Genomic DNA, 115,343 nt, shown 5'->3' on the forward strand with positions numbered 1-115,343 from the left:
CGATTGTCTCGGCGCTCATACCCCTGGGGTTTGCCCTGCTGACGGACACCCTTGCCCTGGCCGGCAGCGTGAGCATGGTTTTTGCCTTCACTGCCTCCACGATCTGCCCGCTGCTGGTGCTCGGCATCTGGTGGCGGGGGCTCACGGACGCGGGAGCCATCGCGGGCATGGTTTCCGGGGCGGTTCTGTGCGGCGGATCGATCCTCATAGCTGCGGGACTGGGCATGGATCAGGCCCCGCAGTGGCTCCAGCTGCCCGCGCTCTGGACGGTCCCTGCCGCGTTTGCGGTCACCATCACGGTGTCGCGGCTGACCGCGAACCGCCGACCGATGAACACATCACGGGTGCTTGCGCGGCTGCATACGCCTGACGCTGTGTGACGGTACTGGTACGTGCCCGGAGCTAGTCGATGGCCGCCATGAGTTCAACCACGCGGTCTAGGAAAGCATCCACCTGGGTCTCCTCGTACCCGTCCTGGCCGATAGCTTCACGGAAAACTGCCCGGCGGACTACGTCGACGCTGAGCGGCATGTCCCTCTCGAAGTACCCGAGCAGCTCGTTGCAGAGGGCATCTACGTCCTCGATGTCATAGCTGGTCGTGTTCTTCCGGGAGGGACGCCGGAACCGCTCCCCCGGCGGCCTGTGCAGCCTGTTCCTCAGGACGGCGGACGTGCGCCCGATCTGCATCAGCCACGCCTGTTCGCCGCTCGCCGCGATCAGGGTGTCCCGCTCCCGCTGGGCAAAGACGTCTTCCAGCCGGTCCAGTGCGGCATCGACCGCGCGTGGTTCATATCCGCCCCGGGCAGGATCAAAGGCGGTGGTGCGGACTTCGGCACTGGTCACAGGCTCACCGTCGGTGCCGTCCGAGTTGTAGAAGGTGCGTGCACGGGTCAGGAACCTGTCGACCTGCTTTGCCTTATAGCCGTATTCACGGCGGCCGACACGGGCGAACGGCGAACTGCCGTTGCGTGCTCCATCCATAGTTGTGCGTTTCACTTTCTTTGCAACGGCTTCGGTGCAACGGCGCAGTCACGACGCGCCGTCGTCAAGTTCTATAGGGTCCCGGGTACCAATGTAACGGACAGCAGGAACGCAACCGGCGAAGCAAAAACAATCGAGTCAAGCCGGTCCATCACGCCGCCGTGTCCAGGCAGGATGCTGCTCATGTCCTTGACTCCGAGTTCCCGCTTGATCATGGACTCGGCGAGGTCTCCGGCGGTAGCCGCGGCGACTACGGCGACCGCCAGGCAGATACCGACCCACCAGGGCCTGTCCAACAGGAAAACCACTGCAAGTACGCCGACAACCATTGCTCCGCCGATCGACCCGCCAAAGCCTTCCCAGGACTTCTTCGGGCTGATCCGGGGTGCCATGGCGTGCTTGCCGAAGAATGCCCCCACCAGGTAGCCGAAGGTGTCATTGGCAACCACGAGCAGCAGCAGGGTTGCCACCTTGATCGGTCCCGAAGGCTCCTGCAGCAGCAGCATTGCGAAACTCAGGAGGAACGGTACCCAGAGGAGGACGAAGGTTCCCGCCATGATGCTCCGCGCGGCGTCGGGCGCAGGGTCGAGGCTGCGCCACAGCGCGATCGCGGTCACGGACACCACTGTGGCGAATGCCAACGCCTCAGGGCCGCCAAGGTAGGCGGCGAAAGGCAGCGCCACGCCGGCAGCCAGCGCCGGAACGGTGGGAACCTTGATTTGGCGCACCTCAAGCGCCCTGCCGACTTCCCAGACGCCGACGACGCCGATCATCGTGGTCAGCGCCACGAACGCAAGGGGAAGGAACAGCATGCCGACCAGCAGCGAGACCAGCAGCGCAAGCCCGACCCCGATGGCCGCGGGAAGGTTCCGCCCTGCCCGTGAGGGCTCGCCGGACTTGGCACGCGGCGGACGGCGCTTGAACATGCTTTTGCTCTGGGGTGCCCCTTCGCGCAGTGCCCGCCTGCCGGACAGCGCACCGGAAGCCGGCGGACCGGCCGGCGCCTGGTGCGCGGCATCAGCGTTTGCAGCATCAGCGGCAGGCGTGCGGCCAGCCTCTGGAGAAGGCTGGGAGTCGCTCATCAGACTTCGAGCAGCTCGGTTTCCTTGCGCTTGAGCATGTCGTCGATGGTGTCAGTGTGGGACTTCGTCCGTGCGTCGAGATCTTTCTCGGCGCGGGCGCCGTCGTCCTCGCCGGCGTCACCGTCCTTGACCGCCTTGTCAATGCCGTCCTTGGCCTTGCGGCGGATGTTCCGGATCTGGATCTTGGCGTCTTCAGCCTTGCCGCGCACTACCTTGACGTATTCCTTGCGCCGCTCCTCGGTCAGTTCGGGAAGAACCACACGAATGACGTTGCCGTCGTTGGACGGGTTAGCGCCAAGATCTGAGTCACGGAGGGCCTTCTCGATCTCAGAGAGTGCGGAGCGGTCGAACGGCGTGATGAGCAGCGTGCGTGCTTCCGGGTTCTGGAAGGATGCCAGCTGCTGCAGCGGCGTCGGCGAGCCGTAGTAGTTCACGACGACCTTCGAAAACAGGGACGGGTTGGCACGGCCAGTGCGTATGGTCGCGAAATCTTCCTTCGCCGCCTCGACTGCCTTGTCCATGCGCGCGGTTGCCTCTGACATGGTCTCTTCGATCACGATTGCTCCTTTGGTTCGAAATCCGCTGCTTCTGAGCGTCCGATTCAGTTGATAATCCTAGTTCACAGCCGGGCTCCTGCCGGGACTTCACCGACCGCTGCGCGGCGCTCAGGCCGTGACGACCGTGCCTATCCGTTCACCCATGATCGCGCTGGTGACGTTGCCCTCGCCCTCCATGCCGAAGACCACCATGGAAAGATTGTTGTCCTTGCACATGGTCATGGCCGTCTGGTCCATGACCCGGATGTCCTGGCGCAGCGCGTCGTCATAGGACAGCGAATCGAGTTTCTGCGCGCTCGGGTCCTTGCGGGGGTCCGCGGTGTAGACGCCGTCCACACCGCTCTTGGCCATCAGAACGACGTCGGCACGGACTTCCAGCGCCCGCTGGGCCGCGACTGTGTCGGTGGAGAAGTAGGGCAGGCCTGCACCTGCACCGAAGATGACGACCCTGCTCTTTTCCAGGTGGCGGATTGCCCGGCGGGGGATGTAAGCCTCAGCGACCTGACCCATGGTGATTGCGCTCTGCACACGGGTTTCAACGCCGGCCTGCTCCAGAAAATCCTGCAGCGCCAGGCAGTTCATGACCGTGCCGAGCATGCCCATGTAATCCGCACGCGAGCGGTCCATCCCGCTCTGTGAGAGCTCGGCACCGCGGAAGAAGTTGCCTCCGCCCACCACGATGGCAACCTCCACTTCGCCGATCGTCGCGGCAATCTGCTTGGCTATGCCGCGCACCATGTCAGGATCGACACCGAGCTTGCCGCCGCCGAAGACCTCTCCCGAGAGCTTCAACAGCACGCGCCGCCTCGGGGATTCGCTGTGGCCGGCCTTTTCGTATGTGTCCATGATGCCTCCCGGGCAGTCGTACGTGCGTGTCAGGATCTGAGTTCCGTGTGGGTGTCAGCGCGTCAGCAGTGGAACTGATGTCCGGCTTGGTTAGTCTTACAGGTTTCCGGCAGGTCCACTCGCCGGACATGACGGAGGGGCGGCCACCGTGGCGACCGCCCCTCCATCATCTCAAACAAAAACCGGCCCGGAAGGGTCAGTACCTGATCAGGCACCCACCCGGAAGCGAGCAAATTCCTTGGGCTCGACCGAAGCTTCCTTCAGTACCTGGGCAACCGACTTTTTGGCGTCCTTGGCGAACGCCTGGTCAACCAGCACGCCCTCCTTGAAGAACCCGGTCAGGCGGCCTTCGACGATCTTGGTGAGGGCGGCCTCGGGCTTGCCTTCGGCGCGTGCGGTCTCATCCGCAATACGGCGCTCGGTCTCGACCAGCTCTGCCGGTACGTCCTCACGGGTGAGGTACGTGGGCGAGTAGGCGGCAATGTGAACTGCCACATCATGGGCAGCCTCAGCCGCGGCTTCTCCGCTGCCCTCAACGGCGAACAGCACGCCCACCTGTGCGGGGAGGTCCTTTGACGTCTTGTGCAGGTAGGCATCGACAATGGCGCCCTCGACGCGTGCCACGCGACGGATGTCGACCTTCTCGCCGAGCAGCGCACCGGCCTCGATGACATGTTCGGAAACCGGCTTGCCGTCAAGGGTGTAAGCGAGCAGCGACTCAACGTCAGAGGCGCCGGACTCGATGGTCGCAGCGAGCACCTTGTTGGCGAACTCGATGAACGGCCCGGCCTTGGCCACGAAGTCGGTTTCGCAGTTGACCTCGACCATGACACCGACGTTACCGTCAACCTTGGCGGCCACGAGACCTTCAGCGGTTGAGCGGCCTTCGCGCTTGGTGGCGCCCTTCAGGCCCTTGATGCGGATGAGCTCCATGGCCTTCTCGGCATCGCCGTTGGCCTCGTCGAGCGCCTTCTTCACGTCCATCATTCCGGCGCCGGTCCGCTCGCGGAGAGCCTTGATGTCAGCGGCAGTGTAGTTTGCCATTTGAACTCCTCAGATGTGGGTTTCTCGTCAAGTATTGAGTAAAAGTTCTCCGGATCTTTCTCCGGCACAAGCGAAAGGGTGCGGGCTTTGACGTCCCGCACCCTTTCGATGAAACTACTTGCTCTCGCTGTTTGCAGCTTCCTCAGCAGGAGCGTCAGTTGCGGGGGCTTCTTCAGCAGCGGCAGCCGGTGCTTCTTCAGCGGCGGGAGCTTCTTCAGCGGCGGGAGCATCAGTTGCCGGAGCTTCCTCAGCAGGCGCGTCCGCAGCGGGAGCATCAGCAGCGGGTGCACTCTCGGCAGGTGCGGCGCTACCCTCGAGCAGCTCACGCTCCCACTCGGCGAGCGGCTCTTCTGCTGCGGCAGCGTCATTGCCTGAGGACCGGTTATTGCGGGCGATGAGACCCTCAGCAACGGCGTCAGCGACAACGCGGGTCAACAGGTTGACTGCGCGGATGGCGTCATCATTACCCGGAATCGGGAAATCAACTTCGTCAGGATCACAGTTGGTGTCGAGGATGGCGACAACCGGGATATTGAGTTTCTTCGCCTCGTCGATTGCGAGGTGTTCCTTCTTCGTGTCGACAACCCAGACGATGGACGGAGCCTTCGTGAGGTTGCGGATGCCACCCAGGTTGGTCTCGAGCTTGGTCAGCTCGCGCTGCAGCAGCAGCAGTTCCTTCTTGGTATGCCCGGAACCGGCGACATCCTCGAAGTTGATCTCCTCAAGTTCCTTCATGCGCTGGATGCGCTTGGAAACCGTCTGGAAGTTGGTGAGCATGCCTCCCAGCCAACGCTGGTTGACGTACGGCTGGCCAACACGGGTTGCCTGCTCGGCAATTGCTTCCTGTGCCTGCTTCTTGGTGCCGACGAACAGAACGGTGCCGCCGTGCGCAACAGTGGCCTTGATGAACTCGTAGGCGCGGTCGATGTAGGACAGCGACTGCTGGAGGTCAATGATGTAGATTCCGTTGCGCTCCGTGAAAATGAAGCGCTTCATCTTCGGGTTCCAGCGACGGGTCTGGTGGCCGAAGTGGACGCCGCTGTCAAGCAGCTGGCGCATGGTAACGACTGGCATGCCGTTCCTTTCGTTGGGCAGCACAGGCACCGCTGTGTTCTGCCGGTTGACGGTTGATGTCCCGCGGGTGAACGCGGGGGTCCTGGTGCCCGTCAGCTGTGCGCTCACTCCTCCAACCGGATTTCTCCGGACCGCTGGAGCAGTGTTCCCAGGCGTAATCTCACACATGAAAATCGATGGCGAGATGCCTGCGAATCGGGGACACGCGTAGTCAGTTCCCGACACCCAACGGACCGAAAGAGCCCTTTATGGCACGACAGGATACGGAGAACTGCTTCGTCAAGTGTACTACAGCCGCCACGTCCCCCGGACTGGCAAAGGCAGGCGTCACTCCACCTCCACAACACTCGACCTGCACAGCGCGCCGCTTCCGCTGAAGCTGTCCACATAGAGCGCACGACGCCGATCCCGCGCAGCCAGGCTCGTTCACAGTGGGTGGGTGGCTACTTTCGCGAATATATTCCGCTTCCTGGCGGGCGCCGCCGTCTGCATCGGACTGCTGCTCTCCCCCGGGCCGTCGCCTGCTTCCTCGAACCCGGAAGCTCCCTGGAGTTGGCCGCTCGACGGAACCCCGCCCGTACTGCGGCACTTTGACCGGCCGCCGGAACCCTGGATGGCTGGGCACCGCGGTGTTGACCTCGGCGCGTCGGACGGCGCAGTCCTCAGCCCGGCTGACGGCGTGGTGGTGTTCGTCGGCACGGTGGTGGACCGGCCGGTGCTGACTCTCGACCATGGCGGCGGACTGTTATCCAGCTTCGAACCTGTGACAGCCTCGGTAGCGGAAGGAGATACGGTCGCCGCAGGGCAGGAGGTGGGGCGTATCAGCACGGAACCCCACTGCCCATCCCTGTGCGTGCACTGGGGCGTGCGGGAACACGGGGAATACGTCAACCCACTTCCCTTCGTCTCGGACCGGCGGCCGTCAGTCCTGCTGCCGCTGGCCGATCCCTGAGCCGGTGCAGCGGCTTAGACGAAGGCAGCAATTCCCGTGATGGCCCGACCTGTCACAAGCGAGTTGATTTCGTAGGTTCCTTCGTAGGAATAGACGGCTTCGGCATCGGCGAAGATCTTGGCCATCTCGTAATCGGTGACTATGCCGTTGCCGCCGAGGATGCTGCGGCCCAGGGCAACTGTTTCCCGCATCCGGGCAGTGGTGAACGCCTTGGCGAGGGCGGACTGCTCATCCCGCGCGCCGCCGTCGTCGGCCAACTGCGCCAGGCGCACCATCATGCCCAGGGAGCTGACCGTGTTTCCGAGCATCTCGACCAGCTGCTGCTGGATGAGCTGGAAGGACGCGAGCGGGCGGCCAAACTGCTGGCGCTCCACGGCATACCGCCGGGCAACATCGAAGGCTGCCAATTGTTGCCCTACAGCCTGCCACGCCACCGAAAGCCGCGTGATGCGCAGGACCTTGTTGGTGTCCTTGAAGCTGTTGGCGCCGGTGAGCCGGTAGTCGTCGCTGATCTGGAGGCCGTCGAGCACAATGTCGGCATTTTCAACGGTGCGCAGAGCGGTTTTGTTCTCGATCTTGGTGGCCTTGTAGCCAGGTAGCGAGGTGTCAACCATGAACCCCTTGACCTGGTTGTCCGCAACATCACGGGCGAAGATGACAACCCAGTCGGAGAAGGTCGCGTTCCCGATCCAGCGCTTTGCACCGTTGAGGACCCACCCGTCTCCGCTGCGCTCCGCGGTTGTCCGCGTACCGCCCGCGACGTCGGAACCGCCGAGCGGTTCCGTCAGGCCGAAAGCGCCGATCTTTTTCATGGCGTAGATGTCCGGAAGCCATTCGGCCTGCTGCTCCGGGGAGGCGAGCGTCTCGATGGAGCCGGTGAACAGGCCGTCGTGAACACCCATGAACGTTGCAATAGAGGTGTCGGCACGGGTGAATTCGGCGTGCAGCAGGCCCGCGAACAGGTTTGAATAGCCCAGCCGCTTGACTGGAGACACAATGTCCAGCTCGGCGATCCGCGGGATCAGCTCAGTGGGAAAAGCGCCAACGTTCCACCAGGACGCTGCGTGCGGGCGGACTTCCTGGGCCAGCCATTCCCTCACCTCAAGGAGCCGGATACGCTCCTTCGGGTCGAGCATCTGCTCGAAGAAGTAGAAGTCGCCGTCCGCGTACGGCAGGTTGTCAGCGTCGATTGCGGGTGCACCCATGAAACGTTCCTCACCATCAGTCGCACCGGCGCTCAACTCTGCACCGGCGCTGTCCGTACCCTCGCGGTGCGGATCACCTCGGCCTATGTTACCCGCGGGTAACTTCTGGTGCCACCCGTGCGCACGATGCAAAAAACCCCGGCCCATCCGGACCGGGGTTTCCTGCACGAGTAGGGCTGCTGGGGCTTGAACCCAGGACAAACGGATTATGAGTCCGCTGCTCTAACCAGCTGAGCTACAGCCCCGCAACGCCGACGACGCGCCGGCGCAGTCCATTGTAGCCACGATGGTGGCCGTGAATCAGACGGCTAGACCGTTTCGGTGTCGTGGAACCTGCCGAAGTAGAGGTCCTCGAACGTGGACAGTGTGGCATCGATGCTGTGCTTTTCAACCATGGAACGGCTCATCTTCCCCATCCGCTCGCGTTCAGCCTCCGGCATGGAGATGATTTCGGTAAGGCGGCGGCCCAGCTCAGCACTGTCATGGGGAGTGAACAAATAGCCGTTTGCCCCGTCTTCGACCAGGTGCGGCAATGCCATGGCGTTTGCCAGCAGAACCGGGGTGGAAGCGGACATCGCCTCGAGTGTGACCAGGGACTGCAGTTCCGCTGTCCCCGGTTGGCAGAACACGGTGGCACGCAGGTACGCCTGACGGAGTTCCTCATCAGAGATGAGGCCGTGAAATGTGACTCGGTCTTCAAGCCCCAACCGCTTGACCTGCGCCTGCAGAGCCGGTTTCACCTCTCCCCCGCCGACAATCTCCAGGTGCAGGTTCAGCTCGCTGGGAGTCTTCGCGACCGCGTCGATGAGCACGTCGACGTGCTTTTCCTCAGCGAGGCGCCCCACGAACAGGACGGTCGGGTGACCGGGATGCTCGAGGTGCTCGCCGGGCCTGGCCTCGTACGCTGCCGCGTCGATGCCGTTCGACAGCGGCAGCACTTTGCGCAGAAACGCGTGTTCGTGCATGGCCTTTGCGGCAAGAGGCGTAGGCGTGGTCACAACATCTGCTTTCCCCATGACCTTGCCCATGTCCCGCCAGGAATTCTTCGCGACAATGTTCTTGAACCACTGTGGGAAGGGCAGGAAGGGGTTCAGGTTCTCCGGCATGAAGTGATTGGTGGCGACCACACGGATCCCGCGCTTCACGGCTTCATACAACGCGTACTCCCCCACCATGTAGTGGCACTGGATGTGCACCACATCGGGCTGAACCCTGTCGAAGAGCAAGCTGATCTCGCGCTTGATTTCCCAGGGTAGGCAGATCCGCCAGTATTCGTGGGTGGGGACAGAGTGCGAACGGAGTCGGTGCACCGTCCAGTCTCCGCCCGGCTCGGTGAAGCTCCGGCCGTTGATCGTGTTCGGGGCAAGAACGTGAACGTCATGGCCGCGGGCCGTCATCCCCTTGGCCAGGCGGTAGCCGAACATGGAGGCGCCGTTGACATGCGGCGGGTAGGTGTCTGCAGCGATCAGGATGGTCAGCGGCGCATCTGCTGCCGTATCGGTCACGAAGTCGTCCTCGGGTTGGCAACGGTGGGAGAAGTCACGGGCGTTACCGCCGTCGTGCTTCTTTCTGGCGCTTGACCACATCCGGATGGTGGCGCGACAGTGCTATCACTCCAACAATAGCAACGATGGCGGCCGCTCCCATGGCAATTGCGATCACCGATTCAACGTTTGGCTGGAGTTCACCCAGCACCACTATGCCGACGGCAATTCCCACGATGGGATCAATGACCGTGAGGCCGGCAATCACCAGATCCGGCGGGCCGGTGGCATAGGCGCTCTGGACGAACCATGACCCGAGGCCGGCCGCTGCGATGATCGCAATGATGCTGTAGATGGGGACGTTGAAGAAGACCCGACCGTTCGGATCCAGCAGGTGCGTAGCAATGATCTTGGTCAGCACGGCAACGAACCCGAAGAGGACGCCGGCGCCGAGAATGTAGGCGAAAGCGCTGAGCTTTCGCTTGAAGACGACGGCAAGCGTGCCGAACAGCGCGACGGCGATGCACAGCAGCAACACGGCGGTCAGTTCCTGGTCCGGCAGGACAACATGGTCTTTGCGCGTCACATTGAGTGCCAGCAGCACGAACAGCGCACTGCCTGCGACGCACGCGGAGATTGCGACGACGGTGGGCCGGTTGATGCGCACGCCCTGGTCCCTGGAGTTCACGACGGTGGTGATGACCAGCGCGATGGCGCCGATCGGCTGCACAACGGTGAGGCTGGCCAGGCTGAGGGCGATGACGTTGCACACCATCCCGGCACCGAGCAGGATCAGGCCGAGAATCCAGCGCGGATTGCGCAGCAACCGGACGAACCCCGTGGAGTTGAGGGACAGCCCGCCGGTATTGGAGCGCACCGCACTGCCCTGACGCTGGGCACCGACAGCAAGGAAGCAGGCGCCGAGGAGCGCAAGGAGTACCGCTACCCAGGCCATGCGCCCGCTTTCGTCATGCGGTGCGCTCCAGCCGGTACACCCGGTGCGACGCCGTGAAATAACCGTAGAACGCAATGACGTGACCGATGCACCCGAGGATCAGCAGCACGTTGGCGGTGATCTCGAGCCACAGCTGGTCGAACCCTTCCACACGCTGCAGGAGCAGGAGGGGGGATCCCACCAGCAGCAGTGCGGTCCGGATCTTGCCGATGTTGGACACGGGCAGACGCAGCCGTCCGCCGAAGAGGATCAGGACGTTGATGATGAGGATTGCATCAGGGATCACGATGGCCCACACGAGCCAGGCGGGCGCAACGCCGTCCACCACGAAGGTCACGGCAACCACAATCAGCGCCGTCCGGTCTGCCACGGGATCAAGCCACTTGCCCACCGAGGACACCTGGCTGAACCTGCGGGCGATACAGCCGTCGATCCAGTCGGTTGATCCGAGCAGCACCAGGGTGATGACGGCCGCGGCATATTCGCGCTGGACAATGAACATCACAAACAGCGGGACCCCAAGGAACCGGACAACGGTGATGATGTTCGGTACGGTCCAGAACGTGTCCAGTTCGGCCGTCTCCTGACCAGGCTTTCCCCCGGCGCCAATAAGTCTGATCACAGTCCCTCCGCTCCCATTATGCAGGCAGGGCCCTGGATGCACCGAAGCGGCTGACGCAGCGTCCGCGCGATGTGCAGTGCCTACTTGGCGACGAGCCGTCTTACCATGACAGCGATTGCAGCGGCAGAAGCGGCGACAACGCTTAGCGGCTTCCAGCGGTCAGCGAGCGTCTGGTTGTGACGTGCGGGCGCAGATGACCCAGGAGTGTGGGTCACGCGGGTCGAGCCGCTACGGGTCCGCTGCGCTTCCCGGGCATGAACTGCCGAGGACTTGGCCTGGGCGGCGGCGGTGCGCGCGCGTGATTTCGTGTGGTCCACCTGGGACTTGAAGTCCAGTCCGCGCCCGAGATCATCCCTGGTTTCTGCAATGTGATCGCGGCGGCGGCCGGAGCGGCTGCGGAGCTCAGCGTACGACGGCGCAGGCGGCTTGGGCTCCCCTGTTTCCTTGTGCTTGGGCTTCTTTTCTTCCTTGGGCTTCTTGACGTCAAGCGTGGCCGGGTTGAACTTGCGCCCTTCCTTGAGCACACCGATGTCATACTTGATGCCGCGAATGGCGTCTTCCGGCAGGAGCGGCAGCGCCTTCTTGAAGCGGGACAGGCCCATCAGTGCTGCAATGGCGGCAATGATGAGGAACAGGGCAGCGAAGCACAGAGCAGCCAGCCAGGGGGGCATGACCGTAGCCAGGCCCATGATCGCCGCGACAATGAGGGCTACGGCAAGGAATGCCACAAACACCAGCGCCACGACGAAGAACGCCGCAGCAATGCCGGCCGTGATGCCCTTCTGTTTGAGCTGTTCGCGGGCAAGCGAGACTTCGTCGCCCAACTGGCGCGGGGTCAGCCGCAGCAGCAATCTGATCAAGCCGATCACCGACGGCTTGCCGCCGGCCCGGTTCACCCGCGTGCTGGTCGAGCTGTCCATATGCCCTGCTCCCATCCGTTCATCCTGCATCTGTTCCCAAAATTACCACTGACGCATACTTCCCGCCCGTGCCCGGGCCGATCACCGGCTTAGCGGGCCGGCAATTCGTCCCGGTCCTCGAGTTCCCGGCCGGCATACTCCTGAAGCTGGGTCTTCACGAACCAGAAGGAAACAACGGCAAAGCCGGTGAACACCGCGTACATGATCCAGACGCCAAGGTTCTCACTGACCCAGGGAAATGCGAGCGTGACAATGAAGTTGAAAATCCAGTTCACCATCGTGGCTACGCCCAGTGCGATGGAGCGCACCTTGTTCGGGAACATTTCTCCGAGTGTCACCCACATGACCGGCCCCCACGTCGCCGCGAAGAAGATGACGAACAGGTTTGCGCCGACCAGTGCCACCGGTCCCCACACACCGGGGAGCGAAACATCCGCTCCGCTCCCCGTTGCCTGCGCGAAAGACACGGTTGCGGCGAGAAGGCCGACAAACATTCCTGCGGAACCTACCAGCAGCAGCTTGCGGCGACCGATCCTGTCGACGAAGAAGATGGCCACGAAGGTCATCGCGACGTTGATGATCGACGTGATCACCGACGTCGTAAATGACTCGCTCTCACTGAACCCGACTGACTGCCACAGGGTGGTGGAGTAATAGAAGATGGCGTTGATGCCGACAAGCTGCTGCAGGGCAGCAACGGTCATGCCCACCCAGAGGATGGGCTGCAGGCCGAGCATCGATCCGCGCAGATCCCGCAGCGTCGTCTTGTCCTCCATCCGGAGGGTGGAACGGATCTCGGTCAGTTTGGCGGTGGTGTCCCGAATACCGGTCACGCGGGACAGCACATGTGCGGCTTCTGCGTCGCGGCCACCGCGAATCAGATAATGAGGCGATTCCGGAATGGTCAGCGCCAGCACCCCGTAGATGATTGCCGGTACGACGCCGACAAGCAGCATCCAGCGCCAGGCCGGCAGCCCCCACCACAGTTCTCCGGTGGCTCCGCCTGCCAGGTCGGCAAGCCAGGCGTCGGACAGCAGTGCAGCGAAGATGCCGACGGTGATTGCCAGCTGCTGGATGGACGCGAGTCCACCACGCCACTTGGCCGGAGCGATTTCGGCGATGTAGCCGGGCGCGATGACTGATGCCACTCCAATGGCGACGCCACCGATGAGGCGCCAGAGCATCAGGTCCCACTCGCTGAACGCGAAACCGGATCCGACCGAGTTGATCAGGAAAAGGATAGCTGCGCCCAACATGACGCGTTTGCGGCCGAGCCGGTCCGCGAGTTCACCGGCAAACCACGCGCCCGCGGCACAGCCCAGGAGCGTGATCGCGACAGTGAACCCCAGGACGGCTTCCCCCAGGCTGAAGTCTTCCTGGATAGCCTCAACCGCACCATTGATGACGGCGGTGTCGAAGCCGAACAGAAGTCCGCCGACAGCGGCCGCGACACTGACTCCGATGACTTTTCCCATGTGCGGCTGCAGTGCACCTGAGGGCGCACTTGTATCCCGATCTCCGGCGTTCACGTCGTTTCTCCTGTCTCTGCGCTACCCTGTGGACCTCTGAGCTGCATTTCACCCTACGACAATCCAAAGCCTGCTGAGCACATGAGTGTCAGCATTCATAGCGGCAGGTCTTCCGCGAGGTTGGCTGAGGGCCCTAAGATGGATGTTGATTCGTTCCGGCAACCACCTCGATGCCTCGACCGGCTCTCCACCACCTTTCGTCTGCAGCGCCGCAGTGCGACTCCCGCATCCGCCACGCCAGATAGGTATCTTTTGAGCACCACCACGCACCCCGGCGACGCGCTCACCAGGCGCCAGAAGCTGATCTACGTTGTCATTCTCGGCACGCTCACCGCGCTCGGTCCGTTCACCATCGACCTGTACCTGCCCGCATTCCCGGCACTGCAGGATGATCTCGGCGTCACCGAGGCTGCTGTGCAGCTCACCCTGACAGGAACGATTGTGGGCTTTGCTGCAGGCCAGCTGATTGTGGGTCCGCTGAGTGACAAGGTGGGCCGGCGCCTGCCGCTGATCATGGCCACCAGCCTGCACGTCACCGCCTCGCTCGGGGCCGCGCTGTCCACGGAAATCGGCATGCTCATGGTCTTCCGTGTGCTGCAGGGAATGGGCGCAGCCGGAGGCGGCGTGGTGGCCATGGCGATGATCCGCGACCTCTTCAGCGGCTACCCACTGGTTCGCATGCTTTCCTACATGGCGCTGGTGAACGGGATGGCCCCCATCTTCGCGCCCGTCATCGGGTCCCAGTTACTCGTGATCATGCCGTGGCCCGGAATCTTCTGGTTCCTCGCCGCGTACGGGTTCCTGGTGATCCTCGCCGTCTCGTTGTTCATCATTGAAACCCTGCCTGCGGACCGGCGGAAAGCGTCGTCGTCCACGGCTCTTCAGCGGTACCGCGCGGTACTGACCGACCGTGTCTTCATCGGCATCCTGCTGGTGGGCGGCATGAACTTTTCGGGCCTGTTTTCCTATCTGTCGGCGTCGCCGTTCCTGTTCCAGGACGTGTACGGGCTTGATCCCCAGCAGTACGGGCTGCTCTTCGCAGTGAACTCGCTCGGCATTGTGGCTGCTGTCCAGATCAGCGCCCGGGTGGTCCGGAGGGTGGGTCCGCAGTGGATCATCGCCTGCTCGACCGCGGCAATGCTCGCGATGGCGCTCCTGATGATCCTCTTCGACTACCTGGGCTTCGGATTCTGGGGTACGGCAGTTCCGCTCTGGTTCTACATTTCGGCTGCGGGCTTCACATTCCCCTGCGTCCAGGTGCTTGCGCTGGCCAACCATGGCGCGCAGGCCGGAACCGCCGCGTCCCTTCTCGGCGCGACCACCTTCGGGCTGGCGGGGATCATCTCACCGATTGTGGGAGTCCTCGGAATAGCTTCAGCCACACCCATGGCAGCGGTCATGGCCTGCTGTATTGCCCTCGGGATTGTGTTCCTCTGGACGATTGTGCGGCCGAGGACCGTACCCGCGATCAGCTAGCCAGCTCCTCTCAAGCGACGGCCCGGGACAGCAGGCCCTACGCCTGGTGCCCTGCGCGCTCGGCTGTACGAGTGATGTTGCGCGCCATGGAGGCGAACACCACGCCGTGGAACGGCAGCACGCCGAGCCAGTAGAGCCGGCCGGCCAGGCCGCGGGGGAAGAAGATGGCGCGCTGGCGATATTCGCTCGCTCCGCCGTCGGGCACTACCGAGAGTTCGAGCCAGGCTCGTCCAGGAAGTTTCATTTCCGCCCGCAGACGGAGCTTCTCGCCGCGCACCAGCTCTTCGACGCGCCAGAAGTCCAGCGCCTCTCCTGCCATCAGCTCCGACGAGTGCCGGCGTCCGCGGCGCAGGCCGACGCCGCCGGCGAGCTTGTCCAGCCAGCCGCGGGCAGCCCACGCGACCGGCCAGGAGTACCAGCCGTTTTCCCCGCCGATGCCTTCGATCACTTTCCAGACCGCGGGAGCGGGTGCGCTGGAGCGAAAGCTGCGCTCGTCCTTGTAGACCGTGTGGCCGGCCCACTGGGGGTCGGAGGGAAGCGGATCCGCGACAGCGTCGCGCTGCGAAGCTCCCGCCCAACTCGTTTCCACCTCACCGGCGCTCATTTTGTTCAGGGCGAGGTCGACGGCGGCGCGATAGTCGGTGAGCCCGCCCTCCGGCAGCGGCACATACTCATGGATGTCTGCTTCGGCGGTGACCGCGTTGTGCTGGAGGGATTCAATCAGCGGCATTGCCATAGCCCGCGGGATGGGGGTGACGAGGTTCACCCAGTGGCCGGCCAGTCGCGGGGTGAGCACCGGCAGCGCCAGGACCGTTCGCCCGGGCAGACCGGCGGCTTCCGCGTAGCGCTTCATCATGTCCGCGTAGGTCAGGACGTCACCGGAACCGATGTCGAAGGTCCGGTTGAGCCCCTCCGGCAGGTCCAGTGCGCCGAGGAGGTAGTGGATGACGTCACGCACGGAGATCGGTTCGATGCGGTTCAGTACCCACTTCGGCGCGGGCATGACCGGCAGCACATCGGCCAGGTGCCTGATCATCTCAAAGGACGCGGAGCCGGAACCGATGACGACGCCGGCCTGGAAAGCGATGGTGGGAACGCCCGATGCCAGCAGCACTTCGCCCACGGCCACGCGGGAGCGCATGTGCGTTGAGAGCTTTACGCCCTGCGGGTGGAGGCCGCCGAGGTAAACGATGCGCTTCACGGAAGCCTGCGAGGCAGCCTTGGCGACGGTCGATGCGATCTGCGCTTCCCGCTCCTCGAACCCCCGTCCGGAGCCCATGGAGTGCACGAGGTAATAGAGCGTGGAGACGCCCTCGCTTGCACGGTTCATAGTTTCGGCGTCCTGCAGATCGCCTTCGACCACCTCGACCTGCGCTGCCCACGGTACGTCCAGCAGCTTCTGGGGCGACCGCACAACTACGCGGACCCGCCGGCCGTCTTCGACCAGCCGGGAGACGAGCCGACCTCCGATATATCCAGTGGCGCCCGTTACCAGAACAAGATCATCATTGCGCATAGGAGTCAGAATACGCGCCCAGCCTGAGTGGCACCCCGGCGGCTAACGAGAAAGGCTCCTGACCGGCGAAAACGCAGGTCAGGAGCCTATTTGCTCCCCCGACTGGACTTGAACCAGTAACCCTTCGATTAACAGTCGAATGCTCTGCCAATTGAGCTACGGGGGAAAGCAGCAGAAACAACTTTACATAGGAAGACCGGGTAAGTGAAATTGGCCGGCTGCTAGTCCGAGCGCAGGGCGCGGCGTTCCATTTCGAGCTCCATCAGCTCACGGTTCAACTGCTGGAAGAGGGATGGATCAGCCGCCGGATCGAGCCTCTGCAGTGAGCTCAGCTTCTCTGCCTTCAGCCGGGTGATGCGCAGCTCCGAGAGCCTGCTGAGGATGTCCCGGCAGTACGCGGCCACCCCATCTCCATCCGTCGCGGGCAGCGGCGTCACGGCGAGTTCGCTCACATAACCACGCAGCATGTCGGGAACCTCCTGGCGCACCCGTTCCACCCAGTTCGATGCGGAGTCCGCTCTATCCCTCCCTGCAGTTCCGGCAGCACGCACCGCATCATGCAGCGCGGCGTAGGCGGGCACGGAGAAGCGGGAATCAGAAAAACGGTCCCACTGGTCCTGATCAAGCAATTGCGGATACTGGAGGACCACCTCGAGCGCTTCGCGCTCCATCCGTGCAACAGGATCACGCGGATCTGGACGCCGGAACTGCGGCACTTCTTCCACCAATGCAGGGCCGCTGCCCGGTGCCTGGGCGGGCTGGCGGCTCTGCGGGCTCTGTGCACCCTGTCGACTCTGCGGGTTCTGTGCATCCTGCTGGCCATCCTGTGCCGGTTGGGTTGCCCGCTTTGCGGCGGCCGTGACCGCGCGCGCCACCTGGTCCTCGCCGACGAATTGCATGCCGAGCCACCGGGACAGTTCCCGGGTGTAGACGGACCTCAGGGACACATCGCGGATGTTGGCCACGATGGGAGCCGCGTGCCGGAGCGCTTTTGTCTGGCCCTCGCCGGTGGAGAGATCGAACTGGTCAAACGATGCTTTTATGGCGAACTCAAACAGCGGGCGCCGGGTGCTGATGAGGTTTTGAACCGCCTGGTCCCCCGCGGTCTGTCGCAGCTCGCAGGGGTCAGCGCCGTCAGCGCCGACCGCCACATAAGTCTGCGCGTTGAACCGCTGATCCTCCTCGAAGGCGCGCAGCGCCGCTTTCTGCCCGGCGGCGTCGCCATCGAAGGTGAAGATGACCTCTCCGCCGGTGCCGTCGTCGGACAGGAGCCGGCGCGCGATCTTGATGTGCTCGGCACCGAAGGCCGTGCCGCAGGTGGCTACGGCGGTGCCTACTCCGGCGAGGTGGCACGCCATGACGTCCGTGTAGCCTTCCACCACGACGAGCTGGCGGGACTTTGCGATCTCCCGTTTGGCGAGATCGATTCCGTACAGGACCTGCGACTTCTTGTAGAGGGAGGTCTCAGGGGTATTCAAATACTTGGGCCCCGGGTCATCCTCATACAGCTTGCGTGCGCCGAATCCCACGGTGTCTCCGGTGATGTCCCGAATGGGCCACATCAGCCTGCCCCGGAAGCGGTCGTAGAGCCGGCCCGAGTTGTTCGACGAAACACTGAACATGCCGGTCAGCTTCAATTCGTCGAGGAGAAACCCGCGGCCCGTCAGGTGGCTGAGCAGCCCGTCCCACCCCTGGGGCGCGTAGCCGACGCCGAAGTGTTCAGCGGCGGCCCGGTCGAAGCCGCGCTCCTGCAGGAAAGCGCGGCCGGTCGCCGCCTCTGGTGTCAGCAGTTGGTCCCGGTAGAACTCCGCAGCAATCTTGTGGGCATCGAGGAGGCGCTGCCGCTTACCGGAATCCTCGCGCCGGGGGCCGGTTCCGCCATCCTCATAGCGCAGTTCGAAAGAGATGCGTGCGGCCAGCTTTTCAACCGTCTCCGCGAAGGACGTGTGATCCATCTTCTGCACGAAGGAAATGACATCACCACCTTCACCGCATCCGAAGCAGTGATAGGAGCCCATGTGCGGACGGACATGGAACGACGGCGAGCGCTCATCGTGGAAGGGGCAGAGACCTTTCCAGGACCCGACGCCGGCGGACTTCAGGGTGACGTAACCGTCCACCACTTCCTTGATGTCGGTGCGCTGGCGAACCTCATCGATGTCTTCACGCTTGATGAGTCCGGCCATATTATCCAGTCTAGTGTTCGGTCTCCGGTTCCGCCGTCCGGTAGCCCGGCCCTGTGAATACCGCTATCCGGGCGTGTGCATAACCCTCACCAGAGCGCCGGAACCGGTCCGACAACCCTTTCATGCAGGGCGAGGGCGGAGGCATCCGTCAGGGATGCCACCTGGTCGATCACCACGCGGAGGCGGGCGTCGTCGTCGTCCGCCTGGCGCCAATCGGAGGCGAACATCGGCTCGAGGTAGCCATCCCCTGCGGCGGCCATCTGTTGCACCAGCGAGGACAGCACCTCACGCTGCCGCTCATAGATGGGCTGGCGGTGGACGCTGGTCATGACGTAGGTGGTTGCAAGGCCCTTCATCACCGCGATCTCGGTGACCGTGTCCTCGGGAACCACCATCTCGGCGGCGTACCGGGTGAGCGGGTCGGTGCCGTAAATGCCCCGTGTGGTCTGCAGTGCACTCAGGCAGAAACGACCGATCAGCTGGCTGGTCATGTTCTTCAGCGCCGCCATGGCCTTGCGGCTGCCGTCCGCCTCGCGAACCCAGACATCCGTTGCTTCCAGCCGTGCGAGCGCAGCGTCGACGGCGGCCGGATCGGAGTGCGGCAGGTACCACTGCTGGGTGTACCCGACAACGCGGGCGCGGTGGTCGGGGTTGTCCATCCACTTGAGCTGGAAGTGACCGGCCACGATGGCGTCTTCGACGTCATGGACCGAGTAGGAGATGTCATCGGCCAGGTCCATGACCTGCGCCTCAAGGCAGGACCGGCCGGCCGGTGCCCCCTGCCGCAGCCAGGTGAAGACGGGCAGATCGTCCTCATAGGCGCCGAACTTCGAGGTGCGGTGTCCGTGGATCACCGGCGCGTCCACAGCAGTCCACGGGTACTTGCATGCGGCATCGAGGCTGGCCCGGGTGAGGTTGAGCCCCGCCGGTTCACCGTCGGCACGGATGACTTTCGGCTCAAGCCGGGTCAGGAGCCGAAGTGTCTGTGCGTTGCCCTCGAACCCGCCGATGGAGTGCGCCAGGTCATTCAACGTGGCCTCGCCGTTGTGCCCGAACGGAGGATGTCCAAGATCGTGGGAAAGGCAGGCGGCGTCGACGATGTCCGGGTCGCAGCCAAGGGATCGTCCCAGCTCCCGCCCGACCTGCGCCACCTCGAGGCTGTGCGTCAACCGGGTCCGCACGAAGTCGTCAGTGTCGGGGGCGACCACCTGCGTCTTTGCGCCGAGCCGCCTCAGCGCCGAGGAGTGCAGTACGCGTGCGCGGTCACGCTCAAAGTGCGTACGATGCAGGCTCTTGGGCGCTTCATCGACCCAGCGCTGCATGTCCGCATCCGTGTAGCCCGGAGTAATCGGCGCTGCATTGCCGACGGGGGAATTCTGCATGTGCTCAGCCGCCCTATCCACCCGATATGTCGACTTCCGCCGCGGCGATGTCCGCCTGCTGTTCAGGATTGAGCCGGCGGGCCTCGAGCCACTTGTCCGGCAGCGACGTGCGCTTGGGTGATCCCGCACGCCCGCGCGGTCCTTCGGCGTCAGTGCGGGGATACGGAGACGTGCGGTCCAGTTGATCGAGCAGACCGCGCAGAACCTCGAGCGTGGGTACGGCGGCGAGCGCTGCACGCAACTCTCCGCCCACCACGTAGCCCTTGAAGTACCAGGCCATGTGCTTGCGGATGTCGCGCAGCGCCATCATCTCGTTGCCGAAGGTGTCCACCAGCAGCTCCGCGTGCCGGTACACCGTGTCCGCCACCTGCCCGAGCCCGGGCTGGTGCCGCTCATCCCTGCCCTCGAAGGCGTTCATGAGGTCACCGAACAGCCACGGCCTACCCTGGCAGCCGCGGCCTACCACGACGCCGTCAACACCGGTCTGCTGAACCATGCGGATTGCGTCTTCCGCACTCCAGATATCACCGTTTCCCAGTACCGGAACATCCGGCAGGGCCTCACGCAGCTCGGCGATGGCGTTCCAGTCGGCTTTGCCGGAGTAGAACTGGGAGGCAGTGCGGCCATGCAGCGCAACGGCGGCCACGCCGGCATCGCGCGCGATCTTGCCTGCCTCACGGAAAGTCAGGTGATCCTCGTCGATGCCTTTGCGCATCTTGATGGTCAACGGGATGTTCCCCCGCGAAGCTTCCCGGACGGCAGTCTGCACGATGCCGGTGAAGAGGTCGAGCTTCCACGGAAGCGCCGCTCCGCCGCCCTTCCGGGTGACCTTCGGGACCGGGCAGCCGAAGTTCAGGTCAATGTGGTCCGCGCGGTCTTCCTCCACGAGGATGCGGACGGCGGCTCCGACGGTCTTGGGATCCACGCCGTACAGCTGGACGGAGCGCACCAATTCATCCTCGTCATGGGAGATGATGCGCAGGGACTCCGGATTGCGTTCGACGAGGGCGCGGGACGTCACCATTTCGGAGACGTACAGGCCGCCGCCGTACTCGCGGCACAGCCGGCGGAACGCTGTATTGGTGATGCCGGCCATCGGAGCGAGAACCACGGGGGTATCGACGGTTATCCCGCCCAGGCGCAGCGGCGGCAGGTCGAGCCGCGTGGAGGTAGTAATCGGTGCAATGCTCACCCAACCATTGTCGCAAGACAGGGCAAATCGAGGGGCGTCAGCCCTGCCTCTGCTCGCGCAGCGCCCTGCGGCTCGGCAGCGCGCCCGCCGCCACCTGCCCGCTGTGTGCGCCCTCAGCCGGCTGCCCAGGCGCCTCCTCGGCGGCGAGTGCTGCAGGAGTGGGTGCGCCGTCGTGCTGGTTCCCGGAGCCGACCGGACCGGATCCACGGCCGACCGCCTTGACCACCAGGACGGCAACCAGCGTGGTAACCGGGATGGCAAGAACCAGGCCTATTGATCCGACCAGGGTACGAACCACCTCCTCAACGAGTTCACCGCTGGTCAGGGCCGTCATTAGGGAACTGTCCTGTAGCGACACGAGGATCAGCAGTGGAAGGGCCGCGCCCGCGTAGGCAAAGGCAATCGTGTAGACCGTCGAGGCGATGTGGTCGCGCCCGATTCGCATGGCCCCTGCAAACAGCCGCCGTGTGGACGTTCCTGGTGCCAGTTCGTAAAGCTCCCAGACCGCCGAGGACTGCGTAATGGTCACATCGTTGAGCACACCGAGCCCGGAAATGATCAGTCCGCAGAGGATGATTCCCGAGAGCGAGACCTCCGGCGCTGCATTGATCAGTGCACTTGCGCTGTCATTGCCCACGCCGGTGAGGTTCGCGGTGTCTGTCGCCCAGGCTGCCAGCAGCGCGGTGATGGCGAGTCCGAAGATCGTGCCGAGCAGTGCCGTCGAGGTTCGCGCCGAGAAGCCGTGCGCAAAGTAGAGGACCCCGAACATAATGACAACCGAACCCACCAGCCCCAGCAGCAAGGGAGGTTTGCCCTCGATCAGCCCGGGCAGCATGAACTGTGCCAGGACGAAGAGCGCGCCCACCAGTCCGATGATCGCCCGCAGTCCGCGCCACCGGGCAACAGAAACAACGACGACGGCGTACAGCACCGCGAGCGCTGCCACAGGGAGCGTGCGCACGAAGTCCACAAAAATGTAGGGCGTGCCTGCGCCGCTGATGACACCGTCGAGATTGAGGTAGCGGATTGAATCGCCCGGTTCCACCTGACCGGAACGTGCGATTTCCGGGTTGAGTTCCACCGGAACGGCTGAGCCGCCGGAGTCGGGCTCTGTGTACGCGACCAGGCACTGCTGCGCCTCGCCGCCGGCGTCGACGGTTGGTTGGGAGGAGGGGCAGTCCTCCGAAACCACGCGCTGCACCGTACCCACATCCATTGAGGTGCCGGGCGCGGTGGCGAGCGGATCGGCAACGGTGATGCCGGACCGGTCGGCGCCCGGCCACAGCATCATCATTGCGACGAGTGTGATGACGCCGAGCGGAACGAGGATCGCCGCGAGGAGAAAATTCGCCCGCCGGCGCGTTATTGACAGGGCAGCGATCTGCTCCGGGTTGGGTGGAGGAGCGGCCCCGTCCGAAGGATGGATATGGCTGTGGCCCACTCATCGTTCCTTGCTGTCGGTGTACTACTGGCAGGATGGAAACCGGTCTGCCTGATGCGGAGTCCCCCGAGGATTCTACGCAGGATGGCGGTCGGGATCAGGGATGCAGCGAACGGCTCGTGTGGATCCGGATTGGAAGTGGGTTGAGGTGCATGGCGAAGGAACGGTTCAGCGAAGCCGAAGAGCATGCGGCCGGTTCGATGGCGCATGCGCCGGAAGTGACGATCCGCCCGGCGGAGGGCGCCGTCCGCGGCGTTGTGCTGGTACTGCACGGTGGACGCTCGAACAGCTTCGAGCCGGTGCGGTCCCGGCATCTGAGCCCGGCGCGGATGATTCCGTTTGCCCGCCTGCTTTCTTCCTGGGGATCCCCGGCCGGCCTTGAGACCTGGAGCTTGCGGAACAGCGTGCGCGGCTGGAACGGCGAGCACATGTCTGCGCTGCACGACGCGCGCTGGGCGCTGCAGCGGATCCGTGAGCGCCACCCAGGCAAACCCGTTTACCTCCTGGGCCACTCGATGGGCGGCCTGACGGCCCTGTGCGCGGCGGATGATCCGCAGGTCCGCGCCGTCGTAGCGCTGGCACCATGGCTTGACAGCACAACGCCGCTGCAGCAGGTATCCGGACGGAGAGTGCTCATCGTCCATGGGGACGCGGACCGCTGGACCTCGCCGCGGCAGTCGCTGAGATACGCGCAGAGAATTCAGCACATTGCCGACGACGTCCGGTACGTCACGCTGACCGGTGCCGGACATTTCATGTTCACGAAACTTCCCGTATGGCACGAGCTCAGTGTCTCTTACCTGCTGAAAAGTTTCTCCGACGACACCGGCGCACCTGTGGACGCGAAGTACCTCCGACGTGCTGCCGGAGTGCTTGCAACACCCTCACCGCTGGGCATAATGCAGTGAACCCGTCGTCCCTTTCACTTCGTTCGAGGCAGGGTGCCTGAGCGATGGCCTGGGTTCCGAGGCAGAGCGTCCGGTTCTACCGCGTGCTGGTGCACATCGGCCTGCTGCTGCGGTGGATCTTTCGGATGCGCGTTCTGGTCAGCGGCGAATCACATCTGCCTTCCGCGCACGCAGGCACGGGGGTGTCACGAACGCCTGTGCCCGGAGAGGGAGCGGTGTTCGCTATCACCCACTTCGGTTACCTCGACTTTGCGTTTGCCGAGCTTGTGCTGTGGAAGCACACCCGCGCGCAGTTGAAGTTCCTGATTACCAAGGCTGCGGCGTCGCACTGGTTCGCAGGGCCGGCCATCTCCGCCTGCGGGCATGTAATCGTCGACCGCAGCGCAGGCGCGTCGGCATACGAGGGTGCGCTCGAAAAACTTCGTGCCGGCGAGTACATCGCCATCCTTCCCGAAGCCGGTGTGAGCCGTAGCTTCACGGTGCGCGAGCTCAAGACGGGCGCGGTACGCCTTGCCGCCGAAGCCGATGTGCCGCTCATTCCCGTGTCGGTCTGGGGAGCTCACCGGCTGATGACCCGGGGCCACGGATTCTCACTCCGCCGCGCCTGGCGTGCACCGATCCGCGTTCACATCAGCGAACCGATCAGGCATACCCGGGACGCAAACATAGCCCTCGAAACGCAGCAGTTGCGGGCGGCGCTGCAGGACGGCATTGACCGCGGGATCGCCGACTTTCCGCTCGTGCCGCCGCCGGGCGCTTGGTGGCAGCCCGCCCATCTCGGTGGAGGTGCACTGACCGAGGCCGAGCGCGCTGCAGCGGATGCGCGGGACGCCGCGGCCGGTCGCTACCGCCGCGGGTGACCCTGGCGAGCGTGACCCGGCCGCGCTCGGCCTGAGCCGGATGGCCTGCGATTTGGTCAGTCGCTGACAACCCGCGTTTCCGACACGACCCGGGCGGCACCGGTAGCAAGCAGCGGATCCAGCACGTCAACCAGCGCCGTCATGGAGTCATCAACCTCCACCTGGACCGGGTACTGGTACACCAGCATCGCCAGCAGCGACGCGACGGCAGCGCTCTGCTCGCTGGGCCGCAGCCCGGTGTCGCAGCCGATGAGCACGTCAGCCGGCGCGTCCGTTCGGCTCTGTGTGTAGCTCAGCGCGAATGCCGCAATTGCACCACCGGCGCTCTTGGGCTTGTCCCGCAGGACCACAGCACCACCGGCTCCTGCCGTATCAGCGAGCAGGAACTGCTGCGCCTGGCCCAGCGTCATATCAGCCGGGTCCCACGCGTGCACCGCGTTGTACCAGTCGGTCACTGCCCTGGTGAGTTCAACTGAACCGGTGGCAGCCTCCTCAAGCTGGGGGCCGTCGTCGTCGTCGAAGTTCGGTACCGCGAGCGCTCCGGGTGCTACCTCGATGATCCGCGAGCGCTGGATCTCCCGGAAGCCTGCCGCCGCTGCGAAGGCAGCGCCGTCAGATCCGGGGACCACCTTTGCCCGCAGCGTGGAAACGCCCGACGGCGACGAGCCTGCTTCGTGGCGGAGCATTCCCAGGAGCGTGGCGGCAATCCCTGTTCCCCGATGAGCCTGGCTGACCTCAACGTAGGCCCAGAGCCGCTGATCATGAAGCTTCGGCTCGAAGACGTAAGCGGCAGCGACCGGCACGGCCACACCGTCCATTGCATCTTCTGCCACAATGCAGCGCAGCCACGGGGAATCCGACGACCGCCGGAACAGTGCCCGGGACTGCTCCGCCTGCGGATTCGGCGGGCCTCCCCACACCTGCAGCAGTTCGAGGTCGTCGCCGTCACGCCAGGGGCGGTACTGGATTGCCACTTAGGCGCCTACCAACCGCTGCGCCAGGTAGCCCTCGACCTTGTCGAGGGAAACGCGTTCCTGGGCCATGGTGTCGCGTTCACGGATAGTGACGGCCTGGTCTTCGAGCGTGTCGAAGTCCACGGTGATGCAGAACGGGGTACCGATTTCATCCTGGCGGCGGTAACGACGGCCGATGGCACCGGCGTCGTCGAAGTCGATGTTCCAGCTCTTCCGCAGCTGGGCTCCCAGATCCTTGGCCTTGGGCGAGAGGTCCTCGTTGCGGCTGAGCGGGAGAACGGCGGCCTTCACCGGAGCAAGACGCGGATCGAGCTTGAGGACGGTGCGCTTGTCCACGCCGCCCTTCGCGTTGGGCGCCTCATCTTCTGCGTAGGAGTCCACGAGGAACGCCATGAAGGAGCGGGTCAGCCCGGCGGCAGGCTCGATGACGTAGGGGGTGTACCGCTCGTTGGTGGCCTGGTTGAAGTAGCTCAGCTCTGTGCCGGAGTGCTTCGAGTGCGTGGAGAGATCGAAGTCGGTGCGGTTGGCGACGCCCTCAAGCTCACCCCACTCGGAGCCCGAGAATCCGAAGCGGTACTCGATGTCCGTGGTGCCCTTGGAGTAGTGGCTCAGCTTTTCCTGCGGGTGAACGAAGAGGCGCAGGTTGTCCGGGTTGATGCCGAGACCGGTATACCAGTCGAACCGTTCCTTGATCCAGTACTCGTGCCACTCATCATCGGTGCCGGGCTCGACGAAGAACTCCATCTCCATCTGCTCGAACTCACGGGTGCGGAAGATGAAGTTTCCGGGCGTGATCTCATTGCGGAAGCTCTTGCCGATCTGGCCGATGCCGAACGGTGGCTTCTTGCGGGACGTAGTGAGCACGTTGTTGAAGTTCACGAAGATGCCCTGCGCGGTTTCGGGCCGTAGATAGTGCATGCCCTCTTCACTGGCAACAGGGCCGAGGAAGGTTTTCAGCAGACCGGAGAACTCCTGGGGTTCCGTCCACTGGCCGCGGGTGCCGCAGTTGGCGCAGGCGATGTCCGCCAGGCCGTTCTCCGCGGGCCTGCCCTTCTTCTCCTCATACTCTTCCTCGAGGTGGTCAGCCCGGTAGCGCTTGTGGCAGGAGAGGCACTCCACCAGGGGGTCGGAGAACACTTCGACATGGCCGGATGCTTCCCATACCTGGCGGGGAAGGATAACCGAGGAGTCCAGACCGACGACGTCCTCGCGCCCACGGACCATTGACTGCCACCACTGGCGCTTGATGTTTTCCTTCAGCTCGGCGCCAAGGGGTCCGTAGTCCCAGGCGGAGCGGGAACCGCCGTAGATTTCACCGGCCTGGAAGACGAAGCCGCGCCGCTTGGCGAGGGAAATGATTGGGTCCAGGGCTGAAACCTGCTTGGCCACGATGAATGCCATCCTCTACATGTTTGGACAGGCCGCTGGGTGCGGTCGTCGTTGTGCCGTGCGGAACGGCCCAGCAGCCGGAATTCAACGCGAACTGCCGTGCCGGACCGGGCGGGCGAAGCTACTACCTTAGCCTACCGAAACACGCCTGCCTGCTCGCTGGCGCTAAGGTCGTTCCTGTTGGTCCGGCGCGGGAACCGCCCGGGATTCACCGTTCAAGGAGGAACAGCATGGCAGGGAATGTGGTTGTGGGAGTCGATGGCAGCGAAACCGCTTATAAGGCGGCATCACGGGCAGCGACGCTCGCGCAGGGACTGGGAACCGAACTGGTCGTTATGAGCGCGCACATCACCGGCAACACGGAGATCGTCAAGATCGGCAGCGAAACCTGGGTGCTGGATGATGCCGAGCGTGCGCTGGAGATGGCAGAGCAAGTGGCAACCAAACTGCGAGGTGAGCACCCGGGGGTGGAAATTCGCCCTGCTGCCGGCCGCGGGAAGCCCCAGGACGTCCTGATGGAAGAGGCCGAGCGCTCGGGCGCCCAATTGCTCGTGGTAGGCAATGTGGGCATCAAGGGTCTAGGGCGAGTGCTGGGGAGCGTCGCCTGGAGCGTTGTTCACAACGCTCCGTGCGACGTCCTCGTAGTGAAAACCGCTTCCTGACTACCGTCGGTTCAGGATGCTGCGGATCATTCCGCCGACTCCACCGGAACCGGGGCGGTTGGCGCCGCTACGTCCCGTCCGCATCCCGCCGGTCCGCGGTGTGCCTCGGGTTGTTCCGGCGCTGCCTCCGCCTGCGAATCGGCCGGCGGCGCTCCTGATGATGTTGCTTAGGCCCATGGAAATCTCCTTTGCCTCACATAGTTCCCCGCTTCGGGAGTTCCGACCCTACGCGCCTTGGGTGCGGTTTTCTACCGGTGATGAGGGCGGCTTCCCACCGGTGATCTACCGGCGGGTAGGGAGCCCTTGACGCGGCGGGACAACTGTCCATAGATTGAGCGCACCCCTGTGCCGTGATCAGCGTCACAGGGGTTCGAGTGTCTGCAACCGTAGACACGCCTTTGCGACAGAAGGAACAACGGTGATCCCAAACGCTCTACCTAAGCGCGCCCATTTTGGGCGAGCATCGCTTGCATTTGCCGGTGGACTCGCGCTCGTTGCCTCGGGAGGGCTCGCGGCAACTGCCGGGCCAACCCACGAGAACAGCAACAACAACACCTCTGAAAAGCTCCGCGCCGCCGTCTCGGTTGACCGGGTGGTCGGTCATCTTGATGCGCTGGACGCGATCGCCGATGCAAACGACGGCACCCGGGCATCCGGAACCCCGGGATATGACGGCTCCGTGGCCTATGTGGTCGGGAAGCTCCAGGCTGCTGGGTACTCCCCCGTTGTGCAGGAATTCATGTTCCCGTACTTCCAGCAGCTGAGCCCTTCGGTCCTCACCCAGACCAGCCCGGAGTCACAGGTTTACGCAGCGGAATCCTTCGCGACCATGACTTATTCCGGGGCAGGAGAAGCGGTGGGCGCTATCACCCCCGTCGACACCACCGGTACCGCCGGCGCCAACACCAGCGGGTGTGAAGCCACCGACTTCGATGGATTCGCAGCCGGATCAATTGCGCTGATACAGCGTGGCAGTTGTTCGTTCGCGCAGAAGGCCAGCAACGCAGAAGCAGCCGGGGCCACCGCCGTCGTCATTTTCAATACCGGATCAGAAGGCAGCACCGGCCCGATCAACGGCACCCTCGGGGCGCCGGGAATCGAAATTCCGGTCCTGGGAGCAAGCTTCGACGTGGGCGTCAGCCTGATCGGCGAGAACGTCACGGGCACAGTGACGGTGGACACCGTCTCCGAGAACCGCGCGACTTACAACGTGCTTGCGGAAACCGCAACCGGCGACGCCGACAATGTGGTGATGGTCGGCGCTCACCTCGACAGCGTGGTGGCCGGTGCCGGCATCAATGACAACGGCACGGGTAGCGCCGCAATCCTTGCGGTCGCGGAATCGATGCAGAAGGTCAAGACTGCAAACAAGGTCCGCTTTGCCTGGTGGGGTGCAGAGGAACAGGGACTCCTCGGCGCGGAGCACTATGTCGCAGACCTCGCGGAAACGGGAGAGCTGGACAGGGTTGGGCTGTACCTGAACTTCGACATGATCGGCTCCGCCAACTTTGGCCGCTTCGTGTACGACGGTGACAACTCGGCCTTCCCTGTCGGTCCCGGCGCTGCTGAGGGTCCTGCGGGATCCGGTCAGATCGAGCAGGATTTCCACGACTACTTCGCAGCTGAGGGACTGGCCTCAGGTGAAACAGCGTTCAGCGGCCGTAGCGATTACGGACCATTCATTGCAGAGGGCATTCCCGCAGGCGGACTGTTCACCGGCGCCGAGGGAATCAAGACCGAAGAGCAGGCAGTGCTCTTCGGTGGCGTTGCGGGCGCACCCTACGATGCCTGCTACCACGCAGAATGTGATGACCTGAGCAACGTCAGCGTTGAGTCACTCGACCAGATGAGCGACGCGATTGCTCATCTGACCCTCACCTACGCCATGAACACGACCGCGGTGAACGGCGTTGGAGACAACGTGAAGGGTAACTTCAAGCAAAAAGGCGGCTTCGAAGGTAACCCGCTGGGCGGCGGCACCGAAAGCGGCGGCGGGCTCCACCCGGAGCATGACCACGATTCCGAACTGGCCGACCGGTAGTATCCCGGGCTAGCCAAAGGCGGGTCGGGACCACTTCTTTCAGGTGGTACCGACCCGCCTTTTCGTTGCCTGCGATCTTTTCCTGGATTCAGCGTCGCAGCAGGCGCCGGTTCCAGGGCAGCGTGGTCAGGATGATGGCCCCCAGTGCGAGGATCGGCCCCGCCACGGTGGCGAAAACGACGACGGTCCCCGGCGTTGGAAGCACAAGGTCCAGTGCCAGCGAACCCAGCAGCTGGCCCGCGATCATTCCGAGGCCGGTGAGCAGCACACCCAGGGATCGCACCAGGAGTGCGCCGATACCGATGAAGATGCATCCCATCGGCCCGCCCAGGTAATACCACCACTCTGCCGGCAGCGGTTCAGGAGGGCCGGTGAGCACCAGTTTCACTAGCCAGGCGGCGAGGAGCACGACCGATCCGGCAATGAAGTTCATCAGGGTGGCGGTAATGGGTGTGCCGTACTGCACGGCGGCGGTTCCGTTCATGGCTTGTTGGAAGCTCACCAGGATGCCTGCTGCGATGGGAAGCAGGAGCGGGAGGATGAGTGCCGCCGTCGTACCTGTGCCGCCGAGGCGGGGTGAGACGGCCCAGATAACTGCCGCGACCGTCAGCGTCACGCCGATTACCCGTATGATGGTGATTGTGCGCCGCCCGCCGGGTCCGATCCCGAGCCTGTCCACGGCGAGTCCGCTCAGCGTCTGGCCCATGACGGCGGCGACCGTGAAGAGCGCGACTCCAAGGACCGAGATGGTGAGCGCCTGCGAGAAAACAAACAACGCGCCGATGGTCCCTGCGGCCAGGTAGATGCGGGGAAACCGCCGCTGCCGCACGGCAGGGATCAGCTGGCCGAGGCCCGCCCGTCCGCGCGGAAGCAGCAACGAGATCAGGATCATCAGCACCAAACCGGTACCGAAACTGATGAGCGCGGCTGCAAGTCCGTCGTCGAGCGTTTGCCCCAGTGCTCCGTTGATCCTGCTTTGAAGCGGAATAGCTACGCCGGAGGCTATTGCCAGCGGGAGGCCGATGACGGCGGGAAGGTGGGGGGCTCGAGACACCCGTTAAACCCTAGGGCACTGGCCTGTTCCGGCCGGTCACTTCCGGCGGGCAGAATGTAACCATGAGCATAAACGATGAGACCGGCGCCGCCACTGAAGTGCCTATCCGTGACTCGATGATCCGGCTGGGCCAGTTGGTCAAGCTGGCCAATCTTGCCGAGGATGGGGTGGAGGCCAAGGAACTCATCGAGAACGGCCTGGTGAAAGTCAACGGTGAGATCGAGGATCGCCGGGGACGCCAGATTCATCCCGGTGATTCCGTGACGGTGAACGGCGTTACCGTGACAGTGGTGCAGGGGTAACGCAGGCGGCACGTGCCCCTGGCGATAGCGGTCCTGCCAATTGACAGCGGTTAACCTCTATCATCCGGCGCAGTTGATATCGCGGGCTTCGGCTTCGCACACCGCGACGAGATAGTCCGATATTGGCGTCCAGACCCGAAGATCCCACGTGGCCAGGCGCAAGGAGACGGAGAAGCCGGCGCCGGCTGCGTCAGTGAAAAACTGGTCGAAGGTGTAGCCGCGCCCGGCGCCGAACCCGACGATCAAGCGTCCACCGCGCGCCAGGTGGCGATGCAGGCGTACAAGAACCTGCGGCGCCGTGCCCGGAGCAAGGAAGGCGAGGACGTTTCCTGCGCAGACAATCACGTCAAAGGACTCCGCCACTCCGCGGGCCGGCAAGTCCAGCTCTGTCAGGTCTCCCACCAGCCACACAGGCCCTGGGTGGGCTGCCCTCGCCGCTTCGACCAACTGAGCGTCCGCGTCAACTCCCACCACGGAATGGCCACGCAGCGCCAGTTCCCCGCCAACCCGGCCCTGCCCGCACCCGGCATCGAGAATACGCGCAGGTCGGGGAGCCATTGCGTCGACGCACCGGGCTTCCCCGTGTAAGTCCGCACCCTCGGAAATCAGCTGTTCAAAACGCTGGATGTAGGCGGCTGACCTGTCGGGGTCCGCGCGTTTTCCTGCGTCCCAGAGCGTTTCTTTCTTCACACCCGGGAGTCTAACCCGCCACCGTAACGGCGTTACCGTGACAGTGGTGTCCGGCTGACGCCGGGCACCACCATCTGCAGGAATTCCCGCACATGTCCCAGTTCCTGTGCGTTGATGCTGTGGTACATGCCCGCGTAGAGCACCTTGGTCAGCTTGGTGTGGCGGTTCAGCCAGCCATGGGTGAACTCGATTCGATCGGCGGGAATGACCGGGTCTTCCTGATCCCTGCCCCAGAAGAACGGCACCGGCTTGGCAACAAGCGCGCTGTCGTTGAAGAACGTGCTGCCGTCGGTCGGCACAACAAACCCTGAAAGCCCGACGACGGCCGCGTAGTCGGCGGGCCGGGCACGCATCATGGAGCTTGCCACTGCCATGCCCATCGAGAAGCCGAGCAGGGTGACGCTCGAGTGCGAATGCTTGATGGAGTCGACCCAGTCAATGACATCCTGGACGGCGGCGGTGACCTTGTCGACCGAATAGGCGGCGTCCTGCATCAGCGGGAACCAGGTGAAACCTGCTCCCAGGGCGACCGGCGCACGTACGGATGCCACGGTGAACTCGTCCGGCAGGAAGTCGAGAATACCCATGAGGTCTTCCTCGTTGGCCATGTGCCCGTGCAGCAGTACCAGGAGCGGCGAGCCGGAACGCTCGTCTTCGGGCTTCGACCAGACGACAGTCGGTGCGGTCGAGGCCGTGCCAGTCTGGGGCGCGGCCTCGGACCCGGAGGCGGAAGAGGGCGCAGCAGAACCGTCAGTCGAGGAGAAATTCGTCATAGCTCCATAGTGGCATGTTGAAGCGCGCCCGCGGCATGCTGAGGCAGGCTGCGTCTCAGCCCGCGCGCAACCGTAGCGCTGAGGCGCTCTCCTGGACACCGCCGTCGTCGGTGTTGCTATAGAACGCTGCTGCCAGCGCGGGCTCAAGCTGCGCAATCTCAGTGAGGAAGGCATCGTGGCCGATGGGAGATTCAATGGTGTGGACGGCAACGCTCCCGGGCAATGCGGACGCCAGTTCAACGGACTGGCGAGGCCAGTAGAGGCGATCCGAATCCACAGCCGCGACGAAGAACTCTGCCGTGGCAGCTGCAAGGGCAGTGCTGAGGCTGCCCCGGTCGCGGGCAACGTCGTGGCTCATGAGCGCTTCAGTGAGGATGACGTAGCTGTTGGCGTCGAACCGGCGGACCAACTTTTCCGCCTGATGGTCCAGGTAGCTCTCCACCTGGTAGCGGCCCCGCCCACCCGGCACCGACGACCCAAGAGGCTCTTCCATACCCTGCGCTGCCCGACCGAACCGATGCACGAGTTCCGCCTCCGAGCGGTAGGTGATGTGCGCGATCCGCCGGGCGAGCCCCAACCCATCCTCAGGACCGGCGCTTCCGTAGTAGTCGCCGCCGTTGAACCGCGGGTCGAGGCGAATGGCCTGCACCTGGGTCTGCGCAAAGGCGATCTGCTCCGCCGTGCTCGCCGCTCCGCACGCGATGACGGCGCACCGTTGCACCCGCCCGGGATAGGTGACAGCCCACTCAAGCGCCCTCGCACCTCCCATTGACCCGCCCAGCACGGAGTGCCAGGAGGAGATGCCCAGCAGGTCTGCGAGCAGCGCCTCGGCACGCACGGAATCGCGGATGGTGACGAAGGGGAAACGCGAACCCCACGGCCTGCCCTTCGGATCAAGCGACGCCGGCCCCGTGGATCCGTAACAGCCGCCCAGCATATTGATGGACACCACGAAGTAGCGGTCCGTGTCGATGGTTCTGCCCGGACCCACCAACCCGTCCCACCAGCCATCCTCGGAGGACTCGCCCCGCGCTACGTGTGAGCTGCCGGTGAGTGCGTGCTCGATCAGCACCGCATTGGAGGCATCGGCATTGAGCGTGCCCCAGGTCTCGTAGGCGAGGACGACGTCCGGCAAATGGCCGCCGGTTTCCAGCGCCAACGGGCCAATCCGGAACCGTTGCACGACGACGCCGTCAACCAGCTCCGCTTCCTGCTGCGGAACCGCTGTGGTGATGCCTGTCAAAACCCTGCCGCCTCACTGAATCGCGCTTGCTCCTGCACTGCATGCAGGGCCTGGTCTTCACCCGGGGCACCCCGCCGCGAGGGAGGGTTGCCGGACAGCAAGCCGGGGCTGATGGCGGGTGGAACCTGCCGCACTGTCACTCGTTACCTCGTATTAGGAAACCCGACCAGCGCGCGTGAGGGCAACTTGTGTGACTCGCCGTGAAATGAAGCCGGCTCGCGTAGTGGCCGTGAAAGGCGGGCGTGCGGCAGACCATGCTTGAGTGGGGCCGTTCGGCGTCTATGGGAAAACGGTCGGCCCCACCCAAGGGGGACACCCAGTGGGCGTCCCTGGCAGGAAACTCCGGCGGTCTCGGAACCGGGCTCCCTGTCTGAAGTAACTATCCGGCTCTGACCTTGGGTTTTGCTTGGAACATTGTCCTCCACGATGTGACTTAGGTAACCCTTAGTCGAGGCCTCCATCACAAAGTGCCAAAATGGGGCCATGCGCCTGGATCATGTGTCTTATGCCTGCGAACCTGACGGACTGATTGCTACTGCGGAACGGATTTCCGACGCCCTCGGAGTTGAATTCGTCAAGGGTGGAATTCACCCGCGGTTTGGCACCCGCAACATGATTTTTCCGTTGGTCAACGGCCAGTACCTTGAGGTCGTCGAGGTCCTTGACCACCCGGCCTCGGACAAGGCTCCATTTGGCCAGGCGGTGCGGGCACGGTCCGAGGCCGGCGGCGGCTGGATGGGCTGGTGCGTCGCCGTTGATGACCTCGCCCCGTTCGAGGAACGCCTTGGCCGCAGCGCCGTCCCCGGTAACCGCAAATTCCCGGACGGGCAGGAACTGACCTGGCAGCAGATCGGCATCAAGGGCCTCATCGCTGACCCTCAGGTCCCCTACATGATCCGCTGGGATGAAGGCACGGAGTCCCTCCACCCATCCCAGGCGCGGTCCGCGTCCGTGCGCCTCAGTGCGCTCACCATCGCCGGGTCGGCAGAACGCGTCACAGAGTGGCTCGGAACGCCCGTCACCCACCCGCTGGACGACGTCGACGTCGAGTGGATCGCTCCCAACGGCACGCCCGGCATCATGTCGGTAGCGTTCGAAACTCCGAAGGGTGCGGTCCGGATCTAGTTGGTTCTTCCGGACGCTGGTTCCCCAGGCCGCGTGGCCGGGGGTTAGCTTCCGATGCCGATAGCCGGGCCGAAGAGCGCGAAGCCGACAAAGCCTGCAATGTCCAGCAGCGCATGCGCTATCACCAGGGGCATCACCCGCTTGGTGCGCGTGTAGGCGTAGCCGAAGATCAGCCCCATGATCACGTTCCCGATAAACGGGCCGATCCCCTGGTACAGGTGATAGCTCCCGCGCAGGAGCGCCGAAGTCACAATAATGACCGGGACTGACCAGCCCAGTTCCCGGAGCCGCTCAAAGAGGTAGCCCACCACAATGACCTCTTCGAGCACCGCGTGACGGATCGCCGAGAGCACCAGCACAGGCAGCGTCCACCAGTAGGTGTCGAGCGCCGTCGGGATGATCGCAGTGGTAAGCCCCAGTGCCCGGCCCGCGGCGTATACCCCGAGCGTTCCCACCCCGATCACCGCGGCCAGCCCCACTCCCAGACCGAAGTCGACCTTCGGCTTGCTGAAGGTGAAGCCAATCCGGCGGAAGGCCGACTTCCCCGGCTCGGTAAGCAGGAACAGCACAAGCACCACGGGAACCAGCGCGAAGAAGATTCCCAGCAGCTGGTAGGTGAGATCGAAGTACTGCCGGTTGTCCAGAACCGGATTGAGCCTGGTGGTCTGCGCAGCCAGCGGCGCACGGGTCAGCTTGTCGATCAACTCCACCACCGCGTAAACCCCGGCCTGGCCGAGGGACAGACCAAGGACAATCAGGATTTCCGCTTTGATCCTCTTCCGGTGGGCGGTCGGGGATAACGACGACGGCTGGCTGGTTTTGGCGGTTGGCATGCCTTCATGGTGCCGTACCCTTCGGTGCTTGCCAAAGCGTACAAAAACGGTTCCCCGGGAAGTTTTTCAACGGAGGCGCTGCCCGGCACGCCACACCGCATGGGTCAGCTGCATCCCCGGACGGTAAGCCAGGTGGGTTGCGGACGGTGCGTCCAGCAGTTGCAGGTCAGCGCGGTGTCCGACAGCGAGCGACCCCACGGCAAGCCGGCCGCCGTCGTCGGTTGTTTGTTCGCGGTGGAGGGCTAGCGCACCGCCATAGGTTGCCGCGCGGACGGCTTCGGCAACCGTCAGTCGCATCTGCAGCACGGCCGTGGCCACGCAGAACGCCATGGACGAGGTGTAGGACGTCCCCGGATTGCAGTTCGAGGCAAGCGCAATGGGTACTCCGGCATCCAGCAGCTGCCGGGCAGGTGCGAGGGGCTGGCGGGTGGACAGATCACACGCGGGCAGGCAGGTTGCCACCGTCCCGCGGCTATTCGGATCACCCTCCCAGCCGGACCAGGAGCCTGCGAGGGCGTCGATGTCCGACAGCGCCAAATGGTTCACGTGGTCGACGCTGGCCGCTGCCTCCTCCACAGCGAGCCGCACGCCCTCCCCCGGGCCGAGCTGGTTCCCGTGCACCCGAAGTCCCAGACCCGCGTCCCGACATGCGCGAAGCACTTCACGGCTCTGGTCCGGTGTGAACGCGCCCGTTTCGCAGAATACGTCAGCCCACTGCACGTAGGGCCGGACGGCGCTGAGCATGGGTCCGGTGACGGTCTGAACGTAGTCGTCCGCTTTCCACCCTTTCGGAACGAGGTGTGCTCCGAGGAACGTCACCTCGTCCGCTGTTGCAGCAGCGATCCGTGCGCTGCGGGCTTCTTCCTCGACGTTGAGCCCGTAGCCGGTCTTGGTTTCGAGGTAGGTGGTTCCGTTCGCTCCGGCTTCGGCAACCCGCTGGGCCACGCTCGAGCCGAGTTCCTCATCCGAGGCGCGCCGCGTTGCGTCCACCGTCACAGAGATCCCGCCCGCGGCATAGGACTGCCCGGCCATGCGTGCCTCGAATTCCGCGGTTCGATCGCCGGCGAACACCAGGTGGGTATGGCTGTCCACCCAGCCGGGCAGGCAGGCGCGGCCACCGGCGTCGTACCGGGAATCAGCGGCAGGAGCGTTTGCTGCCGGACCGAGCCAGGCGATCCGCTCATCCTCGAGCACGATCGCCGCGTCCTTGAGAACCCGCTGCTCGGCGTCCTGCGTCATGAGCTCGCCGATGCCGGTGATGATCGTTGTAGCGCCCGTCATGAGAGTGCCTTCCCCGTTGCGGCCTTCGTTGTTGGTGCTGCCTCGTCCATCCGCGTAATCGCCGCGGCGAGCAGCGTGCCCGGACACCCCAGCCGCACATGGCGCCCGTTCCGAGCCACCACTTCCCCACCGACGACGACGGCGGTGACATCCTGCGCTGTTGCCGTCAGCACGAGCTGGGCCGGGGAAGAGCCGGCCGTGCGTGCGGTTGCGGGATCAAGTGCGACCAGGTCGCAGACTTGGCCCGGTGCCAGGCCGGCTGCGGGCCGACCCTGTGCCCGCGCCCCGCCGCTGGCGGCCGCGCGCACCAGCTCGGCAGGTGAGAATCGCCCCCGCCCGCCGCTGGCCAGCCGTTCGCCGTGTTCCAGCGCCCGCATTTCAAGCCAGGGGTCGACGACGGCGTGCTGGTCCGTCCCCAGACTCACCACCGCGCCGGCATCCTGCAGAGCGCGTGCCGGACCGATGCCGTCGGCGAGATCCGCCTCCGTTGTGGGACACATGGCTACGGTGACTCGCGCCTGACCGAGGAGATTCATGTCCTGGGCGGTCAGGTGGGTCGCGTGAACCACCGTCAACCGTTCCGAGAGTAGATCATGCCTGGCCAGCAACCCGGTAGGTGTGGTTCCAGTCGCCTCGAGACAGTCACGGTTCTCGGCAGGCTGCTCGGAAAGGTGGATGTGCAGGGGTACGTCTGCGGGAAGGTGTTGTGCAATGTATGCAAGCGCAGGTTCATCGACGGCGCGCACGGAGTGCAGGGCAGCACCGACAGAGACCTGGGATGCGTCGAAGCTGCCCGTGATGGCGGTGTGCAGGGAGTGCCACCGGCTGAGCCAGGCGTCCGCGCCGCCGTCGGTGAAGCGTGCCTGTTCGGGCAGCACCGGTGCGCCGAAACCGGCAGAGAGGTAGCAGGTGTCCAGCAGTGTCAGCCTGATGCCGGCGGCGACCGCAGCGCGGGCAAGCGCCAGCTCCATGGCATGCGGGCCGTCGTCGTGCGTTGGTGCTGCGTGCGTTGGTGCTGCCTGCGTTGGTATTGCGTGCGTTGGCGCTGCGTTTTCTGGCGGCCCGGTACGCGGCTTGCCGTACTCGGTGCCGTCCGGCCCGTGGTGCACGTAGTGGAATTCAGCGACGCTGGTCCAGCCGGCCGTGACCATTTCGGTGTAGACGGCGGTCGCAAGTTCCTCGTACAGCTCGGGTGTGAGGGTACCGGCCGCCTGGTACATCGCGTTCCGCCACGTCCAGAACGTGCCCGTGCCGGCATGGGTTCGCCCGCGAAGCACCCGGTGAAAGGCATGAGAGTGTGCGTTTGCCGCAGCCGGGAAAACCACGCCGTTCAGCCGCAGGTCATCAGGTTCCGGTTCAGCACCGCGGCTTACGGTGCGGACAACGCCGTCGCAATCAACCTCGGCCCGCACGCCCGCCGCAATGTCCCCCGGCTCCAGCCAGGCCTGCTCGCACCAGAGTGATTTCACAGCAGCCGCTCCAGGGCGTCGGCGAGCGCAACGGCGCCATAGTCGGCGTCGTCGTTTTCGACATGTTCCTCCGGGGAATGGCTGATGCCGGTCGGATTCCGCACGTACAGCATGGCTGACGGTGCGTGGGCGGCGAGGATGCCTGCGTCGTGACCGGCGCCGGTAGGCAGGCCGGGAGCGCCCGGGATGGCGAGCTGCAGCTGCCGCTGGAGTTCTCCATCGAACGTGACGGTGCCGCTGACGGACTCCCGGGTCAGCGCGGCGGTGCACCCTTCGAACGCCGCAGCCTTTTGCGCCTGGCCGTGGATCGACTCCACCAGCGCAGCTGTGGTGGCGTCGTCGGGATGCCGGATGTCGATCCACAGCTCCACCCGGGAAGCGATCACGTTGGTACCGCCCGGGATCGGCTGCAGCCTGCCCACAGTGGCGCGGGCCTCGGGCGTGGTGGCCGCGGTCTTGCGGATGGCGAGGATGACCTGCGCTGCGGCCACCATGGGGTCCGCGCGGTCCTCCATCAGGGTGGTCCCGGCGTGGTTGCCCTGCCCGCTGATGGTCAGTTTCCAGCGGCCGTGGCCAATGATTGAGGTGCCGACGGCGATGGCGGAGTCGAGGTCGATAAGCCCGCGGCCCTGTTCGACGTGGAGTTCGACGAAGTCACCGATCCGGCGAAGCGCGTCCTCGTCCCTGCCCAGGTGTGCGGGGTCCAGCCCGTTGGCGCGTGCGGCCTCGGCAAACGTGACGCCGTCCGGATCCTTGAGATTCCGGGCCGTATCCGGGTCAATGGCACCGGTCAGCAGCCGCGAACCAAGGCACGCCACACCGAAGCGCGAGCCTTCCTCCTCGGGAAATACTGTGACGGCGAGCGCCCGCTGCGGCTGGACTCCGCGTTCCTTCAGGAGGTCCACTGCAGCAAGGGCAGCGGCGACGCCGAGCGGACCGTCAAATGCACCTCCCCCCGGCACCGAATCGAGGTGGCTCCCGGTGACGAGCGCGCCGTCCCGGGTGCCGCCGTTCCGGTCAGCGCCATCGACATCCCACCAGGCCCAGAGGATGCCGTTGCGGTCAGTTTCGACATCCAGTCCGCGCCGACGGGCCTCCTGCTCGAACCAGGACCGCAGGTCCAGTTCAGCCGGAGAGAACACAGGGCGGGAGTAGCCGCCGCGGACCGTATCCCGCCCCACATCCTCAATTGATTCCAGCAGGCTGCTTACGCTGTCCATCGGCTTCCCTTCCCGTTCTTCAGAGTTTCCCCGTTGCCCGGTCTGCACCCCTGTGCAGACTGATTGATCAGGCCTAGACTCACCAGCATCTCGCTAACCGATCAATCTGGAGGAGTTCATCGTGGCCGGACGTGTTGTACATTTCGAAATCCCTTTTGACGATGGCGATCGCGCCCGGGAGTTCTACCGCGAGGCATTCGGCTGGGACGTAGCCCAGATGCCCGAGTTCGACTACACCGCCGCCGGCACCGGGCCTGCCGGAGAACAGGGTCCCACTGAGCCTGGCTACATCAACGGCGGCATGTTCAAGCGCGACGGCGGCCCGCTCTCCGGTCCGATCATCACGATTGACGTCGAGAACATCGAGGAGTCGATTGCAAAGGTCGAAGCGCTCGGAGGGTCCGCCGTCGGCGAGAAATTGACCGTCGGTGACATGGGGTTCGCCGCCTATTTCCGCGATCCCGAGGGCAATGTGATGGGCCTTTGGCAGAACCCCTGACCTTCCGGGCACGGACCCCGGGTCAGCCCTCCATGGGCACACGGACTCCACGCTCCTGGGCCACCTCCCGGGCTCGCTCGTAGCCCGCGTCAACATGGCGGATGACGCCGGTTCCCGGGTCATTGGTCAGGAGACGTTCGAGCTTCTCTGCTGCCAGCGCCGTTCCATCCGCTACGGACACCTGCCCGGCGTGGATGGAACGGCCGATACCGACTCCGCCGCCGTGATGGATGGAGACCCAGGTGGCACCAGAGGCGGTATTGAGCAGGGCATTGAGCAACGGCCAGTCGGCGATCGCGTCGGAGCCGTCCGCCATGGCTTCGGTCTCCCGGTAGGGCGAGGCGACCGAACCCGAGTCGAGGTGGTCCCGGCCGATCACGATGGGCGCGGACACCTTGCCCTCGGCGACGAGCCGGTTGAAGAGCAGGCCCGCTTTCGCGCGGTCGCCGTAACCCAGCCAGCAGATCCGGGCAGGCAGTCCTTCGAACTCCACGAGCTCACCGGCCGCGTCCAACCAGCGGTGCAGGTGTTTGTTCTCCGGAAACAGTTCCTTGAGCGCGGCGTCGGTGACGGCGATGTCGGCGGGGTCACCGGATAGGGCAACCCAGCGGAACGGGCCGAGGCCCTCGCAGAAGAGCGGCCGAACGTAGGCCGGCACAAAGCCGGGGAATTCGAACGCCCGCCCGTAGCCGCCCTTGCGTGCCTCATCGCGGATGGAATTGCCGTAGTCGAAGACGGTGGCTCCGGCGTCCTGGAACCCAACCATTGCCTCGACATGACGGGCCATGGAGGTTTGGGCCTTCTTGGTGAACCCATCCGGGTCCCCTGAGGCTTCGCGCTCCCACTCGTCCATCCCGATGCCCTCGGGAAGGTAGCTCAGCGGGTCATGCGCGGAAGTCTGGTCGGTGACGATATCGATGGTGAACTCACCGTTCCGCCGGCGCTCCAGCAGCGCCGGCAGCACTTCGGCAGCATTCCCGACGACGCCGACAGACAACGCACGCTTCTCGCGTTTCGCTTCGAGGACCTGCTTCAGTCCGTCTTCAAGGTCAGCGGCAACGACGTCGAGGTAGCGCTTGGCGGCCCGCCGGCGCAGGCGGGTCTCGCTGACATCAAGAATCAGCACCGCGCCGCCGTTCAATGTGACGGCCAGCGGCTGGGCACCGCCCATCCCGCCGCACCCGGCGGTGAGCGTGAGCGTTCCCGCAAGAGTCCCGCCGAATTTGGCCGTAGCCACGGCGGCGAAGGTTTCATAGGTTCCCTGCAGGATCCCCTGGGTGCCGATGTAGATCCAGGACCCGGCGGTCATCTGCCCGTACATCATGAGCCCCTCGGCCTCCAACCGCCGGAACTCTGGCCAGTTGGCCCAGTCTCCCACCAGGTTGGAGTTTGCGAGGAGGACCCGCGGCGCCCAGGGATTGGTGCGGAAGACGCCCACGGGTTTGCCCGACTGCACCAGCAGGGTTTCGTCGTCCTCCAGGTCCTTCAACGTGGCCACGATGGCGTCGTATGACTCCCAGCTGCGTGCTGCCCGGCCGGTGCCGCCGTAGACAACGAGGTCTTCGGGCCGCTCGGCCACCTCGGGGTCGAGGTTGTTCATCAGCATCCGCAGGGGTGCTTCCGTCTGCCAACTTTTCGCCGTGAGTTTGGTGCCACGCGTTGCGCGGATGGTGCGCGACGGATCGTGCTGGGTGAAGGTCATGATTGTGCTCCTGACGTTGAGGGCTCGTTCGTGGGAGAGGTTTCAGTTTGCTGCGGGCCAGTGTCTGTTCGGGCGGTGAGAATACCCGTGGCTTCGCCGGCGACCTGGCGCCCGATCCGGCGCGCGCCGTCGTCGGTGATCCGGTAGGAGGGCACAACGACACTCAGCGCTGCCACCACGTGTCCGCCGGACAGCACGGGTGCGGCGATCGCGGTGACGTCGGGTTCGATGCCGTTGCTGACCACCACGTAGCCGTCTTCGGGAGTCTTGCCGCTCAGGACAGCACCGGCGGCGGAACCGTCCAGCGGAATGCTCCTGCCCACCCAGCTGGTGTGGCGGACCGAGTGGGTTCCTTCCCGGACGGACAGGTAGATCCCGTGGCCATCGTGGGAGGGCACATTGAGGTAGGCCGACTCCCCCGTTGAGTCGACCAACCGTTCCAGGGCGCTCTCTGCCAGCGACACCAACGATTCGTGCGAGAGCGCCTGCGCGCCGAGCTGGACCACGCGCATGCCGGGCCGGTAGCCGTCGTCGTCCCTGCGGACAAAACCGGTGCCCTCCAGGGTGCGCAGCAGCCGCAGCGCAGTCGAGGCCGAAAGTCCGGAATCACGGGCAGCATCGGCCAGGGTCACCGAACCACGGTCACAGACCGTGCCGAGCAGGAGCAGGGCCCGCTCAACGGTGCGGGTGGAGGTATCCGCCACGAGTTCTTCCTTGCGTTCGGTGGGAATATGTATTTCACTTATTGAAACGCTCATTTCATCTGTTGGCAAGAGCGGTCGATTGCGGGACGAGAAAAGGGACAGGTCATGCCAGAAGAGAACACCGTGACAATCGGTTTAGGAGCACTGGCGCCGGCGGAGGTTGTTGCCGTGGCCCGATACGGTGCGCGGGTGGAGCTCGGCGACGACTCGCTGTCTGCCATGCAGGACAGCCGCTCGGTGATTGATGCGCTCATCGATGACCCGACACCCCATTACGGCGTGTCCACCGGCTTCGGTGCCCTGGCCACCAAGCACATTCCCGTCCAGGAGCGCACGCACCTGCAGCGCAGCCTCATCCGCAGCCACGCGGCGTCGTCGGGCACGGAAGTTGACCGTGAGGTGGTGCGCGGGCTGATGCTCGGCCGGCTCTCCACCATGGCCACCGGCCGGACCGGCGTGCGGCCGGTCGTCGCGCAGACCTACGCGGACATGCTGAACGCAGGCATCACTCCCGTGATCGGCGAATACGGGTCGCTGGGCTGCTCCGGCGATCTTGCCCCGCTCTCCCACGTGGCGCTGGCCCTCATGGGCGAGGGCGAGGTAAGGAACGACGACGGCGCGCTGCTGCCTGCCGCTGATGCGCTCGCTGCCGCCGGTATCGCTCCGGTGGAACTGCGCGAGAAGGAGGGGCTCGCACTCATCAACGGCACCGACGGCATGCTCGGCATGCTGGTGCTCGCCTCCGCGGATCTCCACCGGCTGCTGCGCACCGCAGACCTTGCCGCGGCGATGAGCGTGGAGGGCCTGCTTGGCACCGAGAGCGTGTTCGCCGAGGACCTGCACCAGCTTCGGCCGCATCCGGGCCAGGTTGTCTCCGCGGCAAACATCCGTCGCGTGCTTTCCGGGTCACGCCTCATCGGCGAACACGCCTCTGATGAGCGCAAGGCACACCGGTTCACGCGGGTCCAGGACGCCTACTCGCTGCGCTGCGCGCCGCAGGTTCACGGGGCCGCGCGGGCAACGCTGGCACACGCCGAGTCCGTCGCGGCGATCGAGCTTGGCTCCGCCATTGACAATCCGGTGGTGACCGTTGACGGCCGCGTTGAGTCGAACGGCAACTTCCACGGCGCGCCGATCGGCTATGCGTTGGACTTCCTCGCGATCGCCGTTGCGGACCTCGCGTCCATGAGCGAACGCCGGACCGACCGGTTCCTGGACAAGAGCCGAAGCCACGGCCTCAATCCGTTCCTCGCGCATGATCCAGGTGTTGACTCCGGGCACATGATCGCCCAGTACACCCAGGCCGGCATTGTGTCCGAGCTCAAGCGCCTGGCTGTTCCGGCCTCCGTCGATTCCATCCCGTCCTCCGCAATGCAGGAAGACCATGTGTCAATGGGCTGGTCCGCCGGTTTGAAGCTGCGGCGGGCGCTGGACGGACTGACGCGCGTGGTGGCGATCGAGCTGCTGACCGCGGCCCGCGCGCTGGACATGCGCGACGGCGGCATCAGCACCTCCTGCAGTTCGCCCGCCATCTCTGCGGCGCGGGCCGCGCTCCGGGAGGTGGTGGAGGGACCGGGGACGGACCGGTATCTCGCGCCTGAAATCGAGGCGGTGCGGAAGCTGGTGGAGGCTGGGTCGGTTCTTGCCGCCGTCGACCGCGTGTTGGGCGAGCCGCTCGCCTAGGTCGTCCCCATTACCCCATTACCCCATTACCCCATCGCACGCGCAGTAATGGCGCTTTGAGTAACTCAAAGCGCCATTATGTGACTCCACACGCAGGAGGGTTGGGGGCGGATCCCCTACCAGCGATGAGCCACATCGATGACCAGCCGGGATGAGGTACCCGGCCCGTCGAGTGAGAAGACCCGGAACGGAAGGCGGGCGCGAACGCCGAGGCCAAACGTGGTGCGGCTCTCGAAGCTGTCCACGTAGGCCACCTGGCGGAAGGTTGTGAAACCGGCAACATTGACCGCTTCGGACCTGACGGCCGGACGGTAGGTTGCGTTGCCCCGTCCGTCCTGGGCCGGTGCGTTGACGGTCACCTGGATGTCGGCCCCACCGCGCAGCGGCGTGGCCAGGCCGGAGGTCCCGACGACGGCGCTTACGTACCGGACGGTGTAGCCGGCACCTTTGCCCCGAACATCGATCACCAGCCGGTCAAAACAGGCATGGCGGCCGGCCCGTACGTTCACCACCGGGGCGCTGGTCTGGGCCGTGCTGGTCTTGGCCAGTGAGCCCCAGGTTATTCCGCAGTAGGGAGCAGCGGAGGCGGAAGACGGCACTACCAGCCCGAACCCGACAATGAGTAGCAGGCTCGCCAGCAGCGCACGGAGTGTGTGCATGATGCACCACCTTTCAAAGAAGTAGGTGGGATCATCGTAGGGCCGCGCTTCCAGGGAAGATCCGGTCTGTGAACCATCGGCGCCCAACCGTTACGGGCGGCGCATCTGCCGGATGTTCACCGGGCTTTTCGGCGGTAAATCGCAATCATTCGGACACCGCAATGACACCGTGTGTGTTGCGGGATCCTGTGTGGATTCTGCTGGGTTTAGGCAGGGTTCTAGGCTGGCTGCGGCGTCATGCGTAGGACGAGACGCATGGCTGGTTCTGCGAGCCGTGCCGCAACTGGACCAAGGACGGCCATGAGCAGCACGTAGGCCGTTGCCAGTGCAGCAAGCTCGTCTGTGATGGCTCCGGACGCCACGGCAAGGCCGGCAATGACGATGGAGAACTCGCCGCGGGCGATCAGCGCTGCACCTGCGCGCGCACGGCCCAACTTGCCGACACCCTGCCGTTTCGCCGCCCACCAGCCGGTTGCCACTTTGGTTGCAGCCGTGATGGCGGCCAGGAGCAACGCGTAGCCGAGCACCGGAGGAATGGTCGCGGGGTCAGTATTGAGTCCAAACACCACAAAGAAGATGGCTGCGAACAGATCGCGCAGTGGTTCCAGGAGGCGGGTGGCATTGGTGGCAGTGGCCCCCGAGATCGCAATGCCGAGCAGGAAGGCGCCGACGGCGGCTGAAACCTGCATCGCCGCTGCAAAGCCCGCGACAAGCAGCGCACCGCCGATCAGCGTCAGCAGGAACACCTCGCGGTCCTTGGAGTCAACGATGGCGGAAACTGTGCGGCCGAAGCGGAGCGCGATCACCAGGACGATGGTGACCACCACCAGCGAGACGCCGACTGCCTGAAGCCCGCCGGCAAAGCTGACCCCCGCGAGCACCGTAGTGAGGATGGGAAGGTAGATGGCCATTGCGAGGTCCTCGAAGACCAGCAGTGACAGGATGACCGGGGTCTCACGGTTGCCGAGGCGTCCCAGGTCCGTCAGCACTTTGGCGATGATGCCCGACGACGAAATGTACGTCACTCCGCCGAGGACGAGAGCTCCGACACCGCCCCAGCCGAGCATGAGGGCAACAATCGCGCCGGGCAGGAAATTCAGCAGGATATCGAGGACTCCCGCCATCCATGACTGTTTCAGGCCGGTCACCAGTTCGCCGGCGGTGTACTCCAGGCCAAGCAGCAGGAGCAGGAGGATAACCCCGATCTCACTGGCGATCTCGCTGAACTCCTCCAGCCCGTCCAGCTCGACAAAACCGCCCTGCCCGAAGAACAGCCCTCCGATCAGGTAGAGCGGGATTGGCGAGAGACCGATCCGCCCGGCGAGCCTTCCGAGGATACCGAGGCCAAGGAAAACCGCTCCCAGCTCAATGAGGACCAGCGCGCTGTGATTCTCCACGGGCGGCTCAGCCGCCGCTAAGAATCTCGGCCGCGGCGTCGAGCCCTTCGGAGGTTCCAACGGCCACCAGCAAGTCGCCGGCAGCCAACGTGAAATCCGGTGTGGGCGAGGCCTGGACCTGCCCTCGCCGGAGCACCGCAACCAGCGAGACGCTGGTGCGCGTGCGCATCTTCGTGTCACCGAGTTTGCGTCCGTCATACGGGGAGTCGACATCGATGAGGAATTGCCGTGTATTGACCCCCGGCAGATCCCTGTGGTCTTCCGTCAACTGCGCCACAATCTCGTGGGATCCGAGCAGGTTGCCCAGCGCAGAGGCCTCCTCTGCGGTCAACGGAATTGAGGCCAGGCACGCGTCGGGATCATCGGCGCGGGACACGATCAACTCCGTCTCGCCGCCTCGCTGGGTGACTGTGCCGATCCGGCGGCCTGACGCCGTCACAATGTCCTTGCGCACGCCGATTCCGGGCAGCGGCGTCTCTTCAACCTTCATGGTTTTACTCTAGACCCGCCGGTGCACTCGGGATGCTCAGGGTTCCTGATTCAGCGTCCGGCGGCGAGCGCTGAGGCGAGAGACTGGCCGGCGGCGGCTCCTGCTCCAGTGCCGGTGATGAGCCCGGCCGACAGTTCGGCAATGGCCGACGACGTCTGGAACCCGTAGCCGCCCTGGCCTGCCAACCAGAAGAATCCCTCGGCTTCCGGATCGAATCCGACAACCGGGAGCCCGTCTGCCACCTGGGTCCGCAATCCTGTCCAGGCGCGCATCACGCTCCCGATTCCGAGTGTGGTCATGGAATCAAGGCGAGCGATCAGTGCGTCCAGGTCCTCGGGACGCGGCTGTGCGTCCTCCGGCACGCTCGGGACCGTCTCGGCAGGTGAGATGAGGAGGCCGTCGTCGTCCCTGCGGAAATAGAAACTGTCATCCGCCGCCGCTACCATCGGCGAATCGGGGGCGGGGACATTGTCTGCGCCGACAACCGCTGCCGTCCGTCGGTAGGGCCGCATGCCCTGCGTGGCCACACCGGAGAGGACAGCCAGTTCATCAGCCCACGCGCCGGCCGCATTGACGACGACGGCGGCGTGCACTGCCTGCGAACCGGCACCGACTTCCCAGGCCGTCCGGAGCCGCTGGACCGAGTGAACGCGCGCGCCGGTCATGATCCTGGTGCCGCCTGCCTCCGCTGCCGACCGGTGATGATCCAGCAGGACGTCCGTGTTGCAGCCGACCGCCGTGGTGTCGAGTCCGGCGGCGTTGTAACCTTGCTCCCGGGCGGCCGGCTCGATTTGCGGACAGAGCAGCACTGCTTCTTCCCATGGGAGGCGTTCCATGGCGCCGCTGGCTCTGGCAGCGACGTCGTTCTCCGAACCGATCAGCATGAAACTGCGGGGAGTGAGCACCGGCGAGGGTAGCTCATCTTCACGTTCCCGGATGAGCTGAAGCGTCCGTGCGGTGAGTTGCTGGATCGCCTCGGGCCCGTAACTGGGGATGAGCTGCCGAGCCGACCTCGAGGAGGTGTGGTACGCGAGGGAATGTTCCGCCTCGACAAGGATGATCCTCAACTGTGCCCGCTGGTCCGATGCCAGCGCGGCCGCGAGCGAGAGCCCCGCAATACCGCCGCCAACAATCACAACGTCCGCTGTCTCAGTCATTGCGCTCCTTCGTTCCGCTTCCATGGCGCTTGCACACCAGCCACAGCTACTCCAGTGCGACGCACAGGACCGAGGCGTCATCGGCCGATTCGCCGATCTCATCCTGTGTGGTCCGCAGCATCAGCATAAGCTCCTGCGCGCCCATCGGAGTCTGTACAGCCTCAAGGAAATCCGCCGGGCCGCTGACCAGCCCGAGGTCCACCGCCCGCCACGCGCCGTCGGATGCCAGCGCCACGGTATGGGCAGGCCCGAGCGTGACCAGCCGGGCGTGTTGCGCCGCTGCCGGTTCACGGCGTGCAACCCAGACCCCTTCCGGCGTGTTTCGCTCCAGCCGTGCCCGGCGCAATTCGTCACGCGATGACGGTCCGTCCAAGGCCTGCCCCACGTGTCTGACCTCCCCGTCATTGAGGGCAGCCACCACGTGGCAGTCGGCGAGGCTGAGGACCGATACGGCGCCGTCGTCGTCGGTTGTGACCAGGGAGACCGCGGCGCTCGGGAAGCGCTGGGATTCCGGTCCCACCAACTGGTGGCCGAGCTCGTCCACTTTCGCCAGCGCGGCGGCCAGAACGGCGCGGGGGTCCTGTGGTCCGGCGCATTCCGCCAGCGCCAGCCCCAGGACCTGCGCATACCAGGAAGGATTCGACGCGCCGGGAAGAGCGAGTTCGTCGAGCAGCGACGTTGCGCCGTCGATCATCCAGGCGGCGTTGGCGCGGTATCCGCATGCGTCTTCCATGACGTGGTTGTCACCCTCGGTCTGAACCCGCGAGACATGTGTGAATTTCATCGGCAAGGCCTTTCGTCGGTCAATATGTCGTCGGCGAGTACGTCCTCGAGGATGCGGATCCCCATCGTGTGGAAGGCGGGATTGTCATCGGTTGCTGCCATGGCTGCGGCGATACAGAGCGCCCAACCGCGTGCCCGCTGCCAGGTCGCGGAATCCACCGATCGTTCCCTGGTGACCGTCTCGATGAAGGTACGCCTTCCAATGCGGTCGAAGACGAGCCAGGCCACGGCGAGGTCCGTGGCGGGGTCCCCTGCCGTCAGGTCGCCGAAGTCAAGGACGCCGGCGAGCCTGCACTGCGGGTTCAGGACGAGGTTCGCTGCATGCAGGTCACCGTGCAGCCACAGCGGCGGTCCGGTCCACTCGGGCTGATCGCGCAGGACCCGCCAGAGGTGCAGGAGTTCCTCGGGCTGGTCGGCTGCGGCGATTCGCTCCTCCACAACCGCGTTCCGTGTGGACAGTGGTACTCCGCGGACGGTATTTCGTGGGGCGTCAGCCGGAGCCGGGCGGTGGAAAGCGTTCACGAACCGTGCCAGATCGGCGGCCGCTTTGGACCTGTGCGCTGCTTCGATGTCAGCCGCCACGGTTCCCTTCAGCCAGCGCGTGATGGTCCAGTACCAGGGGAAGTACGACGACGGCGTACCCGTCCGCACCGGAAGAGGCATGACCGTTGCGAGGCCCCGGCTCACTTCCGGCAGCCAACGCTGCTCGTTGCGGATGAGCTCCGCCGCCGCCTGCCGCCGCGGAAGGCGGACAGCGAGCTCGTCACCGAGCCTGAAGATCACGTTGTCCCAGCCGTTGGCCACCTCTAAGAGCGGCAACTCGGCGAAATCAGGGTGCTGGTCAGCGAGCAGGCGCATGACCAGGGCGGCGGTGACGTCCACCTCTGCTGGCGGCATTCTGGTCACGTTGTCGTCACCCCCTGCAGGAGCAACCCGGACACCGTTGAGCAATATCGCCCACCCCGTCCGGGTTACTCCCGTTCATGTCCGGTTAGCTCGCTCTCGCTGACGACCCCGGACCGCGCGAACCAACCTGTCGCTGATGCCGGCTAGCCCTCAACCCCGAGGCGTTCGAGGATGAGTTGACGAACTCGCCCGGCGTCTGCCTGGCCGCGGGTGGCCTTCATGACTCCGCCCACAATTGCTCCGACTGCCTGCAGCTTCCCGCCACGGATCTTCTCCGCGACATCGGGCTGCGCGGCAAGGGCGCCGTCAATCGCTTCGAGGAGGGCGCCGTCGTCTGACACGACCTCAAGGCCGCGCTGCGACACTACTTCGGTGGGCGTGCCTTCGCCCGCGAGGACGCCGTCGAGCACTTCGCGTGAGAGCTTGTCGTTGATCTTGCCGGCGTCGATGAGGCCCTGCAGTTCCACGATCAGCGCAGGGGTCACACCCAATTCAGCGGGTTCAACATCAGCGATCTTGGCTCGGCGGGAGATCTCACCCATCCACCATTTGCGCGCTGTTGCCGGTTTGACGCCGGCAGCGATGGTCTCCTCAATGGCGTCCATGACACCGGCGTTCACCACGTCGCGGAACTCAGCGTCCGAGTAACCCCAGTCGGCCTGGAGGCGCTTGCGGCGTGCGGCGGGAGGTTCAGGGAGCTCGCTGCGGAGCTTCTCGATCCAGGCGTCGTCGGTAACCACGGGCACCAGGTCAGGTTCCGGGAAGTAGCGGTAGTCGTCGGCATCGGACTTGGGGCGCCCCGCCGTCGTCGACCGGGTGTCCTCGTGCCAGTGGCGGGTTTCCTGCGTGATGGTGCCTCCGGCGTCGAGCACTGCGGCGTGGCGCTGGATCTCGTACCGGACAGCGTGCTCAACGGCACGCAGTGAGTTGACGTTCTTCGTCTCGGTGCGGGTGCCGAACTTCTCCTGGCCCTTGGGCTTGAGGGAGACGTTGGCATCACAGCGGACGTTGCCGCGCTCCATTTTTGCGTCGGAAACGCCGAGGTTCTTCACGATCTCGCGGATAGCTGCCACGTAGGCCTTGGCCAGTTCCGGCGCGCGCGCGCCAACGCCGACGATCGGCTTGGTGACGATTTCCACGAGGGGAACGCCGGCACGGTTGTAGTCGACCAGCGAGAATTCCGCACCCTGGATGCGTCCCGTGGCGCCGCCCATGTGGGTCAGCTTGCCGGCGTCCTCCTCCATGTGGGCGCGTTCGATCTCGATGGTGAACACGGTGCCGTCGGCGAGCTCGATGTCGATGGAGCCGTCGTAGGCGATGGGCTCGTCATACTGCGAGGTCTGGAAGTTTTTCGGAGTGTCCGGGTAGAAGTAGTTCTTCCGCGCGAAGTGGCATTTCTCGGCGATTTTGCAGCCCAGCGCCAGGCCGATCTTGATGGAGGATTCGACGGCTACCCGGTTGATGACGGGCAGAACGCCGGGAAGCCCAAGGTCAACCGGTGTGACGTTGGTGTTGGGTGTGTCTCCGAAGGCGTTCGGCGCTGAGGAGAACATCTTGGTGCGGGTGTTCAATTCAACGTGCACCTCGAACCCGAGGACTGGATCAAACTTCTCCATGGCCTCGTCGAAGGATAGAATTTCGGCGGTTGCAGTGCTCATTTACTTCACTCCAGCGATCTCGGGTGCCTGTGCCAGCAAAGGTCCGCCCCAGGTGTCTTCCAGCAGCGCTTCCAGTGCGGCGCCTGCCCGGTAGAGCCGTGCATCCTGGCGCGCGGGGGCGAGGAACTGGATGCCCACCGGCAGTCCGTCAGCCAGGCCTCCGGGTACTGAGATGCCCGGCACGCCGGCCATGTTCGCAGGGATAGTGGCGACGTCGTTCAGGTACATGGCGAGCGGATCGTCCAGCTTCTCCCCCAGCTTGAAGGCCGTGGTCGGAGCCGTGGGCGAGATAAGAACGTCTGCCTGAGTGAAGGCGGCGTCGAAGTCCCGTTGGATCAGGGTGCGGACTTTCTGTGCGGAGCCGTAATAGGCGTCGTAGTACCCGGCGCTCAGTGCGTAGGTGCCAAGGATGATGCGGCGCTTCACTTCGTCGCCGAAGCCGGCTGCGCGGGTGGCGCCCATGACGCGCTCAATGGTGGGAGCGCCGTCGGGCACGACGCGCAGACCGAAGCGGACGCCGTCGTACTTGGCAAGGTTGGATGAGGCTTCCGAAGGCATGATCAGGTAGTAGGCGCCCAGCGCGTACTTGAAATTGGGGCAGGAAACCTCGACGACGTCGGCACCCGCTTGGCGCAGCAGGTCCAGTGCTTCAGTGAAGCGTGCCTGGACGCCGTCCTGGTAACCCTCTCCCTGCAATTCCTTGATGACGCCGATGCGCAGGCCCTTGACGTCCGCGTTGCGTGCAGCCTCGGCGAGAGCGCCGACGGGATCAGTCAGCGAGGTGGAGTCGTGTGGATCGTGGCCGCCGATGACCTCGTGGAGGAGTGCGGCGTCCAGCACCGTGCGGGTGACGGGGCCGATCTGGTCGAGGGAGGACGCCATGGCGATGGCACCGTAGCGGGACACACCGCCGTAGGTCGGCTTGACGCCGACGGTTCCGGTCACGGCGCCGGGCTGGCGGATGGAACCGCCGGTGTCGGTTCCGAGCGCCAGCGGCGCTTCGAAGGCGGCGACGGCGGCCGCTGACCCGCCGCCGGAACCGCCGGGGATGCGGTCGAGGTCCCACGGGTTGCGGGTTGGACCGTAAGCGGAGTGCTCCGTGGAGGAGCCCATGGCGAATTCGTCCAGGTTGGTCTTGCCGAGGATCGGCATCTTGGCGTCGCGAAGGCGCCGGACGACAGTCGCGTCATAGGGGCTGTGCCAGCCCTCGAGGATCTTGGAGCCGGCTGTGGTTGGCTGGCCTTTGGTGACGATGAGGTCCTTGACGGCAATAGGGACGCCTGCGAGCGGATGCATCGCATCTCCAATTGACCGCTCCTTGTCCACCTCGGATGCTACGCGAAGGGCTTCATCAGTGTTGACGTGGAGGAACGCGTTGATCGCCGGATCCACTTCACCGATGCGATCGAGGTGCGCCTGGACAGCTTCCATTGCCGACACCTGGCGGGAGGAAAGCTTCTCGGCAAGCTGGGCAGCGCTGAGCCTGGTGAGATCGGTCATTTTTACTCCTCGTCCAGGATTGCGGGGACCTTGAAGCGGCCGGCTGCGTTGTCCGGGGCGCCGCTGAGGGCTTCCTCGTTGGTGAGCGTTTCACCGATGACGTCATCGCGGTAGACATTGCTCAGCGGAATGGGGTGGCTGGTTGCGGGAACGTCCTCACCGGCAACTTCGCTGACGGTCTTGATGGAGTCGACGATGACGGAGAGCTCGCCGGTCATCCGGTCCAGCTCCTCGCCGGTCATGTCGATGTGGGCAAGCCGTGCCAGATGCGCGACGTCCTCACGGGTGATCTCGGGCATGTTTCTCCAGGATCTCGAGATGGCGGGTTTCGGGTTCTAGTCTACGGGCGGGAGGTGACAGTCCTGTCCGGTTGCAGCCCAAGCCTGAAGACCCATAGCTGGATGTCTTCGTCGCGCACCCACCAGTCACGGCTTGGCACGCGTTCGAACCCCAAGGATTCGTACAGTCGGTGCGCCCGCACCATGTCGGAGCCACTGGTCAGGCTGACGGCGTCGATGCCGTCCAGGGCGCGCGCGTAGTCGATGATCCACTCGACCATCCGGCGCCCAAACCCACCACGCTGGACGGCGGGATCCACAGCGAGCATGCGGAACTCCAGCTCCCCCGCGCGTGCGATGTCGGTGTATCGCTGACCTTCGAACGTAATGGCAAAGGAACCGACGACTACGCCGCCCTCCTCCCCTACCCATACCTCGGCGTGTTCGGCCCTGTGCTCGATATCGGAGAGAATCTGCACGTAGGGGTGGTCTGGGTCGCTGAAGTAGCCGGCGTGAATGTAGGCGTCCCGGGTGATCCGGCGGACGTCGTCGTAATCTGCTGCAGTGACGCGACGGATAGTGAAGGACATAACGCAGAGCCTTGTCGTGGAGTGGGCGGATCTGAAGCGGACGGAAGATCCGCCTATCTATTGTGACGCACCCGGTTCTTATTACCGGGCTCGCCGAATGAAAGCCGAGGCGCCCTCGCCACTGAATTCATTACGGTCGATCGGGAGGGCCGAGACACGGGCAACTGCGTTATCCGTCATCCACAAACCCTTTCGTTCGAATACGCTTTCTAATAGAATTAAGTATGAGCCTGACAGCCGCACTCGACGCCCTCCCCGGCGAACGGCTGCGCGCTCTCCCCGACTTCGAATTCGATGATCCGGCCGGTTGCTCCCAACCTTCGATCAGCGAGCTGAAGCAGCTCGTGGCCGCGTACACCTCGCGTTTCGTGGCAGGGTTCGCGGGAATGGGACAGGATCAACTCGCCGAGCATTTGACCCCACACCTCGACCAACAACCCCGACGCAACCACTACTGGACACTCTGCTGAACAATCGCACCCGGCTGGACAACCAGACGGCTGTCTGCGGCTATTGCGGCCGGCTGATGCTGCCTGCGACCATGATGACGTGCAGCCTGAACCAGTCTCTCCACCGGATCTTTCAGCAGCCGCCCTCATGTGGAACGCTTATGCCGAAGCACATCCCGAAGCGGTGGCCGCCTCGCCCGGATACACGGTTGATCACTTTGGTGATTCGAAGTGGTTGGCCGACGAGCTTCTGAGCCTGGTCATTGACGGCCGGAAACGGGCGACGGCGGAAATGGTCGCTGAATTCCTGGCATGCGGTGACGAGGTACCGCGCATTGGTTCCCACTGGATCGCCTGCGATGGCGAAGGAAACCCCCGCATCATCATCCGCAGCACAGAGCTTCGTATCGGCCCTTTCACCAGCGCTGATGCGGCCTTCGCCGCCGACGAAGGCGAAGACGACGGAACCCTCGCAAGCTGGCAGCACGAACACCGGCGCTACTTCACACGGGTCAGCGCCGCTAGCGGCCGGCAATGGTCAGAGGATGACGAGATTATCTTCGAGCGCTTCGCTGTCACCTGGCCACCGGAACACGCCGACTGACTCCCGGTAGGACACGCCCGCTCCCAGCCGACTCTCAACAGCAGAGACGAAGGTTCCTAGAGAGTGAGCTTGTAGACGTGCAACGCAAAGGTATCGGACAACAGAAAGTTCCGGGCAGGAACCCTGACAAAGTCCATTGACTCGTACAACTTGTGCTGTCCATCCATGTTCGGTGCGATGGTCAGGACAACCGCCGACACGTCAGGATCCATGCGAGCCCGCTCGATCACGGCCGCCACCAGCGCGTGCCCGATCCCCTTGTGCTGTTCGCCGGGCTCAACTGCGAGCATCCGAAACTCGAGTTCACCGTCATGGGCGACATCACTGAAATCACCGCCGGCCCTCGTAACAAAAACCGATCCCACAATTTTTCCGGCCGATTCCGCAACCAGTAATGATGACCCGGAGTACCCCTCCTCAATCGCCGCCAGGATGTGGTTGTATGCGTACTCATCGTCGATGTAGCCGGCATCCGAATAGGCGGCCACAGTGATGCGTCGGATCTCTGCGAAATCGTTCCGGTCCGCCGACCTGATGTTAATGTCCATGGACGCCTCCTCTTGCGTTGGACGAGCGATGATCTGAGTGTGGCAGACCAACGAACCGCGAGCGCCGGACGAATGCAACGATCAGATTAATTTAGCCGGCAGGCGCTCTCCGGTACCGCGTTCCGTCTGGGTTGCGCACCAGAAACCCGAAGTCGACAAGCGCACGCCGAAGAGTCGGGATGTCCCCCGTAACCGTCGCTACCAATAGGTTCACTACCGGCTCATCCAGCTCCTGATCAAGCGGGAACAACCGATCGGCAAGGTGCTCCAGCACCGCCAACCGGTCCACCTGGCCCGCCGGCAATCCATCGAGTCTGCCCTCGTGAAAGAACCGGTCCACTCCACGTGGCCGCGCACCCGCCGCAGAACCTAGTACGTCCTTGAACATCCCGTCATTGACGGATCCATCGCTCAACAGCAGCCCCGATTCAACGAGCTTCGAAAACTCCCTGGACCGGGTACTGACGTCCTCACCAAGAATGGCCCGCGCATACGCATCCCGAAGAGGTTCTGAGGCCAGCGTCGAAAAGACCTTCTGCCAACTGACCGTCACGTCCTGAGCTCCAGACGTTCCGTAACATCAATAACCGACTGCGGACCGGCCACTGTGAAAGCCGAGAAGCGCTCGGCTTCATCCGGCCCGCCATCGAGGACCGAGGTAACGCCGGGCCGACGTACGGCCACGCCTGCTTCCTCGGCAATCAGCGCACCGGCCGCCCAGTCATGCTCGTTCAATCCTCGCTCGACATAGGCATCCAGCGTGCCGTCAGCCACCATGCACAAATCCAGAGCAGCCGACCCGATCCGCCGCAGATCACCGTGCCCCGCCAGCAGCTCACCCAGTTCACCCAGCTGCTGGGAACGCTGCCCGGGGTTGTAGGTGAAGCCACTCCCCACCAGCGTGCCCGGTCTGCCTTCAGCCGGACCGTGCAACTGCCGCACGGTACCCCGTTCACGTACCCACGCTCCCTGCCCGTGCGATGCCCAGTACACCCGGTCCAGCGCAGGCGCATGAACGACGCCCGCCAGCCACACGCCGTCGTTGTCCACGGCTGCTACAGACGTACCGTAGTAGACGATGTTCCGGATGAAATTGGTGGTTCCATCAAGTGGGTCTATGGACCAGCGAACGTCGGAAGATGGACCTTCAGGCACGGTGGTGCCGTACTCCTCGCCGGTGATCGCATCATGCGGGCGGGACCGCCAGATCACATCACGGACGGCCCGCTCGGCAGCCGTGTCGAAAGCCGTCACCCAGTCACTGTCCGAACTCTTGTTCTCCGCCTGAAGCTCACCCTCACCGCGCTTCCGCAACACTGCCGCACCCGCTTCAGCGGCCTGCAACGCAACGTGTAGCAGTTCTGCCGGGCTGGCACTGGTATTCATACGCTTCCCTCCTCAAGCAGCTTCCGGAAACCGTCTTCATCCAGGACCGGCAGTCCAAGCTGCTCAGCCTTATCGAGCTTGGTTCCCGCGTTCTCCCCCGCCACCACGTAACTGGTGTTCTTCGACACTGAACCCGACGCCTTGCCTCCGCGCTGAATGATGGCTTCCTTCGCTTCGTCACGGCTAAAGCCTTCAAGAGAACCGGTGACGACGACGGTGAGCCCCTCCAGCGTGCGTGGCATGGACTCATCCACCTCATCCGCCATGCGAACTCCGTCTTCTGCCCACCGGTCGACGATCTCGCAGTGCCAGTCCTCCGCGAACCATTCCTTCAGAGCTGCCGCGATGGTTGGGCCTACGCCGTCGACGTTGGCCAGTTCCTCTTCGCTGGCACCGCGGATCCGGTCCATTGAACCGAATGCAGTGGCCAGCGCCCGCGACGCCGTTGGCCCGACATGGCGGATGGACAGCGCAACCAGCACACGCCACAAAGGCTGCGATTTGGCTTTCTCCAGCTCCGCGAACAGCTTCCGTGTGTTCGCGGTTGGTTCCGAAGGCTTCTTTGCTGTTCCACGCGTATAGAAATAGGGAACGAGTTCCTGGCCGCTGACCACGCCCTTGATCTTTTTGTCCCGAAGGATTCGCACATCGGCGAGCTTTTCGGGGGTCAGCCTGAACAGGTTCGCTTCGGTGGTCAGCGGCGGTTCGTGAGGTTCAGCGGGCTGGGTGAGGGCGATCGCCGCTTCCCAGCCCAGCGCCTCAATGTCGAAGGCACCGCGGCCTGCTACGTGAAAGACCCTCTCCCGCAGCTGGGATGGACAGGACTTTGCGTTAGGACAGCGGATGTCGACGTCGCCCTCTTTTGCAGGTGCCAACGGTGTCCCGCAGGAGGGACACTCGGTAGGCATCACAAACTCGTGGGGCGGCGGATCCTGCTTCGAGCGAAGCGCCACTACCGGACCGACAATTTCCGGGATGACATCGCCGGCCTTGCGGAGCACCACGATGTCACCGATGAGCACTCCCTTGGCCTTGACGACCTCCTGGTTGTGCAGTGTGGCCATCTCCACGGTGGAGCCTGCGACCTTCACGGGAACCATCATGCCGTAGGGCGTCACGCGCCCGGTGCGGCCCACATTGACCCGGATATCCAGAAGCTTGGTGTTCACTTCCTCCGGCGGATACTTGTACGCGACAGCCCACCGCGGCACACGAGAGGTGTGTCCGAGGGCCCGCTGCAGGGCGAAGCTGTCTACTTTGACAACAATCCCGTCAATTTCATGCAGCAGATCATGACGGTGCTCGCCATAGTGCTGAATGAAGTCGAGGACCTCCTGATAGGAACCGAGCACTTTGAAGTACGGCGAGACGGGCAGCCCCCATTGCTCAAGCAAGCCGTAAGTTTCCGACTGGCTTTCGGCTTGCAGACCCTCGCGCGCACCGATCCCGTGCACATACATGTCCAGCGGCCGCTGGGCAGTGAGCGCCGGGTCCTTTTGCCTAAGTGAGCCTGCCGCCGCATTGCGGGGATTGGCGAACGGCGCCTTGCCTGCTTCAACCATGAACTCGTTGAGCTGGCTGAATTCTTTTGAGGGGAAGAACACCTCCCCCCGGATTTCCACCTCTGCCGGATGATCGGAGCCCTTGAGCCTGCGCGGAATTGTCTTGATGGTGAGGACATTGTGCGTGATGTCCTCACCGGTTGCTCCGTCACCGCGGGTTGCTGCCCGGACAAGTTCCCCGTTGCGGTAGAGAAGGTTGACTGCGAGGCCGTCAATTTTCAGCTCGGTCAGCCACGACACGCCGCCTCCCGGACGCTGCGACTCGATACTGGCCTCGGCACGCCGGACCCATGCCTCGAGCTCATCCGTGGAGAATACGTCTTCCAGGCTGTACATCCGTTGCAGATGCTGCACTGGCGAGAAGGCGGCAGACACATCCCCGCCGACCTCCTGTGTAGGGGAATCATTGGAGATCAGCTCCGGGTGCTCTGCCTCGATCTGTTCCAACCGGCGGAACAGTTCATCGAACTCTGCGTCCGAGACCAGCGGCGCATTCTCGTTGTAGTACGCGAAACGGTGACGCCGAACCTCCTCGACAAGGCTGCCGTATTCCTCCTTCAGGGAGTCATCCGGCACCTCGTCGGCGGGCAGCTCGACGTTGGGACCTGCTTCGGAATGCGCATCGGCGTGTTGGTTCACTGTGGCCACGCTTCCTATCTTGCCCCAGACCTCCGACACTTGCCCGCGTTGAAGGATGGGGTTAACGCAAACGGCCCGCAGCCGAAGCCGCGGGCCGTTCAGCCGTCCGAAAGAACCTACGCGTTGGAGGTTGCTTCCTGATCCTGGCGGTTGCGCTGTACGGTTGCGCTGACTTCCTGCAGCTGGGCTGCAATCTGGGTCAGCTGCGCGCGGTGGGTTTCCCACTCGCCGCGGAAGCGCTCGGAGTCCGGGCCAACCCAGGCTGTGTTGCCGAGCTGCTGCGTCAGCTGGTTGGCGGTCTGGTTCAGTTCTTCGGACTTCTGGCTAAGCAGCTGTGCCAGCTGTCCCATCTGCTCCGGGTTGTTACCGTGCGTAACGTTGCTCATTGTCCCCACCTTTCGTCTGTGGCGGTCCGGCATTTCCGGAACCGCCTGCCCAAGCCGGGACCTCCCTCGCGGGCTCCCCATCTGAGCGACCAACTACAACCTATCCAAGCCCCACGTGAAGTGTCGATGGGGACCGCTCCCCAAGCACCACTCCCCAAGCAGCGCTCCCCAAGCGGCACTCCCCAAGCACGGGGCGGATCGGCGCGTCAGTCCAGGCCGCCCATCGTTGTAGCGACCTGTAGCTTGTAGGCCTTTCCGCGGCCGATCACGTACCCGCGGCCCGGTATGAACCGGTTTCCGGCCGTCCGTCCGAGCGACGTGTTCAGGAGCGTGTCGCCGTCGAGCTCGTTCGGGTTGAGCAGAAGCCCCCGCCTGCCCGACTTGAACGGACCGGACAGGTTCCAGGCGCTGGACCAGGTTGAGGTCTCAGCCTCCCCGACCACCCATTGCCCGGCTTTCACTGCAGCCTTCACCAGCGAGCCCAGCTCGAGTTCCGCCAGCGAATCGCTGAACTCCGTCAGGCCCTCGATAAAGAACGCCACCGACCCCTCGGCGCCGTCCGCCAAGGTTGCGAGCCGCGCTAGCTCCGACTGTACCAGTGCCGCCGTCACATGGGCCTCGTCCCACAGCCCGAGCGACGCCACCGTCGATCGCCGCGCACCGAGGTAGATCCGCCTGACATTCGGCGACGACTTCTGCAGCGCCGCTGCCAGCGTCACGAGCGCGACTGTCCGCCCGGACCCAGGCGGGCCGGACACCATGAACGCCCCGGTTGCAGCAACGGCTGCAGGCTCGAGGTTGAAGTCGTCGACGCCGATCACTGCTGAACCCGCCTGCGCCGCCGGCAGCACGTCCAGATCGATCGACTCCGGCAGGCTGAGCACGCCGGGCGCCTGCGGAACGCCCTGGCGCAGCATGGCATCACGCATGCGTTCGACCTCGCGAGCCTGGAGTTCCAGGTTGGCGTTGCCGCCGAAGACGGCGAGCTGCACCTCCAGCCCGTCTAGCAGCCCGCGACCGGGTGGAGACGAGCTCGAAAGTACGTCGCGCGGCACCCCGAGGGTCGAGTAGTCGTCCTTGGCTGCCATCCGGAGGATGATCCGGCGGCTGATCGATGACGCCAACGACGGCGGCAGTGAATTGGTGCGTTCACCGGTCACGACAATGTGCACACCCATGGGACGGCCATCGGTCGCGATCTGCTGGAACAGTTCGAAGTGGCGCTCCCGCCCCTTGAACTCGTAGGTCTCCCGGAAGGTGGTGATGCCGTCGACCAGGAGCAGGATTCTCGGTTCGTCCGGCCGGCCAGCCAGCCTCCGGTACTCGGAGATACTTCCTGCCCGCACCTCGGCAAACCGGTCAGCACGTTCGGTGATGATTCCGCGCAGGTACCGGAGCAGCCTGCCAATCCGCTCGGAATCATCCCCGTCAAGGATCGCGCCTACGTGGGGCAACTGACCGAGCATCTGCAGCCCATTGGACGCGCAGTCAATGCCGTACACCTGCACCGGACCACCCCGCACCGTCACAGCACACCCGATGGCGAGGGTCCGCAGGGCGGTGGACTTGCCGGACCCACCGGATCCAAGGATCGCCAAATTCCCGTCGACATCCGGCTGGTAGAAGACCGTGGGCTGCTCCTGGTGCTCCGGATCATCAGTGACGCCAAGCAGCAGCGATTCATCGGTACGCGGGTTGGGCAGCTTCGAGAAGTCGTATGCCTCGGCCAGTTCGGCCAGCCAGGGCTTGCGCGGCGGTTTGATGCCAAGCTCCAGCGCCGCCTGGGAAACATTGCCCACGATCCGCGCGATGTCATTCGGCCCACCCGGCTCGGAGACAACCTCATCTGCTGCAGACTCCCACCTCGTGCCTGAGCCGAAGTTCATCTCCACCACGTCGATGCGCGGACGCGCAGGTGCACGCGTGGTCCAGCCCCCCGCATAGCCCGTCTGGAAGCTCTGGATGCGGCCGGGCCCCGTCTTGGCAGCACCACGGCCCGGAATGGTGGGGCTGAAGTAGGCAGCCATCGGCGTCCCGAGGATGTCCTGTGAATCATCCGTGTCAGCCATCCGCAAAGCAATCCGGAGGTTGGTGTTGGCGCGCAGGTTGTCCTTGATGACACCGGACGGCCGTTGCGTTGCCAGGATCAGGTGCAGGCCGAGTGACCGACCGCGCGCCGCTATATCGACCACCCCGTCGACAAACTCCGGCACCTCGCGGGCGAGCGCGGCGAATTCGTCCACAACAATGACGAGGGAGGGCGGCGTCTCCGGATCCGCATCCCGCTCCATGGCCAGCAGGTCCTTGGCCTTCTTGCGGTTGAACAGGTGTTCCCGGTAGTGCAGCTCGGCCCGCAGCGAGGTCAGCGCCCGCCGCACCAGGTGCGGCGACAGGTCCGTGACCAGCCCTACCGTATGCGGTAGCTTCACGCAGTCGGCAAACGCCGCTCCACCCTTGTAGTCGACAAACAGGAAGGTGAGCCGGTCCGGACTGTACGCAGCGGCCATGCCGAGCACCCAGGACTGCAGGAACTCGGACTTGCCGGCGCCGGTGGTTCCACCGACCAGGGCATGAGGCCCCTCGGTCTTGAGGTCCAGGTACATCGGCTCGACGCCCTTCGAACCCACCAGCGCACGAAGCGATCCCTGGTGCTTCCGGTTGGGCAGCGCACGGGACGCCACCGAGTTATTCTCCGTCCAGCGGTCGGCGACCGCTGTCGTCGCCTCCACCAGTTCATGCCCCGCCAGCGTCACGTAGGAGACTGCACGCGGAAGATCCGAATCATCCTCCACAGGCTTGCCGACATCGACGACGGGAGTCAGCATCCGCGCCAGCTGCCCTGCCAGCTCAAGATCCACGCTTTCGCAGCTGACCGGCGTCGACAGTTCACCCAACCGCACCTGGCCGCTGACGTTCGCCGCGTCGCCGTCGACAAAGAGGAAGTCGCGGCAGGCCGCCGGCAGCGCCGCAACCGTTCCGGCAACCCACACAACATGGACGCCGACGTCCGCTCCTGCCTCGGCAACCCTGGTCAGGCGGGCGCGGTCAGCCGTGACATCGTCCTCCACCACCACGAGGACCGACGGCGTGACCGGCACAGGCTGTTCCACTTCCTTCGTGGGGTCCAGCCGCCCGCGGAGCGCGACCCCCGAGCGTTCGGCAGCGCGGACCGAGACGAGGTCCTCCAGCCGGGACAACAACAGTCCCGCCGCGGCCGGTCCGGCCGCCAGATGGTCACCGGTCAACGGGCTGTGGACTGAGCCGGTGTGCGGGAGCCACTGCAGCCAGCCCCACCGTTCCTTCGACTGCACCGAGGTCAACGCAACAACGGTCAGCTCGGCCGGTGAATGCAGCCCGATTGCCTGGATGACCAGTCCGCGTGCTACGTCGTCAACGATCCCGCGTGCCCCAGCGACGCCCAGTGCGCCGGACAGACGGAGATTCGCCACGATGGGTACGTCGTCGATGTAGGCGTACTCCTCTGCGGCGTCGCGGATCTCCTCAGAGAACTCGGGCAGTGTGTCTGAACCGGCAGGTTCAGACAGCTCGATCCGGGACGGTGCACGGCCGGTACCGAACCGCAGGCTCAGGAAAAAGTCATGCTCAGGGCGGTGCGTCCACAACAACGGGCCCAGCTTGTAGACAGCGTCGACGGTGTCCGCTACCGAGGGCGCCTCGGCATGCCGGACGGCACGCTCTACTTTCCGTGTCCTTTCGATGTCGCTGCGGAAGAACGCCATCGAGTCGCGGAACTGCGCCACAGCCTCCCGGAAGGTCCGCTTGGCGTTGATGCGCTGGTCGAGGTAGCTGCCCACCAGGATCATCGGCATCATGAGAATGAAAATCAGGCTGAACGGGCTGCGCGTAATGGAGAACATGATGGCGCCCAGCAGGATCGGCGCAATGAGCAGCAGGTAGGGGAAGCGCATGGGATTCGGCCGCCGCGGGCCCGCCGGAATCTGCTTGGGCTTCTCGACGAAGGCCGGTACAACGCGCGGCGAGCGGTTGAACTCTATGAGCGGGTTGGTGGGATCGGCGGAGTAGGCGCGGGTCAGCGGCACCACGGCAAGGGTGGTGTCTCCCAGCGTGATCTCATCCGCGCTGGTCAGGGTTGTCCGCTCCACCCTCGTGCCGCCCATGAGCAGGCCGTTCGCGGAGTTCGTATCGATGATCTCAATGCCGTCGGCCACGTTGATCCGAGCGTGCCGCTTGGACATCATCGGATCGGCGAAGCGGATATCGCAGTTGCGGTCCCGGCCCAGGTAGCTGGCGCCGGCCGGCAGCGAAAATTCCCTGCCGGCGTCGGGCCCTGACAGAACCCGGAGCGTGGCGACCGCCGGCCCCCGGTCCTGTCCCGGCACGTTGAACTGGTCGCTGACCCGGCTGATAGTCACGGCGGAGCCGGGCCGCAGACCCGATTCAAACAGGCTGACGTCGGGATTGAGCGTTCGGCCGCGCATGCCGCCGGCAACGTAGGACTCCTCGACTGTCAGGGACAACTGACCGGGAGGTTCAGCGCCCGCACGCGCCGGATCAGCCACATACAGCTCGCGGGCAACATCGCTTACGGTAGCGAGCCCGTCCACGGTGACAGCGAGATCCTTCGCGGGGTCAGGATCACGCCGCAGGGTGAGGCGCAGCAACATGTCAGGAACACTCCGGGTGGTTGAGGTGGACGTCAGGACGGAACAGCGCGGACAGCTCAGTCCTCATCCGCCTTGCCCTTCATGGTTTCGAGCAGATCGAGGTCCTCGGGCGTGACCAGGTGCGAGGTCACGGCATGTTCCACCAGCCGGGCGCGCCGGTTGGTGGCGAGCTTGCCGCCGCCTCCGCGCAGGCCCACGACTCCCACCCGGTCCAGTTTGTCGCACACGTTGTCCAGCTTGCGGTTGAACTTGGTCAGCGCCCAGCCCAACCGTTGCGCAGCCGCTGCAGAGGACGGAATGGAACTGAACCCGGTCCCTTCACGGCGCAGCATCGGTTCAGCGAGCGCTACGATCAGCGCACGCTGCGAATCGGTGAAGCGAACCGGGCCGATCGTCGTTGTCCCGGAGCCGTCGTCGACCTGGCGCTCCTGGCGGAAGGCGGGGGTCTTCAGGTGCACGTCGAACTCATAGGTAGTGGGGCCGGCCGTGAAGACAACGCGGGTCTGCCCGAAGACCAGCGGAATCCTGGCACCGGGCGCAACCCACGCCTGCATTCCGCCGGTGGTGTCCGCAACGGTGGCTGAGAGCATGGTGCCCACGTTATTGAGCCACCAGATTCCGTTCTGATGGGCGATCTGGAGGAACTTGCGGTGCAGGTACGGATTGTCGTCCACCTCAAGATCGCCTTCGCGACCGATGTTGAACGGCTCTCCGTCCTTCGGCTCATGCCACTCACCGCAATAATCTATTGCCAGTTCCCCCACGGGTATTCCCTTCAACTCACTCAGGCCAGCAGGCGCGTTCGGGCTCGGAAGCAGTTCCGTTTGCCCGCACTATCTGTATATCAGCGCAGGTGCGTCCGTCCGGATTGGCCGCGACGGGCGCCTCGGTCTGCACTGTGCGGTCCCAGTCCCCCTCCTCGGTGACGGTCACGGTCCGGAAGCGGTAGACGTCACCTTCCTGCGGATCGGGATTCGTCCAGGTGAAGACGACGGTGTTGCCGGACTCCCCTGCGGTGATCTTCGTGGGCGCCGGCACAACGCCCTCAACACCGGCCAGCGCGTCCGGCGGCGGCTGGGTGGGCGGTGCCACAATCGGTTGGTCTTCCGGTTGTCCGTTCACGACGGCGAATACCCCGATACCGACGCCGGCCAGCAGCACCAGCCCCAGCAGGATGCCCACCAGTGGGCTGCGCTTGCGACGGAAGGGTTCGGCGTCGGCTGGAGCGGCTTCCAGCCCCGTACCCACGGGCCTGCCGAGCGTCGTATCCAGACGGACGGAGTCGCCCTGCGGCTCACCGCCACGAAGGATGGTGCGGTCCCGCCACGCGTGGTCTTCGGTTGCGCTATTGTCTGCCGCGTCCTCCGCTGCTGGAGGTTGGTCGACCCTGGAGGACATGGACGACGACGGCGCGGAGTAGGTGGGCACGGAACCGTGCGAAGGGCGACTGGGCGCGGTGGACGCCGCCGTCAGGAAGGTGGGTGAAAAGGTGGAAGACTCCGGGTCGATGGAGACGACCTTGCGCACGCGGGTGGCTTCGGCGCCGTCGTCGTTCTGATACACGTGTTCGGTGTCATCCAGAACTTCAAACGGGGTGACCGAGATGCCCAGTTCCGTCTGGATCCGCTGCAGCGAAAGCGCAAAGGAGTGTGCCGAACTGTAGCGGGCGGCCGGGTTCTTGGCCATCGCTGTTGCCAGCGCAAGCTCCAGGGATTGCGGCACATCATCCCTGCCGATCGGGGCAAGCGGCATTGACCCGATGCGGTCCATCAACTGGCTCTGCGAATTGTCCAGGCCCGGGAACACGAAGGGCGAGCGGCCGGCAAGAAGCGTGTAGAGGGTGGCTCCGAGGGACCAGACGTCCATCCGTATCCCGTCCACGCTGCCGCCCTCGAATGCTTCCGGCGGGGACCAGGGGATGGACATGCCGAGGTCCTCATCGGCGCCGCCGTCCGTGGTGCCGGAGATGCCGAAGTCCGTGAGCGCCGGACGGTTGTATTCGGTGACCAGGATGTTTGCCGGTTTGATGTCGCGGTGCACGATGCCGGCGCGGTGGGCGGACTCGACGGCTGAAGCGACCTGAATGCCGATCGTCAGTGTTTCCGCCAGCGAGAGCCGCCCCTTGCGGTACCGCACGTCCAGGCTCGGGCGCGAGCAGTATTCCATTGCGAGGTAGGAGTGCCCGTCGTCGGTGACGTTCGCTTCATAGATCGTGACGATATACGGGTGCGTGGAGAGCTGAGCCATGAGGTTGGCCTCGGACTCGAAGGCCTTGCGGGCGCCTTCGGTCAGCAGACCGGACACCAGGACCTTGACGGCTACGCGACGGCGCGGACGGTCCTGCTCGTACAGGTACACGTCCGAGAAACCGCCCGATCCGAGCAGGCTGACGTAGCGGTAGCCGGGGATGTGCGGCGGTGGTGCGGCGGCGCGCCGTGAAGTCATCGCAGGCCCTCGAAGCGCAGGAAGATGTCGTCACCGAGCTGGGCGACATCACCATCAAGGAGGAACGCGGTCTCCGATTCGCCCAGGCGGCGTGGCGGCTGGCCCGCGCGAATCAGCACCGTGCCGTTGGTGGCCTTGAGATCGCAGAGCAGGACGTGCCAGCCGTCGAGCCGCACCTCGACGTGCGAGCGCGAAATATCCCCGCCGGAGCTGGTGACCTGCACCAGTTTCGGCATGCCACGGCCCTGAACCCGTGAGACGGACGGCTGCCGGCCAATGATCAGCGACTGGTCCAGGTCCACCACCTCACCGGTTGAAATGCGCATCGTGCCAAGGCTTGGCCGGCGGACCTCCCGCGGTTCGCCGTCAAGGGGCTGGGAACAGACTTTGCAGTCCGATGCTTCGGGCGGATTGGCGTGACCCTGCCCGCACAGCCTTGCCAGCACCAAAGGTCCGGTACCGGGACGCGGCTCGGCTGCCGGTTGGACAGGCTGCTGCGATGGTGGGCCCTGCAGGTCGCTGCGCATGATCGTCTGGCCATCGTGATCTTCGGCGTCGAGAAGGTCGCGGGGCTGCTTCGGTGCGGGGGCGTCAGGCGTGATCGACGTGTCAGGGGTGATTGGGGTTGCGGACTTGTTTGAGGTTACGGGCCCTGTTGCCGTTCCGCCGGTCCCGGCACTCTTGCGTGCCCACGGTACGGAGTCGATCAGCTGCCCCGGTGCAGCCAGCGGTATCGGCGACGCATCGGCCGGCGGCGTGGACGGCTCCGGCTTTGGCTTTGACTGCTCCGACAGCTCTGGCGACTCTGACTGCTCTGACAGCTCCGCCTGCTGTAGTCGTTCTGACGGCTGTGACGGTTGTTCCGACACCTGAGCAGCGTCCTGCTGAACGTCTATCTCGTCCGACGGGTTAGCTTCCTCAGGTGGACGCACCGCAGCGTCCTCCACGCGCCGCATGACAGTTTGGTCCCACAGGTGGTCGTAGCCGGTGGTCTGGAGCTCGGGATCCGGTTCGGCCTGCTGGTTCTGGTCCTCACCGATGCTGTCCGCACCGTCCGCCGCACGTTGGCCGTCTTCATCGACGCCGTCAGTGGAGCTCAGATAAAGGCTCGGGTTGATTGTGGCGAGTTCCTCAGCCTCAGCAGCACCCGTCACAGCGCGTTCGGGATCAAAAACGTCGGGCTCGGCGCGCACCGGATCAGCCCGCCCGGCCGGCCCGAAGGACCCAACGGAGACGACAGACGCCCGGACAATCCCTGACTCAAGCGGCAGGGTAGCAGTGTCCCCGCCTGCCCCGGAATAACCGCCTGCGCCACTAGAGCCGCCGCTCAGCGTGAAGCCGTTTCCGCCGCCGTCGACGATTCGCTCCACCCACGTGGTCACCTGTTGCCCGGACAACTCAACCGGCGCGCCGCCGTCGTCGGTGCCCACCCTCAGGTGAACATCGCCTCGAAGCAGTACATGGAGCCGGTCCGTGTAGGACACCACGCCGAATGGAGGCATGGATTCGAGCCCCTGCCCAAAGCCACCCGCGACGATCGGCAGCACAGCCTGCAGGTTGGGGTTCTCCCCCAGTTGGTTCCAGAGCCGGTCGGTCAGCTCAGGTGCGGTGGCAGCTGGGACCAGCACTACGACGCCGGAACGCACCACACTGAGCCAACCCTCCCCCGGAAGGTAACGGACTGCACTCACGAACGCTCCGCCTCGGCGGTGGAAGCAACAGCGTCCGGAGCACCCGGACCATTCGGACCATCCGCAGCAGCGGTATCCGCACCGATTGTCCGTGGCGCTGTGGTGTGGAGCTCGGCATCGGCGTCGATCCCGTGGGCGTCGATCACCACCACGGTGACGTTGTCGCGGGCACCATTGCGGAGAGTCTCCTGCACCAGCGCGTCAGCAGCCTGCTGCGGATCGGCCGTGGAACTGAGGAGCGTGTAGATGCGGTCATCGGAGACTTCGGTGCTCAGTCCGTCCGAGCAGATGAGGATCCTGTCGTCCTCTTCCACCGGCATGAGCCAGTAGTCGGCCTCGGAATCGTCGCCCGTCCCCAGCGCGCGAGTGATGACATGCCGTCTGGGGTGCCCTACAGCCTGCTCCTGGGTGATGTGGCCGCGATCCACCAGCTCCTGCACCTCGGAATGATCAACGGAAATCTGCCCGAACCGGCCCTGACACAACCGGTAGGTGCGTGAATCGCCCACATTGAAGAAGAGCCAGTAGGGCATCCCGGACTCTTCCACCAGAACGACGCCGGACAGCGTAGTGCCCGCCCGGCCTCCCGTCTCTGAGCGGATATGCTCATCAGCGGTACGCAGCAATTCCTCGAGATCCGCCGCTGAGAAGCGCGGGGCATGCTCGCCGATAATGCTGCTCTCCGCCAGGGTCCGCACACAGATCCCTGAAGCGACCTCCCCTGCCTCGTGCCCGCCCATGCCGTCCGCCACCGCGAAGATCGGCTCCGAAGCAATCAGGGAGTCTTCATTCAATTGGCGCTTGAGGCCGCGGTCAGTCGCGTACCCGACGGTGAGTTCGATGTTCCAGTCCTTCATCTGTTCGAAATTGCTCATGCCTGTTCCACCCTGAAGCTGCGGTCGCCGAAGTACACAGTGGAACCGGGTGGCGCCCAAGAGGGCTGGCCTCCCGGCAGCGGAGTGCGTTCACCGTCCGCACCCCTCACAGCACTGCCGTTGGTTGAATGCCGGTCGGTCACCCACAGCCTGCCCGCCTCGACGCGCAGGTGAAGGTGAGTTTTCGAAACTGACCGCCCCTCGTCCTTCACGGGGATCAGCTGTGCCGGCTCGTTGTCCTTCCCCGCAGGGTTGCGGCCGATCAGCGCCACGGATTCCAGCACCAGGTCGCGGCCGTCGTCGAGCAGGATACGCACAGCTTTACGGCCGGCCGGCTCAGCGTACGTCTTCACCGGCGCGGACCCCCGGGACATGACCGTCTCTCCGGCTTCCTCATCCGGGTGCAGCGTGCCGAAGTCAGGAAGCGGGGCCGTCCTGCCCGTTGGAACCTTCTCCGGCTGGAAGAGCACCGGCTCTGCTGTGCGCGCCACCGGTTCAGGCCGGGCAACGACCGGCGACTGGATGGGCTGGACGGCAGGCGGAACCGGTGGCGGAGCGAACGACGACGGCCCGTTGATTCCTCCGGTCAGCAGCGGATTGCGGCCGCGCCGGACGTCGAACACAAACGTTCGCGCCGCTTTGTCATACCAGCCCTGACGCTTCCCGTGGGAGTCGAATAGGTTGGAGATCATGACGATCACGAAGCCGAGCACCGGAATGATCCCCGAGAGCGCGATGATGAGGTTGCGCAGAAAGACAGCCAGCCAGCCGGGCGCGAAGCCCTCCTCGTTGGTGGTCCGCAGGCCGAACATCAGGTTGCCAGGGGTCTTGCCGGTTTTCGCTTCCCAGCCCCAGAGGAAGATCCAGTAGCCAAGCGCCAGCAGGCTGCCTGCACCCATCACAACAAAGAACATGGACAGATCGACGACGGCGGAACTCGCCGACACCTGCTCGTAGCCAATCAGTGGCATACCGACCACGGCGGCCAGTCCGCTGATCAGCGCAGGCGGAATACCGTCAACCAGCTTCGCTCCGAGCCGCTTGCCTGCCGAACCGTTCTCAAGGTTGAGCTGAGCCATGGTGCCCCGCGTTCCTCCCTCACCGTTCATCCGGGCATCAGGAGGCGCCAGCGCACCGCCCGGTGGGTCCACTGTACGGACATGCGGGGCACGATTGGGAATGGAAGCGCCGCAGCGCACGCAATACGCCGTGCCGGCGGCCACCCGTGATGAACAACGCGGGCACTGGAGCCCGTCCACGCTCACGGGTCCTGCCTTCGCTCTGAACCGCGGCGTGCTCCCCGGGCAGTGCTGCGCGGACGCACCTTCGACCGCGCCTCCCGGATGAGGGAACGCGGCGAGAAGCGGGCACGCTGCCGCCGGAACCAGCCGACCGAGCCGCGCATGCCCTCCAACGATGACTCGACGTCGCTCCAGTACTCCTCGACCTCGCGTTCGGTCGGTTCACCGTACGCAAAGATGTTGGCGTCTGCGCGCTGTGCGAGGAGCGTGGTTGATCCTGCGCTGGCGGGAAAAGCCGTTCCGAGTTCGTGTGCACTCTCGCGGCGGGTTGCCCTGGCGTTGGTCTCCGCACCGAGGTCCGTAGCGAGGCTCAACACCTCGCTCCAGCCTCCGCCGACCCGCTGGGAAGGCGCGCCGATGTTCGCGCGCCGTTTCCGCCGTCGTACTTTCAGCAGAAGAATGAGCAGCAGCGGAAGCAGCAGGACACCCAACGGGATCAGTGCGAGCGCTATGGCGCGGACCAGCGGACCCCAGTCATCCCAGAAGTCCTTGGTGCGGTCTTCGGCGTCCTGGGGCTCCGGTGCGGAATCCGGCGGCAGTTCGGCCGGTTCCTGCGGCGGCGGCGGAGGCTGGAGAACCTGCGGCTTAGGCGAGGACTTGGGCTGTTGTTGCGGCGGCACCGGTTCGTTGTCCTCCGGAGGGGTGGGGTCGAATGGAACCCAGCCGGCATTGTCGAAGGCTATCTCCACCCAGGCGTGCACGTCCTCACCGGTGAGGGCGAGAGGCGCTGAAGGGTCCTCGACCTCGTCCCAGTCCGGGTAGAAACCCATCACTACCCGGGCCGGAATGTTGAGCTTGCGAGCCATCAGGGCCATCGATACGGCGTACTGCTCGTCGTCGCCGACCATCTGCTCGGCGTCAAGGAGGGTGAGCATGCGGGCGGCGCCGTGGCCGGGCAGGGACGGCGCTTCACCGTCCTTGCCGTTGCTGAAAAAGCCCTGCGAGCTGAGCACCTGCTCCAGGCGACGCGCCCGCTCGATCGGGTCGGAAACTTCTCCCACGTATTCGCTCGCCTTGGACGCAATGATGGGCGGCTCGTTCTGGACGCGCGGGAGGCTCAGGTCCGCGAAGTCATACTGGGTGAGCACCTCGTCACCCGGAACCTCCGGGAAGACCACGTTGATGCTGTAGGTGTCGCCCGACTGCACCCCGATGGTGGACAGTGCGGTCGAGGCGTCATTGTTGTAGTACAGGGACCGGTTGAGGTCCTGTGAGCGTGGCCCGTCCAGATCCACGCCGAGCAGCTCGCCTCCCGTGGGCAGCCACACGCCGTTGTACGCCTCGACGGTGATGTCGAGGGTGGCGACGGTGCCCTCGTCCTCCGCGACGTCCGCGCTGCCGAGCTGCTGCGCATCCCCTACCCGGGCAAAGTTCCCGGCAGCCTGCGGATTCACGTTGTACACCACGCCGTCGTAGGCATCCATCGCGGCGAGCCGGATGCGCTGGCCCTCGGGCAGCCCGTCCACGGTCAGGAGCGTCTCATCAGCCTGGTCCTTGACGTACTTGCGGAAGCTGGTCAGTGGGCTGGGGTAGTCGAACAGATCAACCGGAGGCTCGACGACGTCGCGGAGCACATCGCGGTCCGTGTTCCCCGCCAGCACCGGACTCACCACGAGGGTAAGAATGGTTCCGACGGCGAGGACAGCTCCGCCCAGTCCCAGCCGGCGTGCCCTGTTGGAGCGGAAAAGACCGCGAACTCCAACGACTCCGACGCCGGGAGGGTCCGGCTGCGCAGCTGTATTTGCCGACAGCGCTCCAGTCTGGTCAGTTCGTGCAATGTCCCGGCGGTAGGCCAGCCAGGCGGTTGCTGCGACGATCAGCAGGATGCCACGGAGTTCCGGCAGCGCTGCCCGGTTGGTGCCGAACGCGATGCTGACGAGGAACAGTCCGAGGACCGGCAGGAGCACCCAGTACGGCGTGCGCACGCGCCAGGCCAGCAGCCCAGCGACCGCCGCGAGCAGGAGGGCTGAAAGGAAAGGCACCACAAGCATGCCGCGGCTGATTCCCACCGGGTCCGCGACCGTCAGCAGGTCCTTCCAGGAGAAGACGACGCCGACGATCACGACCCGCAGCGATTCAAGCGTGGGCAGGAACCCGAGGAAGGATTCCACCGGCGCGGCCAGCGCGTGTCCCAGCACCAGGTAGGCGCCCAGCAGGACCCCTGCAGTCGGCCAGAAACCCCAGCGGTGGCGGGTGCTCAGCCAGGCCGTAACGAGGCCGATCGCGATCCCACCGAATCCCGCCGCAAGATAGCGCAGGTCCCCGCCGAAAGTGGGGCCGAATCCAACGATTCCGAGACCGAGAAGGAGGACCAGGGCGCCGATATCGATGCCGGTCTGCAGCCTTCCCGGCAGCGCCCTCGCGGCGCGTCCCGCACGGCGGCTCATGCTGCTGCCTTCCGGAGGATGAGGGCGAGGTCGGACAGGTTTCCGAGGGTGAGCACGGTGAGATCTCCGATCGTGGCCCGTCCCGGATCCTGGTCACTCACGCAACGGATGGCAATGCATCTGATGCCGGGCGGAACCGAGGCGGCTGCGGAGCGGAGCTGGGACGGGGTGACGTGTGGGCCCACCACGAAGAACACAACCGAGGCATTCGGTACCGAATCCGCCGTCGTCCTCGCAAGGTCCACTGCGGTGAGGCGCCGGTTCCGGCCCTCGATCCGCGTCATGTCATCGAGCAGGTTGCGCCCGGTTTCGGAGCGCACTGGGCCGTCCTGGGTGAGCACGCTCAGGTTCCGCTGCTCGCGGATGGCCTGCAGTCCGATGGAGCCGGCAACGGACACGCCGAGCTCGAACTCGGCGTCTGATGCGTATTCGGATGTGTTGGTTGAGAGGGCAACGGCGAGGTGGGAGCGGCGGGTCTCCTCGAACTGGCGGACCATGAGCTGGCCGGTCCGCGCCGTCGTCTTCCAGTGAATGTGGCGGCGGTCGTCTCCGGGTACGTAATCGCGCAGCGCGTGGAAGGAGACGTCAGCGCTGGAGAGGTCCTTGGTGGGCAGTCCCTCCAGATCCTTGATGAAGCCGGCGGCCGAGCCGACCAGTGCCACCGTCCGCGGGTGCACGTACAGGTCGGTGGGTTCGGTCCAGAACACCTGGCGGCGCAGCAGGCTCAGCGGATCAGCGCGCACCGAGCGGACCGGCCCCACCACGATGACGGCGCGGCGCTGCGTGGGGATGGTGAACAGGTCTTCGTGCTGCTGGTTCGGCTTGAGTCTTGGCAGGTGGAAAATTGCCGTCGCCGCTCCTACCGGCAGCTCCAGCGAGGCCGGAAGCAGCGCCTTGGCTGAGGTGTTGGAGACGGCAACGCTTCCGACGGCGCGGTCCCCCACCGCCACGCGGGTACGCGTCAGGTCCAGCTCCACAGCGTAGGAGGAGCGGCCGAGAATGAATCCGACGGCCAGGAGAAAGAGAACCGTGCCCAGCAACGCTGCAACGAGCGCTTCCCGCCAGTCGAAGACAGAGCCGAGTGTCCAGAGTGCGGTGACAGTTGCGGCAATGATCCACCCGAGCGGACTGACCACTCCCACTACGGGGCCACAGTATTTCCCCAGTCCGTCGAGGATCCGGCTGGCCACCGGCGAGACTGCGTCCCGCACCAGCTGCCAGGCTTCCCGGGTCAGCGACCGTGGGTGGAGACGGGATGACGACGTCGCGCGTTTCTGCCGACCCGTCCGTTCCGGGGACGGCTGGGACGCCCGACGGCGCGCAGGATCAGCCGCGCGCCGTCGTGAGGCGCTTTTTTCCGCGGTTTCCGTGTTCGTTGCCATGAATCCTCAGGAGTGTCAGGCGGTGGCGCGTTGCTGGGGAGCTGACACGTCGGCAAGCACGCGGCGCAGGACGGCCTCGGGTGTTGCTCCGGCGAACTCCGCTTCCGGGTCCATGACAAAGCGGTGGGTCCACACGTACGGCGCAAGTTCCTTGACGTCGTCGGGCAGGACGTAATGCCTGCCCTGGCCGGCAGCCCAGACCTTCGCTGTGCGGACCATGGCCAGTGCCCCGCGCACGCTCACTCCGAGACGCGTCTCCGGTGCAGAGCGGGTCTCCTCCGTCAACCGGGAGATGTACTCGAGCACCGCGTTATCCACGTGGGTTTCCGTCGCCAGATCCGCCATGTCCTTGATGGCCTGGGTGGTGATGATCGGGGTCAGCGCCGCCGAACGGTCACGGGTGGCCGAGCCGCTGAGCAGTTGGACGGTGGAGGCATGGTCCGGGTAGCCGATCATGGTCTTGATCAGGAAGCGGTCAAGCTGCGCTTCCGGAAGACGGTAGGTTCCGGCCTGTTCGATCGGGTTCTGGGTTGCGATCACCATGAACGGGCGGTCGTTGGTGTAGCTCACGCCATCCACTGTGACGCGGGATTCTTCCATGACCTCCAGCAGCGCCGACTGGGTTTTCGGCGAGGCGCGGTTGATCTCGTCTGCGAGTACGATGTTCGCGAAGATGGGCCCCTTGTGGAACTCGAACTCCTGCGTCTTCTGGTCATAGATGGTGATGCCCGTGACATCAGAGGGCAGAAGGTCCGGGGTGAACTGGATGCGGGAGTGCGTTCCCTGCACCGTCGCAGCGAGTGACCGCGCCAGCATGGTTTTTCCGGTTCCCGGAGCATCCTCGAGCAGCACGTGCCCCTCGGCGAGCATTGCGGTCAGGACAAGCCGTACCACGTGGGACTTGCCGAGGACGGCCTGCCCCACGTTGCCAACCAGCTTGTCAAACGTCCCGGCGAACCACGCGGCCTGTTCAGCGGTCATTGTCATGATGATCTGTTCCTTTTTCTCTTGCGGAATCCGTGCTGCATCTGTACCTGTGGCGCGTCTATGCGTGTCCGTGTATGTCGAGTCAGCACGTCGGTGCTCCGCTCTCTACCTCTACGCTTGCGGCCTTGAACCATGCCCCACCGGCGCGCTTGACCCACTCACGGGAGGACCCCGACTGGCCGCCCGCCTCAAAGACAGGGTACTGGCCGCCGTTCGGACGGACACATTCGATCTCGAAGCGGTAACCGTTCTCGAACCATCTGCCGCCGGCGTCGCTGCAGTTTTCCTTCGTCGCGGCCTTGCCATTGTTTGACTCGGGATACTCACAGGTGCCGAAGGTCAAGGTGTCCACCACAGTGCCGTACTTCTTCGGTGGTTGGGACGTTGTACCCGTGACTGTCTTGGTGGAACGTTGGCCTTCGGAGTCCGTCACCGTGACGGTGATGGTCACGTCCCGGTCATAGCCGATGACGCCCGACCGTCCCTGCCCGCCGCTGGCAGGGACGGAACCCCGCTCACCACCGGCTTCCCAGGTAACCGACTCCACCGGGCGTCCGTTGGACGGCGTGGCGCCGATGGTAAAAACAACCTGCTCTCCCGACGGCGACGGACTGACCGACGGCGTATTCGGTTGCCCGAACGGGACCACGGCGTTGGACTGCGTTGCCGGGCCGGGGAACGAACTGCCGTTGACGGTGTTCACCGCGCGCACGCCGACCGTGTAGGACTCCCCGTTGCTGAGGTTCCCGATGACTCCATTCGTGGGCAGCGCTGCGAATGCACCGTTGTTCAGCTGGTACTCGTACCTCGTCTGCTGCGCGGTGGCCCCATTGGCTTCAGGTTGCCCGTGCTTCACGGTGAGGGTGCGGTCGCCGGGGGTTGCCTGCACCGCAGGTACCGCGCCCGGCGCACCCACTGCCTGGCGTGGCTCGGACGGTGCGCTTGCAGCTGACGTTCCCGCCTTGTTGGTGGCGGTCAGGGTGAAGGTGTACGGGCTCTGCGAGTTCGGCACCGTCACCGTGGTGTTGAAAACCGACCCGGACAGCTCGGCTGACCGCAGCGCGCTGCCGTCGTGGAAAGTCGTCAGGGTGTAGGACTCAATTTCCGCACCGTTCTTCTCCGCGGTGGAAGGCTGCGCCCAGGAGACCGACAGGACGGAGTTCGCTGAACCGCCCTGAGACGAGACCTGTGCCGTTGGCGCTGCAGGAGCCGTGGGAACCCCCGCAGGAATCTCAGCCGCGGAGTAGGTACTCCAGTCAGACGGGTCCGGTGCCTTATTGAACGCGCGCACGCGAACCTTGTAAGGAACTCCGTTCTCCAGGCCTTCCCAAGTGGCCGAGGTTCCCGCAAGGCCGCTCTTCTGGAATTCGCCGCTTGGCGGCGCAGGCGAGATTTCAAGGTCATAGCTCTCAACCGGCGAGCCCTCGGTCGCAGGCACAGCCCAGGCAACGCTGAGCGATCCGTTCCCGAAGACAAGGTTTGGAGCGGCGGGCGTGGACGGCTTCTCATCCGGTCGTGCGGAGGCGGACGCTCCCGACGCCGGTGACTCACCGACGTCGTTCACTGCCACCACCGTGAAGGTGTACTCCGTGTTGTTGGTGAGCCCGGTGATGCTGCAGGTCGTGGCCGGGCAGTCCTGGCTGGCACCGCCGCTTCCTGTGACCCGGTAGCCGGTGATCCCGGATCCGTTGTCCGCCGGCGGATCCCAGGAAAGGACGACGGTTTCGCTGCTGACCTCACCAACGGACGGTGTCGAGGGAGCGTCCGGGGCACCCTTGACCGTGAGGCGGATGCGGCCGTCAACCTCACGTTCCGGATCCGCGGTCCGGTCACCGATGCGGTACTGCACCACGAGCGTCCCGACGAAGTCCTCGGCAGGCGTGACGGCCACGGAATCGCCCTGCGCACTGGCCGATCCCGAGCCGGTCTCCGTACTGACCGACAGCAGCGTCAGTGGGGAGTCCGGAAAGGGGTTCGTGTCATTGGCAAGGACATCGACCACGACGGTTTCACCCTGAACGGCGTTGCGCTCGATGTCATCATTGGCAACGGCCAGCGGACGGGTGGAGCTGACCACGGCGACGTTGATGGCTGCCTCCACCGGATCGCTGCGCCCATCGGTCGCGGAGAACCGGACGGGATGGACCCGATCCTTGTCCGCTGAGCCCGCAGACACAGTCAACCCTGAGCCGTCAAGGTTCGCTGTGAGTCCGTCTGGAACCTCGCCGAGCAGGGCGAACGAGAGCGTATCAGCCTCGTCCATGTCTTCTACCAGCTTCGCGAGATCAATCGAACCGATCTCCTGCTGCGCGACCTGCAGTTGGCCCGAGCGCGCCTCGGGTGGGTGGTTCCGGTTGGGGTCCGGGAGGACCATGATGCTGACAGTCAACATCGACTTCAGCCCATCGGGGTCATCCACGGAGGTTCCATCTGTGACTTCGAAGCTCACGGAAGCTGCCCCGGAGTAGTCTTCCGAGGACGTGAAGGCGAGGGTGGTGGCGTCCCGGACCAGCGGCGCGCTGTTCGAGGCCACCGCGGTGACCTTCGCGTCGTCGGTCAGCTGCACGGTGCGGCCCTCGCGCACCACCACCAGTTCGGTGAGGTCAAGGGTCAGTTCCTCGCCGCTCATTACTTCCTGGATGCCGGCGTCGAGCAGTGCGGGCGGCTGGTTTGCGGTTCCGGGAAGGTAAATGAACGCCGTCGCCTGAAGCCCGTCAATGTCGGTGACCGTGTACGGGATGGTCTGGGCCGCCGGCAGCAACTGCACATTGACGATGCTCGCGTTTCCCTCACCCGGCCGCACCGAGGCGGTTACGGTGTCTTCGGGGAACGCGATCTGCAGCTCTTCCGGTGAGCCGTCGCGGTCCGTGTCGTTCTCCAGCACAGGCACGTCAACGGCGGCCTTGCCGAGCGTCTCCGGAAAGGAGATCCGGTCATCGTGGGCGACGGGCGCAAGTCGTGGCGCATCCGGACTGGTCTGGACACGCACGGTACCCATCGCGGTTCCGCCGCGGCCGTCGTCGACCGTGTACCGGACTGCGGTGGTGCCGGCCTTCTGTGGTGAGGTGAAACGCACCTTCCGGTCGTAAATTTCCGCCTCGATCCCGCCGGCGGCTTCAAGTCCGTCAGGCAGCAGCGCGAGGGCATCGCCGTCGGGGTCTGAATCGTTCGAGAGCACATCGACAGTAACGTTTCGGCCGGGAAGGACGTCCACCGAATCATCCACCGGAACCGGAATCTGATTGACGGTGCTGGGCAGCGCGATGCCCACCAGCACAGTGCCGGTTGAGCGCGCGCCGAACCTGTCGGTCACAACGTAGCTGAAGGAGTCCTGGCCAGAGGTGTCCGTCGCCGCCGTGTACTCAATGAAGGTGGCGCCGACCCTCACCGTCCCCTTGGAGGGCGCCTGGTCAATGCCCACCAGTGATACCGAATCACCGTCCGGGTCGATGCCGGTCAACGGAATCGGGATACGCAGGGTGTTTCCCGAAATTGCGCGGGCCTTGACCGTCTCCGGGAGCGGTCGGGAGTTGTTCTCCTCGTCGATCGCCGTCACGCGGAACAGGACCCGGGCTGAATCTTCCTGCCCATCGGGGCCGCGGACCGCGTAGATGGCGCGGTAGGTTCCCGGGGTGCTGCCTGCTTTGAAGCGCAGGCTGTTGCCGGAGACCGCAAGGAGGCCCTGACCGGGCGTGATAGTCTCCACCAGTTCCGGAGCCAGGGTCAACTCACCGCCGTTTGGGTGGGTGTCATTGCGCAGCACCTCAACCGTGGCGACGTCTCCGGCGCGGACCGTGATTTCGTCGTCGGCCGCGCGGGGAGGCTGGAGTTTCGCGGGAGCCGGAATGGGCACGACCGACACCTGGCCCGTTGAACTCATCCGTCCGTTGGACACGCTGTAGGTGAGGGTGGTTCGTTCCTTGAGCCCGCGGGTATCGCTGATCCGCAGGATATTGTGGCTCAGGATGGCCACAGTGACCGGTGAATCGGCTGGCAGCGAGACGGACTGGACCACCAGAACGCCGCCGCCGGGGTCGGTGTCGTTGGCAAGCACGTCTACAAGCGTTTGACCGCCGGTGGGCAGCAGTGCGCTGTCGCGGACCGCGACGGGTGCTCCCGCCGCTCCACCCTCGGGCAGCACGTCGATCCGGATGATGCCCGGCGCGCTGGCCGGGCCATTCGCTACGACGTAGTCGAGGTAGATGGGCCCCGGAGTGTCTGAGCGGAACGTGAACGTACCCACCTCATAGTTGGGGGTGACCTCCGCGCTCGCACCGCCATTGACCCGCGTCAGCCGCAGTCCCCTCCCGGAAGGATCGAGGTCATTCTCCAGCGGAGCCACGAGGAGTTCCTCCCCCGCGTTCACGGTGAGGTGGTCCGGGTTGGCAATCGGCGGAACATCCCCGGGTGGTCGAACGTCAACGACGACGACACCCTCGGTGGTTTCGCGGCCGTCGGACACGCTGATGGCCACTTCCTTCTCTCCGACTTGTGCGCCGCCGTCGGAGAAGGTGAGGAGTCCGTCATCGCGGTGCTTGGCGCTGTCGCCGTCGGTGGTTGCTGTGGCGGACTGCAGGTAGAGGTCGTCGCCGTCCGCGTCCGTCCAGTCGGCGAGGATGTGCTGGTTGGCGCTCTGCCCCTGTTCGAGAACAATGCGGGTCTTGCGCTTCTGCAGCGGTGGCTCGTTGGAATCGGCGGATCGCACGTTCAGCGTCATGGACGCGCTGTCCCGGCCGCCGCGGCCGTCGTCGACCGCGTAGTCGAAGGTGTGCCGCCCGGGTGGGACGTCTGCGCCAAGCACCACCTGGAGACCCGTGGCATCATAGACCGGCTGAATAGCGCCGACGTCGGGCAGGCCCTCCGGAACCGTGACGGTGAGGAGGTCCCCGTCCGGGTCGGAGTCGTTATCCAGTACGGGCAGCAGAGTGGTGGAGCCTACGCGGGCGCCCAGCTCATCGTCCTCAGCAACCGGGGGCTGGTTCTCCTTGGTGCGGTCCGGCAGCGTGTTGACCGGGTTCTCGCTGGCCGACTCCTCGTCTTCCTTATCGTCTTCCTCCGGCGGCGGGATGATCTCGTCCCAGTTCTGCACCAGCAGCATGTTCTGCTGGACCAGCCAGATGTTGCCGCCGCGGATGTCATTAAGCACGACGACGTCCCGGTTGGTCCGAAAGACCAGTTCAGATTGCGCGTTGAGCGAAGGAATCTCGGTGGTGACGTCGCTGGAGTCCTCGCTGCAGTCTCGCACGTAGGTGCCTGCGGCTGCCCAAGCTGCGTGAACGCAGCCGTCCTGCTGAACCGGCGCGGACGGCGCTGCTGAGGACTCGATCGATTGGGTTGTCGGCTCGGATCCGTCCAGCGGAACCTTGACCAGCGCACCGGCGGTCGCGACGGCAACGAAGGCCGATTCCGGTCCGCTCTGCTGCAGCCGGGCGCCGTCCGGGTCCGGCAGCGTTGTCCTGCGTCCGTCCGGGAGGAAGATCGTGCCGGAGTTCGGGTCGAGCCCAACGGCGTCATCCCCCACCGTGGTGAGCTGAAGGTCTTCGGCACCGCGCAAGTCCTCGACCGTTGTCCGTGAAGTCTCAACGAAAGCACCCGTGCCGTCAGGCTGCCAGGTCACGAGGTCCGCTGACGCAGGATCAGCGGTAACGACGACGTCGCCAGCGGTGATCGCGGCGGCCACGCCGGGTGCGCCTTCGACGAGCGGTACTGCATCCTCGCTTGCGAAGTTTGCCAGCCCGGTGACTGGCGCGGCGCGGACTGTGCCTTCCGCGGCGTTGACGGAGACGACATGGTTCGAGCCTAAAATCGGTTGTCCGCCGGCCGGTAATTCCTGCTCGTCCCCGGTGGTGACGGCGGTGACGCTGACCTGGCTGAGGGCGCCCTGATCCTGGTTGTGATTGAGTACGGTGGCGTCACGCTGCAGGACATCGAAGGCGTTGCTTCCGGCAATGAAGCCGCCGTCGAGGGTCCGGGACGGATAGTTGAGGTGGCCAGCTTTGCCCTGGGAAAGATTGGTGACCCAGACCCCGCCGTCGTTGAGGTCAACCTCCGCTGTAGTGACGCCGGGGTTGAGGACTGCGCCGACGACGGCTGCCGACACGGCAAGAGCCGTGCCGGACACAAAAATGCGCCTGCGGCGGTCAAGACCACGTTTCATGAAAAGTTACTGTCCCCCGAAAAAGGGCGCCTCGACCTTGAGCGGCGCCTCGGCAAGTCTATAGGTAGGCGTGCCGTCTTCCCCATGGGGACGAGTACCCATGGGGAAGGTCACCTATCGCAGGTCACCGGGTATCAGCACTGTGGCAGCCTGCTCTGGGCGGGTCCGCCGACCGTCACGTGACCGGCGTCGATGTAGCGGCCGATGTTGCGCGGTCCTCCTACGATCCGGTACCACTGACCGGCCCGGCCGTAGCCATCCGTGTGGTGGATCCAGCAACCGACGGTGAACTGGTGCTCGGCGTAGAACCACGGAGGATTATTTCCGCCCACGCCTTCACAGGTGAACTCCTCGGGATCGTAGGTGGCCCGGTTCGCGGGGTCAGTGCAGCTGCGCTGCATATGTCCCAGGAGCCGTGTGTCGAGCTGGCTCGGTTGTTCCTTGCCCGCGCGGGCTGTAGCGTTCGCGATTCCCCCTGCTTCGCCGCGGGAGTTCAGCGAGCGAACCCGAATCTCGTGTTGTTGTTCGAAGTTGCCGCTGACCCGCCTCGAACCGGAATTGGCAACATTCTGCCAACCACCGCCGTCGATGCTGATCTGAATCTGCTTGACGTCATGAGCTCCGGTGTTGGGCGGTGCCCAGTTGAAGGTCACGCTGTTTTCGTTCTGTGTACCGTTCTGTCCGCTCGCCGAAGGCTTCCCGGGGTTGCCGTAGGGGCTCACCTGGTTGGAGGTGGCGGGTGAACTCGAGTAGCTGGCGCCGTCGCTGTTGACGATGGCAGTGACCGTAGCGCTCACTGCGGATCCGTTGGCGAGCCCCCCAATCTCCTGGCCGGGCCTGACCGTCATCTGACGACCATCGCTGAACGCCGCCTGGTAACTGACTTCGGACGCTCGTGCGCCGTTGCGCTGCTCCGCGTTGAGTTCGCTGAAGCTGATTTGGACGTGGCGGCCCTCGGCGCCGGTACGAGTCTCCTTCAGGCTCACGTTACTCGGCGCTGCAGGAGAACCTACCGCGCGGCGCGGTGCGGATTGTGCACCGTATTCGGTCCAGCCTGCCTTGTTGTAGGCCCGGACCGCGTAGCTGTAGTCCGCCTCGGCGTTGGGCACCACGATGGTCTGCTCAGAGGCCTGCACCTCGGGCAGGGTACGCACCAGGGCGCCACCGCGGAACTCCTGCACCTGGTACTTCGTCACCGCGTCGCCATTGGGGGTCACGTCTGCCCAGTCGACCACCAGCTGACTCTCCGTGCCCACCGAATCGGCGCGCGTCGTCGTCGGCGCAGCAGGGATTCCCGGCAGCCCGGCCGGAATCTCCGCCGCGGAGTAATCGCTCCACTCCGACGGTTCCGGCGCGGCGTTGCGTGCCTGCACCCGGACTTTATAGGCGGTGCCGTTCTCCAGGCCTTCCCAGGTCAGCGGACTGCCGGTGGCACTACGCTGCACTGCACCGTTCGGCGGCGCAGGCGAAATCTGCAGGTCATAGCCTTCGATCGGTGAGCCCTCATTGGCCGGCGGTGTCCAGTTGACCGTCAGCGATCCGTCACCAAACACCAGCGCCGGCGGGGCGGGCTGAGCCGGCTGCGTATCCGGACGCGCCACCGCTGACTCCGGCGACGGATCGGAGGTACCGATGTCGTTGGTGGCGGTGACCGTGAACACGTACTCCACATTGTTGGTGAGCCCGGTCAGCGTGCACGTCGTCGCCGGGCACTCCTGGGTAAACCCATTGTTGCTGATGACCGTGTAACCGGTGATCGCTGCGCCGTTGTCAGCCGGCGGATCCCAGGACAGGACCACCGACTTGCTCCGGGTGCTCTCCACCACAGGCGTTGACGGCACCCCCGGCTTACCCTTCACCGTCAGCACAATTTGCCCCGTCGCCAGGCGCGACTGGTCAGCTGTCTTATCCTCTACCGTGTATTGCACGGTCATGTTGCCCACGAAGGACTCACCCGGTGTCACGAGGACGGAGTCACCCTGCTGGGACACGCTGCCGTTCCCGTCAGCCACGACATCGACAATCCGCAGCGGTTCCTCCGGGAACGGATTCACATCGTTGGCCAGCACATCCACCGGGACGGGCTCACCCTGCACGGCGTCAGGCACCTCATCGTCAACAGCAACCGGCAACGGGCGGTTCGACGCCAACACCGCCAACGCAACTGAACTCGCTGCGATCTCCTCACCGTCCGATGCCGAAACTCCCACAACGCCAGTGAGCCCGGCCTCAGAATCCTCACCCGGTGCAACGCTCAGCACCGAGCCGTCGAGGGACACTTCGAAACCGGCGGGTTGCTCGCCGGTGAGCGAGAACTCCAGGGTGTCCTCAGGATTCGGATCGGAGGCAAGGCCGGCCAGGTCCAGGGAGACCGCGGGCTCAGCAACTGCGACTTCCAACGAGCCCGAGTCCAGGGTCGGCGGGAAGTTGGGGCTCTCGGCAGCGGGAATGACGTTGGTGAGGACGGTCAGGGTTGAGCTCAAACCCTCCGGGTCATCGGGGCCGGAGCCATCAGTGACTTCGAAGGTGATGGAACCCTTGCCCACATAACCGGCGTCCGCGGCGTAGCGAAGGTTGTTCTGATCAACCACCCAGTCATTGGTGTTGCTGGTCCCGATTGCGGAAACCTTCTCTGTCACCGTCAGCCGCGGCGTCCTGCCTTCCCGGACTTCAACCAACTCACGCAAGTCCAAGGCGAGTTCCTCCCCTGCCTCCACATCGATCGGGGCGTCACTGATCAGCGTCGGATACTGCTCGCTCAAGCCAGGCACCCAGATCACGGCCGTGGCAACACCGCCGTCGATGTCCTCCACCGTGTACGGGATAATCTGGGCCTGCTCGGTGAGCTCAACGCGGACTGCGTTCTCCACTCCCACTGAGGCGGTGACGGTTGTCGGATCAACCTGAACAACGAGATCCTCGGCCACACCATCAGGGTCCTCATCGTTTTTCAGGACCGGCACGTCCACAGCAGTCTGGCCTCGGGTCTCTTCCGACTCCACCCGATCATCGCGGGCGATCGGCAACAAGAGTGGTGCGTTTTGATCGACGGTGACACTGATATTGCCTTCGGCAACGCCACCCCGGCTGTCCTGGATGCCGTAGCGGACGCTGAAGTCTCCTTCTGCCTGAGGTGCACTGAACAGCACGCGGCCCTCGATCACCTCGGGAGCCATTTCCTCGGGGGTGCCCGCCAGAGCTTCGGGATCAAGCGCGATGGGGTCGCCGTCCGGGTCCGAGTCGTTTCGCAGCGCATCGACGGCGATGGCACGCCCGGGCCGGAGGATGACGCCGTCGTTGACCGGGGCTATTCCCACCTGAATGGTGCCGGTGTTCTCCAGCCCGAGCCGGTCGCGGACCGTGTAGGTGAAGGTGTCCGTTCCCGCTCCGGTGGCCGACGCGGTGAAGTCGATGTAGTTCGGACCTGGCACCGCCGCGCCCATCGTCGGCGCAACGTCAATATCAGCGAGGAAGGACGAGTCGCCGTCGGCGTCGATGCCATCGAGTGGAACAGGGATGCGCACGGTCGATCCGGCGATGACGCGCGCGTCGAGGTTCTTCGGCACGGGGGGCGTATTTCGTTCATCGAGCGGCCGGATATTGATCCGCACCTCCGCGGAGTCAGTCTGCCCGGTGCTGTCCAGCACCTCGTAGATCGCGTAGACAGTCTTCGCCGTCGTTCCAGCGACGAACCGCAACGAGTTCTCCGAGGCGAAGATCCGGCCGTCGGCAAGGTCGATCCCCTGCGCCAGGACAGGGCTCAGCGTGAGTTCGTCGCCGTTGGGATGCGTGTCATTGTCGAGCACCGGGATATTGACAACATCACCGGCACGCACAGTCACCTCGTCGGAGTTCGCCTGCGGCGGCAGCAGCGTCTCCGGGCCTTCCACGGGCAGCACGCTGACTTCACCGGTTGCCGAGGCCGTGCCGTTGGACATCGTGTAGGTGATGGCGGTCTGCTCGCTCAGGTTCCGCACGTCATGGATGCGCAACACATTGTGATTCAGGATTGCAACGTCCACCGGCGAATCTGCCGGCACTTCGACGGACTGCACCACCAGCACGCCGCCGCCCGGGTCGCTGTCATTGCCGAGTACATCGACCAGCACATCGCCGTTGCGCGGCAGCAACGCCACATCGCGGACGGCGATCGGCGCGCCCTCCGCACCGTCGGCTTTAGCATCAACCCGAATCAGGCCGCTGGCGCTCTGCGGACCGTTGGTCACCAGGTACTCGACATAGAAAGTGCCCGCCGCACTCGGAGTGAAGGCGATGGTGCCGGTGTGCCGGTGAGCTCCGCCTTCGCCAGACTCAACTGGCCACCGGCCGGATCGAGATCATTCTGCAGTGGGCTCAGTTGGGATTCCTGCCCGACGACGGCAGTGAAGTGATCAAAATTGACCACCGGCGCCAACGTCCCCGACGCACGCACATCAAAACTCACGACGCCGGACACCTCTTCACGGCCGTCCGAGACGACAATCTTCACTTCCTTCACGCCCTGGCCCTTGCCGACATCGCGGAAGGTCAGCAGCCCGTCCGTGCGAGTGCGGACCTGATCCCCGTCCGGCGTGGGCTCGGCACTCACCAGGAACAGGTCATCCCCGTCCGGATCCATCCAGCTGGAGAGGATATTCTGGCTGACCGATTTGCCCTCCTCCACAAGGATCTTCGTTGGACGCAGAGGATTCGGCGGCTCATTCGTGTCAGTCCCGCGAACATCAAGAGTGACCTGTGCGGAATCGCTGCCTCCACGTCCATCGGACACCTCATAGGTGAAGGTGGAGTTGCCGGGCAGGGCGTCCGGCGGCACCACGATCTGCAGACCTGCACCGTTATAGATGGGCTGCACACTACCGGCGGCGGGCGATTCCCCCGTCAGGGTACTCGTCAGGAGATCGCCGTCCGGGTCCGTGTCATTGGCAACGACGTTCAGGATAGTGGTGCGGCCCGCTCTTGCGCCGTACGTGTCGTCTTCGGCTACCGGAGGACGGTTCTCACCCGTACGGTCCGGGAGCGTGTTGACCGGGTTCTCACTCGCCGATTCCTGGTCCTCATCATCAGACTCATCCTTCGGCGGGATGATGTCACCCCAGTTATCCACCAACTGCATGTTCTGCAGCACCAGCCAGACATCACCGGCGTTGACGTCGTTGAGGACCACCACACTGCGATTGACCCGGAACACCAGTTCCGATTCCGCACCGAGTTCGGGGATGTCCTGCCGCTGATCACTGGCGTCATCCGCGCAGTCGCGGAGATAGACGGCAGCCCCGGCCCAGGCAGCGTGGACACAACCGTCCAGCTGCACCGGCGCAGCAGGAACACCAGTGGAATCCAGCGGCGTCACGATCGGATCCCCGCCACTCAGCGGCTGCTTGATCAGCGACGTCGGAGTGGCCACCACCGCGAAACTTCCCGCCGGCCCGCTCTGCTGCAGACGCCCGCCCACAGCATCCGGAAGGATCACAGCCTCTCCATCAGAAAGGATCAACCGTCAAAGACCACCGCCTGATCTCCCACAGCGGCGACCTGCGCGTCACCGAAGGTCCCCAGCGCTTCCGCCTCAACCACCGTCGGCTCCTCGAACGTGCCGTCGGAGGCAACAACATAGGTAGACACCGTCGCAGCGGACGGGTCTGCAACCAGAACACGGTTGTTCGAAGAAACCGCCGCAACCACACCCGACGAACCGGTCACCACCGGCTCCGTTTCCTGGTCACTGAACGCCGCCAGGTTCTGCACTGTGGTAATCCACACCGCACCACCGGCACGGTCCGTCACCGCCGCCGTCGTACCCCCCATGGCCATGGCCACCGCTGCTGACCCGGGAAGCTGCACTTCAGTGCCGCGGACCACGTTGGCCACGTCCACCGGACTGATCTTCGACTGGTCAGAGTTGATATTGAAGACCGTGGCCCGATCCTGAATGATGTCGAAGCTGTCACTGTTCGCTGCGTACCCGCCGTCCAGGAGCCGCGACTGGTAATTAAGGTGACCCACCATGCCGGTGTTCCGGTTGGTCACCCACACACCGCCGTCGTTCAGGTCAACTTCGGCCGTAGCAAAACCCGGATAGAGCAGGGCACCACTGAGCACACCCATGCTGACGGCAGAGGCAGTGGATACCGATAATGCTCGCTTGTGTTTAGTGCCGAAACGACGCAGGCGGTCGAATACACGTTTCATGAAAAGTTACAGTCCCCCGAAAAAGGGCGCCTCGACCATAAACGGCGCCTCGGCAAGTCTATAGGCAAGCGTGCCGCCTTCCCATAGGCACCGGTACCCATGGAAGGCGGCACACAATCACCAGTTGGCGGGCGTCAGCAGCCACCGTCCCTCTTCGTCAGCACCGCGGCATTCCGGCCGGCGGGTTGGCACCCTGGGTTGTGGTGTTGCCGCGAACGTGGAGACCGTCGTTATTGGCATAGGTATTCGGGCCTGAGAACTGCCGGTACCAGGCTCCAGAGGACCTTGGAATGTAGCACTTCGAGACGATGGTCTGCCCATCACCGAGCCAGTGGTCTCCCCGGCAGTCTGATCCGGTCCAGTTCGTGCCATTGACCGGGTCCATGCAGGTCCGGTGCCCGGCATCCAAGCCAGGACCGCCTGCGGTGATACGCCATTCTGTCGGCTTGGGAGGCGGCGGCGCATTTCCTGCATTGCCGGATACAATCGTCGACTCCGAACACTGGCCGGTCGAGTCGCAGGCCTTGAACTCGACTGTCTCCTGGTCTCCGTAGTCACCGACTTTGTAGGACACGTTTCCGGACGTACCCCGGGACACCCAGTTGGTTGCGGGGTTCAGCTTGCGGTGCTGGACTTCCACCACGGGACGACCATTGTCACGCCGCGCAGACCAGTTGAAGTGGACTTCCAGGTCACCCTGGGCGCTCTTACCGGAGCTCGCACGCGGAGCAAGCGGCTTCCCGTAAGGAACGACCGTATTGGAGCGCGCGCTGTTGGCGCTGCTGTAGCTCGATCCGTCCGTCGTAGCGACAGCCCGAACCACCGCCCACACGTTGGATCCGTTCGGGAAACCTCCCACGTTCTGCCCATTACGCACGCCGTTGACAACTTTGCCGTTGCTGAATTCGGCGACATAGCTGACTTCGGAGGCCCGTGCGCCATTCCGCTGGGATGCCGCGAGTTCCTGGAAGCTGATCGTGACGGTTTCGCCCGCTCCCCCGGTATTCGTTTCCACCAGGGAGGGAGCCTGCGGCGCCTCCGGGCTTCCTACCGCCCGGCGCGGTGCGGATTGTGCACCGTATTCGGTCCAGCCTGCCTTGTTGTAGGCCCGGACCGCGTAGCTGTAGTCCGCCTCGGCGTTAGGCACCACGATGGTCTGCTCAGACGTCTGCACCTCGGGCAGGGTGCGCACAAGGGCGCCGCCGCGGAACTCCTGCACCTGGTACTTCGTCACCGCGTCGCCATTAGGCGACACGTCCGCCCAGTCGACCACCAGCTGACTCTCCGTGCCCACGGAGTCGGCGCGCGTCGTCGTCGGCGCCGCAGGGGTGCCCGGCAGGCCGGCCGGGGTCTCGGCCGCGGAATAGTCGCTCCACTCCGATGGTTCCGGCGCGGCGTTGCGTGCCTGCACCCGCACCTTGTACGCCGTCCCGTTCTCCAGCCCCTCCCACGTCAGCGGGCTGCCTGTCGCGCTACGCTGCACGGCACCGCTCGGTGGGGCAGGCGAGATCTGCAGGTCATAACCTTCGATCGGTGAGCCCTCGTTCGCCGGCGGGGTCCAGGTGACCGTCAGCGATCCGTCACCGAACACCAGCGTCGGAGGGGCGGGTTGGGCGGGCTGCGTATCCGGACGCGCCACGGCCGATTCCGGCGACGGGTCGGACGTACCGATGTCGTTGGTGGCCGTCACGGTGAACACGTATTCGACGTTGTTGGTGAGTCCGGTCAGCGTGCACGTGGTCGCCGGGCATTCCTGGGTGAACCCGTTGTTGCTGGTGACCGTGTAGCCGGTAATCGGTGAGCCGTTGTCGGCCGGCGGATCCCAGGAAAGGACCACCGACTTGTTCCGGGTGCTCTCGACCACCGGCGTGGACGGAGTGCCCGGCTTGCCCTTGACCGTGAGCAGTATCTGAGCGGTGGCAACGCGTGACAGTTCCCCGGTCTTGTCCTCGATCGTGTACTGCACGGTCATGTTGCCCACGAAGGACTCACCCGGTGTCACGAGGACAGAGTCTCCCTGCTGGGACACGCTTCCGTTGCCGTCCGCGATGACATCGACGATTCGCAACGGCTCCTCCGGGAACGGGTTGACGTCGTTGCTGAGCACGTCCACGGTCACCGGCTCGCCCTGAACGGCGTCAGGCACTTCGTCGTCAGTAGCAACAGGCAACGGCCTGCTGGACGCGAGCACCGTCAGCGCGACTGAACTCGTGGCCGTCTCCTCGCCGTCCGTTACTGAGATACCTACGGTTCCCGTGGTACCGACCTCCGCGCCGTCCTGGGCTGCGGCGGTCAGCACCGAACCGTCGAAGGAGATGTCGAAACCGGCGGGTTGCTCGCCTGTGAGCGAGAACTCAAGGGTGTCCTCAGGATTCTGGTCTGCAGCAAGACCTGCGAGATCGAGCGTCACCGCCGGCTCGGCGATGGCAACCTCAAGGGATCCGGAATCCAGGGTCGGCGGGAAGTTGGGGCTCTCCTCAGCGGCGATCACATTGGTGAGGACGGTGAGGGTTGAGCTCAAGCCCTCCGGGTCATCGGGGCCGGTGCCGTCGGTCACCTCAAAGGTGATGGAGCCCTTGCCTGCGTAATCCGTGTCCGCGGCGTAGCGGAGGTTGTTCGGGTCAACCACCCAGTCATTGGCGTTGCTGGTGCCGATCGCGGAGACCTTCTCTGTGACGGTCAGGCGCGGGGTGCGGCCCTCCCGGACTTCAACCAGTTCGCGCAGATCAAGGGCGAGTTCCTCCCCCGCCTGCACGTCAACGGGGGCGTCGCTGATCAGCGTCGGATACTGTTCGCTCAACCCGGGTACCCAGATGACGGCGGTCGCGACACCACCGTCGATGTCCTCAACGGTGTAGGGAATGGACTGCGGCTCCGGTGTCAGTTCGACGCGGACAACGTTCTCCGCGCCTACGGCCGCTGTGGCATCGGCGGCGTCAACGCTGACTTCCAGGTCCTCGGCGACGCCGTCCGGATCCTCATCGTTTTTCAGGACCGGTACGTCCACGGCCGTCTGCCCGCGGGTCTCGGTCACCTCGACCCTGTCATCACGCGCGATAGGCAGCAGCAGCGGAGCGTTCTGGTTGACCGTCACGTTGATGGTGCCGTTGCCGGCGGCTCCGCGATCGTCAGCCACTGAATAGCGGACGCTGAAGTCTCCCTCGGCCTGGGGCGCGCGGAACAGCACGCGGCCTTCAACAATCTCCGGCGCCATCTCCTCGGGAGTGGCAGTGACCGCTTTGGGATCAAGCGCGATGGGGTCGCCGTCCGGGTCCGAGTCGTTTCGCAGCGCATCGACGGCGATGGCACGCCCGGGCCGGAGGATGACGCCGTCGTTGACTTCTGGTTCGCTTGTGCGGCCGGGGCTATTCCCACCTGGATGGTGCCGGTGTTTTCCAGACCAAGCCGGTCACGCACGGTATAGGTGAAGGCGTCGGTCCCCGCGCCGGTGGCCGAGGCTGTGAAGTCGATGTAGTTCGGACCCGGTACGGCTGCGCCCATCGTCGGTGCCGCGTCGATACCGGTGAGGAAGGCGGAGTCGCCGTCCGCGTCGATGCCATCGAGTGGGACAGGGATGCGCACGGTCGATCCGGCGATGACGCGCGCGTCGAGGTTCTTCGGTACCGGAGGCGTATTCCGTTCATCGAGCGGCCGGATGTTGATCCGGACCTCCGCCGAGTCCGTCTGCCCGGTGCTGTCCAGCACCTCGTAGATGGCGTACACCGTTTTGGCTGTGGGTCCGGCCACGAAACGCAGCGAATTTTCCGAGGCGAAGATCCGGCCGTCGGCAAGGTCGATTCCCTGTGCGAGCACAGGATTAAGTGTCAGTTCGTCGCCGTTGGGGTGGGTGTCGTTGTCGAGCACCGGGATGTTCACGACGTCCCCGGCACGTACGGTGACCTCGTCGGAGTTGGCCTGCGGAGGCAAGGGCGTCTCCGGGCCCTCAACCGAGAGCACGCTTACTTCCCCGGTTGCCGAGGCCGTACCGTTTGAGATCGTGTAGGTAATGGTGGTCTGCTCGCTGAGGTTGCGCACATCGTGGATGCGCAGCACGTTGTGGTCGAGTACCGCGACCTCCAGCGGTGAACCGGCCGGTACATCCACTGCCTGCACCACCAGCACGCCGCCCGAAGGGTCGCTGTCATTTCCCAGAACGTCAACCAGCACGTCACCGTTGCGCGGCAGCAGGGCGACGTCGCGGACGGCAATCGGCGCGCCCTCCGCACCGTCGGCTTTCGCGTCAATCCGAATCAGGCCGCTGGCGCTCTGCGGACCGTTGGTCACCAGGTACTCGACATAGAAAGTGCCCGCCGCACTCGGAGTGAAGGCGATGGTGCCGGTGTGCATTTCCGCCGGTGAGCTCAGCCTTTGCCAGACTCAGCTGACCACCGGCCGGATCCAGATCGTTCTGTAATGGGCTGAGTTGGGATTCCTGCCCGACGACGGCAGTGAAGTGGTCAAAATTGACCACCGGCGCCAGCGTCCCTGCTGCGCGGACATCGAAACTGATGACGCCGGACACCTCTTCACGGCCGTCCGAGACGACAATGTTCACTTCCTTCACGCCCTGGCCCTTGCCAACGTCGCGGAAGGTCAGCAGTCCGTCCGAGCGGGTACGCACCTGGTCACCGTCCGGCGTGGGCTCGGCACTCACCAGGAACAGGTCATCCCCGTCCGGGTCCATCCAGCTGGATAGGATGTTCTGGCTGACCGATTTGCCCTCCTCCACAAGAATTTTCGTGGAGCGCAGAGCGTTGGGCGGCTCATTGGAATCTGCGCCGCGAACATCAAGGCTGACCTGTGCGGAATCGCTGCCTCCGCGTCCATCGGACACCTCATAGGTGAAGGTGGAGTTGCCGGGCGGGGCATCCGGCGGCACCACGATCTGCAGTCCTGCACCGTTATAGATGGGCTGCACGCTACCGGCGGCGGGCGATTCCCCCGTCAGGGTGCTCGTCAGGAGATCGCCGTCCGGGTCCGTGTCATTGGCAACGACGTTCAGAATGGTGGTGCGGCCCGCACGAGCACCGTAGGAATCATCTTCGGCCACCGGCGGGCGGTTTTCACCCGTGCGGTCCGGCAGTGTATTGACCGGGTTCTCACTCGCGGACTCCTGGTCCTCATCATCAGACTCATCCTTCGGCGGGATGATGTCACCCCAGTTATCCACCAACTGCATGTTCTGCAGCACCAGCCAGACGTCACCCGCGTTGACGTCGTTGAGGACCACAACGCTGCGATTGACCCGGAATACCAGTTCGGACTCCGCTCCGAGTTCGGGGATGTCCTGCCGCTGATCACTGGCGTCATCCGCGCAGTCGCGGAGATAAACGGCAGCTCCTGCCCAGGCAGCGTGGACACATCCGTCCAGTTGCACCGGCGCAGCGGGAATACCGGTGGAATCCAGCGGCGTCACGATCGGATCCCCGCCACTCAGCGGCTGCTTGATCAACGACGTCGGTGTGGCCACCACCGCGAAACTTCCCGCCGGCCCGCTCTGCTGCAGACGCCCGCCCACAGCATCCGGAAGGATCACAGCCTCTCCATCAGAAAGGATCAACTGCCCCGACTCGCCGTCAAAGACCACCGCCTGATCTCCCACAGCGGCGACCTGCGCGTCACCGAAGGTCCCCAGCGCTTCCGCCTCAACCACCGTCGGCTCCTCGAACGNCCCCCGCCACTCAGCGGCTGCTTGATCAACGACGTCGGTGTGGCCACCACCGCGAAACTTCCCGCCGGCCCGCTCTGCTGCAGACGCCCGCCCACAGCATCCGGAAGGATCACAGCCTCTCCATCAGAAAGGATCAACTGCCCCGACTCGCCGTCAAAGACCACTGGCTGGTCTCCGACCGCAGCGATCTGCGCGTCACCGAAGGATCCCAGCGCCTCCGCCTCAACCACCGTCGGCTCCTCGTAGGTGCCGTCGGGAGTCACCACATAGGTAGAGACCGTCGCAGCGCTCGGATCCGCCACCAGCACACGGTTATTCGAAGATACGGCCGCAACCACACCCGAGGAACCGGTCACCACCGGCTCGGTTTCCTGGTCACTGAACGCCGCCAGGTTCTGCACTGTGGTAATCCACACCGCACCACCGGCACGGTCCGTCACCGCCGCCGTCGTACCCCCCATGGCCACCGCTGCTGACCCGGGAAGCTGAACTTCCGTACCTCGGACCACGTTGGCCACGTCAACGGGGCTGATCTTCGACTGATCGGAGTTGATGTTGAAGACCGTGGCCTGGTCCTGGATGATGTCGAAGCTGTCACTGTTCGCTGCGTACCCGCCGTCCAGCAACCGCGACTGGTAGTTAAGGTGACCCACCATGCCGGTGTTCCGGTTGGTCACCCACACACCGCCGTCGTTCAGGTCAACCTCGGCAGTAGCAAAACCGGGATAGAGCAGGGCGCCACTAATCACCCCCATGCTGACGGCAGAGGCAGTGGATACCGATAATGCTCGCTTGTGTTTGGTGCTGAATCGTCGAAGGCGGTTCAGTAGCTTCACAATGTTCCCCGGGTGAGACGCTGGACGGCCGCTTCCTCGCTCAATAGGAGGCGGCCGGAATACTTGACCGGTTAAAGTGTTGCATGACTTCGCAAACCGGCCGACCGGCACTCGTGGGTACTTGTGCCCATCGGCGAGGCGTTGTCAGTCGTGAATGGAATCGTCAGTCGAGAACCAGGCCGGTGCCGGTGCCGCGCGCGAGCGTAACGGGGTGAACTTCCCCGAAACCGCGTACGGTCCGCGCTTTGTGGGGCATCAGCACAAAGCGTTCGTTCTCGCGCAGGGTTGCGGCGGTGGAGGCGTCGATCAACACCGTGCCGGGCTCCGCCAGCGAAGTCAGGCGGGCCGCCAGGTTCACCGTGGGCCCGTAGATGTCGCCCAGCCTGGACAGGATCCGGCCCCACACCATGGAGACGCGCGCCGAGGGAAGCAGGTCATCCTCGGTGAACGCCTTGGCGAGCGCCAGCGAAATTTCAGCGCCGGCCTCGGGCGTCTCGGCAATGTAGAGCACTTCATCGCCGATGGTCTTCACCAGGCGCCCGCCGCCGACAGAGATGATCTCCGCGCTTCGGTTTTCGAACCGCTGCACCAGTTGTGCGAGGGTGCGTTCATTCATCTGCCGGGACAGGCTCGTGTAGGAGACCAGGTCCGCGAACCCGACGGCGCGGGCCAGCGGCAGCGGTGCGTCGTCCTCGGCTCCTTCAGGCCCTCCCGCGCTAGAGGCGAGCCCCGACTCGGAGCGGACGGCGAGCCGTTGGACCGCTGCGTTCATCTGGCGGCGCCATGCGTAGACCAGCGTCTTTTCGAGCGGCTCAAGCAGGTGCGGAAGCTCGGCAACGAGGTTCCGGCGGGCAGCGGAGTCGGAGATTCCACGCTGAACCACCATCTCCTCGACAAGCGCCTCGATCTGCCACACCACCATGCGATCCGTCATCTGCCCGATGGCACGGGTGATGGAAATTGCCGCCGATTCCGTCAGCTGCTCCTTGCGCACCAGTTCGATGATGGTGGTCAGGGCTTCCATGTCCTTTTCGGTGAACGCGACGTCGTCGTCCCCGATGTTAGGAAAGCCCATTGCGCGCCAGAGCTTCCGCGCGGACAGCAGGGACACCCCGGCGCCTGTTGCCACATCCCTGCGGCGCAGTGTTCGTTCAGCGCCGAGCAGTTCAACCTCGAGGCGCCGGATGGCGTCGCGGTCCAGCTTCTCCGGCGGCGGAGGCAGATCTGCCCGATTGAACGCCGGCATGGAAAGCGTCAGTGGGTTGTCGGGGTCATCGGCAAAGGAGCCGGTGCCGCCGGCTTCAGTTCCATCCGTGCCGCTGTTGGCGCTCATCACCGCTCCTGTTCCATGCTTCGTCTTCTACCCCGTCCACCGGCTCAGCTTCCATATCTACACCATCGAACATAGCGGTCAGCGGTAGGTCGCTGATCGCAGCCACCATGTACTCCTTGAACGTATGCACCTGCGGAACCTCGCGGAAGGAGAGGATCCGGTCTCGGCCCAGATCAACAAAAAACGTGCCTCCACCGGTTAGCCGCTCCACGAGGGTCTGCTCGATGATGATCTGGAAGATTCCCGTCAGCCGAACCTCCCGCTCACTGCGCCTGGCGATACCAGCCCGCCGGATCAGGCGCCGGCTGGTCAGGATATACCGGGTGCCGGCCCAGCGCAGCAGCGGCCGGAGGAAGACGCGGACCAGGAAAAGCAGCATAAGGATCAGGAATACGGTGACAATCGCCGGGCCCCATTGCTCCCACCCGAGCGGTAGCTGTGACCGGCTGAACCAGCCAAGCCCATAGCCGGCACCGGCCAGAATCAGCAACGCTACGCAGAACGGAGCCAGGAGCCGTCGCGGATGCGGCCGGGTACGCACCACCACGTGCTCCCCCGGCTCGAGTCTTATCCGCATGATCGTGCATCCGGTGCGTGCCGCATTGGTCGAGCTCCTTACAGCGTCAGCGGCCGCAGGTGCACGACATCGCCCGCCGAGACCGTATGCCTCTCGCCATCCTCATCACGCACCACCAGTGCACCGTGGGAATCGAGGTTCATGGCGCGCCCGGTGATGACGGTTCCGTTGGGCAGGTCCGCCTGGACATCCTGGTCGAGAGTCACCATTCGTTCACTGACCCGCGCGAGCAGCGAGGCGCCGCTCTTCCAGGGGCGGGTTGCATCGCCGTCGACCGCGGTAAATTCACCGTAGTGCGCCGACAGGCGGCGCAGGTAGGCCTTCAGGAGGATGTTCCGGTCCGTTGTGGCGGCGTATTCAAGCAGCAGGCTGGTGGCGGTGGGAACCGGCAGCTCCTGGTCAGTGAGGCTGACGTTCACACCCGCACCGACGACGACGGCGGGCGGCTCGGCGTTGGCGCCCGGCACGAGCTGGGCGAGGACACCGGCCAGCTTGCGACCGTCAACGTGGACGTCATTGGGCCACTTGAGTTGGGGAGAGATCTCCGTGCGTTCCTCGATGCTTTCCGACAGTGCGAGCGCCGCCAGCAGCGACATCCACGCGTAACTCTGCGTTGGCAGGGGCCTGCCCTCCGGGTTCCGGGGACGCAGCAGAACGCTGACGAACAGCGAGGAGCGCTCCGGCGCCGTCCAGATCCTGTCCAGCCGGCCGCGGCCGGCCGTCTGCTCCTCGGTGGTGAGCACGCTGAGATCCGGCCAGTTCCCGGGATCCTCGACGCAGTGCTCCGCAAGGTCGGTGTTGGTTGAGCCGGTTGCCTCCACCAGGTCCAGCCTGCCGTAGGGGCCGTGCGGGTGGCACAGCGCCTCGCGCAGGCCGTTCTCGTCCAGGCCCGGACGTTCAAGGTTGGAGTAGCGGGATGTCATGCTCCCAGCCTACTGGGCGAGGTCCCGAGCCGAGCGCCGGCGGCCGCACCGCATGCACGGCGATAGCGTTTGCGCCATCCGGCAGCGTTCCTGCCATTGGATAGCGGTATACCTCTATCCAATGGCAAGAATGCTATCCGGGAGCCGGCGGGTCAGAGCGCAGCCAACGGGTCATGCGGAGCCAACGGGTCATGCGGAGCCAACGGGTCAGAGGAAGATGTCAGGCACCAGTCGATCCTCGGCAGCGCCGAGGCTGTAGCGGCTGAAGTCGATGACGCCTTCCGAGCGCAGAACCTCCTCGTCGGTGAAGAAGTTCCCGGTGCACTCGCGCGCCGGCCGGACCAGCACGGCATGCGCGGCGTCAGCCACGATGTCCGGTGTCCGGGCCGCCTTGACCAGCTCGCTGCCGCCGGGCATGTTGCGGATCGCCGCGGTATCGATCAACGTGCGCGGCCACAGCGAATTGACGCCGATTCCCTCGCCGCGAAGCTCCTCGGCTAGCCCGAGCGTTGTCAGGCTCATGCCGTACTTGGCCATGGTGTAGGCAAGGTGCTTCCCTGCCCAGACCGGATCCAGGTTCAGCGGCGGAGAGAGCGTCAGGATGTGGGCGTTCGCTGACTGGGTCAGCGCCGGCAGTGCGAATTTGCTCAGCATGAATGTGCCGCGCACGTTGATGTCCGCCATCAGGTCGTAGCGCTTCATGGACACGTCGGGGGTTTTCGAGAGGTCGATCGCCGACGCATTGTTGATGACGACGTCGATACCCCCGAATTCGGCGACCGTCGCCTCCACTGCCGAGGCGACGTCGTCATCGTTTCTTACATCCCCCACGAGGGCCAGTGCTCCGCCGCCGGCCGCGCGGATCTCTTCCGCGGCGGTATGGACGGTGCCTTCGAGGCTGGGGTGCGGCTCGCCCGTTTTGGCGAGGATGGCGACGTTGGCGCCGTCGCGCGCCGCACGGAGAGCGATCGCCAGGCCGATGCCCCTGCTGCCGCCGGACATGAGGATGGTGCGCCCTGACAGGGTGCCGGAATCAGGAGCGCCGTTGCGAGTCATAGGGGACACCATAGCGCCGGAACAGGGTTGAAAACCTAATTGTTACTCGCGGGTAACTTCCGCGGCCAGGCTAACTCTTTCGGAGAGTTGTTGTAGATGTCCTACAGCCAACCCCACCCATCTGCTCACTAGACTGGGCTGGAAGCCCGGATCTTTGGAGGAAACCTACTTAAGGCGACCTTCGCGGACCGGCTGCCGCCAGCCACCCAGGACATCAATCGGAAGAGACTCGATGCATCCCGAAACGCTTCCCCTAGATCAGGACACCAGCACCGCAGCGGACGGCGCCGCCGCCGGCCCCGATCTGCAGACCACCGCAGGGAAGCTCGCCGACTTCCGCGAGCGCCAGGAACGCGCCCTGGCCCCTTCCGGCCCGGAGGCGATCGAGAAGCAGCATGCCCGGGGCAAGGGCACGGCACGCGAGCGCATCGACCTGCTCGTGGACCCGGGTTCCTTCGTGGAGTTCGATGCCCTCGCCGTCCACCGGTCCACGGCTTTCGGGATGGAAAAGAAAAAGCCCGTCGGCGACGGCGTGGTATCCGGCTACGCCACCGTGGACGGCCGGCAGATCGCGATCTACAGCCAGGACTTCACGGTCTACGGCGGATCACTCAGCCAGGTCAACGGCGAGAAAATCGTCAAGGTTCAGGAATTCGCGCTCCGTAACGGCTGCCCGCTGGTGGGGATCAACGACGGCGGCGGCGCACGCATCCAGGAGGGCGTCGCATCGCTCGCGATGTTCGCTGACATCTTCCGCAACAACGTGCATGCCTCCGGCGTGGTCCCGCAGATTTCGCTCATCATGGGCCCGTGTGCCGGCGGCGCGGCGTACTCCCCCGCGCTGACCGACTTCGTAGTCATGGTGGACAAGAGCTCGCACATGTTCATCACCGGCCCGGACGTCATCAAGACCGTCACCGGCGAGGACGTGGACATGGAAACCCTGGGAGGCGCACGCCAGCACAACTCCACCACGGGAACCTCCGCCTACCTGGCCACCGATGAGCAGGACGCCATCGACTTTGTCCGGGAGCTGCTCGACTTCCTGCCCTCCAACAACCTCGCCGAAGCACCGCTGACCGAGTTCACCGAGGACCTCGAAATCAATGAGGCTGACACTCAGCTGGACACGCTCATCCCCGACTCCGCCAACCAGCCGTACGACATGCACACCGTGATCTCAACGATCGTGGATGACGGCCATTTCCTGGAGATGCAGTCTCTCTATGCGCCGAACGTGGTGATCGGCTACGCCCGCGTGGAGGGCCACACCATCGGAATTGTCGCCAACCAGCCGATGCAGTTCGCGGGCACCCTGGACATCGCTGCCTCTGAGAAGGCCGCACGGTTTGTCCGACACTGCGACGCGTTCAACATCCCCATCCTCACCCTGGTGGACGTCCCGGGCTTCCTGCCGGGCAAGGACCAGGAATTCAACGGGATCATCCGGCGCGGCGCCAAGCTCCTGTACGCCTACGCGGAGGCCACGGTTCCGAAGCTGACCGTCATCACGCGCAAGGCCTACGGCGGCGCCTACATTGTCATGGGCTCCAAGAAGCTTGGCGCGGACCTCAACCTCGCCTGGCCCACAGCGCAGATCGGTGTCATGGGGGCACAGGGCGCGGTGAACATCCTGTACCGCAGCCACCTGAAATCAGTATCCGACGCCGGCGGCAACGTTGAAGCCGCCCGCACCGAGGTGATCAATCAGTATGAAGAGGAACTGCTGAATCCGTACCAGGCCGCGCAGTTAGGCTACGTGGACGCGGTGATTGCGCCGTCGGACACCCGAATCCAGGTTGTGCGCGGCCTGCGCGCGCTGCGCGACAAGCGCGCGTCGCTCCCCGCCAAGAAGCACGGGAACATCCCGCTGTGAGCGCGGACCTCCTGCCCACAGAAGAAGCCGCGCCGCTGTTTCAGGTGGTGGCAGGGAACCCTACGCCGGAGGAGCTGGCGGCTCTCGCCGTCGTCGTGCTGGGACTGCAGGCGATCGACGACGGCGCGCGCACACACGCGCCGCACCGCACCTGGATCCGGCGTGACCAGTTACGCCTTGGCCCGCGGCCGGGGCCGGGGTCCTGGCGGCGCAGCGCGCTGCGGTAACGTACCGGCCGCAACACACGAGGTCCTTCCACTTTCGGCGGCAACCACCCTAGGGTGGGGGTACCAGACCCAGCACGGCAGGTGCGGAATTGTCTTTAGCGGGAGGAAACTGATGGACCCCAGGGAAGACGAGTGGCGAGGACAGCCCGGCACGCTCCATATGTCCGAAGATCTTTCGGACACCAGGTGCTGGGCGCTGCTGAGCACGCACCAGACGGGCCGGATCGGCTTCCTGCGGGACGGCGCCGTGCAGATTTACCCGGTCAACTACCTGGTGCACGACGGCGCAATTTACTTCCGCACCCGGGATGACGGGGACATCGGCAGTCTGCTCCCCCTCAACGGTTGCGCTTTCCAGGTGGACGAGGTCCGTTCCGAAGCAATGGCCGGCTGGTCCGTGCTGGTTAATGGAACCGCCGACGCCGTCCGCGACGACGCGCTGCTGACCGAACTCTGGGGACGCTCCGCGGAGGAACCATGGGCGGGCGGATCACGGACAACGTTCGTCGGAATTCAGCCCACACAGATCAGCGGCCGCAGTGTCCAGGCAGTCTGAGGCGGAGGAGCCCGTGCAGAAATCGTCACTGACCGCCCTGATGCGGCATCAGCTCGAGCTCGCCCGCAACGCTTCGAGCGGGCGCAGTGCCCGGACAGTATTCGGCGGGCACGAGCAGACCCTGCGCCAGACCATGATCGCCCTCGCTGCGGGCTCGCACCTGGCTGAACATGAGAATCCCGGTGAGGCCACGGTTCAGGTGCTCCAAGGCCGGGTAACCCTCCGTGCAGGGGATGTGTCCTGGGAAGGGTCTCCCGGGGACCTGCTGATTGTCCCGCAGGCCCGGCACTCGCTGGAGGCGATCGAAGAGTCGGTTGTTCTCCTGACGGTAGCGAAGCTGTCCTGACTCAGGTCTGGCCCGGGGCCATCACTGTGCCCAGGAACAGCGGCATGCCGGTGTCCTCGTGGAGGATCTGGTAGAGGAAGGGCCGGTCGAAGACGAGTTCAATGTCGGGCGGAGGTGGTGCGCTTCCTGCCATGGCCATCTGGGTGACGGCCGCGGCGATCGTGCCTTTCTCGGCAACTGTGATGGTGGCCGACTGCGCTGCTCCCGCGATGAAGAGCGCACCGGAGCCGATACCGCTGAAATCCGGAGCAGGTCCCAATGTCTCCTTCAGCCCCATGGTGGTGAGGACCTCCAACAGATCCACGTCGTAGGTGTGCTCCCAGGAGGGCAGGGTCAGCGCCACCATGGCTTCCGGCGCCGCATCGAGGGCGGCGTTGATTTCTTCAAGGGTGCCCGCATCAGGGATGGGGGCGGAGCCGTGCGCGGGGAGGATCAGCCGCATCACGAACCCGTTGTTATAGGGCAGGTCAACACCCTGCCAACCGTCTGCCTCTGCGTAGGCAAGCGGCAGGAGTGAATGCATCAGCGGCGTCTCGACCTCCCCGTCAGACGTGGTGAAGGGACCCGGCGACGTGTTTCCGGGATCGAAGGGGTCCTCCCAGGCAGCGGCGAAATAGACGGTGTTGATGATGTTCAGCACCGTGTCGGGTGTCGGATGCAGCGGCGCCTGCTTGATCCGTCCGCCGGTGTGGTGCGCAACCCAGGCGTTGAGGTCCGCTTGCGCGCCGCCGCCGCGGTAGTCCACGGGATAGACGCCCGCGCCGTAATGTTCAGCCAGCGGTTCCAGAAATGCCTCCCTGAGCGCGAAATCCTCCGCAACGAAGATGCCGTCCGCCAGGTGCAGCAGGGGCTCTTCCGGCGGTTCCTCCTCATCCACCGACCCTGGGGCGCCGTCGTGCGCCGCCCAATCGGTGAGCAGCGCGTTCATCGCCTCGTCCCGGTGATCCGCCGGGAAGCCGAGAACGGCGTCCAGCTCTTCCGCCGTCGTCGTTCTGGCTCCGATCCTCAGCATGGCCAGCGCCGCGAGCGCGCTGACAGGGCTGGTGACCTGGTTGCCCTCGGGATCTGCGGCAAGCATTGCTGCGCCGATCCGGTAGGAGGAGTCGCGGAGGGCGGAAACGGCGTCGGGATGGTCTGTGAGCAGCACGGCTTCCCGCTCCACATCGGCGATCCGCTGTTCAGGCAGCGCCGGTGATCCGCAACCGGTCAGCACCAGTACTTCGGCGGCCAGAATGGTGGAGAGAAGGCGTTTCGGAATGGTTCCCATGGCTGTCTCCCTTGAGTGAACCGCCGGAATTCAAACGTAGGGCACCACCGGGGCCGGCCTCCAGTAGGGCCGGAACACAATCCGGTCACGATCCAGCTGAACCATGGACAGCTCTGTGGCCGGGTGCAACAGCGTGCCGATAGGCTCTACGGGTGATCAACGAGACTTCCACCGCAAACCTGACCGCTGAGGCACCCACCCGCGCCCAGACGGCCATCGACGCCGTTGCCGAGGCCTATACGGAGATGCTGCTGCAACTCGATCCCGGGTTTGCCACCCAGCTCGGCTTACCGGGACACGAGACCGAATACCGCGACTACTCCCCGGCCGGGCTGGAGGCGTTTGCCGAAGCCACGAGGGAAACCCTCGGCCGCCTTGATGACCTCGAACCGACTGACGATGTCGACGCCGTCACCCTCGACGCAATGCATGAGCGCCTCGGGCTGGAACTGGAGATCCACGAGACCGGCCTGAACCTGGCGGACCTGAACAACCTCGCCTGCCCCGCGCAGGAAATCCGCATGATCTTTGACCTCATGCCCACCGACACCGCTGAGCAGTGGCATCACATTGCGGGCCGGCTCTGCAACGTGCCGGACGCCATCGGCGGGTACATCACTTCCCTCCGCGAGGGCAAAAACCGCGGCATCCTGCCCGCAGCGCGCCAGATCCGCATCGTCATGGAACAGACCAACGCCTATGCTGCCGACGGCGGCTACTTCGATGAGTACGTCAGCGGCGCAACCATCGAGAACGACGGCGGCCTTCCGGACTCCGTGCTGACGGAACTCGCCGCCGGCTGCGAAGCCGCACGCAACGCCTACCGCCACCTCAGCACTTTCCTTGAGGAGGAGCTGCTGCCTGAGGCTCCCGAGAAGGATGCGGTGGGCCGTGAGCGCTACTCGCTGATGTCACGCCAGTTCCTGGGTGCGGCGGTAGACCTTGAGGAGACCTACCAGTGGGGCGTCGAGGAACTGGACCGGCTGATTGCCGAGCAGGAGTCAGTCGCCAACGAGATCAAGGAAGGCGCATCCATCGAGGAGGCCATGCGCATCCTCGATGAATCGCCCGAGCGCCAGTTGCAGGGCACCGAGGCGCTGCAGGCCTGGATGCAGGGACTGTCCGACCGCGCTGTCCGGGAGCTTGCCGGTGTGCACTTCGACATCCCGGACATCATGCGCACCATCGAATGCATGATCGCTCCCACCAAAGAAGGCGGAATCTACTACACGGGTCCCAGCGACGACTTCGCCCGCCCGGGCCGCATGTGGTGGTCGGTTCCGGAAGGTGAGGACACCTTCACCACGTGGAAGGAAACCACCACGGTTTACCACGAGGGCGTTCCGGGACACCACCTGCAGATCGCCACGGCAACCTTCCAACGCGGGCTCCTGAACTCCTGGCGCCGCAACGCCGTCTGGGTTTCCGGGCACGGCGAGGGCTGGGCGCTGTATGCGGAGCGGCTCATGGAAGACCTCGGCTACCTGAATGATCCGGGAGACCGCCTTGGGATGCTGGATGCCCAGCGGATGCGCGCGGCCCGCGTGGTCTTCGACATCGGCGTCCACCTCGAGCTCGAAATTCCGGAACGCTGGGGCTCCGGTACCTGGACCCCGGACAAGGGGTACGAGTTCCTGAAGAAGAACATCGCCATCAGTGAGGGCCAGTTGAATTTCGAGTTCAACCGCTACCTCGGCTGGCCGGGACAGGCGCCCTCCTACAAGATCGGCCAGCGCCTGTGGGAGCAGATCCGCGACGAGGTGAAGCAGCGTGAAGGCGAGTCCTTCAACCTGCGGGACTTCCACACCCGCGCGCTCAACCTCGGCTCGGTCGGTCTCGACACGCTCCGCCGGGCGCTGCTCAGCTAGTCCCCCGCTGGTCCCCCGGCGTTGAGTTGGCAGGACACACCCCGTATGGAGTCTCATAGGGGGTGTGTCCTGCCAACTCATTTAGTTCAGGATGAAACATTTCGCAATAAGCAATTTGTTTGTTAGAGGAACGAACCTACTGTTCTCGGGTGACTTCAGAAACTTCCGCTCCGGCGTCCCGCAGGCTGCCCCGCTGGGCTACCTCCTTCGGACCGCAAATCATCGCTGCCCTCATCGTTGGCCTGGCGCTCGGCCTGGTGGCCAAGTACTCCGGCCACACTGACGAGACGCCGACGGCCCTCGGCACAACCCTCGCGACCATCGGCTCAAGCTACGTCGCGCTTCTGAAGGCCGCCGTCGTACCACTGATCTTCACCGCAGTGGTGAGCTCGATCGCGAACCTCCGTGCAGTCCACAACGCCGCGCGCCTGGCTGGACAGACCCTGCTCTGGTTCGCCATCACTGCGCTCATCTCTGTGGTGATCGGCATCGGCCTCGGAACAATCTTCCAACCCGGTGCAAACACCAACGCTGCGCCTCCGAGCGAGTACACCGGCCGAACCGGAGACTGGTGGGCGTTCCTGACCGGACTCATTCCCGCTAACTTCCTTGGCCTGCAGGCTTCGTCGAGCGTGGACGACGCCGGCGCCATCAGCACTGGCCTCAGCTTCAACGTGCTACAGGTCCTGGTGGTCGCCGTCGCCATCGGCATTGCCGCCCTGAAGGTGGGCAAGCCGGCCGAACCGTTCCTCGCCCTCAATGCCTCCGCTCTCGCCGTCATCCAGAAGGTGCTGTGGTGGATCATCCGGATCGCACCGATCGGCACCATCGGCCTGATCGGCAAGGCCGTTGCTGTCTACGGCTGGGACACCATCGGTTCACTCGGCAAGTTCACGCTCGCCATCTACGTTGGTCTTGCGCTGGTGCTGTTCGCCGTCTATCCCGTACTGATCCGCGTCAACGGTCTATCCGTGAAGCAGTACTTCTCCGGCGCATGGCCCGCCATCCAGCTGGCTTTCGTCTCCCGCTCGTCCATCGGCACCCTTCCGCTGACCCAGCGGGTGACCGAGCGCAACCTCGGCGTGCCGCGCAGCTACGCATCCTTCGCCGTGCCGCTCGGCGCTACCACCAAGATGGACGGCTGCGCCGCCATCTACCCCGCCATCGCAGCGATCTTCGTGGCCCAGTTCTTCGGCATCCAGCTGGACTTCGGGCAGTACGTACTGATCGCACTGGTCTCCGTGCTGGGATCGGCTGCGACCGCGGGCACCACTGGCGCCGTCGTCATGCTTACCCTGACGCTGTCCACGCTGGGACTGCCGCTCGCCGGCGTCGGACTGCTGCTTGCCGTTGACCCCATCCTGGACATGGGCCGAACCGCGGTGAATGTTGCCGGCCAGGCGCTCGTCCCGACGATCGTCGCGAAGCGGGAAAACCTCCTCGACACGGCGCTCTATAACGCCAGGCGCACTGGGGATCCGTTCGTGGATGACACCCCGAGCTCTGACGCAGCGCCTGAGCTCGCGGGGGCCAAGGCCTAACCACTGTCGTTGAGTTGGCAGGACACACCCTCATGAACCTTCGTAAGGGGTGTGTCCTGCCAACTCACGGGTGTTTGTAGAAGCTCCGGGAACACTAGGCTGGTTCGCATGACCTTTCGGCTGATCCTCGCTTCCGCATCCCCCGCACGCACCAAACTCCTCACCGAGGCGGGCATCGCACATACGGTCACGGTGTCCGACGTTGACGAGGACGCCGTCACCGCCGCACATGGCTCGCCGAGTCCGTACGACACCGCCCAGCTGCTGGCACGCGCCAAGGCCGAGGCCGTTGCAGCGCTTCCCGAAGCGCGCGGCGCCCTGGTGATCGGCTGCGATTCGGTGTTCGAGTTCGAGGGCGAGGCGCACGGCAAACCGTATGAAGCGCACGTTGCCAGGGAGCGCATCAAGCGCATGTCCGGCTCCTCCGGAACACTCCACACCGGCCACTGGCTCGTGGACACCCGGGAAATGAACGACGGCGGATCAGGCGCCGCGGCGGGCGCAGTCGCCTCCGCTGAGGTTCACTTCATGCCGTTGGATGACGCCGAGATCGAGGCTTACATCGCAACCGGTGAGCCGCTGAACTGTGCCGGTTCCTTCACGATCGACGGACGCGGCGGGGCCTTCATCCGCAAGGTCGACGGTGACCCACATGCCGTCGTCGGGCTCAGTGTCTCCACGCTGCGCGAGCTGCTCCGCGCTGCAGAAGTGAGCATCACCGAGGTGTGGCAGTAGCACCGCTTTGTAGCTTCCCTACAAATAATGCTCGCCCAACACGGGGAATCGGCATGGTTTATGGGCAGTAGCAACAAAACCGCGCTAGGCTCCCAACAGACCAAAGGAGCCCCCAACCCATGAGCGAGTCGATGTCCGCACCTGCCGCCCCTGTCACCAAAGTCCTGATTGCCAATCGCGGCGAGATCGCGGTTCGGGTCATCCGGGCGGCCCGTGATGAAGGTATCGCCTCGGTCGCTGTCTATGCGGAGCCGGACCGGGACGCGTTGCACGTGCGCCTGGCCGATGAGGCGTTTGCACTGGGCGGCAATACCGCCGCTGAGTCCTATCTGGTCATGGACAAGATCCTCGACGCAGCCGCACGCAGCGGCGCGGATGCCATCCACCCCGGCTACGGTTTCCTTTCCGAGAACTCCCAGTTCGCGCAGAGAGTGATCGACGCCGGAATCACCTGGATTGGCCCCTCCCCCTCATCGATTGCGCAGCTCGGTGACAAGGTACAGGCCCGCCACATTGCCGAGAAGGTCGGCGCACCCCTGGTCCCCGGCACCAAGGATCCCGTCGATTCGACCCAGGAAGTCCTCGACTTCGCCGATGAGTTCGGCCTGCCGCTGGCCATCAAGGCGGCCTATGGCGGCGGTGGACGCGGCATCAAGGTGGTACGTGACCGCGATGAGATCCCCGAGGCCTACGAATCGGCGGTACGTGAAGCGACCGCCGCGTTCGGCCGCGGCGAGTGCTTCGTGGAACGCTTCCTTGACGCGCCCCGCCACGTCGAAACGCAGTGCCTCGCGGACGCGCACGGCAACGTTGCTGTCATCTCCACCCGCGACTGCTCCCTGCAGCGCCGCAACCAGAAACTGGTGGAGGAGGCCCCTGCGCCGTTCCTGTCCGAAGACCAGAACCGGCGGTTGTATGAGGCGTCGAAATCCATCCTGAAGGAGGCCGGGTACCAGGGTGCGGGTACGTGTGAATTCCTGGTCGGGAAGGACGGCACTATCTCGTTTCTTGAGGTCAACACGCGCCTGCAGGTTGAGCACCCGGTCTCCGAAGAGGTCACCGGCATTGACCTGGTGCGCGAACAGTTCCGCCTCGCCCGCGGCGAGGAGCTCGGCTATTCCGACCCCGAGATCCGCGGCCACTCCTTTGAATTCCGCATCAACGGCGAGGACGCCGGCCGGAACTTCATGCCCGCACCCGGCACTGTCAAGACACTGAAGCTGCCCACCGGCCCGGGTATCCGCGTTGATTCCGGCATCGAGGCAGGCGAGACCATCGGCGGCAACTTCGATTCGATGCTCGCGAAGCTCATTGTCACCGGCGCCACCCGCAGGCAGGCCCTTGAGCGGTCCCGGCGTGCGCTGGCGGAGATGCAGATCGACGGAATGCCGACTGTCCTGCCGTTCCACGCCGCCGTGGTCAGCGACCCGGCATTTGCGCCCGAGTCCGGAAGCTTCTCGGTACACACCCGCTGGATCGAGACTGAGTTTGCCAACACCATCGCGCCGTGGACTCCCGACGGCGGTGCTGCGGCGCCGGCTGATGACGACGACACCCGCCAGCGCGTGACCGTTGAGGTAGGCGGCAAGCGACTGGAAGTTGTGCTTCCCGCTTCCCTCGGAGTCGCCACCGGCAGAGCCGCAGGCAAAGGGGCAGGCAAGCCCGGGAAACCGAAGAAGGTTGCCCGCTCACGGGCGGGTGCGGCATCCGGTGCCAGCGGCGATGACCTCACGTCCCCCATGCAGGGCACCATCGTGAAGGTGGCCGTCCAGGACGGCGACGTGGTGTCCGAGGGCGATCTCATCGTGGTGCTCGAAGCCATGAAAATGGAGCAGCCGCTGACCGCCCACAAGGCAGGCACGCTCTCCGGGCTGACGGCGGTGCCCGGCGACACTGTGTCCGCGGGCGCGGTCATCGCGGCGATCAACTAGGTTCACTGCAGCAGATCCATCGGCTAGCGCCGCTGACACGGGATCCGCTCCCGACTGCGGGCTAGTCGTCACTGCTGCGGCCGCGGCCGCGGCCCTTGCCGCCGTCGTCATCATCATCATCGTCGTCGTCGTTCGCGGCGTCATCGTCTGCGTCGTTCGCGGGGTCGGCGCCAACGGGGACTGGGACGCTCCGGTTACCCGCACCGCCGTTTGATGAGCTGCCGACGTCGGAACCGCTTCCCGACGATCCGCTGCCCGAAGAATCCTGAGCGTCGCCCTCCGGCTCACCCGCCTCCGGGGTGTCGGTGTTCACGTTGGGGACCGGCTCGGGCGTTTCCGGCGACACGGGGGCCTGCTGAGGTTCCGGGGCCGCTGAAGGAGCAGGCTCGAGGGTTTTGACAGGTTCGGGATTGGCAGGTACGGCAGGCACGACCGGCACGGCAGGGCCGGCGACGGGTTGCGGCAGGTCCGCCGCAGCGGGCGCCGCACCGGAGCTCACCAGCCGGTCAATGAGCTGCTCAATCCGCTGCAGGATCACCACCGCCCTGTCACCGGAGATGTCCCCCTTGATCTGCGCGGTCCGCACCCTCGAGGAGAGCCCGTGGGCGGCGGCTACGGCATCTGAGGTGTCCCCGCGGGCTGTGAGGACGGCAATCTCCTGCACTTCGGACTGCAGTTCCTGGGCAACGTCGGCCGCAATCGGCGGCGCGGAACACCCACTGAACGTCAGGAACGCGGAGACGATCAGGGCGCTCAGGCCGGCACGCAGGTTCACGGCTGGACGCTCTCATACAAGCTGTCGAGCATGGCGCCTGTGCTTCCGGGGACGGCGGGCAGCGGGGTCGGCCCCGGTCCGGCGTTCAGATCGAAAACAATGAGCAGGACGGCGAAGGTCAAACCCACCAGCACGACGACGGCAGCCAGGGCACGGGCGCGCATCCTCGCCCTCGCTGCCGCTCGTCGGCGCGGAGGCTCAGGGTGGGACGCCGTCTCCATATCGAGCGCCTCGAGCGTGGGCTGGCCGGACGGAGGCTGCGCCGGCAGCCGCGGCAGGCTCCGCACCTGGGAAGGCGCCTCCGTCGTCGTTGTTTCTTCAGCGCCCAATCCGGCATTGTTTCCGGCAGTCAGTCCAGCTTCCTCGGAAGGGACGTCGATCGCATCGAGGAGCCGAACCACCGTGGCAGCAGTGGGACGTTCAAGCGGATCATCCACGGTCATCATGGTGAGCAGGTGGTGCCAGCCCTCCCCGAACGATTCAGGGATTGCCGGCGGGCGGCTCAACCGGGCAAGCGCACTCTCCAGTCCGGTGCCCGGAAAGGCCGGCTCGCCGGTGAGGCATTCAATGAGCAGGAGACCGAGTGCGTAGATGTCGGTCGGGGTGCCTACCCGGTCTCCGCGTGCCTGCTCCGGACTGAAGTAGGTTGCGGTTCCGATGAGGCTTCCCGTTGCGGTGACCCGGCTGCTCTCGAAGAACCGCGCGATGCCGAAGTCCGTAAGCAGAAAGCTGAACATCCCGGAGGATGTCTCGCCGTAGCGGGTGAGGACGTTCGAGGGCTTGATGTCGCGATGCACTATGCCCTGACCGTGGATGTACTCAAGGGTGCGGGCGATGTCCCGGGCCGCCGTCGTCGTGCTGTGGATCGGCAGTGCGCCGTCCCTCAGAACTGCGCCGAGGTCCGGGCCCTTGATGTATTCCATGACGAGGTAGGACGGTTCCAGCCTGGCGCACTCGGCGTCCATGTCCAGTACGCGAACCAGGCCGGGGTGGTGGAGGGCAGCCAGCATGCGCGCCTCGCCGGACCCGCGCGCCACACCCTCGGCAGAACCGCGGCGGAACATCTTCACCGCAACATCCCGGTGCAGGCGCGTGTCCCGTGCGCGGTAGACATCGGCCATGCCTCCGGCGCCGATCACGCGGTCGAGGACGTACCGTCCGCTCGCGAGCGTTTCCTGATTCATGCCTGTTCGCTCCCGCTAGAAAAGGTAAGCCTGTGAATCATTCTGGCTGAGGCGCCCTGCGGAAAACTTGGGAAGTGAGCCATGCAAAAGGCTCCCGCCCAACCCTTGCAGGTGGACGGGAGCCCTGGAATTGCGGTTCGGGTTAGGCGATGTTGTTCTCGTAGTCGTTGTCCCGGGTTTCACGGGTGAGCCACAGAGCAATGAAGGTCAGCACGGCAGCTGCGCTCAGGTAGAGGCCCACCAGGAACGTGCTGCCGTCCGCCGCCTGCCACAGCGCAATAGCAACGAACGACGCCGGCGCCGCGCCGATTACGCTGGACAGGTTGTAGGCCACCGCGGACCCGGTATAGCGGACGTTTGCGGGGAACAGTTCGGGCAGGATCGCGGCCATGGGTCCGAAGGTGAGGCCCATGAGGATGAAGCCGATGATCAGCAGCGCCATGGCGCCCACGGTTCCGGCACCGAAAAGCGGAACCCAGGTCAGGCCGAAGATTGCGATACCGGTAGTGACGGCCAGCAGCATACGACGGCGGCCGAACTTCTCCGCCAGCGGTCCGGACACGAGGGTGAAGATTCCGAAGAAGACGACGCCGATGATCAGCATCCAGAGGAAGTCACCGCGGGCAATTCCAAGACCCGGCACAAAAGCGTCCGGGTTGAAGGGCTTGCCTGCCGCGTCCGCCGCTGCAGCGGCCGTCTCCACCGAGGCCGGCGAGGTGCCGAAGGTCAACGTGAAGGAGGTCATCAGGTAGAACAGCACGTACGTGGCGAACATGATGAAGGTGCCGAGGAGCAGCGGACGCCACTGCTTAGTGAACACCGAGGCCAGCGGCAGCTTGACGACCTTACCCTTGTCCAGCACCTGCTGGAACGAGTGGCTTTCGATCAGCTTCAGCCGGACGTACAGCCCGACAATGACGAGCACCGCACTGGCGATGAACGGAACGCGCCAGCCCCACGCCATGAACGCTTCGGGTGAGAGGCTGGCGTTGAGGACAACGAACAGCAGGTTGGCAAGGATGAAGCCAATCGGTGCGCCAAGTTGGGGGAACGTGCCGTAGACGGCCCGCTTGCCCTTGGGTGCGTTCTCGGTTGCGAGCAGCGCTGCGCCGCTCCATTCGCCGCCGAGCGCAAGTCCCTGGAGGAAACGCAGCAGGACGAGCAGGGCCGGGGCCAGGAAGATCCAGCCCGGGTTGTCCTTGGCAACCGGCAGGACACCGATGAGGAAGGTAGCAATACCCATCGTCAAAAGCGACGCCACCAAGGTGCCCTTGCGTCCGATCCGGTCCCCGAAGTGCCCGAAAAGGATTGACCCGAGCGGACGAGCAACAAAGGCAACGCCGAAGACCGCGAAAGACTGGAGCAGCGCGTTCGCGGGGGTGGAGTCGGGGAAGAAGAGCGCCGGGAACACCAGCACCGACGCCGTGGCGTAGATGTAGAAGTCGTAGAACTCGATGGTGGTGCCGATGAGGCTGGCGAAGATAACGCGACCACGAGAGTTCAGGGGCTTTGTTGCCGCCGGCTCCACGGTCGAAGATGACGATGACATGGTTGCTTGCTTTCTCGAAGACGGCCGTCGAGGAAACCGAAAGCCGGAGTATTTGTGCCTATCAATCTCATCACCGGAACCGAAGCGTGAGATAACCCGTCCACATAGTGGACATCTCGCCCCATTCGGGAACTTTTGCGCACCTTCGGTGGGTTCCGACGGCGTCGAAGTCACCGTAGCTGCGCAAATCTTCCCGTTCGCGGATAGCCGGATGTCACATCCCGTTTACACGCAGCGCCCAGAGTCGAAACGCGCCTTTCCTAGTGTGGCGGTACTGCCCCTTGAATGAAAGGTTCGCCATGAGCGTTGACCGCGCAGTTTCCCCGGATAGTCCGACGACGCCGGGCGGGGCGCTTGCTCTTCGTCCGGGTCTCACCCGCCGTCCGGGCCGCTGGATCGACAACTGGAACCCTGAGGACGCCGAGCAGTGGGAGTCCGGTGGAAAAGCGATTGCCCGCCGTAACCTGCAGTGGTCCATCATCTGTGAGTTCCTCGGCTTTGTGGTGTGGCAGCTCTGGTCCATTGTGGTGGTTTACCTGCCGGCTGCCGGCTTCACCTTCACCACCTCGCAGACTTTCTGGCTGATCTCGATGCCCAGCCTCGTCGGCGCCACCCTGCGCATTCCCTATACCTTCATGGTGCCGCGATTCGGCGGCAGGAACTGGACGATCGTCTCGGCGCTCCTGCTGCTGATTCCATCGGTTGGCCTGGCGGTCGCGGTGGGCAATCCGGACACACCATTCGGAGTTCTCCTCGGCATTGCGGCACTTGCCGGCTTTGGCGGCGGCAACTTCGCAAGCTCGATGGCGAACATCACCTTCTTCTACCCGGTCCGTGAAAAGGGCTGGGCGCTGGGACTGAACGCTGCCGGCGGGAACCTGGGCGCCGCCGTCGCGCAGTTGGTGGTTCCGCTGGTGATTGCAGCGGGTGCCGCCGCGACGCTGAATCTGCCGCTGGCGGGCTGGATCTGGGTGCCGCTGATTCTCGTCGCCGCGTTCGGTGCGTGGAAGTACATGGACAACCTCTCCAGCGCGAAGTCCGACCTCGCCGGCTCCCTCGCCGCCCTGCGCGAGCCGCACCTGTGGATTATGGCGTTCCTGTACATCGGGACGTTCGGCTCATTCATCGGGTTCTCCGGAGTTTTTCCCAAGCTGATCCTCGATTCGTTCCCGGCGTTCTCCACCTTTGCGCTGGGGCCGGCTGCGCTGTCGCTGGCGTTCCTCGGCCCGCTGGTCGGCTCGCTCGCGCGGCCCTACGGCGGCCGGCTGGCCGATCGGTGGGGCGGCGCGCGGATCACGGTCTGCGCGTTCACCGTGATGGCCCTCGCTGCCCTGGCCGTGGTGTGGACCCTGCCGCTTGGGAACTTCTGGCTCTTCCTCGGCCTCTTCCTGGTGCTCTTCGCCGCCGCCGGCTCCGGCAACGGCTCCACCTACCGCATGATCCCGGTGATCTTCGCGCTCCGCGGACGCTCGGACGGCGCGATGAGTACCGGGCGCAAAGCGGCAGCCGCGCTGGGTCTCATCTCCGCGATCGGCGCCTACGGGGGCTTTGTGATTCCGCAGGTCCTGAACGCTTCCAAGGGCGCCACCGGCGCGTATGACGCCGCGTTTTACGGCTTCGTCTCCGCCTACGTCCTGATGCTCGCGGTGACGTGGTTCTTCTACCTGCGCCGCAGCACCTCGAGCGTGGGGCACGTCTAGCATGTGCAGTACACCAGGCGCCACCGCCACCCATTGCCCCTACTGCGCGCTGCAGTGCGCCATGACGCTGACCCTGTCCGGGCCGGGGGTCGCGTCTAGTTCGGCTGCGGCGTCGGTCGAAGTAAGCGGCCGGGACTTCCCCACCAACCGGGGCGGCCTGTGCCGCAAAGGCTGGAGCTCCGCTGAGCTGCTGAAGCACCCGGACCGCGTCCTCGAACCCCTGCTGAAGAACGACGACGGCGAGCACCACCCCATCTCATGGGACCGTGCGCTGGAGCTCATCCGCGACCGCGTCCTTTCGACCCGGGCCCGATACGGCGCCGATGCGGTCGGCGTCTTCGGCGGCGGCGGACTCACCAATGAGAAGGCCTACCTGCTGGGGAAGTTTGCCCGCCTGGCCCTCGGAACGTCGCGGATCGACTACAACGGACGGTTCTGCATGTCCTCGGCGGCTGCCGCCGGCAACCGGGCGTTCGGTCTGGACCGGGGCCTACCGTTCCCGCTGACGGATCTCGGGTCCGCGAGGACCATTTTGATGCTCGGCTCCAACACCGCAGACACCATGCCGCCGTTCGTGCAGCATCTGCGGGCGGCGCGGGATGCAGGCGGGCTGATCGTGGTTGACCCGCGCCGGTCCGCCACCGCAGAGCTCACCTCGGAAGGCCGCGGCCGGCACCTGCAGCCCGCACCGAAAACGGACCTCGCCCTGCTGCTCGGGATCACGCACGTGGTGATCATGGAGGGGCTGATCGATGAGTCGTATGTGCGCCGTCGAACCAACGGGTACAACAGCATCGTGCGCAGCGTAGCCCCCTGGTGGCCCGAACGCGTTTCCTCGGTCACGGGCGTCCCGGCCCGGCTCATCCGCGAGACGGCGCATCGGCTGGCGGAGCCCGGCGGCACGTACATCCTGACCGGACGCGGGATCGAGCAGCATGCCAACGGCACCGATACAGCAACGGCCGCCATCAACCTCGCCCTACTGCTCGGCTTGCCGGGAACACCCGGAAACGGTTACGGCACCCTGACCGGGCAGGGCAACGGGCAGGGCGGACGCGAACACGGGCAAAAGGCGGATCAGCTTCCCGGGTACCGGAAGATCACCGACCCCGCAGCCCGGAAGCACATCGCCGGAGTCTGGGGAGTACCGGAGTCTCTCATTCCGGGTCCGGGGCTTCCCGCCGTCGAACTCTTGGCGTCTCTCGGCCAGCCGGGCGGGGTGCGCTGCCTGTTTGTGCACGGCGCGAACGTTGCGGTGTCGGCTCCGAACGCGTCGAGCGTGCTGAAGGGCCTGCGCAGCCTCGACTTCCTCGTGGTGTGCGACTTCTTCCTTTCCGAAACCGCAGCGGAGGCGGACCTGGTGTTGCCGGTGCTGCAGTGGGCGGAGGAGGAAGGCACCATGACCAATCTCGAGGGACGCATCCTGCGGCGCCGTGCAGCGGTGAGCCCTCCCCCGGGGGCACGCAGTGAGCTGTGGATTATGGCGCGGCTGGCGGAGTTGCTGGAGGCGCCGTCGTCGTTTCCTGATGACCCGGAAACGGTGTTCACCGAGCTCCGGGCGGCGAGCGCCGGGGGCCTCGCGGACTACTCCGGTGTGGACTACGCAATGCTCGATGCGGAACTGCACCTTGTTGAACTGCACCGCGGGGAACTGCACAGCAGGGAACTGCACGACGGCGGCGCCGGCGCCTACTGGCCCTACCCTGCCGGTTCCAGCGGAACACCGCGACTTTTCGTCGACAGGTTCGCCCACACGGACGGGAGGGCCGTGCTGCATCCGGTCGCGCCGTCGTCGTCTGCCCATTTTGCCTCTGCCCCAGATGGTGTGCTCACGCTGATGACCGGGCGGTTGCTGGAGCATTATCAGTCCGGCGCGCAGACCCGGCGGGTGGTGGACCTCCACTCCACAAGCAGCGAGCAGGCGCTGCAGATCCACCCGGTAACGGCTGGGGGCCTCGGCATTCTGGACGGTGCGGAGGTTGAGGTCAGCAACGAGCGGGGAACCGTGCGTGCTGCCGCCCGGCTCTCCCCTGCCGTGCGGCCCGACACGGTTTTCCTCTCCTTCCATTTCCCAGGGACGGGCAACGCGAATGTGCTGACTTCGTCGGAGACGGATCCGGTGTCCGGGATGCCCGAATTCAAGACCACGCAGGTATTGGTGCGGGTGCACCGGCCTGCGCAGAGTGAGGTGGTGGGGGTATGAGTTTTCCCGAGCGCGTTGTGGTGGTTGGGTTCGGTCCCGTGGCGGCGCGTTTCATCGACGTCCTGGAGCCTTCCGTGGTTTCGGGAGCCCTGCAGCTGACCGTGATCGGATCCGAGGCTGACGCCGCGTATAACCGTGTGCTGGTCGCTGACGTCGGAGTGGGGCGGACTTCCCCTTCGGCGATCGGTCTGAGTGATGCTGACCATCTCGCCTCGCTGGGGGCGGAGGTGCTGCTCGGAACCGGCGTACGGCGGATCGACCGGGCGCGGCGTCAGGTTCTG

The 115,343-nt window shown here is 64.9% G+C and carries 92 protein-coding genes, 2 tRNA genes, 1 pseudogene and 1 riboswitch (2 of these 96 running past the window's edge); of the genes and pseudogenes, 24 read left to right on the plus strand and 71 right to left on the minus strand.

The window, feature by feature from the left end:
* On the plus strand, window positions 1-380 hold the 3' end of the coding sequence (locus tag ASH00_RS11285) for a sodium/solute symporter (protein ID WP_056549217.1). 1,081 nt of this gene lie to the left of the window's left edge; 380 of the gene's 1,461 nt are visible here — the last part of the coding sequence; its start codon lies beyond the left edge, outside the window; it ends in the stop codon at window positions 378-380.
* A gap of 22 nt (window positions 381-402) precedes the next feature.
* Here the strand turns inward: ASH00_RS11285 and ASH00_RS11290 are convergent, their stop codons facing one another.
* The 6 genes from ASH00_RS11290 to rpsB all read right to left on the minus strand — a co-directional run bounded on the left by ASH00_RS11290 (window position 403) and on the right by rpsB (window position 5,584).
* Window positions 403-981 carry a DivIVA domain-containing protein gene (locus ASH00_RS11290; protein WP_056548555.1) on the minus strand — a complete coding sequence of 193 codons (579 nt, stop codon included), beginning with the start codon at window positions 979-981 and terminating at the stop codon, window positions 403-405.
* 71 nt (window positions 982-1,052) lie between these two features.
* Window positions 1,053-1,907 (minus strand): phosphatidate cytidylyltransferase, encoded by an 855-nt coding sequence (locus ASH00_RS11295; protein ID WP_056549219.1) that lies wholly within the window; start codon window positions 1,905-1,907, stop codon window positions 1,053-1,055.
* Window positions 1,908-2,062: 155 nt separating this feature from the next.
* Window positions 2,063-2,620 (minus strand): ribosome recycling factor, encoded by a 558-nt coding sequence (frr, locus tag ASH00_RS11300; protein WP_056548557.1) that lies wholly within the window; start codon window positions 2,618-2,620, stop codon window positions 2,063-2,065.
* Window positions 2,621-2,728: 108 nt separating this feature from the next.
* On the minus strand, window positions 2,729-3,466 hold the full coding sequence (gene pyrH / locus ASH00_RS11305; RefSeq protein ID WP_056548559.1) for a UMP kinase: 738 nt from the start codon (window positions 3,464-3,466) through the stop codon (window positions 2,729-2,731).
* Window positions 3,467-3,673: 207 nt separating this feature from the next.
* Window positions 3,674-4,510 carry a translation elongation factor Ts gene (tsf, locus tag ASH00_RS11310; protein ID WP_056548561.1) on the minus strand — a complete coding sequence of 279 codons (837 nt, stop codon included), beginning with the start codon at window positions 4,508-4,510 and terminating at the stop codon, window positions 3,674-3,676.
* 114 nt (window positions 4,511-4,624) lie between these two features.
* Window positions 4,625-5,584 (minus strand): 30S ribosomal protein S2, encoded by a 960-nt coding sequence (rpsB, locus tag ASH00_RS11315; protein WP_056549220.1) that lies wholly within the window; start codon window positions 5,582-5,584, stop codon window positions 4,625-4,627.
* Window positions 5,585-6,023: 439 nt separating this feature from the next.
* Here rpsB and ASH00_RS11320 point away from each other — a divergent pair, with 439 nt between their 5' ends.
* The gene (locus ASH00_RS11320; protein ID WP_082566071.1) at window positions 6,024-6,536 is read left to right on the plus strand and encodes a M23 family metallopeptidase; all 513 of its coding nucleotides are present in this window, start codon (window positions 6,024-6,026) and stop codon (window positions 6,534-6,536) included.
* 14 nt (window positions 6,537-6,550) lie between these two features.
* On the opposite strand, the gene ASH00_RS11325 is transcribed toward ASH00_RS11320, so the two are convergent.
* From ASH00_RS11325 to ASH00_RS11355, 7 genes are all read right to left on the minus strand, one after another.
* The gene (locus ASH00_RS11325) at window positions 6,551-7,741 is read right to left on the minus strand and encodes an acyl-CoA dehydrogenase family protein (RefSeq protein WP_056548563.1); all 1,191 of its coding nucleotides are present in this window, start codon (window positions 7,739-7,741) and stop codon (window positions 6,551-6,553) included.
* Between the two features lie 171 nt (window positions 7,742-7,912).
* Window positions 7,913-7,986, minus strand: a tRNA-Ile gene (locus tag ASH00_RS11330).
* Window positions 7,987-8,049: 63 nt separating this feature from the next.
* Window positions 8,050-9,246 (minus strand): glycosyltransferase, encoded by a 1,197-nt coding sequence (locus tag ASH00_RS11335; protein WP_056548564.1) that lies wholly within the window; start codon window positions 9,244-9,246, stop codon window positions 8,050-8,052.
* 43 nt (window positions 9,247-9,289) lie between these two features.
* Window positions 9,290-10,180, minus strand: a complete 891-nt coding sequence (locus ASH00_RS11340) for a DMT family transporter (protein WP_056548567.1) — start codon at window positions 10,178-10,180, stop codon at window positions 9,290-9,292.
* A 13-nt stretch (window positions 10,181-10,193) separates the two neighbouring features.
* Window positions 10,194-10,802 carry a CDP-alcohol phosphatidyltransferase family protein gene (locus ASH00_RS11345; RefSeq protein ID WP_082566073.1) on the minus strand — a complete coding sequence of 203 codons (609 nt, stop codon included), beginning with the start codon at window positions 10,800-10,802 and terminating at the stop codon, window positions 10,194-10,196.
* A gap of 80 nt (window positions 10,803-10,882) precedes the next feature.
* Window positions 10,883-11,737, minus strand: coding sequence for a phage holin family protein (locus tag ASH00_RS11350; protein ID WP_235563272.1), 855 nt, complete (start codon window positions 11,735-11,737; stop codon window positions 10,883-10,885).
* Window positions 11,738-11,811: 74 nt separating this feature from the next.
* Entirely contained in the window at window positions 11,812-13,251 is a 1,440-nt protein-coding gene (locus tag ASH00_RS11355) for a sugar porter family MFS transporter (RefSeq protein WP_235563273.1), read from the minus strand.
* Between the two features lie 252 nt (window positions 13,252-13,503).
* Here ASH00_RS11355 and ASH00_RS11360 point away from each other — a divergent pair, with 252 nt between their 5' ends.
* The gene (locus tag ASH00_RS11360) at window positions 13,504-14,727 is read left to right on the plus strand and encodes a multidrug effflux MFS transporter (RefSeq protein WP_056548570.1); all 1,224 of its coding nucleotides are present in this window, start codon (window positions 13,504-13,506) and stop codon (window positions 14,725-14,727) included.
* Between the two features lie 37 nt (window positions 14,728-14,764).
* On the opposite strand, the gene ASH00_RS11365 is transcribed toward ASH00_RS11360, so the two are convergent.
* From ASH00_RS11365 to ASH00_RS11390, 6 genes are all read right to left on the minus strand, one after another.
* Window positions 14,765-16,243, minus strand: coding sequence for an SDR family oxidoreductase (locus ASH00_RS11365; RefSeq protein ID WP_056548571.1), 1,479 nt, complete (start codon window positions 16,241-16,243; stop codon window positions 14,765-14,767).
* 93 nt (window positions 16,244-16,336) lie between these two features.
* Window positions 16,337-16,409, minus strand: a tRNA-Asn gene (locus ASH00_RS11370).
* A 55-nt stretch (window positions 16,410-16,464) separates the two neighbouring features.
* Window positions 16,465-18,429 (minus strand): DNA primase, encoded by a 1,965-nt coding sequence (gene dnaG / locus ASH00_RS11375; protein WP_056548572.1) that lies wholly within the window; start codon window positions 18,427-18,429, stop codon window positions 16,465-16,467.
* An 86-nt stretch (window positions 18,430-18,515) separates the two neighbouring features.
* Complete coding sequence (locus ASH00_RS11380) at window positions 18,516-19,811, minus strand: deoxyguanosinetriphosphate triphosphohydrolase (protein WP_056548573.1); 1,296 nt, start codon at window positions 19,809-19,811, stop codon at window positions 18,516-18,518.
* 13 nt (window positions 19,812-19,824) lie between these two features.
* Window positions 19,825-21,003 carry a tRNA dihydrouridine synthase DusB gene (gene dusB, locus ASH00_RS11385; protein ID WP_056548574.1) on the minus strand — a complete coding sequence of 393 codons (1,179 nt, stop codon included), beginning with the start codon at window positions 21,001-21,003 and terminating at the stop codon, window positions 19,825-19,827.
* A gap of 37 nt (window positions 21,004-21,040) precedes the next feature.
* Window positions 21,041-22,444 (minus strand): YibE/F family protein, encoded by a 1,404-nt coding sequence (locus ASH00_RS11390; protein ID WP_056548575.1) that lies wholly within the window; start codon window positions 22,442-22,444, stop codon window positions 21,041-21,043.
* 152 nt (window positions 22,445-22,596) lie between these two features.
* On the opposite strand from ASH00_RS11390, the gene ASH00_RS11395 reads away from it, so the two are divergent.
* Window positions 22,597-23,352, plus strand: coding sequence for an alpha/beta hydrolase (locus ASH00_RS11395; RefSeq protein WP_056548577.1), 756 nt, complete (start codon window positions 22,597-22,599; stop codon window positions 23,350-23,352).
* Between the two features lie 44 nt (window positions 23,353-23,396).
* Entirely contained in the window at window positions 23,397-24,212 is an 816-nt protein-coding gene (locus ASH00_RS11400) for a lysophospholipid acyltransferase family protein (RefSeq protein ID WP_056548579.1), read from the plus strand.
* Window positions 24,213-24,268: 56 nt separating this feature from the next.
* On the opposite strand, the gene ASH00_RS11405 is transcribed toward ASH00_RS11400, so the two are convergent.
* Both ASH00_RS11405 and ASH00_RS11410 read right to left on the minus strand, forming a co-directional pair.
* Entirely contained in the window at window positions 24,269-25,186 is a 918-nt protein-coding gene (locus tag ASH00_RS11405) for a hypothetical protein (RefSeq protein ID WP_056548581.1), read from the minus strand.
* The gene (locus ASH00_RS11410) at window positions 25,187-26,578 is read right to left on the minus strand and encodes a glycine--tRNA ligase (RefSeq protein ID WP_056549224.1); all 1,392 of its coding nucleotides are present in this window, start codon (window positions 26,576-26,578) and stop codon (window positions 25,187-25,189) included.
* Between the two features lie 227 nt (window positions 26,579-26,805).
* On the opposite strand from ASH00_RS11410, the gene ASH00_RS11415 reads away from it, so the two are divergent.
* Window positions 26,806-27,237 carry a universal stress protein gene (locus ASH00_RS11415; RefSeq protein WP_056548583.1) on the plus strand — a complete coding sequence of 144 codons (432 nt, stop codon included), beginning with the start codon at window positions 26,806-26,808 and terminating at the stop codon, window positions 27,235-27,237.
* On the opposite strand, the gene ASH00_RS16700 is transcribed toward ASH00_RS11415, so the two are convergent.
* On the minus strand, window positions 27,238-27,414 hold the full coding sequence (locus ASH00_RS16700) for a hypothetical protein (protein WP_157359096.1): 177 nt from the start codon (window positions 27,412-27,414) through the stop codon (window positions 27,238-27,240).
* A 241-nt stretch (window positions 27,415-27,655) separates the two neighbouring features.
* Between ASH00_RS16700 and ASH00_RS11420 the strand changes: the two genes are divergently transcribed.
* Window positions 27,656-29,278, plus strand: a complete 1,623-nt coding sequence (locus tag ASH00_RS11420; RefSeq protein WP_082566075.1) for a M28 family peptidase — start codon at window positions 27,656-27,658, stop codon at window positions 29,276-29,278.
* Window positions 29,279-29,366: 88 nt separating this feature from the next.
* Here the strand turns inward: ASH00_RS11420 and ASH00_RS11425 are convergent, their stop codons facing one another.
* Window positions 29,367-30,332, minus strand: a complete 966-nt coding sequence (locus tag ASH00_RS11425; protein ID WP_056548585.1) for a DMT family transporter — start codon at window positions 30,330-30,332, stop codon at window positions 29,367-29,369.
* Between the two features lie 62 nt (window positions 30,333-30,394).
* Between ASH00_RS11425 and ASH00_RS11430 the strand changes: the two genes are divergently transcribed.
* Entirely contained in the window at window positions 30,395-30,634 is a 240-nt protein-coding gene (locus ASH00_RS11430; protein ID WP_056548587.1) for an RNA-binding S4 domain-containing protein, read from the plus strand.
* A 60-nt stretch (window positions 30,635-30,694) separates the two neighbouring features.
* Here ASH00_RS11430 and ASH00_RS11435 read toward each other — a convergent pair whose 3' ends face one another.
* Genes ASH00_RS11435 through metX form a run of 3 tightly spaced genes read right to left on the minus strand, consistent with a single transcriptional unit; the run spans window position 30,695 to window position 33,340 of the window.
* Complete coding sequence (locus ASH00_RS11435; RefSeq protein ID WP_056548589.1) at window positions 30,695-31,324, minus strand: class I SAM-dependent methyltransferase; 630 nt, start codon at window positions 31,322-31,324, stop codon at window positions 30,695-30,697.
* 32 nt (window positions 31,325-31,356) lie between these two features.
* Window positions 31,357-32,097: an alpha/beta hydrolase gene (locus tag ASH00_RS11440; protein WP_082566076.1), complete on the minus strand. Its 741-nt coding sequence runs from the start codon at window positions 32,095-32,097 to the stop codon at window positions 31,357-31,359.
* Window positions 32,098-32,152: 55 nt separating this feature from the next.
* The gene (metX, locus tag ASH00_RS11445; protein ID WP_056548591.1) at window positions 32,153-33,340 is read right to left on the minus strand and encodes a homoserine O-acetyltransferase MetX; all 1,188 of its coding nucleotides are present in this window, start codon (window positions 33,338-33,340) and stop codon (window positions 32,153-32,155) included.
* A gap of 17 nt (window positions 33,341-33,357) precedes the next feature.
* Window positions 33,358-33,488: riboswitch (SAM riboswitch) on the minus strand.
* A 335-nt stretch (window positions 33,489-33,823) separates the two neighbouring features.
* On the opposite strand from metX, the gene ASH00_RS11450 reads away from it, so the two are divergent.
* On the plus strand, window positions 33,824-34,465 hold the full coding sequence (locus ASH00_RS11450; protein WP_056548593.1) for a VOC family protein: 642 nt from the start codon (window positions 33,824-33,826) through the stop codon (window positions 34,463-34,465).
* Window positions 34,466-34,509: 44 nt separating this feature from the next.
* Here ASH00_RS11450 and ASH00_RS11455 read toward each other — a convergent pair whose 3' ends face one another.
* The 4 genes from ASH00_RS11455 to ASH00_RS11470 all read right to left on the minus strand — a co-directional run bounded on the left by ASH00_RS11455 (window position 34,510) and on the right by ASH00_RS11470 (window position 39,268).
* The gene (locus ASH00_RS11455; RefSeq protein WP_056548595.1) at window positions 34,510-35,298 is read right to left on the minus strand and encodes a CPBP family intramembrane glutamic endopeptidase; all 789 of its coding nucleotides are present in this window, start codon (window positions 35,296-35,298) and stop codon (window positions 34,510-34,512) included.
* A 66-nt stretch (window positions 35,299-35,364) separates the two neighbouring features.
* Entirely contained in the window at window positions 35,365-36,579 is a 1,215-nt protein-coding gene (hutI, locus tag ASH00_RS11460; RefSeq protein WP_056548597.1) for an imidazolonepropionase, read from the minus strand.
* Window positions 36,576-38,048 carry an amidohydrolase family protein gene (locus tag ASH00_RS11465; protein ID WP_056548598.1) on the minus strand — a complete coding sequence of 491 codons (1,473 nt, stop codon included), beginning with the start codon at window positions 38,046-38,048 and terminating at the stop codon, window positions 36,576-36,578. The genes hutI and ASH00_RS11465 overlap by 4 nt, the downstream gene beginning before the upstream one ends.
* A complete protein-coding gene (locus ASH00_RS11470) occupies window positions 38,045-39,268 on the minus strand; it encodes an allantoate amidohydrolase (RefSeq protein WP_056548599.1) in 1,224 nt (407 codons plus the stop codon). The genes ASH00_RS11465 and ASH00_RS11470 overlap by 4 nt, the downstream gene beginning before the upstream one ends.
* 121 nt (window positions 39,269-39,389) lie before the next feature.
* Here ASH00_RS11470 and ASH00_RS11475 point away from each other — a divergent pair, with 121 nt between their 5' ends.
* Entirely contained in the window at window positions 39,390-39,767 is a 378-nt protein-coding gene (locus ASH00_RS11475) for a VOC family protein (protein WP_056548600.1), read from the plus strand.
* A 22-nt stretch (window positions 39,768-39,789) separates the two neighbouring features.
* Here the strand turns inward: ASH00_RS11475 and hutU are convergent, their stop codons facing one another.
* Together hutU and ASH00_RS11485 are read right to left on the minus strand one after the other, a co-directional pair.
* Window positions 39,790-41,469, minus strand: a complete 1,680-nt coding sequence (hutU, locus tag ASH00_RS11480) for a urocanate hydratase (protein ID WP_056548601.1) — start codon at window positions 41,467-41,469, stop codon at window positions 39,790-39,792.
* Window positions 41,466-42,227, minus strand: coding sequence for an IclR family transcriptional regulator (locus tag ASH00_RS11485; RefSeq protein WP_235563274.1), 762 nt, complete (start codon window positions 42,225-42,227; stop codon window positions 41,466-41,468). Before ASH00_RS11485 ends, hutU begins: the two co-directional genes overlap by 4 nt.
* A gap of 51 nt (window positions 42,228-42,278) precedes the next feature.
* Here ASH00_RS11485 and hutH point away from each other — a divergent pair, with 51 nt between their 5' ends.
* The gene (gene hutH, locus ASH00_RS11490) at window positions 42,279-43,856 is read left to right on the plus strand and encodes a histidine ammonia-lyase (protein ID WP_056548605.1); all 1,578 of its coding nucleotides are present in this window, start codon (window positions 42,279-42,281) and stop codon (window positions 43,854-43,856) included.
* 116 nt (window positions 43,857-43,972) lie between these two features.
* Here hutH and ASH00_RS11495 read toward each other — a convergent pair whose 3' ends face one another.
* The 10 genes from ASH00_RS11495 to ASH00_RS11540 form a co-directional block, all read right to left on the minus strand.
* Window positions 43,973-44,515, minus strand: a complete 543-nt coding sequence (locus ASH00_RS11495; RefSeq protein WP_056549226.1) for an AMIN-like domain-containing (lipo)protein — start codon at window positions 44,513-44,515, stop codon at window positions 43,973-43,975.
* Window positions 44,516-44,733: 218 nt separating this feature from the next.
* Window positions 44,734-45,912: a cation:proton antiporter gene (locus ASH00_RS11500; protein ID WP_056548607.1), complete on the minus strand. Its 1,179-nt coding sequence runs from the start codon at window positions 45,910-45,912 to the stop codon at window positions 44,734-44,736.
* Window positions 45,913-45,919: 7 nt separating this feature from the next.
* The gene (locus ASH00_RS11505) at window positions 45,920-46,402 is read right to left on the minus strand and encodes a cation:proton antiporter regulatory subunit (protein WP_056548609.1); all 483 of its coding nucleotides are present in this window, start codon (window positions 46,400-46,402) and stop codon (window positions 45,920-45,922) included.
* Between the two features lie 50 nt (window positions 46,403-46,452).
* On the minus strand, window positions 46,453-47,559 hold the full coding sequence (locus tag ASH00_RS11510) for an NAD(P)/FAD-dependent oxidoreductase (RefSeq protein WP_056548611.1): 1,107 nt from the start codon (window positions 47,557-47,559) through the stop codon (window positions 46,453-46,455).
* A gap of 46 nt (window positions 47,560-47,605) precedes the next feature.
* Window positions 47,606-48,343: a protein phosphatase 2C domain-containing protein gene (locus ASH00_RS11515; protein ID WP_056548613.1), complete on the minus strand. Its 738-nt coding sequence runs from the start codon at window positions 48,341-48,343 to the stop codon at window positions 47,606-47,608.
* Window positions 48,340-49,239, minus strand: a complete 900-nt coding sequence (locus ASH00_RS11520; RefSeq protein ID WP_056549228.1) for an aminoglycoside phosphotransferase family protein — start codon at window positions 49,237-49,239, stop codon at window positions 48,340-48,342. The genes ASH00_RS11515 and ASH00_RS11520 overlap by 4 nt, the downstream gene beginning before the upstream one ends.
* Window positions 49,240-49,391: 152 nt before the next feature.
* Window positions 49,392-50,906 (minus strand): Asp-tRNA(Asn)/Glu-tRNA(Gln) amidotransferase subunit GatB, encoded by a 1,515-nt coding sequence (gene gatB / locus ASH00_RS11525; protein ID WP_056548615.1) that lies wholly within the window; start codon window positions 50,904-50,906, stop codon window positions 49,392-49,394.
* The gene (gene gatA / locus ASH00_RS11530; protein WP_056548617.1) at window positions 50,907-52,406 is read right to left on the minus strand and encodes an Asp-tRNA(Asn)/Glu-tRNA(Gln) amidotransferase subunit GatA; all 1,500 of its coding nucleotides are present in this window, start codon (window positions 52,404-52,406) and stop codon (window positions 50,907-50,909) included.
* 2 nt (window positions 52,407-52,408) lie between these two features.
* On the minus strand, window positions 52,409-52,705 hold the full coding sequence (gene gatC, locus ASH00_RS11535; protein ID WP_056548619.1) for an Asp-tRNA(Asn)/Glu-tRNA(Gln) amidotransferase subunit GatC: 297 nt from the start codon (window positions 52,703-52,705) through the stop codon (window positions 52,409-52,411).
* Window positions 52,706-52,746: 41 nt separating this feature from the next.
* On the minus strand, window positions 52,747-53,274 hold the full coding sequence (locus tag ASH00_RS11540; RefSeq protein ID WP_056548621.1) for a GNAT family N-acetyltransferase: 528 nt from the start codon (window positions 53,272-53,274) through the stop codon (window positions 52,747-52,749).
* Between the two features lie 224 nt (window positions 53,275-53,498).
* On the opposite strand from ASH00_RS11540, the gene ASH00_RS11545 reads away from it, so the two are divergent.
* Window positions 53,499-53,744: a hypothetical protein gene (locus ASH00_RS11545; protein ID WP_056548622.1), complete on the plus strand. Its 246-nt coding sequence runs from the start codon at window positions 53,499-53,501 to the stop codon at window positions 53,742-53,744.
* A 127-nt stretch (window positions 53,745-53,871) separates the two neighbouring features.
* Entirely contained in the window at window positions 53,872-54,327 is a 456-nt protein-coding gene (locus ASH00_RS11550; protein ID WP_056549230.1) for an ASCH domain-containing protein, read from the plus strand.
* Window positions 54,328-54,383: 56 nt separating this feature from the next.
* Here ASH00_RS11550 and ASH00_RS11555 read toward each other — a convergent pair whose 3' ends face one another.
* From ASH00_RS11555 to ASH00_RS11680, 25 genes and pseudogenes are all read right to left on the minus strand, one after another.
* Entirely contained in the window at window positions 54,384-54,875 is a 492-nt protein-coding gene (locus ASH00_RS11555; protein WP_056548625.1) for a GNAT family N-acetyltransferase, read from the minus strand.
* Between the two features lie 91 nt (window positions 54,876-54,966).
* Window positions 54,967-55,428 carry a DUF2087 domain-containing protein gene (locus ASH00_RS11560; protein WP_056548628.1) on the minus strand — a complete coding sequence of 154 codons (462 nt, stop codon included), beginning with the start codon at window positions 55,426-55,428 and terminating at the stop codon, window positions 54,967-54,969.
* Window positions 55,425-56,261 carry an inositol monophosphatase family protein gene (locus tag ASH00_RS11565; RefSeq protein WP_056548629.1) on the minus strand — a complete coding sequence of 279 codons (837 nt, stop codon included), beginning with the start codon at window positions 56,259-56,261 and terminating at the stop codon, window positions 55,425-55,427. The genes ASH00_RS11560 and ASH00_RS11565 overlap by 4 nt, the downstream gene beginning before the upstream one ends.
* Entirely contained in the window at window positions 56,258-58,399 is a 2,142-nt protein-coding gene (ligA, locus tag ASH00_RS11570) for an NAD-dependent DNA ligase LigA (protein WP_442854357.1), read from the minus strand. Before ligA ends, ASH00_RS11565 begins: the two co-directional genes overlap by 4 nt.
* A gap of 179 nt (window positions 58,400-58,578) precedes the next feature.
* The gene (locus ASH00_RS11575; protein WP_056548631.1) at window positions 58,579-58,848 is read right to left on the minus strand and encodes a WXG100 family type VII secretion target; all 270 of its coding nucleotides are present in this window, start codon (window positions 58,846-58,848) and stop codon (window positions 58,579-58,581) included.
* Between the two features lie 206 nt (window positions 58,849-59,054).
* Entirely contained in the window at window positions 59,055-63,494 is a 4,440-nt protein-coding gene (locus ASH00_RS11580; RefSeq protein ID WP_056548634.1) for an FtsK/SpoIIIE domain-containing protein, read from the minus strand.
* 56 nt (window positions 63,495-63,550) lie between these two features.
* Window positions 63,551-64,258: a hypothetical protein gene (locus ASH00_RS11585; protein WP_056548635.1), complete on the minus strand. Its 708-nt coding sequence runs from the start codon at window positions 64,256-64,258 to the stop codon at window positions 63,551-63,553.
* Window positions 64,259-64,274: 16 nt separating this feature from the next.
* Window positions 64,275-65,939, minus strand: a complete 1,665-nt coding sequence (locus ASH00_RS11590; RefSeq protein WP_056548637.1) for a serine/threonine-protein kinase — start codon at window positions 65,937-65,939, stop codon at window positions 64,275-64,277.
* Window positions 65,936-67,630, minus strand: coding sequence for an FHA domain-containing protein (locus ASH00_RS11595; protein ID WP_056548639.1), 1,695 nt, complete (start codon window positions 67,628-67,630; stop codon window positions 65,936-65,938). Before ASH00_RS11595 ends, ASH00_RS11590 begins: the two co-directional genes overlap by 4 nt.
* Window positions 67,627-68,505: a PP2C family protein-serine/threonine phosphatase gene (locus ASH00_RS11600; RefSeq protein ID WP_082566077.1), complete on the minus strand. Its 879-nt coding sequence runs from the start codon at window positions 68,503-68,505 to the stop codon at window positions 67,627-67,629. The genes ASH00_RS11595 and ASH00_RS11600 overlap by 4 nt, the downstream gene beginning before the upstream one ends.
* A complete protein-coding gene (locus tag ASH00_RS11605) occupies window positions 68,502-69,584 on the minus strand; it encodes an RDD family protein (RefSeq protein ID WP_056548641.1) in 1,083 nt (360 codons plus the stop codon). The genes ASH00_RS11600 and ASH00_RS11605 overlap by 4 nt, the downstream gene beginning before the upstream one ends.
* Window positions 69,585-69,766: 182 nt before the next feature.
* Complete coding sequence (locus ASH00_RS11610) at window positions 69,767-72,193, minus strand: transglutaminase family protein (RefSeq protein ID WP_056548643.1); 2,427 nt, start codon at window positions 72,191-72,193, stop codon at window positions 69,767-69,769.
* Window positions 72,190-73,575 (minus strand): DUF58 domain-containing protein, encoded by a 1,386-nt coding sequence (locus tag ASH00_RS11615; RefSeq protein WP_056548645.1) that lies wholly within the window; start codon window positions 73,573-73,575, stop codon window positions 72,190-72,192. The genes ASH00_RS11610 and ASH00_RS11615 overlap by 4 nt, the downstream gene beginning before the upstream one ends.
* A gap of 15 nt (window positions 73,576-73,590) precedes the next feature.
* Window positions 73,591-74,562 (minus strand): AAA family ATPase, encoded by a 972-nt coding sequence (locus tag ASH00_RS11620; protein ID WP_056548647.1) that lies wholly within the window; start codon window positions 74,560-74,562, stop codon window positions 73,591-73,593.
* Window positions 74,563-74,644: 82 nt separating this feature from the next.
* Window positions 74,645-80,719 (minus strand): Ig-like domain-containing protein, encoded by a 6,075-nt coding sequence (locus ASH00_RS11625; RefSeq protein WP_082566079.1) that lies wholly within the window; start codon window positions 80,717-80,719, stop codon window positions 74,645-74,647.
* A gap of 134 nt (window positions 80,720-80,853) precedes the next feature.
* Complete coding sequence (locus tag ASH00_RS11630) at window positions 80,854-84,945, minus strand: Ig-like domain-containing protein (RefSeq protein WP_056548652.1); 4,092 nt, start codon at window positions 84,943-84,945, stop codon at window positions 80,854-80,856.
* The gene (locus tag ASH00_RS11635) at window positions 84,942-86,189 is read right to left on the minus strand and encodes an Ig-like domain-containing protein (RefSeq protein WP_056548654.1); all 1,248 of its coding nucleotides are present in this window, start codon (window positions 86,187-86,189) and stop codon (window positions 84,942-84,944) included. Before ASH00_RS11635 ends, ASH00_RS11630 begins: the two co-directional genes overlap by 4 nt.
* A gap of 20 nt (window positions 86,190-86,209) precedes the next feature.
* The gene (locus ASH00_RS11640) at window positions 86,210-86,908 is read right to left on the minus strand and encodes a hypothetical protein (protein ID WP_157359099.1); all 699 of its coding nucleotides are present in this window, start codon (window positions 86,906-86,908) and stop codon (window positions 86,210-86,212) included.
* A 157-nt stretch (window positions 86,909-87,065) separates the two neighbouring features.
* The gene (locus tag ASH00_RS11645) at window positions 87,066-90,233 is read right to left on the minus strand and encodes a fibronectin type III domain-containing protein (protein WP_442854358.1); all 3,168 of its coding nucleotides are present in this window, start codon (window positions 90,231-90,233) and stop codon (window positions 87,066-87,068) included.
* 107 nt (window positions 90,234-90,340) lie between these two features.
* Window positions 90,341-91,255 (minus strand): annotated as a pseudogene (locus tag ASH00_RS17015) (Ig-like domain-containing protein); the annotation flags it as partial.
* Window positions 91,149-92,087 (minus strand): Ig-like domain-containing protein, encoded by a 939-nt coding sequence (locus tag ASH00_RS17240; RefSeq protein ID WP_442854359.1) that lies wholly within the window; start codon window positions 92,085-92,087, stop codon window positions 91,149-91,151. The pseudogene ASH00_RS17015 and the gene ASH00_RS17240, both read right to left, overlap by 107 nt.
* Before the next feature lie 1,491 nt (window positions 92,088-93,578).
* Complete coding sequence (locus ASH00_RS11665; RefSeq protein WP_235563308.1) at window positions 93,579-94,661, minus strand: adenylate/guanylate cyclase domain-containing protein; 1,083 nt, start codon at window positions 94,659-94,661, stop codon at window positions 93,579-93,581.
* A gap of 55 nt (window positions 94,662-94,716) precedes the next feature.
* Complete coding sequence (locus ASH00_RS11670) at window positions 94,717-95,325, minus strand: PH domain-containing protein (RefSeq protein ID WP_056548667.1); 609 nt, start codon at window positions 95,323-95,325, stop codon at window positions 94,717-94,719.
* Window positions 95,326-95,363: 38 nt separating this feature from the next.
* A complete protein-coding gene (locus tag ASH00_RS11675) occupies window positions 95,364-96,248 on the minus strand; it encodes a biotin--[acetyl-CoA-carboxylase] ligase (RefSeq protein ID WP_056548669.1) in 885 nt (294 codons plus the stop codon).
* A 207-nt stretch (window positions 96,249-96,455) separates the two neighbouring features.
* Complete coding sequence (locus ASH00_RS11680; RefSeq protein ID WP_235563275.1) at window positions 96,456-97,304, minus strand: SDR family oxidoreductase; 849 nt, start codon at window positions 97,302-97,304, stop codon at window positions 96,456-96,458.
* A 232-nt stretch (window positions 97,305-97,536) separates the two neighbouring features.
* On the opposite strand from ASH00_RS11680, the gene ASH00_RS11685 reads away from it, so the two are divergent.
* The 4 genes from ASH00_RS11685 to ASH00_RS11700 all read left to right on the plus strand — a co-directional run bounded on the left by ASH00_RS11685 (window position 97,537) and on the right by ASH00_RS11700 (window position 100,309).
* Window positions 97,537-99,180: an acyl-CoA carboxylase subunit beta gene (locus tag ASH00_RS11685; protein WP_235563276.1), complete on the plus strand. Its 1,644-nt coding sequence runs from the start codon at window positions 97,537-97,539 to the stop codon at window positions 99,178-99,180.
* Window positions 99,177-99,407, plus strand: a complete 231-nt coding sequence (locus ASH00_RS11690) for an acyl-CoA carboxylase subunit epsilon (RefSeq protein WP_056548671.1) — start codon at window positions 99,177-99,179, stop codon at window positions 99,405-99,407. Before ASH00_RS11685 ends, ASH00_RS11690 begins: the two co-directional genes overlap by 4 nt.
* A 112-nt stretch (window positions 99,408-99,519) precedes the next feature.
* Complete coding sequence (locus ASH00_RS11695) at window positions 99,520-99,963, plus strand: pyridoxamine 5'-phosphate oxidase family protein (RefSeq protein ID WP_056548672.1); 444 nt, start codon at window positions 99,520-99,522, stop codon at window positions 99,961-99,963.
* Window positions 99,964-99,976: 13 nt separating this feature from the next.
* Window positions 99,977-100,309: a cupin domain-containing protein gene (locus ASH00_RS11700; RefSeq protein ID WP_056548673.1), complete on the plus strand. Its 333-nt coding sequence runs from the start codon at window positions 99,977-99,979 to the stop codon at window positions 100,307-100,309.
* 1 nt (window position 100,310) lies between these two features.
* Here ASH00_RS11700 and ASH00_RS11705 read toward each other — a convergent pair whose 3' ends face one another.
* Entirely contained in the window at window positions 100,311-101,576 is a 1,266-nt protein-coding gene (locus ASH00_RS11705) for a serpin family protein (RefSeq protein ID WP_056548674.1), read from the minus strand.
* A 245-nt stretch (window positions 101,577-101,821) separates the two neighbouring features.
* On the opposite strand from ASH00_RS11705, the gene ASH00_RS11710 reads away from it, so the two are divergent.
* The 4 genes from ASH00_RS11710 to ASH00_RS11725 all read left to right on the plus strand — a co-directional run bounded on the left by ASH00_RS11710 (window position 101,822) and on the right by ASH00_RS11725 (window position 107,651).
* Window positions 101,822-103,444, plus strand: coding sequence for a DUF885 domain-containing protein (locus ASH00_RS11710; protein WP_157359130.1), 1,623 nt, complete (start codon window positions 101,822-101,824; stop codon window positions 103,442-103,444).
* Window positions 103,445-103,593: 149 nt separating this feature from the next.
* On the plus strand, window positions 103,594-104,985 hold the full coding sequence (locus ASH00_RS11715) for a dicarboxylate/amino acid:cation symporter (RefSeq protein WP_056548675.1): 1,392 nt from the start codon (window positions 103,594-103,596) through the stop codon (window positions 104,983-104,985).
* A gap of 108 nt (window positions 104,986-105,093) precedes the next feature.
* On the plus strand, window positions 105,094-105,720 hold the full coding sequence (locus tag ASH00_RS11720) for a Maf family protein (protein WP_056548676.1): 627 nt from the start codon (window positions 105,094-105,096) through the stop codon (window positions 105,718-105,720).
* Window positions 105,721-105,839: 119 nt separating this feature from the next.
* Window positions 105,840-107,651 carry an acetyl/propionyl/methylcrotonyl-CoA carboxylase subunit alpha gene (locus ASH00_RS11725; RefSeq protein ID WP_056548678.1) on the plus strand — a complete coding sequence of 604 codons (1,812 nt, stop codon included), beginning with the start codon at window positions 105,840-105,842 and terminating at the stop codon, window positions 107,649-107,651.
* A gap of 61 nt (window positions 107,652-107,712) precedes the next feature.
* Here ASH00_RS11725 and ASH00_RS11730 read toward each other — a convergent pair whose 3' ends face one another.
* From ASH00_RS11730 to ASH00_RS11740, 3 genes are all read right to left on the minus strand, one after another.
* A complete protein-coding gene (locus ASH00_RS11730; RefSeq protein WP_056548680.1) occupies window positions 107,713-108,426 on the minus strand; it encodes a hypothetical protein in 714 nt (237 codons plus the stop codon).
* Entirely contained in the window at window positions 108,423-109,610 is a 1,188-nt protein-coding gene (locus ASH00_RS11735; protein WP_056548682.1) for a serine/threonine-protein kinase, read from the minus strand. The genes ASH00_RS11730 and ASH00_RS11735 overlap by 4 nt, the downstream gene beginning before the upstream one ends.
* A 142-nt stretch (window positions 109,611-109,752) precedes the next feature.
* Window positions 109,753-111,159, minus strand: a complete 1,407-nt coding sequence (locus ASH00_RS11740) for an MFS transporter (RefSeq protein ID WP_056548684.1) — start codon at window positions 111,157-111,159, stop codon at window positions 109,753-109,755.
* A gap of 299 nt (window positions 111,160-111,458) precedes the next feature.
* Here ASH00_RS11740 and ASH00_RS11745 point away from each other — a divergent pair, with 299 nt between their 5' ends.
* The 3 genes in view from ASH00_RS11745 to ASH00_RS11755 are tightly spaced (at most 1 nt apart) and all read left to right on the plus strand, a layout consistent with a single transcriptional unit that may run on beyond the window.
* Entirely contained in the window at window positions 111,459-112,859 is a 1,401-nt protein-coding gene (locus tag ASH00_RS11745) for an MFS transporter (RefSeq protein ID WP_056548686.1), read from the plus strand.
* 1 nt (window position 112,860) lies between these two features.
* The gene (locus ASH00_RS11750; RefSeq protein WP_056548688.1) at window positions 112,861-115,062 is read left to right on the plus strand and encodes a molybdopterin oxidoreductase family protein; all 2,202 of its coding nucleotides are present in this window, start codon (window positions 112,861-112,863) and stop codon (window positions 115,060-115,062) included.
* Window positions 115,059-115,343: the start of an FAD-dependent oxidoreductase gene (locus ASH00_RS11755; protein WP_056548690.1), read on the plus strand. It continues 1,254 nt past the right edge of the window; only the first 285 of its 1,539 coding nucleotides appear in the window; the start codon lies at window positions 115,059-115,061; its stop codon lies beyond the right edge, outside the window. The genes ASH00_RS11750 and ASH00_RS11755 overlap by 4 nt, the downstream gene beginning before the upstream one ends.

The organism is Arthrobacter sp. Soil782 (genome assembly GCF_001428435.1).
In the GTDB taxonomy this organism is placed as follows: Bacteria; Actinomycetota; Actinomycetes; order Actinomycetales; family Micrococcaceae; genus Arthrobacter_D; species Arthrobacter_D parietis.

What these genes read in the sequence shown, in the direction of transcription:
- ASH00_RS11290 (WP_056548555.1), bottom strand. Translation starts at nt 981, where the DNA reads ATGGATGGAGCACGCAACGGCAGTTCGCCGTTCGCCCGTGTCGGCCGC.
- ASH00_RS11295 (WP_056549219.1), bottom strand. Translation starts at nt 1,907, where the DNA reads ATGTTCAAGCGCCGTCCGCCGCGTGCCAAGTCCGGCGAGCCCTCACGG.
- pyrH (WP_056548559.1), bottom strand. Translation starts at nt 3,466, where the DNA reads ATGGACACATACGAAAAGGCCGGCCACAGCGAATCCCCGAGGCGGCGC.
- tsf (WP_056548561.1), bottom strand. Translation starts at nt 4,510, where the DNA reads ATGGCAAACTACACTGCCGCTGACATCAAGGCTCTCCGCGAGCGGACC.
- rpsB (WP_056549220.1), bottom strand. Translation starts at nt 5,584, where the DNA reads ATGCCAGTCGTTACCATGCGCCAGCTGCTTGACAGCGGCGTCCACTTC.
- ASH00_RS11325 (WP_056548563.1), bottom strand. Translation starts at nt 7,741, where the DNA reads ATGGGTGCACCCGCAATCGACGCTGACAACCTGCCGTACGCGGACGGC.
- ASH00_RS11340 (WP_056548567.1), bottom strand. Translation starts at nt 10,180, where the DNA reads ATGGCCTGGGTAGCGGTACTCCTTGCGCTCCTCGGCGCCTGCTTCCTT.
- ASH00_RS11350 (WP_235563272.1), bottom strand. Translation starts at nt 11,737, where the DNA reads ATGGGAGCAGGGCATATGGACAGCTCGACCAGCACGCGGGTGAACCGG.
- ASH00_RS11365 (WP_056548571.1), bottom strand. Translation starts at nt 16,243, where the DNA reads ATGCGCAATGATGATCTTGTTCTGGTAACGGGCGCCACTGGATATATC.
- dnaG (WP_056548572.1), bottom strand. Translation starts at nt 18,429, where the DNA reads ATGGCCGGACTCATCAAGCGTGAAGACATCGATGAGGTTCGCCAGCGC.
- ASH00_RS11380 (WP_056548573.1), bottom strand. Translation starts at nt 19,811, where the DNA reads ATGCAGAATTCCCCCGTCGGCAATGCAGCGCCGATTACTCCGGGCTAC.
- ASH00_RS11395 (WP_056548577.1), top strand. Translation starts at nt 22,597, where the DNA reads ATGGCGAAGGAACGGTTCAGCGAAGCCGAAGAGCATGCGGCCGGTTCG.
- ASH00_RS11400 (WP_056548579.1), top strand. Translation starts at nt 23,397, where the DNA reads ATGGCCTGGGTTCCGAGGCAGAGCGTCCGGTTCTACCGCGTGCTGGTG.
- ASH00_RS11415 (WP_056548583.1), top strand. Translation starts at nt 26,806, where the DNA reads ATGGCAGGGAATGTGGTTGTGGGAGTCGATGGCAGCGAAACCGCTTAT.
- ASH00_RS16700 (WP_157359096.1), bottom strand. Translation starts at nt 27,414, where the DNA reads ATGGGCCTAAGCAACATCATCAGGAGCGCCGCCGGCCGATTCGCAGGC.
- ASH00_RS11430 (WP_056548587.1), top strand. Translation starts at nt 30,395, where the DNA reads ATGAGCATAAACGATGAGACCGGCGCCGCCACTGAAGTGCCTATCCGT.
- ASH00_RS11440 (WP_082566076.1), bottom strand. Translation starts at nt 32,097, where the DNA reads ATGACGAATTTCTCCTCGACTGACGGTTCTGCTGCGCCCTCTTCCGCC.
- ASH00_RS11450 (WP_056548593.1), top strand. Translation starts at nt 33,824, where the DNA reads ATGCGCCTGGATCATGTGTCTTATGCCTGCGAACCTGACGGACTGATT.
- ASH00_RS11455 (WP_056548595.1), bottom strand. Translation starts at nt 35,298, where the DNA reads ATGCCAACCGCCAAAACCAGCCAGCCGTCGTCGTTATCCCCGACCGCC.
- hutI (WP_056548597.1), bottom strand. Translation starts at nt 36,579, where the DNA reads ATGACGGGCGCTACAACGATCATCACCGGCATCGGCGAGCTCATGACG.
- ASH00_RS11470 (WP_056548599.1), bottom strand. Translation starts at nt 39,268, where the DNA reads ATGGACAGCGTAAGCAGCCTGCTGGAATCAATTGAGGATGTGGGGCGG.
- hutU (WP_056548601.1), bottom strand. Translation starts at nt 41,469, where the DNA reads ATGACCTTCACCCAGCACGATCCGTCGCGCACCATCCGCGCAACGCGT.
- ASH00_RS11485 (WP_235563274.1), bottom strand. Translation starts at nt 42,227, where the DNA reads ATGAGCGTTTCAATAAGTGAAATACATATTCCCACCGAACGCAAGGAA.
- hutH (WP_056548605.1), top strand. Translation starts at nt 42,279, where the DNA reads ATGCCAGAAGAGAACACCGTGACAATCGGTTTAGGAGCACTGGCGCCG.
- ASH00_RS11495 (WP_056549226.1), bottom strand. Translation starts at nt 44,515, where the DNA reads ATGCACACACTCCGTGCGCTGCTGGCGAGCCTGCTACTCATTGTCGGG.
- ASH00_RS11505 (WP_056548609.1), bottom strand. Translation starts at nt 46,402, where the DNA reads ATGAAGGTTGAAGAGACGCCGCTGCCCGGAATCGGCGTGCGCAAGGAC.
- ASH00_RS11510 (WP_056548611.1), bottom strand. Translation starts at nt 47,559, where the DNA reads ATGACTGAGACAGCGGACGTTGTGATTGTTGGCGGCGGTATTGCGGGG.
- ASH00_RS11515 (WP_056548613.1), bottom strand. Translation starts at nt 48,343, where the DNA reads ATGAAATTCACACATGTCTCGCGGGTTCAGACCGAGGGTGACAACCAC.
- ASH00_RS11520 (WP_056549228.1), bottom strand. Translation starts at nt 49,239, where the DNA reads ATGCCGCCAGCAGAGGTGGACGTCACCGCCGCCCTGGTCATGCGCCTG.
- gatB (WP_056548615.1), bottom strand. Translation starts at nt 50,906, where the DNA reads ATGAGCACTGCAACCGCCGAAATTCTATCCTTCGACGAGGCCATGGAG.
- gatA (WP_056548617.1), bottom strand. Translation starts at nt 52,406, where the DNA reads ATGACCGATCTCACCAGGCTCAGCGCTGCCCAGCTTGCCGAGAAGCTT.
- gatC (WP_056548619.1), bottom strand. Translation starts at nt 52,705, where the DNA reads ATGCCCGAGATCACCCGTGAGGACGTCGCGCATCTGGCACGGCTTGCC.
- ASH00_RS11540 (WP_056548621.1), bottom strand. Translation starts at nt 53,274, where the DNA reads ATGTCCTTCACTATCCGTCGCGTCACTGCAGCAGATTACGACGACGTC.
- ASH00_RS11545 (WP_056548622.1), top strand. Translation starts at nt 53,499, where the DNA reads ATGAGCCTGACAGCCGCACTCGACGCCCTCCCCGGCGAACGGCTGCGC.
- ASH00_RS11550 (WP_056549230.1), top strand. Translation starts at nt 53,872, where the DNA reads ATGTGGAACGCTTATGCCGAAGCACATCCCGAAGCGGTGGCCGCCTCG.
- ASH00_RS11555 (WP_056548625.1), bottom strand. Translation starts at nt 54,875, where the DNA reads ATGGACATTAACATCAGGTCGGCGGACCGGAACGATTTCGCAGAGATC.
- ASH00_RS11565 (WP_056548629.1), bottom strand. Translation starts at nt 56,261, where the DNA reads ATGAATACCAGTGCCAGCCCGGCAGAACTGCTACACGTTGCGTTGCAG.
- ASH00_RS11575 (WP_056548631.1), bottom strand. Translation starts at nt 58,848, where the DNA reads ATGAGCAACGTTACGCACGGTAACAACCCGGAGCAGATGGGACAGCTG.
- ASH00_RS11580 (WP_056548634.1), bottom strand. Translation starts at nt 63,494, where the DNA reads ATGTTGCTGCGCCTCACCCTGCGGCGTGATCCTGACCCCGCGAAGGAT.
- ASH00_RS11590 (WP_056548637.1), bottom strand. Translation starts at nt 65,939, where the DNA reads ATGACTTCACGGCGCGCCGCCGCACCACCGCCGCACATCCCCGGCTAC.
- ASH00_RS11600 (WP_082566077.1), bottom strand. Translation starts at nt 68,505, where the DNA reads ATGAGCAATTTCGAACAGATGAAGGACTGGAACATCGAACTCACCGTC.
- ASH00_RS11605 (WP_056548641.1), bottom strand. Translation starts at nt 69,584, where the DNA reads ATGGCTCAGCTCAACCTTGAGAACGGTTCGGCAGGCAAGCGGCTCGGA.
- ASH00_RS11610 (WP_056548643.1), bottom strand. Translation starts at nt 72,193, where the DNA reads ATGAGCCGCCGTGCGGGACGCGCCGCGAGGGCGCTGCCGGGAAGGCTG.
- ASH00_RS11615 (WP_056548645.1), bottom strand. Translation starts at nt 73,575, where the DNA reads ATGGCAACGAACACGGAAACCGCGGAAAAAAGCGCCTCACGACGGCGC.
- ASH00_RS11620 (WP_056548647.1), bottom strand. Translation starts at nt 74,562, where the DNA reads ATGACAATGACCGCTGAACAGGCCGCGTGGTTCGCCGGGACGTTTGAC.
- ASH00_RS11625 (WP_082566079.1), bottom strand. Translation starts at nt 80,719, where the DNA reads ATGAAACGTGGTCTTGACCGCCGCAGGCGCATTTTTGTGTCCGGCACG.
- ASH00_RS11640 (WP_157359099.1), bottom strand. Translation starts at nt 86,908, where the DNA reads ATGAAACGTGTATTCGACCGCCTGCGTCGTTTCGGCACTAAACACAAG.
- ASH00_RS17240 (WP_442854359.1), bottom strand. Translation starts at nt 92,087, where the DNA reads ATGCAGTTGGTGGATAACTGGGGTGACATCATCCCGCCGAAGGATGAG.
- ASH00_RS11665 (WP_235563308.1), bottom strand. Translation starts at nt 94,661, where the DNA reads ATGCCGGCGTTCAATCGGGCAGATCTGCCTCCGCCGCCGGAGAAGCTG.
- ASH00_RS11670 (WP_056548667.1), bottom strand. Translation starts at nt 95,325, where the DNA reads ATGCGGATAAGACTCGAGCCGGGGGAGCACGTGGTGGTGCGTACCCGG.
- ASH00_RS11675 (WP_056548669.1), bottom strand. Translation starts at nt 96,248, where the DNA reads ATGACATCCCGCTACTCCAACCTTGAACGTCCGGGCCTGGACGAGAAC.
- ASH00_RS11680 (WP_235563275.1), bottom strand. Translation starts at nt 97,304, where the DNA reads ATGACTCGCAACGGCGCTCCTGATTCCGGCACCCTGTCAGGGCGCACC.
- ASH00_RS11685 (WP_235563276.1), top strand. Translation starts at nt 97,537, where the DNA reads ATGCATCCCGAAACGCTTCCCCTAGATCAGGACACCAGCACCGCAGCG.
- ASH00_RS11695 (WP_056548672.1), top strand. Translation starts at nt 99,520, where the DNA reads ATGGACCCCAGGGAAGACGAGTGGCGAGGACAGCCCGGCACGCTCCAT.
- ASH00_RS11705 (WP_056548674.1), bottom strand. Translation starts at nt 101,576, where the DNA reads ATGGGAACCATTCCGAAACGCCTTCTCTCCACCATTCTGGCCGCCGAA.
- ASH00_RS11710 (WP_157359130.1), top strand. Translation starts at nt 101,822, where the DNA reads ATGCTGCTGCAACTCGATCCCGGGTTTGCCACCCAGCTCGGCTTACCG.
- ASH00_RS11720 (WP_056548676.1), top strand. Translation starts at nt 105,094, where the DNA reads ATGACCTTTCGGCTGATCCTCGCTTCCGCATCCCCCGCACGCACCAAA.
- ASH00_RS11725 (WP_056548678.1), top strand. Translation starts at nt 105,840, where the DNA reads ATGAGCGAGTCGATGTCCGCACCTGCCGCCCCTGTCACCAAAGTCCTG.
- ASH00_RS11735 (WP_056548682.1), bottom strand. Translation starts at nt 109,610, where the DNA reads ATGAATCAGGAAACGCTCGCGAGCGGACGGTACGTCCTCGACCGCGTG.
- ASH00_RS11740 (WP_056548684.1), bottom strand. Translation starts at nt 111,159, where the DNA reads ATGTCATCGTCATCTTCGACCGTGGAGCCGGCGGCAACAAAGCCCCTG.
- ASH00_RS11745 (WP_056548686.1), top strand. Translation starts at nt 111,459, where the DNA reads ATGAGCGTTGACCGCGCAGTTTCCCCGGATAGTCCGACGACGCCGGGC.
- ASH00_RS11750 (WP_056548688.1), top strand. Translation starts at nt 112,861, where the DNA reads ATGTGCAGTACACCAGGCGCCACCGCCACCCATTGCCCCTACTGCGCG.